Here is a 112,213-nt window from a genome sequence, read left to right as displayed (position 1 = left end):
GCGCGCTTGTCGCCTCGTCCAATATCAGGATCGGCGCATCCTTGAGGATCGCGCGGGCCAGCGCAATACGCTGACGTTGCCCGCCCGACAGCTTTACCCCCCGTTCCCCCAGATGCGCCTCATAGCCGCTGCGGCCCGTGTGGTCCTGCATCTTCTCGATGAACTCATGCGCCTCGGCCTTGCGCGCGGCGGCGATGACCTCTTCCTTTGTCGCGTCGGGCTTGCCATAGCGGATGTTGTCGAACGCCGACCGGTTGAACATCGCGGTCTCCTGCGTGACCATCCCGATCTGACGCCGCAAGCTTTGCTTGGTCACACCCGAGACATCCTGCCCATCAATTGAAATGTGACCCTGTTCCGCCGTATAGAGCCGCAGCAAAAGCGACACCAATGTCGATTTCCCCGCCCCCGATGCGCCGACGATGCCCAGCTTCTCTCCCGGTTTGATCGATAGGCTCAGCTCTTCGATACCGCCCGTATCGCGGCCATAGGTAAAGCGCAGCCCGTCAAAGCGGATCGCCCCTTCGTGCACCTCCAGCTCTGCTGCGTTGTCTGCATCGCGCAGCTGCTGCGGCGCGGCCAGCGTGCGCATCCCGTCTTCGACCTCGCCCACATTCGCATATAGCGCCATCAGCGTGAAACTGACCCAGCCCGTCATTTGCGCCAGCCGAAGCGACACCGCCCCCGTCGCCGCGATATCGCCCGCCGTCACCAGACCCAGCGACCAGTACCAAAGCGCGCCGCCCACCAGCAGCACCGGCAGAAACCCCGCAATCGTCATCAGCCAGAACCGGAAAGAGACACTCACCCGCCCGAAATCGAGGCTCGTATCCAGAAACTTGCGCATCGCCCCCAAGGCGGCGCGGTCCTCGTGATCGGCATGGGCGAAGAGCTTGACGGTCTTGATGTTGGTGATCGTATCGACCACCTGCCCCGTCACCATCGCGCGCGCCCCTGCGCGCGCTTTGGAATGTTTGCGGACCCGTGGCATGAAGTGGCGGATCAGGAAGACATAGCCGACCATCCAAAGCACCAGCCCCGCAGCGATGCGCCAATCCACCGTCCCAAGCAGCATCACCGCGCCGACAAAGGATGCGGCGGCGAAGAGCACCGTATGCAGCACCTCGGTCACGACATCGGTCAGCGCGCGGCTGGTCTGCATTTCCTTCTGCGAGATCCGGCCCGCGAAATCATTGTCGAAAAACGTGACCGCCTGCCCCAGCGTGTAGCGATGCAAGCGCGACAGCACGAGGTTGAACACATTCGGCGCGACCACGATCGACTGCATATACGAACTGACACCAAACAGCGCCGGACGCAGCAGCAAAAAGAACGCTAGTCCCGCCAAGAGCAGCCCCGTATGATCCGAAAATACGGCCCCCGCCTCGGCGGCAAGCGCCGCATCCACAACCCACCCAAGAACCAGGGCGGCCATCACCTCTATCACGCCGGCGAAAATCGACAGCACACCCGCGACGCCAAGCGCAGGGCCGCTGCCCTTCAACGCCCAACGAAAAAAGGCCGCCAGACGGCGCGGCGGCTCTGTCTTGGCGGGGGAAAACGGGTCGATCCAGGTCAAAGGCATTACGATGTCGGCTCTTCTGTGCGAAGGAACCCGCCGGATTGCCGGTTCCAGAAATCTGCATATAGCCCGCCTTGTGCCAAAAGCACCTCATGCGTGCCCTCTTCGACGATACGGCCGCCGTCCATGACCAGAATACGGTCCATTTCAGCGATGGTGGACAGGCGATGCGCAATGGCGATGACAGTCTTGCCCTCCATCATGCCGTACAGGGTCTGCTGGATCGCGGCTTCTACCTCGCTATCAAGCGCGCTCGTCGCTTCGTCCAGCAAAAGGATCGGCGCGTTCTTGAGGATGACCCGTGCCAGCGCGATGCGTTGCCGCTGCCCGCCTGACAGTTTCACCCCCCGCTCGCCAACCTGCGCATCATAGCCGGATCGCCCGCCCTGATCGCTCAACTCCTGAATAAAATCATGCGCTTGGGCCTGTTTCGCTGCGGCAATCACCTCTGTCTCGGTCGCGGTGGGACGACCGTAAAGGATATTTTCGCGGATCGACCGATGCAGCAAAGCATTGTCTTGCTGCACCATCCCGATCGCCTGCCGCAGGCTGTCCTGCCGGACGGTGGTGATATCCTGCCCGTCAATCAGAATACGCCCGCCTTCGGGGTCATAAAACCGCAGCAACAGCTTGACCAAGGTCGATTTGCCCGCGCCCGACCGCCCGATCAGGCCGATCTTTTCCCCCGGCTGCACGGTGATATCCACCTGATCCAACCCGCCCGAACCACGGCCATAATGATGGGTCAGCCCGCGCATCTCCACCCGCCCGTCGGTCAGGGACAGCGGCTTGGCATCGCTGTCGTCAACCAAGGTGATTGGCTGCGCAATCGTTTCAAGCCCCTCGGCCACGACGCCAAGCTGCTGGAAGAACGTCGAAAGCGCCCACATGATCCAGGCGGTCATGGAGTTCAACCGCAGCGTCAGCGCCGTCGCGGCCGTCACCACGCCCACCGTCGCGTTGCCGGTTGACCACAGATAGAACGCCCAGCCTACGACCCCGACGATTAACAAACCGTTCAAGCTGACCAGACAGATATCCATGATGGTGAATATCCGCATTTCCTTTTGAAAAGTGACGCGCGCATTCTCGATGGCGCCCTTGGCATATTCAATCTCGCGGTCGTGGTGGGCAAACATCTTGACCGAATGAATGTTGCTGTAACTGTCGACCACGCGGCCTGTCACCTCTGAGCGGGCATCCGACGCCGCCTGCGACGCAACCGCCACACGCTTGATCGTCCATTGGGTCAGCACAGCATACAGCGCGAACCACGCGACCAAGGGGATCAGCAGCTGCCAGTCCGACGTGGTTAACAAAATCGCTGCGCCGATGAGATAGGCCAGCGCATATGAAATCGCGTCAAAGACCTGAAACACGACCTCTCCCGCAGCGGGGGGCGTTTGCATGATGCGGTTGGCGATGCGCCCGGCAAAGTCATCCTCGAACCAGCCGACCGATTGCCGCAGCACCTGACGGTGTCCGCGCCACCGGAAAAGTGTGCCGTAATTTGGCAACACAGCGTTGTTCAGTAGTAACACATGGACCGCCTGCACAGCAGGACGCGCGATCAGGATAAGCAGCGCGACGACGATAAACTCCGCCCCATAGCTGCGCCATACCTCGGCCGGGCTGCCGTCCATCAGATCGACAAGACGGCCCATATAGTAGATCAAGCCGATCTCGATCGCCGCGACGACAACGGAAAGCACACCCGTGACCCAGAACACCGTTTTGAACGGCGCGCTGTAGGTGCGGAAAAAGGGCCACAGCCGCGTGGGCGGCGTGTCTTGCTCGGCGTAATCCGCATAGGGATCGACAAGATTTTCGAAAAATCGAAACATAATTCACCTGTAGGGCGCGTGTTCGCCGCCACTATAGAAAGAGCCGCGCCGAAAAGACCACAGGTTGCGTCAGCTTTCTGGCGTGTTCAACAAACTGTCGCGCGTCGCCGCAAACCCCGAAGCGATCCAGAGCGCCTTAAGCTCGGCCAGCCGCCTTCCCAAAGCAGGTCCGGTGTATTCCGGCATCAAATCAGCGGCTTGAACGGGAAATACGGCAGCTTCGGCCTGCGCGATACGATCAAGCACTGCCGCATCGGGTGGCGTTTCAGACAGGCAGGCGCGCAGCACAACAACCGCGCGCGCCATATCGCCGCCGTCGATATGGGCAATCGCGGCCACCGTCTCTGCGCCATATGCCGCCTCTTTCAGCCGATGCAGGTATTTCGCGTCCGCCTTGCTCAGCCTCAGGCGCTGGTCGATATCCTCACCGCCAAGCGCTGCCAGCCGCGTGCGCCAGTCCACAGGCATCTGCAACAGCTGTTCGAAATGCACGACCATCCCGAGCCAGCGGTCGTCGCTCCCCGGCAGAATTGTCCCCAAAACGCCGGTTTGGCGCATCGCAGCTACCGCTGGCGCAGGGTCCGGCGCGGTTAACAGCTTCGTAAGCTCTGCTCCGATCCGCTCCGCCGACAGGCTTTCCAACCCGTCGGTATGCGCTGCAATCGCGGCCAAAGCCTCCGGATCAAAGCCCTCGACCGGGTCCGCATACCACGCGCAAAACCGGAAATAGCGCAAGGTGCGCAGGTAATCTTCGCGGATACGTTGGGCGGCATCCTCGATAAACCTCACCCGCCGCGCGCGCAAATCAACAAGACCTTCAAGCGGGTCGATCACCCGCCCCTGCGCATCCGCGTAAAGCGCGTTCATCGTAAAATCACGGCGCAACGCATCGTCGAGGATACTGTCCGAAAAAGCGACAACCGCACGTCGCCCGTCCGTTTCCACGTCCCGGCGGAAGGTCGTCACCTCGAACCCCTTACCGCCGCTGACCACGGTGACAGTTCCATGTTCCACGCCCGTCGGTACGGCTTTCAGCCCAGCGCGCGCGGCAAGAGCCATGACACGCTCGGGCAATGCATTGGTCGACATGTCGACATCGCTATCCGCCACGCCCAAGAGCGCGTTCCGCACACAGCCCCCGACAAAATAGATCGCATGCCCGCCGTCCGTCACCGCATCGCATACGGCTTGGGCATCGGGGTCGGAAAGCCAGCGCGTGCTGGCGGGAAGGGTCACATCATACGTTCTGTCCATGCCCGCAACATACGCGCGGTTGCCCCCCAAATGTAATAGGGCCCATAAGGAACCGTGTAATAATACCGTCGCTGCCCCTGCCATCGGCGCGACTGGACCACGTAATTTTCGGCGTTGAGCACATGATCAAGCGGAACGGTAAAGACTTCCTCAACTTCGCCGGGCTCGGGGATAATTTCGAAGTCTTTTTTCACGAAGGCAATGACGGGCGTCACCAGAAAGTTGGTAACTGTCTCATGTGCGGGCAGCGTACCCAAGACGTCGACCAGATCCGAGGGCAGGCCGATTTCTTCCCGCGCCTCGCGTAGGGCTGCGGCAACGACATCCGCATCACCGCCATCCTGCTTGCCACCCGGGAAGGCGATTTGCCCCGGATGGTGCTTTAGCGCGGACGACCGTTTGGTCAGGATAAGTTCCAACCGCCCGCCCCGTTCAACGATCGGGGCCAAAACGCCAGCTGGCCGCAATGTTCGGTTCGCCGGTGGCGTAGACCCTTTGTTAAGGTCAAAATCGGAAGACGTGACACCAGTTTGCGCCAGCGCCTTCCGAAAATGGGCGAGCTGATCAGCTGCCACTGTTGTCTTCTGCCTCGAACCCGACTGTTTTCGGGTCCAGATCATAATGCGCGCCACAGAACTGGCAGTCGGCCGTGACGCGGCCGTCGTCTGTCGTCATCGTTTCGATATCTCCCGCCGAATAGATCGACAGGCTTTGCCGCACACGATCTTCGGAGCAGGTGCAGCCAAAGCGGACCGCCTGCGCGTCGAATACGCGCGGCATCTCCTCGTGAAACAGACGTTTCAAAAGATCTGTCGGCGGCAGGCTCGGCCCAATCAGTTCAAGCTCGTCTACCGTATCCAGCAAGACGTTGACGCGGTGCCAGTTATCCCCCTCTTCACCGTCGACCAGATCAGTGGCTTGCAGCACCTCGCCGCTACCTTCCCCTTGCGCGGCAAAGGGCGAGGCTTTGGGCATATGTTGCAGCATAACACCGCCGGCGCGCCAATGCTCATCCTCCCCCGGGGAGGTGGATTTGCCAAAGCTCAGCTCAAACCGTGTGGGCAGCTGTTCGGACTGCGCGAAATACGCCTCTGCACATTCGGACAGCGATTTACCGGTAAGCGGCGTAATCCCCTGATAGGGGGTCATACCGTTGCCCTGATCGATCATTATGGCAAAATACCCCTCGCCCACCTGATCGAAGGCCGACCCATCGGTGATCCGGTCGGCGTCATAGCTGGCGTAAGCGCGGATGCGCGCGGGTTCACCATCCTCCGTCGGGCCGTAGTAATCTGTCGCAATCATGCGCACGGGCCCCTTGGATTGGACCTGCAGTTGCAATTTCCAACGCAGTTTAATGGTTTGCCCGATCAGCGCCGTAAGCAAGGCCATTTCGGCGACCAACGCCTCTACCTTTTCGGGATAGTCATGCTGACGCAAAATCCCTTCCAGCACGCCATCCAGACGCGCGACGCGCCCCCGAATATCAGAGGCATCGAGTTGAAAGGGTAGAACGGTGTCGTCCCACGCGATTTTGTTTCCTTGGGTCATTTGACTTTCCTTACCGGCAGACGGTTGGCATACCGCGTCTATATAAGGGCAACAAGCCGTGCGAAAAGGGGGAGTCACATGATGCGACGCGTTGGGGAACCGCCCATTCCGGGAAAAACATACACGTCGCGCCCCGGAGCCTATGCGATTTTGCCCCTCAAGGGCCGCTTTTTGATGACCGCCCAGCTTAGGCCACATGTTGATATTCAGTTGCCAGGCGGTGGCATTGACCCCGGTGAATCGCCTCTCCAAACGCTCCACCGCGAGGTAATGGAAGAGATTGGCTGGACCATTGCGCGCCCCCGGCGGTTGGGCGCATTCCGGCGATACGTCTATATGCCGGAGTATGACATCTGGGCCGAGAAAATTTGCCATGTCTATGTCGCCCATCCCGTCCGTCATATTGCCCCCCCGATAGAGCCTGACCACGCAACAGTTGTTCTGTCGGGGGAAGAGGCCGTTTCGGTGCTAGGCAACGATGGGGATCGGCACTTTCTTGAACGGTTTCTGGCGGCAAGGTCCTGAAATTCGAAGCAGATGCCGGAAACATCATCAGGAAAGTCAGCCGTCCCCGCATGATCTTCTAGCCGCGACGTGAGCGCGTCAAAGAAAAGCGGCCCCCTGATGGGGTGCAGATCATGTAGAACCTGATTTAAACCATTATCGTCCAGCATTTGCCCAATCGGGTCAGGACATTCGGTCACCCCGTCGGAAAGCACGATCAGGCGGTCGCCAGGGTAAAGCTGGCTCGCGACTGTTTCATATTGCGCATCGGCAATCAGCCCTACGGGCAGCCCGCCTCTCCCGAAGTTTTCCAACCTGCGATTGCGTCGCTGAATGAAGGGGTGCGGGTGGCCGGCCTGGGTTGCCCTGATCTTGCCGGTATCAAGTTCAATTTCCGCCAAAAAAAGTGTGAAATACTGCTCCGACTCCATGTCAGAGAGCACTAGGCTGTTCAGCTCGGCGATTACTTGATCGGGCGGGCGCATTTTATACGTCCCGTCAGGTTGGCGTGCCAATGCCAGGTTTTGCTCAGGTGCGACGGCGGAAAATATACCGGCCAATCGGGCGGCCATCAGGGCCGAGCTCACCCCGTGACCGGACACATCTAGCCCGTAGATCCCGATGCTATTTCCCGCTGTGAAATATCCCACCAGATCGCCCCCTACATGCCCGCTAGACCTGAGCATCAAAGACACGGCACCCGCATCGAAGGCGCAGTAGGCTTCCTGTAAAAGGGATTTCTGAAACTTTCGCGCCTCGTCTAGGTCCCGATCCAATGCGTCATGTACGTTTTGCAACGCGTCCAGGGCTTCAGTAATGACACAGTTTTTCGACGATAATTCACGCTGCATCGTCAAAATGCGTTCGCCGGCCATAATTCGCGCGCGTAGCTCGTCAACGTTGACTGGCTTGCTGACAAAATCGTCCGCACCGCTGTCCAACCCTTTAACCACCTCGGATTTATCAGATTTTGCCGTCAGTAAAATGAAGTACCCGTAGCTGCCCTTCGAAAGTTTGCGAAACGCCTCGCAAAATTGCAGCCCCGACATACCCGGCATAATCCAATCGCTGATGATCAGATCCGGTAGCGTTTGTTCGCAGACCGCCAATGCCTCTTCAGCAGAGGCCGCTTCCTGCACATCGAATCCCCATCGCGACAACGTCGCCATCAAGATTCGCCGTTGCAGCGCGCTATCGTCGACAACCATAGCTGTTTTGATCGCGCGAAACCGCTGCGGCGTCTTTGGTCGGGCAATTTTTTCAATCTTGTTCTGCAACATTCAAAAGCTTTCGGCATCTTCGCCCCGAGCCTAGCCAACGACAGATTAAGATTCGGTGAAGCCCAAAAGTTTTTAAGTGATGATCGCCCTGCACGCTTTGTTAAGAATTTTGCCCCACATTGGCCGGAGAAAGAGGGCGAATCAGTGATTGACTGGGAACAGGTCGTGACCTTGCAGGCCGCTGTTGGGCGCGACGACTTCAGCACAATTATGTGCGTGTTTTTTAAGGAGGTGGAAGAAGCCAATGCTCAGCTAACGATGGGCGTAACGACCGATCAGTTTCGCGATATACTTCACTTTGTGAAGGGCAGCGCATTAAGCGTGGGGTTTGTCGAATTGTCAGAACAATGCGCGCAGGCCGAAGGCAATTTTGCCGGCAGCCATCAAATCACATCTATTTGGAAGGAGATCCTTACCAGCTATGAAAAATCGAAAGAACATTTCCTATCGAACACGGAGACCTGCAGTGCGCCTATAGAACAAATTGAGCCAAGGTTTCGTCATTCGTGATGTCCGTATAGGTAAATCCTGCGTCCTTCAGTTGCGCCAAAAACGGCCCAAAACTGTCAGGGCTGCGTGTTTCAATTCCGATCAGAACAGAGCCGAAGTTTCGCGCAGACTTCTTCAGGTATTCAAACCGACAGATGTCATCGTCCGGGCCGAGAATGCTCAAGAATTCTTTCAGCGCACCAGGGCGCTGCGGCATCCGCAGAATAAAATATTTCTTGACGCCGGAGTACCGCTGCGCCCGCTCTTTCACCTCTGGCAGACGCTCAAAATCGAAGTTTCCGCCGGATGCTACGCATACAATGGTCTTGCCCTTGATCTGGTCAGCTACTTCGCCCAGCGCCTCAATAGAAAGGGCACCAGCAGGTTCTAACACGATGCCTTCAACATTCAGCATTTCGATGATCGTGACGCAGATGCGGTCTTCGGCCAGATGGATCACATCACTCTCTGCGACACGATCCAACCGTGCAAAGTTACGTTGGCCAATTTTTGCGACCGCGGCCCCATCGACGAAACTATTGATAGGAGACACATCCACCGGTGCACCCGCGGCCAAAGCTTTGGCCAAACTAGGGGCCCCTTCAGGTTCAACAAAGCTATACCGGCACTCATTTTGAAAATAGCTGTAAACGCCGGACGAAAGACCGCCGCCACCAACGGGAAGCAGAATGTGGTCGGGCACGCGCCCTAACTGCTCCTCTATTTCAACCGCAACGGAGGCTTGCCCCTCAATGACATCTTCATCATCGAAAGGAGACAGAAAATGCGCACCCTCTTCCACGCAATACTGCTGCGCCGCGGCGAGTGTTTTGTCAAAGTAATCGCCGATCAAGCGAACCTCGACCTGAAGCCCACCGAACATCTTGGTTTTCTGAATTTTCTGTTGAGGCGTCGTAACGGGCATGAAAATCACACCTTTCACACCGAAATGACTGCACATAAATGCAACACCTTGGGCGTGGTTGCCCGCGCTTGCACAAACGAAAACAGACTTCTCGGGGATCACTTTGCGCATCGCGTTGAACGCCCCGCGCAACTTATATGATCTAACGGGGCTTAGGTCTTCGCGTTTCAACCATATGTCAGCGTCGTATTTTTCTGACAGATGTTCGTTACGCATCAAGGGGGTGGCGGGAAACACCTCTCGCATCTGTTGCGCCGCGCTGCGTGCTGCAGTTTTAAACATATCTGTCATCTCATCGACCTTCCCGTTGAATACTTGTCGATACGATTCCCAGGTGACGCGGTCAACGCAGCCTTCAATCTTGCTCACGCCTTGAAAAACAGGTACTTCGCGGTGCAAACCGAAAAGGAAACATCATGTCCGCGCCCAAAAAAGTTGTGCTCGCCTATTCTGGTGGGCTTGATACCTCGATCATCCTGAAATGGCTGCAAACCGAATATGGCTGCGAGGTGGTTACCTTTACCGCTGACCTCGGCCAAGGCGAAGAGCTTGAGCCCGCCCGCGCCAAAGCTGAAATGATGGGCGCATCCGAGATTTACGTGGAAGACGTGCGTGAAGAATTCGTGCGCGATTTCGTCTTCCCTATGTTCCGCGCCAATGCGGTCTACGAAGGCCTATACCTGTTGGGCACCTCCATCGCGCGCCCTCTGATTTCCAAGCGCCTTGTTGAAATCGCCGCCGAAACCGGCGCCGATGCCGTTGCGCACGGCGCGACAGGCAAGGGCAACGATCAGGTTCGTTTCGAATTGGCGGCCTACGCGCTGAACCCCGACATCAAGGTGATCGCGCCATGGCGGGAATGGGACCTGTCCAGCCGGACTAAATTGATCGAATTTGCCGAAAAACATCAGATCCCTGTGGCGAAGGACAAACGTGGTGAAGCGCCGTTTAGCGTGGACGCGAACCTGCTGCACACCTCTTCGGAAGGCAAAGTGCTGGAGGATCCGGCCGTGGACGCGCCCGACTATGTGTACCAGCGCACCGTCTCGCCAGAGCAAGCACCAGATACGCCCGAGTATGTAGAGATCGGGTTTGAACGTGGCGATGCCGTAAGCATCAACGGCGAAGCCATGTCGCCCGCGACACTTCTGGCTAAATTGAACGAACTTGGCGGCAAACATGGCTGCGGGCGCCTTGACCTTGTCGAGGGTCGTTTTGTCGGGATGAAATCCCGCGGTATTTACGAAACGCCGGGCGGCACCTTGCTGCTTGAAGCACACCGCGGGATCGAATCGATCACCCTCGACCGTGGGGCGATGCACCTGAAGGACGAGCTGATGCCGCGCTATGCGGAGCTGATCTATAACGGCTTCTGGTACAGCCCCGAGCGCACCATGCTGCAAGCGGCGATTGATGCCTCGCAAACCCATGTAACCGGTACAGTTCGACTAAAATTGTACAAAGGCCACGTGCGTACCGTCGGGCGCTGGTCGGATCATTCGCTGTATTCCGAAGCCCACGTGACATTTGAAGATGACGCTGGTGCCTATGATCAAAAAGACGCGGCGGGCTTCATTCAGCTGAACGCGCTGCGTCTCAAGCTCTTGGCCGCACGCGATAAGCGCCTCAAAGGGTAAACAAAAAAAAGGCCCGGACAGGGGGATATTCTGTCCGGGCCTTCTTTTGGGTTAGAACGGTTTACTCTGCAGTAATAACCGTCATCACCAATTTACCGTCTGGCTTGATCGGGCCGTCTTCTTTGGCGCCCAATGTGTATTCAAAGCCGCCGGTTTTCATGCCGCCCTCTTCGGAGTGGACCATGAGCATCAACATATCGCCGGATTTCACTTCTTCTTGCAGAATGGCGGCAACGTCGACGTTTTCACCGGCACGCAGTGGCGCGTAGCCGACAACGGGGCCGGGTTTCATCTCGGCATCTGTGCGGTGAACAACCATCCAGCCGTTTTCTGTTGCCATCACCTTATCGGCGCTGACCACACCGTTGGATACATCTTGATCCATCGCTTCGACCATCGCGTTGCTGTGTGCGGCGGCGAAGGCTGTACCCGTGGCAAGCGTGAGAGCCAGAGCGGTTGCTGTAAACATCTTCATGTTAAATCTCCTTGTTGCGTGGTTCTTCCTGATAATTCACGCAACATGAGATGATTTAGTTTCGATAAATCGAAGATTTTTACCCGAAATCACCTAAGCCGTTGATCATAAAGCTTGTGATAATGAGGAAGTGCTTTGGCACACAGCGCTTCTGCGGCAGGTTCAAGCCTGGGCAACGGCCCCTCTGCCCCTGCAAAACCGGTGCTTTTGTGCACGGCACCATACCAATGTGATGCCCAGATGCCATCTTCGGCACGTGGGCCCGCCGCCCAGGATAGCATTGCCGGATCGAAGGGCAGGCTGATGGCATCACACAGCTTACGCAGCATTCCTTCGGGGTTCGCGCGAATATCAGCGGAATCGATGACCAGCCCACCGATTTGATCGTACAGCGAGGTCTGTTGGCCATAGCCGATATCATTAAAATTCGGCGCTTCTCGTTTCGCGGTATAGCTGGCGATCACGCGGGCGGGGTGGCGTATCAGGTGGACATGCACGCAGCCCTCTGCCCAATCCATCGGAAACCCGTCAATCATATGATGGGGCATGTGTTTCATGTAGCGATGCGGCGTGCCCGGCTCTGCGCAGCGCGCTGCGACGCTCAGGGGGTCGCATTCATGGCCCGCGATAATTTCATCTTTCATCGGATGATCGGCGCCGGTGGCCTTAAGATACGGCGCATAGAACGGTTCATCCATCGCGGTGAAATCGGCCCGGTTGCCGAAGCTATACATCATCGCCGTGCTCAGATTGCGCGGGCCGGACCACATTGCGATACGCATCAGGCACATTCCTTTGCGATCAGGTCTTTGTACAAGCGGCGCAGCTTTTTTGTTACCGGCCCCATGTCGCCCGTGCCAATCTGGCGGCCGTCGATCATCGCGACAGGTGTTTGCGCCCCGAATGTGCCGGTCAAGAAGGCCTCGTCAGCACCATAGGTGTCGACCAATGAATAATTCCTTTCGAAACACGGGATATCATTGGCGCGACACAGGTCGATCACCTTCTGACGGGTGATTCCATTCATGCAGTAATCGCCGGTGCTGGTCCAAACCTCCCCTTTGCGGACGATGAAAAAGTTACAGGCGTTGGTTGTATTCACGAAACCGTTAATATCCAGCATCAGCCCTTCGTCGGCACCCGCTTTTTCCGCGGCAATACACGCGAGAATACAGTTCAATTTGGAATGACTATTTAGCTTTGGGTCCTGCGTCATCGGCAGCCCGCGCAGATGCGGCACCGTGGCCAGCCGGATCGGGCGCGGCATATTCGGGCGCGAGTGTTCCATAATGATCGTGATGGTGGGGCCCGATTGCGACAGCGACGGGTGCTGGAAGGGCCGCGTTTTTGGCCCCCGTGTGATCATCAGACGCGCGTGGGCATAAGTGGTCATACCATTGGCTTTTTGCGTCTCTAACAAGGCTGAAATCAGGGCGTCGCGCGTCATCCCGATGTCAAGGTCAATGGCTTTGGACGCCTCGAACAGGCGGTCAAAATGATCTTCCAGAAAAGCCCACGTACCATCATACAGCCGCAGCCCTTCCCAGATGCCGTCGCCAAGCATGAAACCGCTGTCATAGACGCTGACCACGGCCTGTGCCTTAGGGACAATCTGACCGTTTAAATAGATCAAAATGTCTTCATTGCGGGCATCTTCTTCGGCTTGGTGCGTGGTGACGTGGGTTTGCATCAAATTGCTCCTTCTTTGGCGCTGACGCTAAGAACTTCGCGCCGCGGGGCCAAGGGTGAAACCGACATCACTTGCCTGTGACATCACGGGCACCTGAGTTGCGTCGCGCAAGCATTGCGGTCACCGTCAGGCAAAACAAAGGAGAGTATTCCATGGGATTTGCCACAAATATGCGCATGATCGCGTTAAGCGCTGCCATTGGTCTGGGCCTTGCAGCACAGGCGACAACCGCAAAAGCTGCCGGAACAGAGACGCTTTTGGTCGCGGGCGGCTGCTTTTGGTGCGTTGAAGCGGACTTTGAAAGCGTGAAAGGCGTGAAAGAGGTCGTATCGGGTTTTGCGGGCGGAAGCGTGAAAAACCCCACCTATAAACAGGTCGTCGCCGGCGGCACCGGGCACTATGAAGCGGCGCAGATCCAGTATGATCCGGCGGTGGTGTCTGCGGACCAGTTGCTGTCGATGTTCTTCCGGTCGGTTGATCCAACGGACGCGGGCGGGCAATTCTGCGACCGCGGCGATAGCTACCGCACCGCGATTTTTGCCGACGGTAACGGGCAGAAGGCCGCTGCAGAAAAGGCCAAGGCCGATGCGCAGGCCGCTTTGGGCAAGACCGTCGTAACCCCGATCTTGGGCAAAGCCGCGTTCTACCCCGCCGATGCCTACCACCAGGATTACTACAAAAGCGATGAACGTCTGGCCTTTACTAGCGTCGGCTTGGGTGTGAAGAAATCCGTCGCCTACAAGCGCTATCGCAACGGCTGCGGGCGCGACCAGCGCGTGAAACAACTTTGGGGTAGCGCCGCGCCCTTCGCGAAATAACGTTAACCCCGCGTTAATCGCGAGCGTTAATCTTCGTCAAAACCGTGATCCTGGATGTCTTTGAGGTCCGGGATCACATCCGCTGTCCCTTGCCGCGTCACCATCAAGGCGCCAGCTTGCATTGCCAGCGCAATTGCATCCGGCATCGACAGTTTGCGGTCCAAGGCAGCGATCAGATAGCCGGTAAACGTGTCCCCCGCCCCCGTGGTATCGATGGCTTTGACCGGATAGGCCGGAAAGCTTTGCACCGTTTTCGCCTTGTTAGAGACCCATTTGCACCCCTCAGCGCCCAAGGTCACGATAATATCGTCGATCGGCAGCGCGTCGATGCGGGCACCTGTGGTTTTTTCAAGCGCCTCTGCCTCGACCTCGTTCAACACCAGCAGATCAATGTCGGGCAGAACCTGCGCCACGATTTCAGCATCAAAGGGCGCGGCGGCATAGGCGACGCGCAGGCCCAAAGTATGCGCAGTCTGCGCGGCAAAGCGTTGGCCCAGGGTTTCGTTCTGCATCAGCAGAAAGTCACCGGGCGATGCCTCTGCCAGGGCGGCCCCGATCATCTGGGTGGTGATCTGGTGATTGGCCCCTGAGAACAACACGATAGAGTTTTCGCCATCCTCGGCCACACAGATATTCGCGTGACCGGTGGCCGTGTCGATCATGCTGATATGCTGCGTTTCGACGCCATATTCCAACAAGCGGTCCACGGTCCATTTCCCATCCGGCCCCACGGCGCCGATATGCATAACGCGCGTTCCGGCGCGGGCGGCGGCGACCGACATATTGGCCCCCTTCCCGCCCAACCCTTGCCGGAAATCATGCGCGGCAATCGTTTCCCCCGGCGCCGGCAGATGCCGCAGATAGTAGAAATTATCCGCGTTGATAGAGCCGAGGTTCCAGATCATTCGCCGACCTTGCAGGCCGCCAGAATAGCCATGTTCAGGATGTCATTCGCGGTGGATGTGGTCGAACAGATCTGGATCGACTTGTCCAACCCCGTCAGGATCGGGCCGATTACTGTGGCTCCCGCCATTTCCTGCATCAATTTGACCGATATACTGGCCGAATGCCGCGCCGGCACGACGAGGATATTCGCAGGCCCTGTCAGCCGCGAGAACGGATAGTTCTTTTGGCTTTCGGCATTCAGCGCCACATCGACGGTCATTTCGCCTTCGTATTCGAAATCGACCCCGCGTGCGTCCAGCACATCGGGGGCACGTTGCATCTTTTCTGCGCGCTCGGAAACCGGATAGCCAAAGGTAGAGAAGCTGACGAAGGCAACCCGCGGCTCAAGCCCCATGTGACGGGCGACCTTGGCCCCTTTTTCAGCAATATTCGCAAGGTCTTCTTCGTTCGGCCATTCATGCACCAGCGTATCGCCGATGAACACAATCCGCCCCTTGTGCAGCAGCGCAGTGATCCCGACGGCGCCGTGTTTTGCATTTGCATCGAACACGTGGTTCAGCCGTTCAAGCACATGGGCGGATTTGCGGGTTGCACCGGTCACCAGACCATCGCCATGCCCGTGCGCCAACATCAAGGCGGCAAAGACGTGGCGGTCACGGGCGGCCAGACGGTGGATATCCTTGCTGTCCGACCCTTTGCGCTGCAAGCGATTGTAAAGGAAAGATTTATACGTCTCCAGGTGCTGGGTATTGGCCGCATTCACGACCTCAAGCTCGCGGTAGGCATCCTCCATCCCCGCCGCCGTCAGCTTGGCCTTTACGTCGTCAGCACGTCCGACCACCAGCGCCTTGCCCAGACCGGAGCGTTGATACATCACCGCAGCCCGCAGAACCTTGGGGTCATCCCCTTCGGCAAAGATCATCCGCGCCTGATTGGCCCGCGCACGGGCGTTGATCCCACGCAGGATATTCGCCGTCGGGTCCATCCGCGACTTCAGGCTCAGCTCGTAGGCGTCCATATCGATGATCGGGCGCCGCGCGGCGCCGGTGTCCATACCTGCACGTGCAACAGCAGGCGGAATACGATGGATCAGACGCGGATCGAACGGCGTCGGGATGATGTAATCCCGACCAAAGCTCAGGTTCTTGCCATAGGCCAGCGCCACTTCGTCCGGCACATCCTCGCGTGCCAGATCGGCCAAAGCGTGGGCGCAGGCGATCTTCATCTCGTCGTTGATGGCGCGGGCGTGGATATCCAACGCCCCGCGGAACAGGTAGGGAAAGCCCAAAACGTTGTTAACCTGATTGGGATAATCGCTACGGCCCGTGGCGACAATCGCATCGGGGCGCACCTCGTGCGCTTCTTCCGGCGTGATTTCAGGATCGGGGTTCGCCATCGCGAAGATCACCGGATTATCCGCCATGCTGGCGACCATCGCGGGCGTCACGGCCCCTTTGACCGACACACCCAAGAACACATCCGCGTTCTTCATCGCCTCTTCCAGCGTGCGCAGCTCGGTCTGCGCGGCATGGGCCGACTTCCACTGGTTCATACCCTCGGTACGGCCCTGATAGATCACACCTTTTGTATCGCACATGATACAGTTGTTATGCTTGGCCCCCATCGCCTTGAGCAGTTCAAGACAGGCGATCCCCGCCGCCCCCGCACCGTTCAACACGATCTGCACATCTTCGATCTTCTTGCCCGAAATGCGCAAGGCGTTCAGCAGACCGGCAGCACAGATCACCGCGGTGCCGTGCTGGTCGTCGTGAAAGACGGGAATATCCATCTCTTCTTTCAGACGCTGTTCGATGATGAAACATTCCGGCGCCTTGATATCCTCAAGGTTGATCCCGCCGAACGTCGGCCCCATCAGCTTGACCGCGTTGATGAACGCTTCGGGGTCTTCGGTGTCCAGCTCGACGTCGATCGAATTCACGTCGGCGAACCGTTTGAACAGCACCGACTTGCCCTCCATCACCGGTTTCGACGCCAGCGCACCAAGGTTGCCCAAGCCCAAAACGGCAGTGCCGTTGGAAATCACCGCGACCATATTGCCCTTGTTGGTATAGTCATATGCCAGCTCGGGATTTTCGGCGATCGCCTCACAGGGAACGGCAACACCGGGGGAATAGGCGAGGCTCAGATCCCGCTGGGTCGTCATCGGGACGGTTGCGGTGATTTCGAACTTGCCCGGCGTGGGTTCAAGGTGAAAGGCGAGCGCCTCTTCGGACGTGATGCGGTTTTTGGTCACTAGAACGGCTTTCCTCATGGTTTCCCGCTTGATATCGCCGATCGGCCCCTCACACAATCATGATGGCGCTCACGGTTTGCACGACGTCGCGGCGACGCCGCGCGTGCAACGCCGGTCCGCCCTTTCGTCCGGAGGCACGGTTTTGTACACAACGTTAACTCGAACCGGGGGCGCAGGGTGACCGAAGAAAAAATCACGCCAATGATGGCGCAATATCTAGAGCTTAAATCCCAGTACGCCGAAGCGCTGCTGTTCTACCGCATGGGCGATTTCTACGAGATGTTCTTTGACGATGCCGTCGCCGCGGCTGAAGCGCTGGATATCGCGCTGACCAAACGCGGCAAACACGGGGGCGAAGACATCCCCATGTGCGGCGTTCCGGTGCATGCCGCCGAAGGGTATTTGCTGACGCTGATCCGCAAAGGCTTCCGCGTGGCGGTCTGCGAACAGATGGAAAGCCCGGCAGAGGCGAAGAAACGCGGCTATAAATCCGTGGTCAAACGCGATGTCGTGCGGCTGGTCACCCCCGGCACATTGACCGAGGAATCTCTGCTCGAAGCGCGGCGCCACAACTATCTGGCCGCATTTGCAGAGGTCCGCGACGGTCATGCGCTGGCCTGGGTCGATATTTCGACCGGTGCGTTTCACGTGATGCCCCTGACCCTGTCGCGGCTTGGCCCCGAACTGGCCCGTCTGTCCCCGTCAGAGCTGATCGTGTCAGAAGCGAAAGAGGCTGATCTGCGTGAATTAGTCTCTGATTTCGACATCGCGCTAACCCCTATCGCACGCTCTGCCTTTGACAGCAGCAGCGCCGAAAAACGGGTCTGCGATCTGTTCGGCATCGGGTCGCTCGACGCCTTCGGCAGTTTTGAACGCGCCGATATCTCGGCCATGGGCGCGATCATCGACTACCTCGAGATTACACAGAAGGGCAAACTCCCCCTCCTGCGCCCGCCGCAGAAAGAGGCCGAGGCCCGCAGCGTACAGATCGACGCTGCCACACGTCGCAATCTTGAACTGACACATGCGCTGACCGGTGGTCGCGCCGGCACGCTGTTGTCCGTTATGGACAAGACAGTGACCGCCGGTGGCGCCCGGCTGTTGGAACGGCGCATTTCGTCACCTTCCCGTGTGTTAGAGACGATTCAATCCCGTCTGGACGCGATCAGCTTTGCCTATGACACACCGTCGATCCGCAATGACATCCGCCAGCATCTGCGCAACGTCCCTGATCTGGACCGCGCCCTGTCGCGCCTGTCGCTGGACCGCGGCGGCCCCCGTGACCTTGCCGCCATCCGAAACGGCCTGACCGAAGCCAGCCATCTGGCCGACAAGATGCAAGCCGCCGCCCTGCCCGATCTGCTGGCCCAGGCCGCCAAAGGGCTTACCGGCCATGACAGCCTGATCGATCTGCTTGACGATGCGCTGATTGCCGAGCCCCCCCTACTGGCCCGCGACGGCGGCTTTATCGCGCCAGGGTATGACGCCGAGCTGGACGAGGTGCGCACCCTGCGGGACGAAGGCCGCAGCGTCATTGCCCAGATGCAGCAGGATTTCATCACGCTCACCGGTATCTCGACGTTGAAGATCAAACACAACAACGTGCTTGGGTATTTCGCCGAAGTCACAGCGACCCACGCCGAGAAAATGCTGTCGGCGCCGCTGTCCGATACCTTTATCCACCGTCAGACCACCGCCAATCAGGTCCGTTTCACAACCGTGGAACTGTCAGAGATGGAGACAAAGATCCTCAACGCGGGCAACCACGCGCTGGAGATTGAAAAGCGGCTCTATGAAACGTTGAAACGCGCGATTCTGGATCACTCCGGCCCGATCGGTGTCGCCTCGGCTGGGTTGGCCGAGATTGATCTGGCCACCGGTCTGGCCGATCTGGCGCAGTCCGAGAACTGGGTGAAACCCCGCGTCGATAATTCACGTGCCTTCGACATTCAGGGGGGCCGCCATCCGGTCGTGGAACGCGCCTTGGCCCAGCAATCCGGCAGCCCCTTTATCGCCAACGATTGCACCCTGTCTGCCGATGGCGACAACGCGAATATCTGGCTGCTCACCGGCCCTAACATGGCGGGTAAATCGACCTTCCTGCGGCAGAACGCGATCATCGCCCTGATGGCGCAAATGGGCAGCTACGTGCCTGCCGCCACCGCCCACATCGGCCTGATTAGCCAGATTTTCAGCCGTGTCGGCGCCTCTGACGATCTGGCACGGGGCCGTTCCACGTTTATGGTCGAAATGGTCGAAACCGCCGCAATCCTCAATCAGGCGGACGACCGCGCGCTTGTGATCCTGGATGAAATCGGGCGCGGCACGGCGACCTATGATGGCTTGTCCATCGCCTGGGCCACGCTGGAACATCTGCATGATATCAACCGCTCTCGCGCTTTGTTCGCGACACACTACCATGAAATGACCGCGCTTTCGAACAAGCTTGGCGGGGTCGATAACGCCACCGTCGCGGTCAAGGAATGGGACGGAGAGGTGATCTTCCTGCACGAGGTCCGCAAAGGCGCCGCCGATCGGTCCTACGGTGTGCAGGTCGCGCAATTGGCCGGCCTGCCGCCTTCCGTCATCGCGCGCGCACGCGTCGTGCTTGAAGCGTTGGAAAAGGGCGAACGCGAAGGCGGCGCGACGCAGAAAACCCTGATCGACGACCTGCCCCTGTTTGCCGTGGCACCGGCACCTGCGCCCCAACCAAAACAAAGCTCCAAGCTCGAAGAAACGCTGGCCGAGATTATCCCCGACGAGCTCTCTCCACGTGAAGCGCTCGACCTGCTCTATAAATTGAAAGAGGCGGCCAAAACCTGACCGCCTCCCTCGCTTCCAAATGGTGTTAAATCCTCCCCGAAGGGCCGCTCTATCCCGGGCGTTTACCCTGCGGGGGTAGAGGAAACGCCGACCTGCGCCGGACGCAGCAGACGGTCGTGCAACATGAAACCTTCGGCGGCCACTTGGATGATATCGCCTGCTTTGGTGTCTGGCACGGGCGCCTCGAACATCGCCTGATGATGCTGCGGATCGAACTTGTCACCCACTGCGGGTGAGATGACTTCGATGCCGTGCTTCTTGAACACGCTCAGCAACTCGCGCATCGTCAGCTCGATCCCTTCCAGCAATGGGCCGGAAATGGTGCGCTGCTCTTCTGTAGCGGCTTCCAGGGCGCGTTTCATATTGTCGTAGACCGGCAGCATGTCGCGCGCCAGTTTCGACCCGCCATAGTTTTCCGCCTCGCGACGGTCCTTGTCAGACCGTTTGCGCGCGTTCTCTGCGTCGGCCAGGGCCCGCATGAAACGGTCTTTCAGCTGGTCACGCTCGGCACGCAATTCGTCCAGTTCCAGCGCTTCGTCGTCAATCTCGGACATCTCGTCGGCATAGGCTTCGGCCTCTGCGTCATCGATATCATCCAGAAATTCGTTCTCTTTCGGCTCTGCCATAATTCACCTCTAGCTGCGGTTCGAAATCAGCTTTCCAACCAGCTGCGCCGTGTAATTCACAATCGGCACGATACGTCCATAATTAAGGCGCGTGGGGCCGATCACACCGACCGCCCCGATCACCTTACGATCAGCGTTCATATAAGGGGAAACGACCAGAGAGGAACCCGAAAGTGAAAAAAGTTTATTCTCAGAACCAATAAAAATGCGCACACCGTCGCCCGCGTCGGCCAATTCAAGGAATTCCGCGATATCGCGCTTGCGTTCAAGGTCGTCAAACAGCTGGCGGATCAATTCGACGTTCTCGGCCTCGCCTTCGGTGTTGATCAGATTCGACCGTCCGCGCACGATCAACCGCTCGGGGGATTCCCCTTCGCCCTGCCACAGCGCCAGACCGCTTTCGACAAGCTGCTGCGCCAGAACGTCGATCTGCTGACGTCGCTGGCTGATCTCATGCGCGATGGTGCGCTGCAATTCCGAGATGGTTTTCCCCTCGACCAGCGCATTCAGGAAATTCGCGGCTTCACGCATACTGCTGGGGGTCTGGCCCGGCGGCGGTGTGAACAACCGGTTCTCCACGTGACCGTCAGAAAAGACCAGAACGACCAGCGCCCTATCGTGAGACAGTGAAACAAATTCGATATGCTTGATCGGTGCCTCGTGCTTGGGCGTCAGCACAAGCGAGGCACCCTGGGTCACGCCGGACAGCGCCGACCCCACCCGATCAAGAATGCCGCTGACATCAGCGTTGTTGCTGCCAACGGTCGCGTCGATCTTTTCACGGTCGGTCTCGGTTGGATCGCCGATCTCGATCATGCCGTCGACGAACATGCGCAGCCCCATCTGCGTCGGGATACGACCGGCGCTGACATGGGGGCTGCCCAGCAGGCCCATATATTCAAGATCCTGCATCACATTACGGATCGTCGCCGCGCTGACCTTTTCGCTGAAATCACGGGTCAGCGTGCGCGACCCCACGGGATCGCCATTCGCCAGATAACCTTCGACCACGCGGCGGAACACCTCGCGCGAGCGGTCGTTCATCTCGTCTAAAACTGTCGGTGTTTTGTCCATAGTGGGAGAAGTATGTGCGACAGGGGGCAAACGTCAATCGGGGTTGCATCGCGCAGCAACGCAGAGTTATCCCCAATGGCAAATGGAAAAGGAAATACCTATGCGCCCCTCTGGTCGGAAACTTGACGAACTGCGTGCCGTATCGATTGAAACGGGATTCACCAAACACGCCGAAGGATCGGCCCTGATCAAGATGGGCGACACCCATGTGCTGTGTACCGCCACGATCGAGGACCGCGTGCCGCCCTTTATCAAAGGCTCCGGTCTGGGCTGGGTCACGGCAGAATACGGCATGCTGCCCCGTGCCACCAATACCCGTATGCGCCGCGAGGCGGCCATGGGCAAACAAGGGGGGCGTACCGTTGAAATTCAACGCCTTATCGGCCGCGCCCTGCGCGCCGGCGTGGATCGTAGCGCCTTGGGCGAACGTCAGATCACCATCGACTGTGACGTGCTGCAGGCCGACGGCGGCACGCGTTGTGCCTCTATCACGGGGGGTTGGGTCGCGTTGAAACTGGCGGTGAACAAGCTGATGAAGGCCGGCGACGTGGTCAGCGACCCGCTGGTCGATCCGGTCGCCGCGATCAGCTGCGGCATCTATGCGGGCCAGCCGGTGCTTGACCTTGATTACCCCGAGGATTCCGAAGCAGGCGTCGACGGTAACTTTATTATGACCGGCAGCGGCAAACTGATCGAGATCCAGATGAGCGCCGAAGGCTCCACCTATTCGCGCGACCAGATGAACCAGCTGATGGACCTCGCCGAAAAAGGCGTGGCAGAGCTGGTCGAGAAGCAAAAGGCAGCCACCGCATGACCCGTAAATTCACCGGCGATCAGATCCTGGTCGCCACCCACAACGCTGGCAAGCTGCAGGAAATGACCGAGCTTTTCGCCCCCTTCGGCGTCACCGTCAAAGGGGCAGCCGAGATGAACCTGGGCGAGCCGGAGGAAACCGAAAGCACTTTCATCGGCAACGCTCGCATCAAAGCCCGTGCGGCGGTCGCGGCGACGGGCCTTCCCGCGCTGGCAGATGACTCCGGGATCGAGGTCGAAGCGCTGGACAATGCCCCCGGCGTCTATACCGCCGATTGGTCCGAAACGCCCAACGGCCGCGATTTCGTCATGGCAATGACCAAGACCCACAGGTTGCTGGAAGAGGCAAACGCCCCCCACCCGCGCCGCGCGCGGTTCTGCGCGACACTGGTATTGGTCTGGCCCGACGGACATGAAGAGGTTTTCGAAGGCCGCGTGAACGGCACGCTTGTCTGGCCAATCCGCGGCGACGTCGGTCACGGCTATGACCCGATGTTCCAACCCGACGGGCACGAACAGACCTTTGGCGAAATGTCCGCCGACGCCAAGAACGCAATCAGCCACCGTGCGGACGCTTTCGCCAAACTGATCTCTGCCTGCTTTGATTGAGGATTGGCGTCAGGGGGGCTTTGGTCTTTATATCCATTGGCCGTTTTGCGAGGCGAAGTGCCCCTATTGTGACTTTAACAGCCATGTTAGTCGCACAATCGACCAACGGGCCTGGCGCGACGCCTATTTGGCGGAGCTTGAACGCGGTGCCGCCGAAACCGAAGGGCGTGTGTTGAACGCCGTATTTTTCGGCGGTGGCACCCCCAGCCTGATGGACCCCGATGTCGTCGCCGATGTCATCGCCGCGATCCGTCGACTGTGGCCCACAGCGAATGATCTGGAAATCACGCTCGAGGCGAACCCCGGTTCGGTTGAGGCCGACCGTTTTGCCGCCTTCCGACAGGCGGGCGTCAACCGTATTTCAATGGGGATACAGGCCCTGAATGACGCGGACCTGAAACGTCTGGGCCGTATCCATACCGTTGACGAAGGCCTCGCCGCTTTTGACATCGCCCGCAACACCTTTGAACGCGTTAGTTTTGATCTGATCTATGGACGTCAGAACCAGAGCTTGCCCGACTGGCGAACCGAGCTGAAACAGGCCCTATCCCTGGCGATAGACCATATGTCGCTGTATCAACTGACCATCGAACAAGGCACCGCCTTTGGCGATCGCTATGCGGTGGGAAAGCTGCGCGGATTGCCCAGCGATGATCTTGGTGCCGATATGTATGCGGCCACTCAGGATATTTGCGGCGAGATGGGCATGCCCTCTTACGAGGTATCGAACCACGCCCGCGACGGGGCGCAATCGCGGCACAACCTGATCTACTGGCGCTACGGTGATTATCTTGGCATCGGTCCGGGGGCCCACGGGCGCTTGACCCAAAACGGCAATCGCTTTGCGACCGAGTGTTTTAGTAACCCCAAACGCTGGCTTGACGCTGTTGCCAGCGGCGCCACCGAAAAGCCCCGCGAGCTTCTAACGACCGAAGATCAAGGTAGCGAGTTTCTGATGATGGGTCTGCGTCTAAAGGAAGGCGTGGACCTGCGCCGGTACGAGGCGCTTTCCGGCGCACCGCTTTCGACAAAAAAAATCACCCAGATGCAGGACATCGGGATGATTTCTAGGGATAAAGACCAGCTTTATGTAACGGATCAGGGCTTTGTGGTGCTGAACGCGATCCTGGCCGAGCTTTTGTCGGATTAAGAAGCCGACAGACGTTGGCAAAGCTCGTCCAGCTCGTCCATCGTCGTGTAGTGCAGCACCATCTGCCCCGCCTCCTGCCCCGGCTTGTGGTTCAGGGTTACCTTCAAACCAAGGTTCGCTGACAGATCCCCTTCAAGCGCGCGGGTATCCGCGTCTTTTTCGTTCGAGGATTTCGCCGCCCGCTTGTTTGGTCCTTCGTTCTCGGCTTGCTGCTCTTTCTTGATCAGCGCCTCGGCCGCGCGCACCGACAAGCCACCGACGATAATCTGTTTGGCCAGCTTTTCAGGGTTCTTCGACGGCACCAAGGTCCGGGCGTGGCCCGCTGTCAGATCGCCCTGACGCACCATTTCCAGTACATTTTCGGGCAAGTTCAGCAAGCGCAGCAAGTTGGCGATATGACTGCGGCTTTTGCCCAAGGCTTCCGCCATCTTTTCTTGCGTGTGGCCAAAACGGTCCATCAGCTGACGATAGCCCGCCGCTTCTTCGATCGAATTGAGGTCCGCCCGCTGGATGTTCTCGATAATCGCAACTTCGAGAACTTCGACATCGGTGAATTCGCGGACAATGATCGGAAGTTCATGCAGCTGCGCCATCTGCGACGCGCGCCATCGGCGTTCACCCGCGACAATTTCGAACGTCCCATCATCACGGCGGCGTACGATCAGCGGCTGGATAACCCCTTTTTCGCGAATAGAGTTTGCAAGATCATCCAAATCCTGCGGATCAAATCGCTTGCGCGGCTGCTCCGGGTTGGGAGAAATCTTTTCAATAGGAACATACTGTTCCGCCGCGCCTTCTGATGCCACCGTTTGTGTCTCCGCTACGTCCGCCATCAAAGCTGACAATCCTCGACCCAAACCGCGCCGTTTGTCTTTATCTGCCATTGCCTGACCCCTTATTTATACGGCACTATTTGCCAGTACTTCTTTCGCCAGATCGCGGTACGCTTTGGCACCTTTCGACCCGCTATCGTAACTTAGAACCGGCATCGCGTAACTGGGTGCCTCACTGACCCGTACGTTGCGCGGAATAACGGTTCTATATACCAGTTCGCCCAAATTGCTTCGGGCGTCCTGCTCAACCTGTTGCGACAGGTTGTTCCGCTGATCATACATCGTCAGCAAAATTCCTTCGATCCGTAGATCCTTGTTCCCGCTCTGGCGCACTTCGCGGATGGTCAGCATCAACTGCGACAAACCTTCAAGCGCGAAAAACTCGCTTTGCAACGGGACAAGCACAGAATGCGCCGCAATCATCGCGTTCACCGTCAGCAAGTTCAGCGATGGCGGGCAATCAATCAGGATGTAATCGAAGGCGTAGCTGTCCATCTGCGTCTGCCGTAGGGCGTCGTGCAGAAGAAAACTACGCTTTTCATTAGCGATCAATTCCATATCTGCGGAACTGAGATCGACAGTGGCGGCAACGATATGCAGGCCTTCTGTCTCGGTCGTCATAATTACTTGATCAAGGTCGATATCCTCAAGCAAAAGATCGTAGGTCGTAAATTCCCGATCATCCAGTTCAATACCCAGACCAGTTGACGCGTTACCCTGCGGATCAAGGTCAATCACCAGAACGCGCTGCTTCTGCTCAACCAAAGCCGCCGCAAGGTTGATCGTCGTCGTGGTTTTGCCCACCCCTCCCTTCTGGTTCGCAATCGCAATAATTTTGGGCCCCGAAGGTCGAGACAGATCAGACATGTTTGATTTCCTTGATCTTAAGAATTGCGGCGGATGGGTTCGTCTGGCTTTGGATCGCGTCGCAGGTATATACCCAGGTCTCTTTCGCTGCGGCATCCTCTGCGCGCCAGTTCTCCCCCTTCGGGAAAAGCGCAGTGCCGGAGGGTAAGAGATGGCGATCTGCAAATCCGAGCAAAGCAGTCAAGTCGGACAACGCCCGCGCGCTTAGAACGTCTGCTTCCAAGGGCTCAATCTCTTCAATCCGCGCGTTCGCCACCGTTGCGTTCAGCTCAAGCTCCCGAATGGCTGTTCTCAGGAACGCGCATTTACGCTGGTCGCTTTCGACCAAGGTAAATTTCGTCGTACGCTCGTCTTGCTGCGACATCAGCGCTACGACAATTGCCGGAAAACCGCCACCGCTTCCAAGATCTACCCAATGGTCCGCATTGGGCGCGTGGGTATAGATTTGTAGCGAATCCAAAATGTGACGCTCCCACATCTCGGGGACGCTCGGCTTGGAAATCAGATTTATCTTCGCCGTCCACTTCTCTACCAAACGCGAGAAATGCTGAAGCTTATCCAGTGTTTCACGTGAAACATCCTCCTCAAAAGCGCCCATCATGCAGACTTCTTCTGGCTGCCGCGCTTAAGGTGAGAAAGAAGCAGAGTCAAGGCCGAGGGCGTCATACCGTCAATGCGGGCCGCCTGTGCGAGATTGGTCGGGCGTGTCAGCGACAGCTTCGAGGTAAGCTCATTTGACAGCCCGTCGATGGCTTCGTATTTGAAATTCGCGGGAATAATATGCGCCTCATCCTTCTGGAGGAGGTCGATATCCCGTTGCTGACGCGCGATATAGTTTGCATATAGCGCATCCCGCTCGACCTGACGGCGAATTTCGGGTTCTACCGTTTCAAACTCTGGATTAATCAAAACGATCTGCTCGAATGTCACATCTGGAAACGCCAACAGTTGGAAACCGGTCCGCTTCGTTCCGTCCTGGCTAACCTTGATCCCTGCCGCCTCGATCGCCTTTGATGCATAGGGCGTTTTCGTGAGCTCTGCCATCGCTGCGTCGATTTTGGCCATTTTGGCGTTAAAGTGCGCAACCCGCTCTTGCGATACGCAGCCCAAGGCGATCGCCAAAGGCGTGAGGCGCTGGTCAGCGTTATCAGCACGAAGCGACAACCGGAATTCGGCGCGAGAGGTGAACATGCGATAGGGCTCAGTCACGCCCCGGGTGGTCAGGTCATCAATCATCACGCCAATATAGCTATCGGCGCGGCTGAACGTTACCGGCTCTTTACCCTGAGCTGCAAGTGCCGCGTTCAATCCGGCGACCAAACCTTGTGCAGCAGCTTCTTCATAGCCGGTGGTACCGTTGATCTGACCAGCGAGATATAGGCCAGGCACGGTCCTCACGGAAAGGGCCAGATCAAGGGCGCGGGGGTCAACATAGTCATATTCAATCGCATAACCGGGCTGGATGATTTCTACATTTTCCAACCCAACCATCGACCGCACATAGGCAAGCTGAACATCCTCAGGCAGCGAGGTCGAAATACCATTGGGGTAGATGGTGTGGTCATCGGCGCCCTCAGGCTCCAGGAAAACTTGGTGCGAGGTTTTGTCAGCGAAGCGGACAACTTTATCTTCAATCGACGGGCAGTATCGGGGCCCTACCCCGTCGATGTGCCCCCCGTACATCGCGGAGCGCGACAGGTTATCGCGAATAATTTGATGCGTTTTTTCATTGGTATGCGTAATGCCGCAGGAGATTTGCGGTGCCGACGTCGCCTCTGACAAGAAAGAGAACAAGACAGGCTCATCATCTCCGGGTTGCGATTCCAACTTTTCCCAGTCAATCGTCCGCCCGTCCAAACGCGGTGGCGTCCCGGTCTTCAAGCGTCCGAGTGGCAAGTTAAACGAATCAATGCGGTTTGCCAGATCGACGGAGGCTTTATCGCCCATCCGACCGCCGGAGCGCGACACATCTCCAATATGGATGACCCCGCGCAAGAAAGTCCCAGTCGTCAAAACAACCGCAGCCGCAGCGATCTGTTCACCATCGGCAAGAACGGCACCAGAAACCTTACCATTATCGAGAATGAAGTCGGTCACCTCACCCTCTACGATGGTCAGATTCTCTTGGCGTTCGGTCTCGGCCAGCATTTCTTTCCGATAGATAGCACGGTCCGCTTGCGCCCGCGGGCCTTGAACAGCGGGCCCCTTGCGGCGATTCAAAAGACGGAACTGGATGCCGGCTTTATCCGCGACACGCCCCATAACACCATCGAGCGCGTCAATCTCGCGCACCAAATGCCCCTTACCCAGACCACCGATAGCCGGATTGCAGGACATCACCCCGATCCCGTCGCGCGACATCGTGATCAAAGCAGTATTCGCGCCCATACGCGCGGATGCGTGGGCCGCTTCGGCTCCGGCATGGCCGCCACCGATAACTATCACGTCAAAATGTTTCACGTGAAACACTCCATCTATTTTCCCAAGCAAAAGCTCGAAAAGATTACATCCAGCAGGTTCTCAACGTCAATTCGGCCTACCAGCGCCTCAAGTGCGCGAATCGAATGGCGCAGTTCTTCTGATGCTATATCATATTGATCGGGGCCGTGATCCAGAACCAACATCGCAGCGGCTAATCCCTCGGCTGATTTCTGCAATGCAACGCGATGACGTTCGTGCGTTGCAAGGCCGGCATTCAGACTTCGCGCGCCAAGGATGGCCTGTATTCTTTCTATCAGCTGCGGTACGCCCTGCCCCGTCACACCAGATATAGCTTTGTCCGCGTTATCGCGTAAGTCAGCTTTTGGTCGCAGGACGATATCATCCGTAGTTGACGCAACAGGCAGTTCCTCACCCTCTTCAACCAAAAACACGCGCAGGTCAGCTTGCTCGCCGCGGGTTTTCGCGCGGTCGATCCCGATGGCTTCGACCTCATCTGCCCCCTCGCGCAAGCCTGCCGTATCCAGCAAGGTCACCGGCAGGCCACCCAGATCCATCCGGACCTCGATCACGTCGCGCGTCGTACCCGCCACGGCAGAGGTAATCGCCGCATCGCGCCCCGCCAATGCATTCAACAAAGTCGATTTCCCGGCGTTGGGCCGGCCGATGATCGCGACCTCAAAACCCGTTCGGATACGTTCCGCCGTATGCGTACCGGCGATTTCAGCCAGAATATCGGTGTTCACCGCATTCAGCAGTTCCGTAACCTCGGGCGAGACGTCGACGGGAACGTCTTCATCCGCGAAATCGATGGTCACCTCAAGCAGAGCGGCAGCGCGGATCAGTTTTTCGCGCCAGATATCGACCTTTTGACCCAAGTGACCGGACAAAACGCGTAATGCTTGTTTTCGCTGGGCTTCGGTCTCTGCCTCGATGAGGTCACCCAAACCCTCAACCTGCGTGAGGTCAAGCTTGCCATTCTCCATCGCACGGCGGGTAAATTCGCCCGGCTCGGCAAGGCGCGTGCCGTCAAAACCAGAGAGCAGCGCCAGTACCGCACGCACCACGGCGATGCTCCCATGTAAGTGAAGCTCGACCGTGTCTTCGCCTGTAAAGCTGTTCGGACCTTCGAAGGTCAGGACAAGCGCACGATCAATGACCTGTCCATCGGCGTCACTAATTGCCCGCACGGCGGCCACCCGCGGGGCGGGCAACGGCTGCGCGATGGTTTCAGCGATGAAAAACGCCTGCGGGCCCGAGATACGAATGACGCAAACACCGGCCCGCCCCTGCGCTGTGGCTTGGGCGAATATCGTATCCATATCATTTAACCCACTGATTTAAGTGAATATTTAGCTATTCATTGAGTCGAAGAAATCGGAGTTTGTCTTGGTTTGCTTCAACTTCCCGATCAGGAATTCAATCGCATCTGTCGTGCCCATCGGGTTCAGAATGCGACGCAATACAAAGGTCTTTTGCAGATCGTTTTTGTCGACCAGCAGATCCTCTTTCCGCGTACCGGATTTCAGAATATCGATCGCAGGGAAGACGCGCTTGTCCGCAATCTTGCGATCCAGCACGATTTCAGAGTTACCGGTCCCTTTGAATTCTTCAAAGATCACCTCGTCCATGCGGCTGCCGGTGTCGATCAGCGCGGTGGCGATAATGGTCAGCGAGCCACCCTCTTCGATGTTCCGTGCCGCGCCGAAGAAACGTTTGGGGCGTTGCAGCGCGTTGGCATCAACACCACCGGTCAGAACCTTACCCGACGACGGCACAACAGTGTTGAAGGCACGGCCCAGACGGGTGATCGAATCCAGCAAGATCACAACGTCGCGCTTATGCTCGACCAGACGTTTCGCCTTTTCGATGACCATTTCCGACACGGCCACGTGGCGTGTTGCAGGCTCGTCGAAGGTCGAAGAAACAACCTCACCTTTGACACTACGCTGCATATCAGTGACTTCTTCGGGGCGTTCGTCAATCAGCAGAACGATCAAGTAGCACTCGGGGTGGTTCTGTTCGATCGAATTGGCGATGTTTTGCAGCAGAACCGTTTTACCGGTCCGTGGAGGCGCCACGATCAAGCAGCGCTGGCCCTTACCGATCGGCGATACCAGATCGATGATACGCGAGGACCGGTCCTTGATTGTCGGATCATCGACTTCCATCGTCAGACGTTCATCGGGGTAAAGCGGCGTCAGGTTTTCAAAGGCGACCTTGTGGCGCGCTTTTTCCGGCTCTTCAAAGTTGATCTTGGTGACATCTGTCAGCGCGAAGTACCGCTCCGCATCATCTGGCGCCTTGATCAGACCTTCGATTGTGTCGCCGGTGCGCAGCGAGTGCTGGCGGATCATCTCGGGCGAGACGTAAATGTCATCGGGGCCCGGCAGATAGTTCGCTTCGGGCGACCGCAGGAAGCCAAAACCGTCCTGCAACACTTCCAGCACACCATCGCCCGAGATTTCCCAGCCTTCATCCGCACGTTCGCGCAGGATCTGGAACATCATTTCGCCTTTACGCATGGTCGATGCGTTTTCGATCTCAAGCTCTTCGGCCATCGCCAGAAGATTCTTGGGCGTCTGCGCCTTTAGATCGGCAAGGTTAAGTGTTTCAGTTGTCATGGAAATATCCTGTTCCGATCCCGGAATGCGGGCGGGTCGTGTCATAAAAATGGGCAGATGTATACGGTCCCCGGACGGGGTGCAGGAAACACATACTCAGAATGGCAGGTTTCGTCAATCAGCTTAGAATTTCACGACGACCGAGAATACAATGATGATCATCAGCAGCGTCGGGACCTCGTTCATGATCCGGTAACGTTTACCGCTCAGCCGGTTCTCCCCCGCTGCAAAGGCCTTCACACGCCCGACAAGCCACCCGTGGAACCCCGTCATCGCAAATACGCTTACCCCCTTCGTCCAGGGCCACACAGCGGCCCAGTCGACGATGCCCGGTGTGAACACCAGCGCCAGTCCGAAAATCCAGGTGCCGATCATCGCGGGGCGCATGATCACGGTGGCAAGCTTGAACTCCATCATCTTGAAAAGATCGTGAGTCTGGCCGCTTTGGCCCACCTGCTCTGTATGATGCACGAGAAGCCGCGGCAGATAGAACAGCGCCGCCATCCACGAAATGACCGAGATAATATGAAGCGATTTTACCCAAGGATAGGCGATGGCAAGCAAGTCGGTCATGTCACACTCCGGTTGGTGCCTTCTTACTAATATAAATAAGAAAAGAAGAAAGATGATGATGTAAGTAGGGGGATCATTTTCTGTGGATTACTGTTTTGTACCTCGATTTATCCACCTGTGCATGTTGTAAATCCCGTCTCGATGATAACTCGGCACCGCGCGGATAAATTCACCCTTTTTCAAATACTTAAATAAAAAATTTTCAGGGGATAAACTGTGTAGCTTTGTGGATAAGCTTGGGATTAACTCCGTTCAGGGGGTTTGCGATTTATCCTTATGCCGCCCCGTATAAAGCTGGAGTTTCCCGCTGGCAGGCAGGGGTTTTCCCGACGCTTTCGCGCACTCTCGCCATTCGGGGGAAAAATCCCTAAGAACTTCCTAGCGTCGCACACAGGTTTATCCCCATGCCCCAACGTTTCATCCTCGCCTCCGGGTCGTCGATCCGGTCACAGCTGCTGCAACAGGCCTGCGTCCCCCATGAGGTGAGCGTGGCGCGCATTGATGAACAAATGATTAAGATGGCCCTGCTGGCAGAGCAGGTGCCCCCCCGCGACATCGCCGATACACTGGCCGAGATGAAAGCCCGCAAGGTCAGCGACAAGACCCCGGGCGCCTTGGTGATGGGCTGTGATCAGGTGCTCGACCATCGCGAGACGCTGCTGTCAAAACCCGCCACGCCAGACGAGGCGGTTGCCCAGCTGAAATCCCTGCGCGGCGATCGCCATAGCTTGCTATCCGCCGCCGTGATCGTCGAGGATGGCAAACCGATCTGGCGTCACGTGGGTCAGGTGCGGCTGCGCATGCGCGACGCGTCCGACAGCTATATAGAGGAGTATGTCGCGCGGAACTGGGACAGTATCCAACATGCGGTCGGCGCCTATAAACTAGAAGAGGAAGGCGTCAGGCTGTTCAGCGGCATTGAAGGGGATTACTTTAATGTCCTAGGGTTACCCCTGCTTGAACTGTTGAATTATCTGACGCTACGGGGGGATCTATCCGCATGAGCTTGGCTAAAATACCGCTGGCAGGTGTGATCGGATCGCCGATCGCCCATTCAAAATCCCCACAGATCCACGGGCACTGGCTGAAAACGCTTGGGCTGAAGGGGGCCTATATCCCCCTTCACGTCGAACCCGAAGATCTGCGCCAAGTGCTTGAGGCGATGCCGAAAATGGGGTTCATCGGGGCCAATGTCACGATCCCCCATAAGGAAGCGGTGATCGAGATCGCAGATATCATCACAGACCGCGCCGCGATGATTGGGGCCGTGAATACGATCACCTTCCGCGCAGACGGTAAAATTCAGGGCGATAATACGGACGGCTACGGGTTTATCGAAAACCTCAAGGCAGGCGCGCCGGATTGGGTGCCGGGTAATGGCCCCGCCTGCGTCTTTGGTGCCGGTGGCGCCGCGCGGGCCGTGATATCTTCGCTACTGGACGCCGGCGTGCCCGAGATCCTGCTTGCCAATCGCACCCGTGTGCGGGCCGAACGGTTGCGGTCGGTCTTTGGTAACCGCGTGACGGTCTACGACTGGTCACAGGCGGGGACGATGGTCAGCCATGCCGGCCTCGTGGTGAACACCACGTCGTTGGGGATGATCGGAAAATCCGAGCTGCGCGTGCCGCTTGATGGGCTGCGCGCCGATACGGTGGTCACGGATCTGGTCTATGCACCGTTGAAAACCACGCTTCTGGCAACCGCAGAGGCGGCGGGATGCGTCACTGTTGATGGTTTAGGCATGCTTTTGCATCAGGCGGTGCCGGGGTTCGAACGGTGGTTTGGCGCGCGGCCGACGGTGGACCATGAAACACGTCTGGCGGCGTTGCGCTGATGTTTCTTCTGGGTCTGACCGGGTCGATCGGCATGGGGAAATCGACCACCGCACAAATGTTCGCTGATCTTGGCTGCGCCGTCTGGGACGCGGATGCCGCCGTGCATCGGCTCTATGCCAAGGGGGGGGCCGCCGTCGCGGCGTTTCAGGAAACGCTACCTGATGCGGTCGTTGCGGGCGAAGTGTCGCGGCCCGCACTCAAAAGCCTGATCGATGCGGACCCCACCGTATTGAAAACGATCGAAAGCATTGTGCATCCGCTGGTCGGCGAAGATCGCGCGGCCTTTCTGGCGGAAACAAAGGCCAAGATCGTCGTGCTCGACATCCCGTTGATTTTTGAAACCGGTGGTGACAAACGCATGGACGCGGTGGCCTGTGTCACGGTCTCGGCTGACATCCAGCAAAAGCGCGTGATGGCGCGCGGGACGATGACGCTGGACCAGTTCGAAAACATCCGCGCCAAACAGATGCCAAACGATGAAAAATGCGCCTTGGCCGATTATGTGATTGAAACAGATACCCTGCCCCACGCCCGCGCGCAGGTGGAGGCTGTCATCGACGATATCAAAGGAAAGCTGTCCCATGCGTGAGATCGTACTGGATACGGAAACCACCGGATTCGACCCTGAAAGCGGCGATAGGATCGTTGAAATCGGTGCGGTTGAACTGATGGGTCACGTGGCGACCGGCAATACCTATCACCAGTATATCAACCCCGAACGCAGCATGCCCGCCGAAGCCTTCGAGGTGCACGGGCTGGGCGACGACTTTTTGCGCGACAAACCCAAGTTTGCGCAGATCGGGCAGGATTTTCTGGATTTCATCGGTGATTCAAAGCTGGTGATCCACAACGCCGCCTTCGATATCAAGTTTCTGAACGCGGAATTGAAATGGATGGGGCTGCCCCAGATCCCGTGGGAACAGGCGCTTGATACGCTGGCCATCGCGCGCAAACGCTTTCCGGGCTCGCCCGCGTCGCTAGACGCGCTATGCCGCCGCTTTGGCATCGATAACACGTCGCGGACGCTTCACGGTGCTTTGCTTGACAGTGAAATTCTGGCGGATGTCTATCTAGAGCTGATCGGCGGGCGGCAACCGGACTTCGGCCTGTCGACCAAACCGGAAAAGAAAGAGGGCGACACCACCCCCGATTGGACGCCAAAACCGCGCCCGACGCCCCTACCCTCGCGGATTACCCCGCAAGAGGCCGCCGCCCATACCGAATTTGTCGATAAACTGGGCGACAGCGCTGTGTGGAAGACGCTTTAGGCGTCTGCTTTTTGTGTATTCTCGGCCTGACGGCGCGCGATCTCGTTGCGATACAGCGCAACAAAGTCGATGTTTTCGAGGTTCAGCGGCGGGAAGCCACCGTCGCGGGTCACATCGCTGACAACGCGGCGCAGGAACGGGAAGATCATGCGCGGGCATTCAATCAGCAAGAACGGGTGCATCTGGTCTTCGGGCACGTTTTCAACGTGGAAGATACCGACATAGTCGATTTCCAGCAGGAACAGCGTCGCGTCGCCGCCTTTGGCTTTTGACGTGACCTGAAGCTTGATCGCGGATTCATACTGGTTCTCGGCCGACCGCTTTTTCGCATCCAGATTGACCTGAACCTGAACGTCGGGCTGCACATCTGTCGGCGCGCCTTTTTGCGCCATGATGTTTTCAAAGGACATATCACGGATGAACTGACCCAGAATGCGCATCTGCGGCTGTGCGGCCTGGGTCGGTTGTGTTGCTTCTTCTTCAGCCATTTAAAGGCTCCTTAAGACAATAAACTCATTTAGTCGGGCTTATCAGATCGCCTTGCCGCGCTCAATGGCCCGCTTCAAATGGCCCGCAGTCAATGGCCCGTCGTCAGTGATCCGTCCAGCCAGAGGGGCGTTTGGGCCCGCGGTCCTGTTCCGACAGCTCGTGGTATTCGCCATCGATCACATCCCCCTGCATCGGACGATGGGGCTGCGGGCGCCGTGGCCCCGAGGTGCCGCCCATATGGACGCTGCTCACGTTGACCTTGCTGCGTGCGGCTTTGAACGCAGCGGTACGCACGCCGGGGATCAGCAGGGCAAAGCCCAGGGCATCGGTGAAAAACCCCGGTGTCAGCAGCAACGCCCCGGCAAAAAGGATCATCGCGCCATGCACCAGCGGTTCGGTCGGATCACGGACTTCGGACAGGGACGATTTGATCTGGCCAAGCGCCAGCGCACCCTGAGCGCGCATCAGATAGGTGCCGATGATCGCGGTAGAAACAACAATCGCCAGCGTCCAGCCGAGGCCAATTGCCCCACCCACCTGAATGAACAACGTTATTTCTATCAACGGTACGGCAATAAAAGCCAAAAACAGCCACATGGCATGCGTCCTTTCCTATGGGCCAGAGTGGACTTGGCCCGGTTCACACCCTACATAGGGGCACTAGACCGACGTTTCCATGTTTCTCAGCACGAGGTACCTATGAATTCGCCCATGATACAGCTTCTGGTACTGGCCGCTATTGCCGTGTTCCTGATCCTGCGGCTCAAGAATGTGCTTGGCACACGCACCGGTTTTGAAAAACCGGCCGAGGTCAGCGAGAAACCCGAACGCCCCAGCGGCCCCGCGTTCGAAGTCATCGAAGGTGGCCCCGATCTGGATATTACCGATCACGCGCCCGAAGGGTCCGATACCGCGCTCGCCCTGGCCGAGATGAAGCGTGTCGAGCCGTCCTTTGGGGTCAGCGACTTTCTGGGCGGCGCCCGCGGTGCCTACGAGATGATCGTGATGGGCTACGAACACGGTAATCTGGACGAGATCAAACCCTTCCTCTCAGAAGACATCTACGAAAGCTTTGTCGAAGGTGTTGCCGCGCGTGAAGATCAGGGCCTGACCGTGGAAAGCCACTTTATCGGCATCCGCGAGATGGAGCTTGAGAACGCCACGATGGATAAGACCACCAACGAGGCAGAGCTGACGATCCGTTTCGTGGCCGAGCTGACGTCGGTCGTGAAAGACCGAGATGGTGAAATCGTCGAAGGCAGCACGACAGAGGTCAATCGTCAAAAAGACACATGGGTATTTGCCCGTGTCATGGGCTCGGATGATCCAAATTGGCTGCTCGTTTCTACAGACGGTTAAAACGTGCCTGTGCGGGTGCATTGCTGTGGGCGGGCCTGATGGCGCCGCCCGCTTCTGCGACAGATGTGTCCTATTCGATCCTGTCGTTCGACCAGCTTGAGGGTTGGGAAACCGACGACCACGCCGCCGCCCTGCGCGCGTTTCTGAATACCTGCGGTGATATGAAGGATGTCGATTGGCGCAACATCTGCGCCTATGCCAGATCCGACCCCGACCCGCGCCAGTTCTTTGAACTTCTGTTCCGGCCTGTGTTGATCGAGGACGGAAACGAGGCGATGTTCACCGGCTATTTCGAACCTGAACTTGATGGCGATCTCTACCCCTCCGACCGCTACCGCTATCCGGTCTATGCCATGCCGCCAGAGGCGAAGGCGAACAACCCGTGGCTGACCCGCCGCGATATTCTGGATACCGACGTGATGAAGGGCCGCGGCCTTGAAATCGCCTATGTTGACGATCCGGTCGAACTTTTCTTTCTGCAAATCCAAGGCTCTGGCCGGATCAGGCTGCCCGATGGAAATTACCTGCGCGTGGGCTACCGTGGGGCGAACGGCCACCCGTACCGGTCGATCGGCGTCGAACTGGTGCGCCGCGGCGTTTATGATCCGCATCAGGTAAGCGCAGAGGTGATCAAGAACTGGGTCCGTCGTAACCCTGATGACGGGCGCGAGCTGCTGTACCACAACCCGTCTTATGTGTTCTTTCGCGAGGTCAATCAGGTGCCCGCCGATCAGGGGCCGCTTGGCGCGATGAACCGGTCGGTGACCACCCTGCGCACCGTTGCAGTGGACCCCAAGTTTGTACCGCTCGGCGCCCCTGTCTGGATCGAAAAAGAGGGCAAGGAACCGATGCACCGCTTGATGATCGCGCAGGATACCGGGTCGGCGATCAAGGGCGCGCAACGGGCGGATGTGTTCTTTGGCACCGGCGACAAGGCGGGGCGTGCCGCGGGCAAGCTGCGTGATCCGGGGCGGATGATGGTCCTGATGCCGATCCAGCGCGCCTATGCGCTTTTGCCGGAGCCGCTGCTATGAGCCGCAAGCGTTTGGATAAGGATGATCTATCGCTTTGGAAAAAGGTGACAGAGCGGACGGAAAAGCTTGATGTTGACAAGCTGTTCCGCGCCGAGATTGACGGCACCTCCCCGATCCACGGCCCCACGCCAACGGCGCCGCAAATCCGCAAGCGCAGCTCTGTCGTCATGGGCAAGCCGGATCCCAAGCCGCGGCGAAACACCCATGATCTGATGCCCTCCCTGCCCGATCAGCTGCGTCAGGCACCGGTGCAGATGGATTCAAAGGCGTTTGGCAAGCTCAAGCGGGGCAAGATGCGCCCCGAAGGGCGGATCGACCTTCACGGTATGACGCTGGACCGCGCGCACCCTGCGCTGACCAAGTTCATTCTGGGCTCGCACGCCAAGGGGCGGCGCCTTGTCTTGGTGATCACCGGCAAAGGCAAGATGCGGGACGAAGGCGGCCCGATCCCCGTGCGCCACGGTGTGCTGCGTCATCAGGTGCCGCAATGGCTGTCGATGCCGCCGCTGTCGTCAGCCGTGCTTCAGGTCAGTCAGGCGCATATCAGCCACGGCGGCGGCGGTGCCTATTACGTCTATCTGCGGCGTCACCGTTAGGCCGTGACAGGCGCGACCAGCCGCTTGCGATAGCGTAGCACCCCGACCGTCGCCATGATCGCGGCCACGGCATAGTAGATCGCAATCGGGATCATCTGCTGCGGGAAATCAACGCCCAGATCAATGAACAGCCCCGTCACCCCCGGCCCGATGGCCGACCCGAACACCATCAGCGCGGCGCCCACGGCCTTGATCGACCCGATATAGCGCGTGCCATAGAATTCGGCCCAGAAAACAGAGGTCGCGGTCGCCTGCATCCCCTGCCCCACGCCAAAGATCATCAACCCGACACCCGCCATCGCAATCGTATCGGCAAAGGCGAGCACGGCGAAAGACAGCGCAAAAGGCAGCATTTGCACCGGCGTGACCCGCGTCACGCCAAACCGGTCAATTGCCCAGCCCGACACAAAGGTCGAGACCACGGATGTCACCGTATAAAGCGGCATCAGCGCGACAAAGCTGACCAGCGTCCAGCCCTTCACCTCTGTCAGGTGGACCTGCTGAAAGAACAGCGCCGTCCCCCAAGCCGGAGGACCGATCACCAGCGGGATCATCAACCAGAACAACCCGTGGCGGATCATCTGCATCCGCGTCCAGTGCTGCCCGTCCATCCCCGCCGATTGGGTGCTTTGCGCCATGGATTGCGGCGTACGCTCTTGCCGCAGCAGCAGGAGCATCACGGGCATGGTGATCAGCACCAAAGCGGCGGCCAGCACCCAAAGGCTGCGCCAGTGAAAGCTTGCGAAAAGGGCGACGAAGACGACAGGCAAAATTGCCTGACCCGCCGCAAAGCCCATAGACGACAGCGACAGCGCCTTGCCCCGTGCGGCTTCGAACCAGCGCACCATCGCCACGGCCCCAAGCTGCGACATCATCCCCTGCCCGGTCAGACGCAGCGCATAGATGACAAAGATCAGCGCGATCCAGTTCGGCACGGCGGCCATCGCCAGACAGGCGCCCGCCAGCGCGACCATTACCCAGAATGACAGCCGACGCACCCGAAACCGGTCTGTCAGCACACCCGCCCAGATCATCGTGATCGCCGAGAGCGTCGTGCCGATGGTATAGATCCCGCCCCATTGACCGTCAGACAGCCCGAAACTGCCCTTAATCTCGCCCGCGAAAAGCGAGATGAAATAGGTCTGCCCATAGGCCGAAGTAAATGTCAGCAGGAAACCCGCCAACAAGAACACCCAATTGGCGCGGATAAATCTGAAGTATGCCATGCGCCATCATTCTCAGGCGCATGGCAGATTGAAAAGCCCTAAAGAACGTAGCGTGACAGATCGGTGGATCGTGTCAGCTCGCCCAGGTTCTTCTCGACGAAATCGCCGTCGACGGTGATCTTTTCGCCGGTGCGATCCGGCGCGCTGAACGACAGCTCTTCAAAGACACGCTCCATCACGGTGTAAAGCCGCCGCGCGCCGATATTCTCGATCGACTGGTTCACATCGGCGGCAATCTTGGCCAGCGCCTTGATACCTTCGTCGGTGAATGTGACCTCGACCTCTTCGGTGCCCATCAACGCGGTATATTGCAGCGTCAGCGCATTGTCGGTCTCGGTCAGGATGCGAACGAAATCATCCTCTGTCAGCGCGCGCAGCTCGACGCGGATCGGCAAGCGGCCCTGCAATTCGGGCAACAGGTCGGACGGCTTGGCAATATGGAAGGCGCCCGAGGCGATAAACAGGATGTGATCCGTTTTCACCGGTCCGTGTTTTGTCGATACGGTGGTGCCTTCGATCAGGGGCAGCAGGTCGCGCTGCACGCCTTCACGGCTGACATCGCCGCCACGCGCGTCAGAGCGGGCGCACACCTTGTCGATCTCGTCCAGAAAGACGATGCCGTTCTGCTCTACCGCTTCGATCGCGGCGCGGTTGACGGTTTCGTCATCCAGCAGCTTGTCGGCCTCTTCGCTGATCAGCACCTCGTAGCTTTCGGCGACTGACAGACGTTTCTTGACCGTCCGACCGCCCATGGCTTTGCCAAACAGATCGCCAAGGTTCATCATCCCCATACCACCGCCGGGTTGTCCGGGGATATCCATAGCCGGAAACGGGCTAGAGGTATCGGCGACTTCAAGCTCGATCATCGTATCGTCCAGCTCGCCCGCTTTCAGCTTCTTGCGGAACATATCGCGGGTGCCTTCGCGGGCGTCCTTGCCCGCAATCGCGTCAACAACGCGTTCTTCGGCGGCCTTATGCGCGCTGACCTTCACGTCCTCGCGCATATACTCGCGGGTCATGACGATGGCGCTGTCTACCAGATCACGGATGATCTGTTCCACATCGCGGCCGACATAGCCGACTTCGGTGAATTTCGTCGCTTCGACCTTGAGGAAAGGGGCCCGCGCCAGTTTTGCCAAGCGGCGGCTGATCTCGGTCTTGCCCACGCCGGTGGGCCCGATCATCAGGATGTTCTTGGGGTATACCTCGTCGCGCAGGTCATCGCCCAACTGCTTGCGGCGCCAGCGGTTGCGAAGCGCCACGGCAACGGCGCGTTTGGCGTCGTTCTGGCCGATGATAAAACGGTCAAGTTCAGAGACGATTTCGCGGGGGGTCAGATCGGTCATTGTGTGATTTTCTCCACCGTGAGGTTACCATTGGTATAAACGCAGATGTCCGACGCGATCTTCATCGCATCCCGCGCGACGGTTTCAGCGTCGCGGTCGCTGTCCATCATGCCGCGCGCCGCGGCCAGCGCGTAATTCCCGCCCGACCCGATGGCCGCGACAGAATGTTCAGGCTCCAGCACGTCGCCCGCGCCGGTGATCACCAGCAGCTCGCGCCCGTCTGACACGATCAGCATCGCTTCGAGCTTTTGCAGGTATTTGTCGGTGCGCCAGTCTTTGGCAAGCTCGACGCTGGCGCGCGCCAGTTGCCCGGGCGTGGCTTCAAGCTTGGCTTCAAGCCGTTCCAGCAGCGTGAAAGCATCAGCGGTCGATCCGGCAAAGCCCGCCACAACGTCAAACCCGCCGGGGCTGAGCCGGCGCACCTTGCGTGCGGTTCCTTTGATCACGGTTTGGCCAAGGCTGACCTGACCGTCGCCCGCGATCACGACTTCGCCGTCTTTCTTCACACCGATGATGGTGGTCCCGTGCCAGCCGGGGAATTCTTGCTTTGACATGTAGCCTCCATAGTTCAAACCTATATGAAAACCCCGCCGCTGTTTCGCAAGGCTAATGTCCCGAAAGGATTTGAATGCCCCCGGTAGACGACCTGAAAGTGCAGGCATTTCAGATATTTGAGGGATTGGCGGCCAAGGCGGGGATTGCGCCCGAAACCTATACCTGCGGGGCCGAGTGGATCAAGGATGACAGCAACCAGCGCCAGATCGTGCAGCGCTATGACGGGCGTGACGGGGTCTCTGTCGTGCTCAAACACGTGGCCCGTCCGTGGGATACCGACAGGTTCACCGCGATGCTTGCGGCCCATCAGGCAGCCTGTGATGCGCTCGACGATGTGCCCGGCTATAGCGTGCCACAGATCCTCGCGGCGGACACGGAGCAGCAGGCCTATCTGATGCGCTTTGCCAAGGGCGACACGTTTCTGGACCTGTGCCGGCAGACAGAGGATCACGCCCCCTTGCTGCGACGGGCGGGCGGCTGGCTGGCGGCGTTTCACGGGGCCACTTTGCAGGGCACCCATCCGTTTCAGCCGCGGTTCATGGTCAATCACCTGCACCGTCTGGTGGCGCGTGTTGAAAGCGGTGCGCGTCGGATCAACGGCAAGCAACGATTTGCGGCCTATGTGGGCCGTATCGCGGACTACGCGCCGCAGGCCCAAGGACACGCGGGCCGGATCGCGGCGAAACATGGCGACCTGAACGGGTATAATCTGGTGATGGCGCCCGACGAGACGGCAGCTTTCGATTTTTCAGCGACCACACCGTCGCCCGTGGGCTATGACATCGCGCGGCTGCTGCAAAGCTATACCCAGATGGTAGGCGACCTTGATGCCTTGCCCAAAGGCCATAGCGTTCCCCCCGCCGCCTGGGACGCGTTCTTTGAAGGATACACGCTGGTGCCGCCCGATGATCCCACGGTGCACTTCCTGACGCGGGTGCAGATCCTGACCGACTGGAACCGGATTCAAGAACATGGATCTATCGCCAATGTCATGCGGTTCGAGCGGATCAAAAAAATAGCGCGCCAAGCCTTTGCCTGACGCGCCATTGAATGTGCTTGCTGCGGGTGCGGCAGCTTAGATCGACTCTTCGATCCAGCCTTGCAGCGCGGCCTTGGGGCGGGCGCCCGCCAGGTTCGATACGACTTCGCCGTTCTTGAAGATGAACAGGGCAGGGATGCCACGGACACCCATCTGGGCGGGGCTGTTCGGGTTCTCGTCAACGTTGACTTTGACGATCTTTACCTTGCCGTCCATCTCGGAGGAAAGTTCCTCGAGCGCGGGGCCGATCTGCTTACAGGGGCCGCACCACTCAGCCCAGAAATCCACCACAACGGGGATATCGGAATTCTTAACTTCTGCGTCGAATGTTGCGTCTGTGACTGCGACGGTTGCCATGTTGCTGCTCCTGCACGGGGTTGGTTAGAGTGGGAACCTATGTAGCCCCATGCGTCCCGTCAAGATCGCGCACCCGCTATAGGGCGTTTGTGATCAGCGCGTCGGGCAGTTCCATCAGCGTGGCGGTACGGGTCCATAAAATAGCGGTGCGGATGCGGTGATCGGGAAACACCTGCGCCAGTGCTGCGGCATAGGCCCCCATCTGGCGCAACAGCCCTTCGGGGCAGCGATCAGGCGTATCGGGCACCACGCGGTTGGTTTTGTAATCCACCAGCAATACATCCGTATCCGACACCAGCAGCCGGTCGATTGTCCCGTGCAGCCGTTTGGGGCCCAAGGGCGCGGTGATCGGCACCTCTGCCAAGGCGTCCTTGCCAAAGACATGTGCCAGTTCGGGCGTATCCAAGACCGCGATCGCCTCTCTCAAGGCGGCTTGGGCGAGGGTTTCATCATATCCCTGCGCCAGCGTGTGCAGCACACCGTTCCAGCGGTCGCTGTGCATCATGGGCAGGGTTTCCAGCATCTTATGCACCAGATTGCCGTAGGATTTCGCCGCATCTTCCGATTGGCCATCGTCGCCGGGCAGGGCCTTGGCGCCGCCCAGATCAGAAGGGGCCAGCGTTTTGGCGCGCAGTGGGATATCGGTAAGGGGCGTGTTAAAAGCAGGCTCTAACACTGGCGTGGTGTGGGCTTTGGGGGCGGAGTCGATCACCGGCAGCGCATCCCAGTCGCCATGTTCAAACCGCATCCCGCCCGAGCTGCCAACCGGCTTGGCACCGGCCTGACCCATCGCGGCGCCGACCATCTGATACCAGCTGTTGCCATCCTTGGGCAGCTCTCCCGCCGCGGCCACGATCAGCCATTTCTCGGCGCGTGTCATCGCGACGTACAGCAGCCGCAGCCGTTCGGCCATCTCGCGCGCCTTGCGGTCGTCCAGCGCGCCGCGCATGGCAGCGGGCATATCCCCTTCGGACAGTTTCCACACGGGCGTGTCACCGATCTTGATGATCTCGTCCCGGATCACCAAAGGGCGTTTGCCCGTGTCCGGCAGGATCACGATCGGCGCCTCAAGCCCCTTCGCCCCGTGCACGGTCATCACCCGCACCTGATCCGAGGCATTGTCGATCTGGCGCTTGATCTCGAGGTCGTCGGTCTGCATCCACACCAGAAACCCCGTCAGACTGGGGATCGCGCCGCGTTCATACGATAGCGCCTGCGAGAGCATGGCGTTGATCCCGTCCTCTGCCTCTGATCCCAGCCGCGCCAGCAGCTTGCGGCGCCCGTCATGGCGGGTCAGGATACGTTCGATCAGGTCATAGGGCCGCAGGAAATCGACCTGCGCCCGCAAATCTCGCAAGATCGCAACGGTTTCAGGGAAGGCATCGCTGCTGCGCAAGGCCTGCCACAGGTGATCTTCCTTGCGGTAGTGGGACAGGGTGAACAACATCTGCTCTGTCCACCCGAACAGAGGCGATTTCAGCGCCGTTGCCAGCGACAGGCTGTCTTCGGGCGTAGCAAGGAACGACAGCAGCGCCGCCAGATCCTTGACCGCCAGTTCGGCCCCGACCTTCAACCGATCCGCGCCCGCAATCGGCACATTGGCGGTTTTGCACGCGCGGATGATTTCAGAGAACAGATCACTGCGCCGCTGCACAAGGATCAAAAAGTCACCCGCCCGAATACGCCGCCGCGCAAAGGCGTCGGGGGTATCGGTATCGACGGGAAGATAATGTTCGCCCTCGGTCAGTTCCTTGATCTGCGACGCGACCTGATCGGCCAGAACGACCGTATGGTGATGCGCCGACTTTTGATCGACGGGATCGGACCATTCACGGTCATCGGGTTCGTCGGTTTTCTCGACCACGGGCCAAAGATCAACACGGCCGGGCAGGGCGGATTTGAACGCCTTATGCGCCGCATCGGCCTGAAACCCTGCATCTGTATGCGGGGCGAGCGTTGTATCCACCAGTTGCAGGATCGCCGAGGACGATCGGAACGAATATTCAAGACTGCGCCGTTGAAAGATCTGACCCGCTTGGGTGATCTTCTGTTCGAACAGATCCTGTTTGTGATCAAACTCGCGCGGGTCGGCCCCCTGAAAGGAATAGATCGACTGTTTTTTATCGCCCACAACGAACAGCGTGCGGTCTTCCTCTTCTCGGGCACCGTCGCCGCTGTAGAATTCATCCGCCAGCCGTTCGATCACATCCCATTGGCGCGGGCTGGTATCCTGCGCTTCGTCCACCAGAATATGATCAATGCCACCGTCGATCCGGTAGAGCACCCAAGCCGCGACCGCAGGGTTGGTCAGCAGCGCCCGCGCCTTGAGGATCAGATCATCAAAGTCGAGCCAGCCGCGTTTCTGTTTCTCGTGGGCGTAGATTTCAAGGAAACGATGTGCGAATTGATGCAGCACATGGGTCTTCTGCGCCGCCCGCAGCGCCAGCCGCGCGTCACGGGCATCTTCGACCCGCCGCATCAAGTCATCGACCTGCGGCATCAGATCAAACAGCAGCTTTTGCGTCGGTTTCGTGGGCAGGCTGCCGACCTTGGCGGTAAAGGGTTCCTTGGCACCCGCACCGGTCAGCATCACATCTTCCAGAACGGGCAGGGCAGAGATATCCATTTTCTGGATCGTCGCCAGCTTTTCCGCCGCTTTGCCGTCCAGCCCGCCCTTGGCCCGCATCGGCGGGATCATCTGTTCAAGGATCATCGCCTCTGATCCCAGAAACACCGAAGTTGTGATCTTCTCCTCGGTCAGGTCGGCGGGTTGATCGAACAGCGCCAGCACATCTTCCCATGACAGCACAGTAGCAAAGCCTTCGCGCTGCCCGACGATACTGCGGGTGAGCTTGCTGAAATCCTCGCCTGTGTACATCCGCGCCAGCGTGGTGATCAGCGCGGCATCCTGCCCCTCGGCCATTGTATCCACGATCTCGGCCCGCAGCAGATCGGCGGCGCGGTCTTCGATCTCGGTGAACTGCGGGCTCACCCCTGCTTCCAGCGGAAAGCGCCGTAATAGAGACGCACAGAACGAATGGATCGTCTGGATTTTCAGCCCGCCGGGTGTTTCGATGGCGCGGGCAAACAGGGTGCGGGCCATGCGCAGCTTTTCGGGGGTAAAGCCATCCTCGACCCCCAGCTCCGACAGCGAATGACGCAGATCGGCGTCGGTCAGCATGGCCCAGGCACCGAGCCGTTTGAACAGCCGGTTCTGCATCTCTGACGCGGCGGCCTTGGTGTAGGTCAGACACAGGATATGCTGCGGTTCGACCCCGTTCAGCAACAGCCGCGCCACGCGGTCGGTCAGCACGCGGGTCTTACCCGACCCCGCATTCGCCCCCAACCACGTAGAGGCATCGGGCCGCGCCGCGTCGATCTGGGCGCGGGTGGCGTCGTCAAAGGGGGCGGTCATGTCAGATCCTCCGGCGTGGGTTCGGTCGTGGCATCCCATTCGCCAAACCGGGCCAACTGGTCATAATCGCCCGCAAAATCCGTGGTTTTAACCATCCGGCGCGCGGTAAACCCCTGTTCATCCGACAGGTAGCTGGTGATCAGCGCGTGTAGCTTGGCCAGCACCTCGTGCGGGGGTTCATCCTCAAGCGGCGCTGGGCGTTCCACCGGTTTGCTGCCAAGTCCGATATAGGCGGCCTGGGCAACGGGGGCGGGGCCGATTTCCTTGAAGCCGCCTTCCTCGACCATCGCGGCTTCAAGCAGCAATTGCTTATCAAATGCTTTCTGCTCGGCCACACTGGGCGGCGTGCCGGTCTTGTAGTCATAGATCAGAATATCGCCATCTTCCGTCCGGTCGATCCGGTCGGCAAAGCCCATAAGGGTAAACCCCAGATCGGGGAACGCGTGACTGCCCTTGGCGGCTTTTTCAAAGGCGGCGGGGGTGGAATAGCTTTGTCGGTGCAGCTCGTTTTCGATGAACCAATCGGCAATCCGTTCGATCTTGGTCAGCCACATGACGCGCGCGGCGGGCCAGGGGGCTTCGGCCTCTAACACGGTGCGGGCAGTCTCTAACAAGTGGCTTTTCGTCAAAAGCGCAGGCTCCGCTGTCACCGATTTGATGAACCGTTCCATGATTTCGTGCACGATGATGCCGCGCACAGGCGCGTCTGGGGATTGCACCAGCGGGTTCAGCGCACGCAGTTTCAGGCTGTGTTTGGCATAGATCGCATAGGGGTCGCGGATCAGGCGCTTGATCTCTGTCACGGACAGCGCGTGGGGGCGTGCGGCACGGGGCGGGCGCGGCGACGGGCGCGGCGCGGGGGGCACACGGGTCACGGTTTCCAGCGCGCGGGCCTGATCCAGCCAGTGGTCGCCGCGTTTGATCATCGCCTTCCACGCCGCATCGCCGCCCTGCGCGGGCAAGCCATTCAGCAGGTTACCCAAACGATTCAGCCAGCGCGAAGGCACGGTTTCCGCCTCGTCCGACCGGATCGCGCGGGTCAGGCAGACCTCGGGCGCGGCGATGGATTGTTGATAGTCATGGGCCGACAGGCCGATCCGCCGTTCGGGCAGCAGCAAACCGGCTTTCAGGCGCATCTGGCGGTTCAGCCAGGGGTCGGGCGGCGGGGCTTCGGGCCATGTGCTGTCGTTCAGCCCGCCAAGGATCACCAGATCGGCGCCCTGCACGCGGGCCTCGAGCGTGCCCCAGATCATGACGTTGGGATGCGGCGCGTCGCGGTCGCGGATTTCGCCCTGTTGCAGTAGGGCACCCACCAGATCGGTGTAATCCGCCGCCGACATCTCGCCCCCATAGGGCGCGTTTTCGGCAAGGTCGTTCATCACCTTCGCCGCCTCTTCGCCCGCGTGATGCTGCCACAACCCGTTGGGCTGGCTTGGCGTGGCACCGTCGGCGATGGCATCGGCCAGCGCCATATGCAGGGCGACCCAGTCTTCCAGTGGCCGGTCGCCGGTGAGTTCGCACTCGGTCAGATGGGTGCCAACCCAATCGGCCCAGACATCCATTTGCGCGGGGTCTTTCGACCGCGATACCGTCTTGCGCGCCAGTTTCAACACACCTTCCGCATCAGGGTAGGGCAGCCCGTCGCGGCGCAGTTGCAGTTCCAGCCGTTGGGTGTTGAGCTGGTGAAAATTGCGATCGCCGCCGCTGTGGGTCAGCGGATGTTTCAGCAGGGTCAGCAAGGCTTCGGAATCCAGCTTGCGCAGGAACAGATCGCCCACGTGACGCAAGAACCGACCCGGAGGCGACAGATGCAGCGGCAGGCCCGCGCTGTCGTCGGGCAGGATGTTCCACCGGTCCAGCGCCGAGGTCACCTGACGCGATAGCATCCGGTCCGGGGTGATCAGCGCGGCGGTTTTACCGTCCTCGACCGCTTGCCGCAGGCGCAGCGCAATCGCGAGCGCTTCGGCACGCGGGGTGGGGGCCTGTATCAGGGTTAACCCTTCGGTGGCCTGATGCAGATCGGGCAGTTTCGGCCCTTCGGTCAGCCAGACGTGGGTCACAGGGGCAGGGCGCAGGGACAGCGACACCAACGCATTGCGCGCGGCAGAGGGCGGCGGCGTGTCGGTCCAAGCCTCGATCTTGCTGCGCGACATGTCAAGCTGGCGCAGCAGGTCGCGGAACCGGTATTGCGGATGATCCTGCGATATCTTTTCCTGATCCTCGCCCAGATCGGTCCAGACCGCTTGCGGCATGTCGAAACAGAAACCCGGAAGCACAAGCGCGCCTTGCGGCAGCTTTGCCACCGCCTCCATCAGCAGGGCAGAGGTGCCCCGCGATCCGGTAGAGCCCGCGACAATCACCGGATGCTGAGGCGGGTTCTGCTCCCACTCTGCGATCAGGCGCTGTGCGACCTGACGTTGCCGCGCACGCGGATCGGGGCGGGTGACGCTTTCCCCCAGATACTGATGCGCGATGGCGAGGAACTGTTTCGCGCGTTCCCAATGGCCCGATTGGTCACTGACATCCAGCTCGGTCACGGCCTCGACCGGTACGCCTTCACCCTGCATTTCGTCGATCAACTGTGCCAGACTGTCCGACAGGTCATAAAGCGACGCGCGCGGGGCCAGTTCAGGCGCCTGATCCAGCAACTTTGACACCAGCGTAATCAACTCTAACCGGCGGCGTAGAGCCGGACCGGGGCGCGGCAGGTCAACGCCGCTGCCAAGGGTATCAAGATTGTCGATCAGATGGATGCGCGGCAGCAGGCTGGGCGGGCCCGCGTCAAAGATATCGCGCAGACGGCGCTGCATCCTGCGGGTGTTCACCACCAGATCGATCCGCCCGATGGCATGGGCGGGTTGCCCTTCCAGCCGCGAAAGCAAACCCCGCACCAGTTCCTTGGGAAAGTCGACGCCCGGGGCCAGCCCGAAAACGCGCGGTGCGTCCTGCGGTTCAAACATCGGCGGCGTCCAGCATGTCTTCGGCAAGGGTGATCCCGCCGGGGTGGCCAACATCGCACCAGCCGCCGGGATAGGACAGCCCGTACATCCGCCCGCGGTCCAGCATCACATCCCACAAGAGGTTGAGCGAGAATGCACGCTCTGAAATCGTCTCTAACAAGTCGGTTTTGATAATTTGCACCCCGCCATAGACAACCCCCGGCCCGCGTTTCAATGCGCCGTCGGTGCCCATCGTAAAGTCTCCGTCGCCCCCATGCCCCACGGCCTGCGCCACCGGCACGCCCATCAGCAGCGCATCCATCCTGTCGGGGTCCCATGCGTCCGCCAGCAAGGACAGCGGGTTGGGGCCCGCCCAGATTGCATCGGTGTTCATGGTAAACACGGGCCCGTCGCCCAAAAGCGGCAGCGCATTGCGCAACCCGCCGCCGGTTTCCAGAATATCGGGCTGTTCCACGATCGTGTGCACGTCGCGCCCTGCCAGATGATCCAGCAGCGCGTCGGGCTTATAGTGCAGGTTCACGACGATCCGCCGCGGCGCGACACCGCGCGCCAGATCAAGCGCGTGGTCGATCAACGGCTTGCCCGCGACTGGGATCATCGGCTTGGGCTGGTCTTTGGTCAGATGTTGCATCCGCGTGCCGAAGCCGGCGGCAAACATCATCACGGCATCGGGGGCGTGGCGCATCTGGCTTTCAAATCCTTCAGAAAATCGGGGGTCGGCGCGGGGAGGGCGGGACGCAGCACATTGGCCAAGGGTGCAAGCGCCGGATCATCAAGGTTACGCTGCACATAGCCCCAAACGCGGGGGATGAAATCGACATAATGCGCCTTGCCGTTGCGCAGGCAAAGCCGCGCAAAGATCCCCAAGATCCGCAGGTTGCGTTGCAGGCCAAGCAAGGCATAGGCGCTGCGGAAGGCGGCATCATCCTGTCCGCTTTGCCGGATGTAATGCGCGATCATCGCCGTCTCGATCTGCGGGGTCACATCGCGCCGCGCATCTTGCAGGATCGACACCAGATCATAGGCGGGGTGGCCCTGTAGCGCGTCTTGGAAATCCAGCAGCCCCACGCGGGCAGAGCCCGTCCGCTCGGGCCGCCACAACAGGTTTTCAGCGTGGTAATCGCGCAGAATGATCACACGGGGGCTATTGTCCAGCGCACGGGCCAGCGGGGTGAAGAGGGCGTTAAACTCCGCCGCGGGGCCGCTGTCGGGGGCGTACCAGTCAAACACCATCTGTGCCGCCTCTGTCAGCCAATCGGCATCGCAGAGCGGCAGATCGGGGGGCGGGGCCTTGTGCAGGTCCAGCAGACAGTCCGTCGCGGCGGTATAAAGCTGCCGCGTCATCGCGGGCGATTGGACCATCAGCCGCGCAAACAGGTCATCGCCCAGATCCTCGATCAGCAGAAAGCCGTTGCCTGCGTCTTGCGCGTAAATCTCGGGCGCGCTGGCCCCTTGCGCGCGCAGCCAATCGGCGATGCGGACAAAGGGGCGCACGTCTTCGCCCTTCTCGGTGGGGGCGTCCATCAGCACGGCGGTGCGGCCATCATCAAGGGTCAGGCGGTCATAGCGGCGGTTCGATGCGTCCCCGGCCAGCAGATCGCGCCGCGCCTGTGCCCACCCCGCATCGGCAAGAAAGCGGTCCATAGCGGTCATACGGTCGTTCATTTGCGCCATGCCCCCAGCTTTTCGGGCCATTTATCGTCGTTCCACGTGGCAGAGAGCCGCCGTGTGTCGTCGCCGGTGACCGTCAACGTCAGATCAAGCGCATCTTCGGGGCGCAGATCGCCCAGCCTGTCGGGCCATTCCACAAGGCAGATGGCATCGCTGAACGCATCGGTCAGCCCCAGCTCTTCGATCTCGTAGACAGAGGTAAGACGATACAGATCCGCATGCCAGATCGCGGCGGCGGGGGCGTCATAGGTCTGCACCAGCGTGAAGGTGGGCGAGGGCACGTCTTCGGGCACCGCCAGCAGGGACTGGATCAGCGCCCGCGCGAAATGCGTCTTGCCCGCGCCAACGTCGCCGGTCAGTAAAACAACGTCGCCCGCAGTGAGCGCGCGCCCAAGGGTCACGGCCAGTCGGGCGGTTTGGTCTGCGTCATGCAGCGTAAGATCAAGTGCGTGTGATGCCATGCGCCAAGGTTACTTGGGCGCGGTGGTGCGCCGCAAGGCGAAAGCGGGGCGTCAGGCGTCTTGTGGCGGTTTCTCGGCTTCGGGGTTTTCAATCTCTGCCACCGGCTTTTTCGGCTGGTGGAACCGGATCAGCGTGGCCCCGTCCACGATGGGGGAAAACAGGCAGGTCAGCTCTGTCCCGTTGGCAAGATACAGCGGCATGCTCCACTTCATGCGATCTTCGCGGTTGGTCACGAAATCCTCTATCTCCTGCCACAGCAGATTGGGGGCGGACCGGCGGTGCCAGCCCTGAATGGCGTCGTGGATAGAGATATCGGCAAAGGTCATGTCGGGATCGACACCCCAAAGGTCATTATACGCGGTGTTAGAGAAGGTCAGAATACCCGACGACGAAAAGACGACGATGGCATCGTCCAGCGTATCAAGCATCGCCTGCCCCTGTTCCAGCTCTGCCCTGAAGGTGCGGGTCAGACTGACCTGGGCGCTGATATCCTCTATCAGAAAGGCCGTGGCCCCGTCGGGGTGCGGTCGGCCCTTGACCCGAAAGGTCTGCCCTGACTCAAGCGACCATATCTCTTCATAGCGGCCATCATGGGCGGCGCTGATCAGCTCGGACACGGTGGTGCGCCAGGTGGCATAATCCTTGGGCTCGGGGATTTTGCGCGCCTCGCGCAGCTTGTCGAAGAAGGTCTGGATCGCGGGGCGGGCGCTCAGGAACTGCGCCCCCAATCCGGTCAGGTCGATTAACGCCGGGTTAAACAGCACCAACTGGCTTTTGCGGTCAAATATCGCGAGCCCGATGGATAGCTGCGCAAAGGTCTTGGTCAAGGTTTGCACGAAATTGCGCTGCGCCTCTTCGGCGCGGACCAATGTGGTGATGCAGGTCGCCTGATAGCAGTTGATGCTACGCGATTGGCTGTGGGTGACCGCGTACCAGTCTTTCACCCCCGTGGTCCGGTCGCGCAAGGACAGACGGTGGGTCGCGTTGCTGAAATCGCTGGGAAACAGCCGCTGGGTTTCAATCGCCTGACCGGGGTGACAGGCGTTAAACAACTCGTGATAGGCATCGTTGTACCAAAGCAGTCGGTTTGCATGGTCCGTATGCCAAAGCGGCACCGACACGGTAGAGCGTAGCCGCGTCAGCGTGACCTCTGCCTCTGACCGCAGATCGACGCCCATATCATTGGGGTCCAGCACCACCACGCGGCACAGGTGCTTTTCCCAGGTGATGCGGATCAGCGTGTGAATCTTGGGGTCGGTGGCCGGGACGATCAACTGGCCTTCGGGCGTCGAAGGGGGTTTGTCGGGGAACATCGCAAAGCGACCTGACACGTTGTGATGCAAGTCGGACCATTCGTGAAACCCCGCCTCTAGCGGGCAAAACTGCGCTGTCGTGCCAGAGGCATGCTGCAACACCCCGTGGTCAAAAAGATAGGACAGCTCGGGCTCCCCCCGCGGATCGGCCTTGTCGGCGGTCTCTGCGTTATCGAGCCAGAGATAGGCGATATAGCCACTCGAAAGAATGGCAAAGATCACGAGCGCAATGTCGAAGGTGGAAGCCACGGCGGGACTCAATTCTTTAGGGTTCCACTCAGTTAAGCGCCCAAATAGTTAACAGTTTATTAACCGCCGTGTGAATGGCCGTGAGACCTACCGCGGAAAATCGCCGAGATCGTCTTTGGTGCCCCCCACGCCGCTTCCGCAGGGATCACGTGAAGCGTGTGTTCTCTCCGGTGGGCAGGGGGGTTTCGCCGTGATGCGCATCCAGCTTTTCGCGGGGCCATGTGACCTTGACCACAGCACCGACGGGGGTGTCCGTCTTGGGGGCGCTGTCCGGCCCATTGGCAAAACGAAGCTCCGCACCCGAGCGTTCAAGCAAGGTCTTGGCGATGAATAGCCCCAGCCCCATGCCTTCGTATTCGGGGCGCCGCGCGTTGCTGCGGTCCGAAGGGCGCCGCCGCATGAAAGGGTCACCGATGCGGCCAAGGATATGCGGAGGAAAGCCCGTACCATCGTCAAATATCCGGACCGAGATCACCGTGTCAGACCAGTTCGCCTCTACCCAGACCGTTGTGGCGGCGAAATCCACCGCGTTCTGCATCAGGTTGCGCAGGCCGTGGATAACCTCTGGCCGGCGCAGGATCGCGGGCTGGTCGGCGGCGTCCCCTGCATCTGGCCCGAGCGTAAAGGTAAACGTCTTGCCGCGCATCCGGTGCGGTTCGGCGGCTTCTTCAAGCACCGTCATCAAGGGGGCTTGGCGCAGATGCAGATCGTCTTTGCCCGCCCGCCCCATGTCGCGCAGAATATCGCGGCACCGGTCGGCCTGATCGCGGATCAACGCGGCATCCTCGGCCAGATCGGGCTGGTCTTGCAGTTCATTCCACAGCTCGCTGCTGGCCAGTTTGATCGTGGCAAGGGGCGTGCCCAGTTCATGTGCGGCAGCGGCCACCACGCCGCCAAGGTCGGTCAGCTTCTGTTCGCGCGCCAGCGCCATCTGGGTGGCGGCCAAGGCGTCGGCCATCGAATGGATCTCGGTGGTGACGCGGCGGGAATAGGCGGTAGAAAACACAATCGCGATCACCAGCGCGATCCAGATGCCGAAGATAAAGATGCCCGGCAGCTCAAGCACGCCCCCATCTTGTGTGATCAAGGGCAGGTGAAACAGCGCCAGCCCCGTCGCCAGCCCAATGGCTGTGCCACAAAGCACGATGGTCGACCGCAGGCTAAGCGCCGTGGCAGAGATGGTCACCGGCCCCAGCAACAGCAGCGAAAACGGATTATGCAGCCCGCCCGTCAGGAACAGCAGAAAGGCCAGCTGCACCAGATCGAACAGCACCATCAGCAGGTTTTCATATTCAGACAGACGCTTGTTTTCGGGAAACACCAGAATGGCGATCAGATTGCCGATCACCGACACGCCAATCGCGAAATAGCACAGACCCAGTTCCAGCTGCAGGCCAAAGATGCGTTGCGCGACGGTGATCGCCGTCAGTTGCCCCGCAATCGCCACCCACCGCAGCACGATCATTGTGCGCAGGCGGATCCAGTTGGCGCGCGCGCCCTTGCCCAGGCCTCTACCCACGGGAATGTTAGCGGCCTGCGTCATCGGCGCACCTTTTCAAAATGTCGGTTACGTTGATAAAGGGAAAGCGTAGGTCTGTGTCCGACCGGGATCAAGAGCGCCTAACCGCGCAGGAGAATGAATATGAGAAGAGTGTTGGCAATTGGCGCGGTGTTGGTCTTGCTGGCGTTTCTGGCGGTGTCCCTGATGCTGGTATACCGGACCGATGGCGACAGCGACAAATACGCGCAGTGCAAGAACTCTGCCGTAGCCGGTGGTGCCGAATTGGGCGGGCCGTTCGAACTGGTGAACGCCCAAGGCCAGACCGTGACGGACGCGGATGTGATCACCGAACCCAGCCTCGTTTACTTTGGCTATACCTTCTGCCCGGACGTCTGCCCGCTGGATGTGGACCGGAACGCCCGCGCCGTGGATGAGCTGGAGGCGCGTGGTATGTCCGTGACGCCAGTGTTCATTTCTGTCGATCCTGCCCGCGATACCCCTGAAGTTGTTGGAGATTTCGCCGCCAACATGCACCCCAAGATGATCGGGCTGACCGGATCGCCCGCACAGGTCAAAGCGGCAAGCGATGCCTACCGCACCTATTACAAGGCGCATGAGGATGAAGGCGATGACTACCTCGTGGACCATTCGACCTTTAGCTATCTGGTGATGCCGGGCGAAGGTTTCGTCGATTTCTTCCGCCGCGATGTCCCGCCAGAACAGCTGGCCGACAAGGTCGCCTGCTTTGTGGAACATCAGTAAAAGTTTGACCAAGCTAGGCCACCGCCACATATCTGGATAAAGTCCCGGTACAACATTCAACCAGCGGAGCATGATATGGTTCAGGAAAATGCGCTTGATCTCGGCGAGGATCGGTCCCTCCTTCTGGTGGATGATGACGAACCGTTTCTGCGACGCCTTGCCAAGGCGATGGAGAAGCGCGGCTTCGAGGTTGAAACCGCCGGTTCCGTCGCCGCCGGTGTGGCCATCGCGACCGCGCGGCCCGCGGCCTATGCGGTGGTCGATCTGCGGTTGCAGGACGGCAACGGGCTGGATGTGGTCGAGGTGCTGCGCGACAAACGCCCCGATGCGCGGGTTGTGGTGCTGACCGGCTACGGTGCCATCGCCACCGCCGTCGCCGCGGTCAAGATCGGTGCGACGGATTACCTGTCAAAACCCGCTGATGCCAATGACATCGTGAACGCGCTGCTGGCCACGGGCGATGACATGCCGCCGCCACCGGAAAACCCCATGAGCGCGGATCGTGTGCGGTGGGAACATATCCAGCGTGTCTACGAGCTTTGTGATAGAAACGTGTCCGAAACGGCGCGGCGGCTGAACATGCACCGCCGGACCTTGCAGCGCATCTTGGCAAAACGATCCCCGCAGTAATGCGCTACACGTCGTAGCGTTTGCTGATCTTGTCCACGACCTGACCCGAGGCAAGCGAGACCCCTTCGTCATAATGCCAGTCTCGAAACCCGCGGCTTTGGTAATAGGTCAGCCCGCCGTGGTTGTCGGCGCGGATCGTGGCGTTGATCCAGACATACCCCAGCCGTGCCGCTGCCTGCGCGGTGGCATCAAACAGCGCCGACCCGATGCCCAGACCGGTACGACCAACCTGCACAAAGCTCGCGATGTCGCAGGCCTCGGGCGGCAGATCGGGGTGCGGGCTGATCCACTGGAACCCTACGACGTTCTCCTGATCGTCCAGCGCCACATGCCACGCGCTTTGATCGGCGTTGCTGGCCATCCATTGGGTCAGATCCTTGCCGGTGACAGCGCGGGTCATCGCGGTGGTGCCCCCGATGGTGATGATCTCGTTCAGCAGTTGCGCCATATTTCCGGCATCCAGCGCGATTGGCGGGCGGACCTTGACCATCACAGCGCGCCCAGCAAATCCAGATGCCGTGCGGTGAAGTCATTGCGCGTGTCCACCGGCGGGCGCAGCACGATCGACAGCCCCTCCATCAGATCGGGGTTGGGCCGGCCAAAGAACTTGGACGCCTCTGCTTCCGAGAAACCGGCGATCTGCGTCGCCTCCATCCAGGCGCTGACCTTGTCGGCGCGCTTGATCTGCTGCTTGACCGATTTCGGCAGCGCCGCGGGCAGGCCAAAGCGGATATGGATCGCGGACATCAAACGGTCATCCAGCGCACCATATTCCGGCCCGACCGCCGCCTTCACCGGAGAGATCATATCGCCGATCACATATTCCGGCGCATCATGCAGAAGCGCGGCCAACCGCCACTTTGGCGGGGCCTTGGGGTTCATCCGGCCATAAATCGTTTCGACCAGCAGCGAATGTTCGGCCACGGAATAGGCAAAATCCCCCCGCGTTTGCCCGTTCCACCGCGCGACAAAGGCCAGCCCATGGGCGATATCCTCGATCTCTATATCGACCGGTGTCGGGTCCAGCAGGTCAAGCCTACGGCCGGATAACATACGTTGCCATGCACGGGATTGCTGCGCCATTCTATTGCTCTGCCTTTGACACGTGGAACATTTGCGGGTTTCGCCGTGTTCTTCCCACGAAGGAGACGATCATGAAACCTGTTATTTCTGCTCTCACACTCGCACTTGGCCTCGGGACCGTGGCCGCACCCGCAATGGCAAGCGATGTCTGCATGCCCGCGCAAGAGCTGAAGGCGTCGCTGGTGGATTGGTACGGCGAAACACCGGTTGAAGGACAGGACGACGGCGCGGTCCAAATCTGGGCCTCGGATGACACAGGCACATGGTCTGCTGTAAAAACCCTGTCGAACGGGATGGCCTGCGTCACCGCGCAGGGCGCAAACTGGATGGCGGGGATGACCACGGACGAGATGATCGTCGCCTCGGCAGAGTAACCGTTTCGTGTGACGCTTGACCGCCACCGTTGAGATCACCGCATCAAAGTGCTACGGCCCTTTTCAAATATACGATACATAGCCGATCTTTTGAAAAGGGATGCCCCGATGGCCAACGATTACATCGTTAAAGACATTAGCCTTGCCGCCTATGGCCGCAAGGAACTTGATATCGCAGAAACCGAAATGCCCGGCCTGATGGCCTTGCGCGCGGAATACGGCGACAGCAAACCGCTGTCCGGTTCGCGCATCGTGGGCTCGCTGCACATGACGATCCAGACCGCTGTTCTGATCGAAACGCTTGTCGCATTGGGGGCCGATGTCCGTTGGGCGTCGTGCAACATCTTCTCGACCCAGGATCACGCGGCGGCGGCGATTGCCGAAGGCGGCACGCCTGTTTTCGCGATCAAGGGGCAATCGCTGGAAGAGCATTGGGATTATCTGGACAAATCCTTCCAGTTCCCCGACGGCCCGAACCTGATCCTTGATGATGGCGGCGATGCGACCCTGTACATCCTGCTGGGCGCCCGTGCCGAAGCTGGCGAAGACGTGATCCCCGTGCCAACGTCGGAAGAAGAGGTCGCGATCAAGGCGCAGATCAAAAAGCGGATGGAGCAATCCCCCGGTTGGTTCACCAAGATGCGCGACCAGATCAAGGGCGTGTCCGAGGAAACCACCACAGGTGTCCACCGTCTGTATGATCTGGTGAAGCAAGGCCAGCTGCCCTTCCCCGCGATCAACGTCAACGACAGCGTCACCAAATCCAAGTTCGACAATAAGTATGGCTGCCGTGAATCGCTGGTCGACGGTATCCGCCGCGCGACAGATGTGATGATGGCCGGTAAGGTCGCTGTCGTCTGTGGCTATGGCGACGTTGGCAAAGGCTCTGCCGCGTCGCTGGCCGGTGCCGGTGCCCGCGTGAAAGTGACCGAAGCCGACCCGATCTGCGCGCTGCAAGCGGCGATGGACGGGTTCGAGGTTGTCCTGCTGGAAGACGTGCTGGACACCGCCGACATCTTCATCACCACCACCGGCAACAAGGACGTGATCCGCATCGAGCATATGCGCGAGATGAAGGACATGGCGATTGTTGGCAACATCGGCCACTTTGACAATGAAATCCAGGTTGCCGCGCTCAAGAACCACAAGTGGACCAACATCAAGGAACAGGTCGACATGATCGAGATGCCTTCGGGCAACCGTCTGATCCTGCTGTCCGAAGGCCGTCTGCTGAACCTTGGCAACGCGACTGGTCACCCGTCCTTCGTCATGTCCGCGTCCTTCACCAATCAGGTGTTGGCGCAGATCGAACTGTGGGAAAACACCGGCAAATACGAGAACAAGGTCTATATCCTGCCCAAGCATCTGGACGAGAAAGTCGCCCGTTTGCACCTTGATCGTATCGGCGTGAAACTGACCCAGCTGAGCAGCGAACAAGCCGCTTACATCGGCGTCACACCCGAAGGCCCGTTCAAGCCCGAACACTACCGCTACTAAGCCGGTTCATACCGTCTGACAGAACGCCGCCTTGCAGGGATGCAGGGCGGCGTTTTTTGTGGGTCAGCTGCCAAGCGCGAAGCGTTCGACCTCGTGAAAACGTCCCTGCGTATCCTCGCCACAAAGCGTCAGACTATCGATGGTGAAAGGGGCAGGGGTATCCGACCCTAAATAGCAGTGCAGAGCCGTCTTTACGGGGTCGATCTGATCGGGCGCAAGCGGCCCGGTGAGGGTGATGTGAAAGCGGAAATACTCCATAATATGGGGGTATCCGTAGGTTTTGAGGTAGATCCGCTGCTGATCGGTCAGATAGGGGGCGTTCTTGCGCGTGAACTCCGCCTCTGACAGCGGCGCGCGGAAGGCGTCCAGCACCACATTGGCCGAGGCCGCAAGACTGCCAAGCGCGGTCGTGTCTCCCTGCGGGACCAGCGCCAGAAACCGCCCGATCTGCGACAGGGCCAGCCCATCCAGCTGCACCGGAGCCTGCCCCTTGCAAAAGGCGGCGAGGCCATCGGTCAACTGGGCCGCGCTGGTGGCGTCGGCCAGAAAGAACGGTGCCTTGACCGTCCCGTGTAGCCCGTATTTGCGTGGTCGTTGGGTCAGCTTGGCAATATCGAGCCCGTCGATATCGGGATGTGCCACGGCTTCGCCTGCCTGCACATCCCAGCCCAACCAAGCCGCACCCCGCCGGGCGAAATCCCCCGGCGGCGGCGTATAGTAAATGGCGTAGCGTTTGAACATCTTGGGCCCCCTTATCGGTCAGCCTAGACCCCTAACAGCGCCATGTAACAGCTTAAAGATAGCGGTTTACCAGATTTTCCAGCGCTTCCTGACGCCCCGAGGCGGGCTGCGGGTTCAGCGCATCGGCTTTGACCTGCGCGTTGATCGTCTCCAGATCGCTGCTCAGCAGGCCTTGGCCGCGTTCAGAGCCCCAACCGGCATAGCGCGCGTCACGCGCCGCTTCGAGCTTGCCATCCTCCAGCATCGCGGCGGCGGCTTTCAGGCCCTTGGCACAGACATCCATCGCACCGACATGGGCCAAAATCAGATCTTCGGCGTCCAGCGACTGGCGGCGCAGTTTGGCGTCAAAGTTGGTGCCGCCGGTGGTGAAACCGCCCGCTTTCAGCACTTCGTAATAGGCCAGCGCGACTTCGGGGACGGAGTTGGGGAACTGGTCGGTGTCCCAGCCTGACTGGTAATCGTTGCGGTTCATGTCGATCGACCCGAAAATCCCAAGCGCCGAGGCCATCGCCAACTCGTGTTCAAACGAATGCCCGGCAAGAATGGCGTGACCCTGTTCGATGTTCACCTTCACCTCGTTCTCAAGCCCGTAGTCCTTGAGGAAACCATAGACGGTGGCCACGTCGTAATCATACTGGTGTTTGGTCGGTTCCTGCGGTTTAGGCTCGATCAGGATGGCGCCTTTGAAGCCGATCTTGCGGGCGTATTCGACCGACATCTGCAAGAAACGCCCCGCCTGTTCGCGTTCGCGTTTCAGGTCGGTGTTCAGCAGCGTCTCATAGCCTTCGCGCCCGCCCCATAGCACATAATTCTCGCCGCCCAGCTTGTGGGTGACGTCGATACATTCCTTCACCGTCGCGGCGGCATAGGCAAAAATATCGGGGTCGGGGTTGGTGGCAGCACCCGACATATAGCGGCGGTTGGAAAACAGGTTGGCCGTGCCCCACAGCAGCTTGGTGCCCGTCTGCTCCATTTTTTCGCCAAAGTAATCGGTGATCTCGTGCAGCCGTGCGGTGCTTTCGGCAAAGGTATCGCCCTCGGGACGGACATCGGCGTCGTGGAAGCAGAAATACGGCTGACCGAGGATCTTGAACATATCAAACGCGGTGTCAGCTTTGGCGCGAGCGGCGTCCATCGTGGTGTCGAACCAGGGGCGCAGGAAGGTCTGGCCGCCAAAAGGGTCGCCGCCTTCCCATGCGAAACTGTGCCAATAGGCGACGGCAAAGCGCAGATGCTCTGCCATCGTCTTGCCCATCAGCATCTCGTCGGGATTATAGCTGCGATAGGCGAAATCATGGTCCGCTTGCGGGTCGTAAGATATCGTCGGGATGCCGTCGAAAAAGCTGGTCATGGGGATGGTCCTTCTTGTCTTAGCGCAAATGTTTTACGGCGCTATACGTGTCTGAATATCGGGCGTGGGCCTCTGAAAAGGCATCTACTAGGGCCGGAACAGGCTCTATCACGCGGGAAATGGGGGGTGGCACGGCGATCTCGGCTCCGGCGCCGGTGGCGGCCATACGACCCAAGCGCGCAGCCCCAAGGGCACCGCCAAAGTCACCCGCGGCGGGCAGCTGGATCGGCATGTTCAGCGACGTTGCAATGGCCGACAGCCAGTAGTCGGATTTAGACCCGCCGCCGACGGCGATCAGGCTGTCGATGTGGGTGCCGGTGTGCCGCATCGCGTCGAAACTGTCGCGTAGGGCGTGGGTGACCCCTTCCAGCACCGCGCGGGTCATGGCGGCGCGGTCGGTGTTATGGGCCAGATGCAGGAAACCGCCCCGGATATTGGCGTCGTTATGGGGCGTCCGCTCTCCGCCCAGATAGGGCATAAAGATCGTGCGGCCGGGGGCCTCTAGCGCGCCCAGATCAGAGGTGAGCGTCCGCGCGTCCTCGTTCAAAACACTGGCCAGCCAATTAAGCGAATCCGTGGCCGACAGGATCACCCCCATCTGGTGCCACAGGTCCGGCAGCGCGTGGCAAAAGCTGTGCAGCGCGCTTTCAGGTGCCGCGGCATAGCCCGGCGTCGCGGCAAACAGCACGCCCGAGGTGCCAAGCGAGACGAACGCCTGACCCGGTTTCACCACACCCATCCCGATGGCCGAGGCAGCATTATCGCCGCCGCCCCCCGCAACGGGGATCCCCGCAGGTAGGCCCAGTTGCCCCGCGATAGAGCCGCTTAGGTGCCCTGACACCTGCGATCCTTCGACCAGCGATGGCATCTGTGCCCGCGTCAGGCCAGACCGTTCCAGCAAAGCATCGGACCAGTCGCGCGCGCCGGTATCCAGCCAGCTTGTGCCTGCGGCATCCGACATCTCTGAAACGGCGTCGCCGGTCAGCCAGAAGCGCAGCGCGTCCTTGGGCAGCAACACCTTGTCGATCCGCGCGAATATATCGGGCTCATGGTCGCGCACCCATTCCACTTTGGGCGCGGTGAAACCGGGGAACACGATGTTGCCCGTGACCGCACGCCAGAGGGGGTCAGCATCCATCGCGGCGGCTTGCGCTGCGGCGCGGGTGTCGTTCCACAGCATACAGGGGCGCAGCGGCGTGCCCGCACCATCCAGCAGGGTCGCGCCATGCATATGCCCGCTGAGCCCGATGCCCTGCACGGCGGCCAGATCAACCCCCAGCCCCACAATCGCATCGGCGCAGGCGGTGAACCAATCGCGCGGGTCCTGTTCGACCCAGCCATCGTGGGGGCGCGACACCTGCAAGGGTGCCACGCTTTCCGCGATGATGTTTTCCGCGTCGTCCACCAGCAGGGCTTTCAGCCCAGAGGTGCCAAGATCAAGCCCCAGAAACATGGTTTTCCCCTTTGTCAGCGCCTATGCGGCGTCGCGCGCCTTGCCCATGATGATCATGCTCAGGATGTCATCCTCGGTCACGTCGCCGACCTTTTCGGTGCCGATCAACGCGCCGTTTTTCATCACCGACACACGGTCGCACAGCTCAAGCATCTCGCGGGTATCGTGGCTGATCAGGAAGATGCCAAGCCCTTGGGCCTTCAGCTCTTTGATCAGATCGGCAACCATCTTGCTTTCATGCACCCCAAGGGCGGCGGTCGGTTCGTCCATGATCAGGATCTTGGCGTTGAAATAGACCGCGCGGGCAATCGCAACCGATTGCCGCTGACCGCCCGAAAGCGCCGAGACAGGCTCGCTTATCTTCTTAAAGTTGGGGTTGAGACGCGCCATGATCTTGCGGGTCTCTGCCTCCATCCGCGCATCATCCACGAGGCCGAATTTATTGGTCAGTTCGCGCCCCAGAAACAGGTTGCTGGGCGCATCAAGGTTATCGGCCAGCGCCAGTGTCTGGTAGATGGTCTCGATGTTGTGGCGGCGGGCGTCACGGGGCGAATGGATGCTGGCTTTCTTGCCCTCGATCCAGATTTCGCCCTCGTCCATCTGATAGGCACCGGCAAGGATCTTGATGAGCGTGGATTTCCCCGCGCCATTGTGCCCCAACAGGCCGACGACCTCGCCCGGATACAGGTCCAGCGACACGTTATCGACGGCACGCACCCCCCCGAAGGACAGCGAGATATTCTTGAGCTCTACAAGCGGTGTCATGATTTCCCTCCCATACGGCGGCGATAGACGATGTCGATCCAGACGGCGAAGACAAGAACCGCACCGACGACGATGTTTTGCAGCGGTGCGTCAACGCCCACCATAGCCATGCCCGATTGCAGCGATTGCATGATCAAGGCACCCAGAATGGCCCCGTGGATCGTCCCTATACCGCCCGCCAGAGCCGTACCGCCAATGACAGCCGCAGCGATGACACGCAGTTCGTCCAACGTGCCGATGTCGTTCGAGTGGTTGGTCAAACGGGCAGAGGCAACAACCGCGGACAGCGCCACCAGGGCCCCCATCAGGGCAAAGACCTTGACCGTCAGCAGACGGGTGTTGATGCCCGACAGCTCTGCCGCGTCGGGGTTGCCGCCCGTGGCAAAGATATAGCGCCCCAGCCGCGTGCGTTTGGCCATCACGGTCATGCCAATCGCCAGCGCGATCAGCAGCAACACCGAATAGGGGATGCCGTAAGACGCGGTATAGCCTTCGGGCATCACATCGCCACGGGCCTTGAACTCGCGCATCAGACGCGCGGTCGGAACCTCATAGGCGTTCAGGATCGCGACAAAGCCCAGAATGCCCACAGCGATGATCAGACCGACCAGCACCTCGGCCCAAACCGGTTTCACGTGAAACCCATGGTTGACCTTGTTGCGCCGTGACGACCACAGCGCCCAAAGCGCCAGAACCACGGCGATCAGCCCGACGACCCAGGACCATGTCTCGCCCAAGGTCCCGTTGATTCCGCCGAACTTGCGGAAGGTTTCATCCAGTGGCCCGATGGTCTGACCGTCAGTCATATACCACGCCACGTTGCGCCAGATCAGCAGCCCGCCAAGGGTCACGATGAAGGCGGGGATCGTGAGGAACCCGATCAGCCAGCCCTGAAACGCGCCGATGATGGTGCCAAACAGCAGGCCGACGACGATGGCGATCCAGGGGATCATCGGATGCCCCAGCCCCATGCCCAGCATACGCGGCAGGATATCGGTCTGGGTCATCGCCATCGCGGCAGAGCAGGTGGCCAGCATCGCGCCGACCGACAGGTCGATGTGACGGGTCACGATCACGAAGACCATACCGGTCGCCATAATGGCAACGCTGACCGTCTGGATCGTGAGGTTGAAAATATTGCGCGGCGTCAGAAAGCGCCCGTCGGTCAGCACGTTGAACACGAGGCAGACCAGAATGAACGCACCGATCATCCCTAACAGACGGGTATCGATTTCGAGCTGGCTAAGAAAAGAGCGCTTGGGCGCTGTCGGCGACGGATGTACATCTGCCCCGGTTTCGGTGGTCGTATCTGTCATGTGATTGGCTTCCGGATTGGGTCGCAATGTCAATCAGCGGGGCCGCAAAGCGCGGCAGCCGGGCTGAAGCAAACGGGTGGCACACCCCGCATCAGGGGGCGGGGTGTGCGTTTTGGTCTTAGTTACAGGCCGCGACGTCTGTCACGCCTTGGCACAGGGCTTCTTTCGAAATCCAGCCTGCGTCCAGAACCGCGTTCAGGTTGTCGATGGTGACAGGCACGGGGGCCAGAAACTTGGCCGACAGGGCTGTGCCCGCAGGGGATGTCCATTCCTGCGCGCCATCCACGTCTGCCATCTCGGTGCCGCCGGCAAGGGCAACAGCGATTTCGGCAGCGTTCTTGCCCAGATCACGGGCGTCTTTCCAGACGCTGACGGTCTGCGTGCCCTTGGCAACACGGTTCAGCGCCGCGTGGTCGCCGTCCTGGCCGGACACGGGCGTGCCTTCCATGCCTTGCGCGGTCAGCGCGGCAACGGCGCCGCCTGCTGTCCCGTCATTGGAGGCAACAACCGCATCAACGTTGTTGTCTTGCGCGGTCAGGATCTGCTCCATGTTGCGCTGTGCGTTGGCGGGCAGCCAGCCGTCGGTATAGGCTTCGGCAACGATGGTGATATCGCCTGCATCAATCGCGGATTGCAGCACTTCTTGCTGGCCGCCGCGCAGGAAGTCGGCGTTCGGATCGGTGGGCGAGCCCTTGATCATCACATAGTTGCCCTTTGGCATCGCTTCCAGCACGGCACGCGCTTGCATACGGCCCACTTCGACGTTGTCGAAGGTCAGGTAAAAGGCGCGGGGGTCTTCGATCAGGCGGTCATAGCCCACAACCGGAATACCTTCGTCCGCGGCTGCGGTGATTGCGGGGCCGATGGCCTGGCTGTCTTGGGCAAGGATGATCAGCGCATCAACGCCTTGGGCGATCAGGCTTTCCACATCCGACAACTGCTTGGCCGACGACGATTGCGCATCGGCGCTGACATATTTCGCACCGGCAGCGTCCAGCGCGGCCTTGATCGCGGCCTCGTCTGTTTTCCAGCGCTCTTCTTGGAAGTTCGACCAGCTCACGCCGACGGTGATATCCTCGGCTGCTGCGGTCTGAGTGAAGCCAGCAGTGGCGACGGCCGCTGCCATAAAGAGTTTACGCATTTCTTTCCTCCCAGATGAAATGATCCGATGTCCTTGGTGGCATCGGTGACGTCGTAGTATGAGGTTGCGCACTTTAATTCAGTTGTCAAAATAAATTTTACATTATGACACAAAGAATTTGACACAGATCGGCAAAACACGGCTTATTTCCTGTGGGAGACAGAGGGATTAACCTGTTGCAGGGGAATTTCAAAATACATCGGGAGGATAAAGTTTGGCGAGCGAACTAATTCGCGACCTTGGGTCGGAGGGGTCAAAACTTGTGTCTTCAGGCTGTGGCCCGCTGCTGGCCTTGCCGCAGGATGATACACGCCCGCTGCGCCAACAGGTGTTTGAACAGGTCCGCGCGAACGGGCAGATGCCGCGCATGGATGTGGCGCGCAAGCTCAACATCAGCCCCGGGTCGGTGACCACCATCACCTCTGATCTGATCGCGCGCGGTCTGCTGCAAGAGGTAGAGGACAGCCAGCGCGGCCCCAGCCGTGGCCGCCCGCCCATTGCCCTGCGGGTCGCCCCGCAAAGCCGTTTCGTCGTGGGCATGAAGCTGTCGGACGAACGTCATACCGCGGTCTTGCTGGACCTTGCCGGCACGATCATCGCCGAGGCCCATGTCGCCAGTGCATCGCTGCGGCAGTCTACCGAAGATATGTTGACCGAAGTCAGTTCCCTCATGGACAGGCTGTTGCAGAAATCGGGACGCGTGATGTCCGACATCAGCGCCGTCGGAATCGGCCTGCCCGGGCTGGTGGATGCGAGCCTCGGGATCGTGAAATGGTCGCCGGTGATGCTGGACACGGACATGCCGCTGCGCGATCTGCTGTCGAAAACGCTGGGGCTGCCGGTGTCCTTGGACAATGACACCAACCTGCTGACACTGGCCGAACTGTGGTTCGGGGCCGGTCGGGGGATTTCGAACTTTGCCGTGGTGACCATTGAACGCGGCGTCGGCATGGGGCTGGTGCTGAACAACCGGCTGTTCCGCGGCGCCCTTGGCCCGGGGATGGAGCTGGGCCACACCAAGGTGCAGCTGGACGGTGCCCTGTGCCGTTGCGGGCAGCGCGGCTGTCTTGAGGCCTATGTCGCCGATTACGCCATTATCCGCGAGGCAGGCACCGCGTTTGAACGCGACCCGCGCGCCGAAAGCTCTGCCGTGTCGATGATCGAAACCCTGTATGACGAGGCGAACGCAGGCAACGAGGCCGCGCTGGCGATCTTTAACCGTGCCGGACGGTTCCTGAGCGTCGGGCTTGCCAATATCGTGCAGTTGTTTGACCCCGAACGGATCATTCTCAGCGGCGAACGGATGCGCTATGACTATCTGAACGTTGACGATGTGCTAAACGAGATGAACTCTATGATCCTACCCGCAGGCCGCGCGCCGACCCCTGTCGATATCCACGCTTGGGGCGGGTCCGTCTGGGCGAAAGGGGCCGCTGCACTGGCCCTGTCCGATGTGACCGACGCCCTGCTGGGGGAGAATGCTGCGTGATCCATCGTTTGATGGCGGCAGCCTGTGTCTTTGCCTCTGCTGCCCATGCCGATCCGTTGTTTCAGGACATCAGCGCGGGCCTGCCTGACCACCATTATACCGGCGGGTGGGAACATTTTGTCGGCGGCGGTGTGTCGGCGTTTGACTGTTCGGGCGACGGTCTGCCCGATCTGGTGGCCGCAGGCGGCACCGCGCCGCTATTGCTGCTCAAAAACGTCTCTGACACGGGGGAAATTGCCTTTGAGCGGGCTGTGATCGACCCCGAGATTACGGGCGCCACGGGGGCCTATCCTGTCGATATGAACGGTGACGGGCTGCTTGATCTATATGTCATGCGCGTCGGGCCGGACCGCGTGCTTCAGGGCGGCGCGGATTGCCAGTTCACCGATGTGACAGAGGCATGGGGCATCCCGCAAACCGATCAATGGACCACCGCCTTCACCGCCTGGTGGGAGGATGGCGCATCCTTTCCCACGCTTGCTATCGGCCATTATGTTGACCGCGCCAATCCCGACGGGCCGTTTGGCGCCTGTGATACCAACACGCTGCTCAGGCCCAAGGGCGGCACCTCGCCCCGATATACCGCGCACGCGCTGTCGCCGGGGTATTGCGCCCTGTCGATGCTTGCCGCAGAGGATGCGCGCGGGCTCAAATCGCTACGAATCTCCAATGATAGACACTATTATGTCTCCGGCGGGGCCGAACAGATGTGGGATATCTCCGAACAGCGGTTCCTGACCGAAGCGGACGGCTGGGCCAAAGTTTCGCTATGGGGGATGGGGATCGCCAGCCGTGACCTGACCGGCGACCAACGGGACGAGCTGATGCTCACCTCTATGGGGGACCAACTGATGCAGGTGGCGCAAGCCGACGGCAGCTATCGCGGCGCGCCCTATGACATCGGCACCTATGCGCAGCGCCCCTATGTGCCCGGCGATGGCCGCCCGTCTACCGGATGGCACGCCAGTTTCGCCGATGTGAACAACGATGGCCGCGCCGATCTGTTTATCGCCAAGGGCAATGTCGACCAGATGCCCGGCATGGCGATGCGCGATCCGAATAATCTGTTGATCCAAGGGGCGGATGGCCGCTTTACCGAGGTTGGTGACACCGCAGGTGTGGCCGATATCGCGCGGTCACGGGGGGCGGCACTGGCGGATTTTGATGGCGACGGGCTGCTGGATCTTGCCGTGGTGAACCGGCGTGCGCCGATGCGTATGTATCGCAATGTGACGCTCGAGGCAGGCCGCTTTGTGCGCATCGCGGTGCGGGGCGCGGGCGGCAATCGCTTTGCCGTGGGGGCGCGGGTGATCGTGACGGTGGGCGACGCCGTGCAAAGCCAGCAGATCACCCTTGGCGGCGGTCATGCGGGGGCGGTGCTGGCACCGCTGCATTTCGGCATCGGCGACGCGGCAGCAGCAACGGTGCAGGTACGCTGGCCCGACGGCACGCAAAGCGACCCCATGCGCGTGACAGCAGGCGATCGGATCACGGTCACGCAGCCCGATTGATCAGGGCGCACCGCCCACGGCCAGCCCGCTTGGCACCGTGTCAGGGATACCCAAGCGCCCCGACAGCGCCTGCGGGTCATCCAGACTGCGCAAGAAAGACACTAACGCGGCAATATCACCGGGATTCAGCCCTTTGGGCGCGCGGATCATCGCGGCTTGGGTGATGGCATCGCGGGCGGCGGGGTCGTCCATCTCGCGCCAGTCATCCCCGTCCAGCGGCGGCAGGCGCACCCCGTTTCTGTCAGCCGAGCCGGGGGCAAAGCGTTTGGCCGCGCGGGCCGGATCCATATGATCGCGCAAGAATTTCTCTATCTGGCTGTGCCCGCCCGCATGCCCCCAAGGGCCGGTCTGCATCACATTGCGCAGGGACGGCGTGCGAAAGGCATAGGCATCGGCCCCATTGCCGGTCACACCCATACGCCCCGTATCGCGGGTGTGGGTTTCAAACACGGCTGCCTTGCCGGGGCCAAGCTGCGGTGCCCCCATCGCGTGAAAACTATGGTCGGTCTGGAACGCTCCCGCGTGGCAGGTGCTACAGCCCGCCTCGCCATAAAACAGCGCCATGCCCTTTTGCGCATCGGCGTCCAGCGCGGCTGACGGATCGCGCAGATAGGCATCAAAGGCAGAGCTGTCTGACCGCCATTCATAGGCCACAAAGACGGCAATCGCGTTTGAAATATCGGTAAATCCGATGTCGTCGGGCGTGGTGATATGATCATAGACCGATTGGAACCGCCGCGCATAGTCGGGCAAGCCCGCCACCCGTCGCGCCAGAATATCCCACGCCCCGCCCTGCGCCGTGATCAGACCCTGACGCACGGCTTTGGCAACGTCATTCTCCATGTTCTGGCCGGCCATCTCGTCGGGGCTGAGCACCGGAAACATGGTTTGCGCCGACAGCAATGACGCAAAACCGTCAAGCATATCGTCGTCCAGCGGCGTGCGGAAACCGGACGGCATTTCGGCGTCAACCTCGATCCGGCCATCGTGGAACAGCACAGTGAATTCTTTTGCGCCCAGATTGAACAAGGCAGGCGAATTGCGCGGGATGCGGTGGGGCGGCATGTTGTCGGGATCCCCGCGCCGTTCCAGCCCCAGCCCGACCCCACCTTCGCCCAGACCCAGTGACACGCCATCGCTGGTGGCAAAATCAGGGTGGTGACAGGTGGCGCAGGCGATATTGCGGTTGCCCGACAGGATCGGATCGTAAAACAGCAACTGCCCGAGGATCGCCTCGTCCAGGTCAATGGGCGCAAAGCTGGCCGGATCAACGGGGTCGGGCAGCGGCCCCGAAACGCCAGGAAACGGCGCAAGACAAAGGGCGAAAGCGGTGGCGAGGGCGGTCTTCATCATCGCAGTTTTGCGGAAAAACCGCTTCGGTACAAGCGTTTGACGCGGGGCGGCCCGCAATCAAGACATGCCGAAAACCGCACAGACAAACGCAGGCGGGAAAAAATTCTTTTGCGCGCGTCAAAACCGCTTTAGGGTCTGAAACAAGGCCGGAAACATCGGTCAAATCAACGGTTGGAGACCACGAATGGGCAAAAGAGATGAATGGATCGCGAAATATGCCGACGATCTGCAAACGAAATGCGGCATGACGCCAGATATGGACCTGCTGACGAAAGTGACCATCGGTTGCGGTCCGTCGATCTATAACGCTGACGCGCAGACCATCGCCGCGTCGCAGGAAAGCGAGCTTGAGCTGGTCAAGAACAACTTCCTCATCAAAAAGCTTGGTCTCTCGGATAGCCCCGAGCTGATGGACGGTATCCACAAGGCCGTAGAGACTTACGGCAAATCCGAGCGGAACAAATACCGCGCGGTGGTCTACTATATGCTGACCAAACACTTCGGCAAAGAATCCGTTTACGCGTAAATCTGTCCCTGTCGAACTGAAAACGCCCGCTTGGTTCAGCGGGCGTTTTTATGTCTAAAACGTGTGACTAAAGCGTATAGTAGGCTCTAGGGTTTGGTGTTTCCCAAGGCGCAGATCGCGCTCCATTGCTCTGATGTGACAGGCTGGACAGACAGACGCGGGCTTTTGACCAGCGGCATATCATCGAAGCGGCCATCGGCCTTGATATCGTCCAGCGTCACCGGTTTTTCAAACGGGCGCACGGCTTTGATATCGACACATTCCCAGCGTGCGTCCTCGGTCGAGCTATCGGGATGCGCGGCGGCGCAGACCTCGACAATGCCGACAATCGCGCGCTCGCCTTGCGAATGGTAGAAGAACCCCAGATCGCCAACCGCCATCTCGCGCATGAAGTTGCGCGCCTGATAGTTCCGCACGCCGTCCCATTCCTCGCCCGCGTCCCCCTTGGCGACCTGATCCGGCCAGCCCCAGGTCGAGGGTTCGGATTTGAACAGCCAGTAGGCCACTACCCGATCACCCGGTTCCACGGGATCAGCTGCACATCGGCGAACAACCCGGCCTTGGCATAGGGGTCATTGTCGGCCCAATCCTGTGCCGCGGCTTTGTCAGCGACATCCAGAATGACCAAAGACCCGATCATATCGCCCGCATCATCCAGCAGCGGACCGGCCTGGGCAACGACGCCAGTGGATTTCAGATACTCCACATGGGCGGGGCGGTTTTCCTGACGCACGGAAAGCGCGCCAGCTTTGTCTTTGGCAATAAGGGCAACCAGCATGTTATTCTTCCTTTAAAGGGCGGGTCAAAAGCGCTTTCATCGCGCTGGCTACATCTAAGCGGTTCTCGACCAGACCTGCAACGGCGGCGGTGATCGGCAGATCCAGCCCGTTGTCATGGGCCAGCGCATCGACCGCCCGCGCGGTGGCGGCACCTTCGACGGTGGTGGCGCTGTCAAAGGGCTCCCCCCGGCCGAGGGCCAGCCCCAGCCGGTAGTTCCGCGATTGGGTCGAGGTGCAGGTCAGCGTAAGATCGCCAAAACCGGACAGGCCCGCCAAGGTCACCGGATCCGCGTGGTGATGCGCGGCAAGCCGCTGCATTTCGGCAAAGCCACGGGTCATCACGGCGGCGCGGGCGCTTTCGCCCAGACCGGCCCCGATTGCGGCACCGCAGGCGATCGCCACCACGTTTTTCAACGCGCCCCCCAGCTCCGCACCCACGGTATCAGAGGTGCGGTAAAGACGCAGGTTTGCCGTTGTTAGGCTCTGTTGTAGGGTCGCGCAGGTGGTTTTATCGGCGCAAGCAAGGGTCAGCGCCGTGGGAAGCCCCCGCGCAATATCCGCGGCAAAGCTTGGCCCCGTGAGGATCGCTGCGGTCGCATGGGGCAGCACCTCGCGGATCACGGCGACAGGGCCAAGGCCGGTGTTCAGCTCGATCCCTTTGCAACAGGCGACGATGGTCTTGCCGTCCAATGCGGCAGCGTGATCACGCAAAAACCCGCGCAGTTTTTGCATCGGAACAGCGGCGAGCAAGGTCTGCGCCTTGGCGGCCTCTGCCAGGTCCTCCGTCACGAACAGGCCTTCGGGCAGCGGGCAACCGGGCAGGCGGGCGGTGTTTTCGCGGCTTTGCCCCATGCCCTGCGCATCCCGCGCCCATAGCGTCACCGCGCCCTTACCCGCCAAAGAGATCGCCAACGCAGTGCCAAACGCACCGGCCCCCAGAACGGCAATGCTCATGCTTTCGCTCCTTTTTTGCCGCTGCCCAACATGGCGGGCTGGCGTGTGTCCAGCGGCCAACGCGGGCGGGCCGATAGGGTGAGATCATCAGGCGCGCGCAGCTGGCTTTGCTCGATCGCGGCAAAGGCGATCATCGCGGCATTATCGGTGCACAGCGACAGCGGCGGCGCGATAAAGGCGCAGTCTACGTCGGCGGCAACAGTCTCTAACCCGCGGCCTATTGCCTTGTTCGCGGCCACGCCACCCGCCACACAAAGGGTGCGCACATCAGGCGCGTGATCCAGATATTTCCGCAGGGCGCGGCGGGTCTTTTCTGCCAGTACATCGGTAACGGCAGCCTGGAAACCGGCAGCCAGATCGGCCTGATCCTGAACGCTCAACCCGCCTTTTTCGTCGATCACCTTGTCCCGCGTGCGCAGCACCGCCGTTTTCAACCCCGAAAAAGACATGTCGCAATCGGGCCGGTCCAGCAGCGGGCGTGGCAGGGCAAAGCGTTTGGGATCGCCCGCCTTGGCCGCCTGTTCAATCGCGGGGCCCCCCGGTTGCGGCAAAGAGATCAGGCGCGCCACCTTGTCAAAAGCCTCGCCCGGGGCGTCGTCGATGGTGCCGCCCAAGCGTTCAAACCGGTCCGGCCCATGCACCAGCAGGAACTGGCAATGCCCGCCGGACACCAGCAACATCAGATAGGGATAGGGCACATCATCGGTCAGCCGTGGCGTCAGCGCATGGCCCGCCAGATGGTTCACGCCATAAAGCGGCTTGCCCGTCGCGGCCGACAGCCCCTTGGCGCACATCACGCCCGACAGCACGCCGCCGATCAGCCCCGGTCCCGCGGTCACGGCGAAACCGTCAACATCCGCCAAGGTCAGCGCGGCCTCGGCCAGCGCCTTTTCGACACAAAGGTCAAGCTTTTCTGCGTGGGCGCGGGCTGCGATTTCGGGGACGACACCGCCGAAAGAGGCATGAAGCTCGGTCTGCCCCACAACGACAGAGGACAGCACGAGGGCGCGTTGCCCCGGCAGCTGACGCACCAGCGCGGCGGCGGTATCATCGCAGCTGCTTTCCAATCCAAGAAGTAACATGGCTGTTTCCGTTGCAAGGGTGACAGGGGCCAAGTAACACCTTGGGGCAGGTGGAACAATCCTTGGGGCCCAAGCGTCAGATGACAAAACCAGCGTTGATCCTGACCCGCCCTGCGCCCGCCTGCGCGGCGTTTGCGGCCAGCCTGCCGGCTGCACTGCTGTCGCGGGTGCGGGTGGTGACCAGCCCGTTGCTGCACATTCTACCGACCGCAGCACCCGTTGATCTGGGCGGCATTGGCGGGGTGATCTTTACCTCGGCCAATGGGGTGGCGCATGGCCCGAAGGGCGGCACCCTGCCGGCCTATTGTGTGGGCGAGGCGACGGCGCAGGCGGCTGCGGCCAAGGGCTGGCAGGTCGCGTTTCACGCGCCCGATGCTGCGCATTTGCTCCCGATGATCAAGGCACATCGCCCCGCAACGCCCCTGCTGCATCTGCGCGGCACGCATCAGCGCGGGGATATTGCCGAACGGTTAACGCAGGCCGGTCTGCCGACGCGCCCTGTGGTGCTTTATGACCAGCAGGCGCTGCCCCTGACGCATGACGCCCAAGCCGCGCTGGCAGATGGCCCGTCAATCGTGCCGCTGTTTTCCCCGCGCACCGCCGCGCAATTCGCCGATCAGGCATGTGAAACGCGGCGGGCTACCATCATCGCCCTCAGCCCCGCCGTGGCCGAGGCGCTGGACCGCACAGTGGTTCAGCAGATACTCATCGCCCCTGAACCAACCGCCACGTCACTGCGTTTTACGCTTGAAACTGCGGTGGATTGGAACAGGTTAGCTTGAAGGTCGACCTAGATGCCGTCTAAGGTTGTGCAATACGTCTGATATCAGGTCAGAATCGGAAAGGTTTTTAAGCGTGGCGAAAGCGAAAACACCCAGTTCAGGTGACGACACCCCGAAGACATCTTCGACATCAAGGGCGTCTGCTGCCGCCGCCAAGCCGAAGACCACAGCCAAGAAAACCGGATCGTCCACCGCGACAAAACCGGCTGGGTCAACGGCGAAGCCATCAACGGCCAAGCCCAAGCCTGCGGCCAAGACATCTGCTGCAAGCGCGGCGAGCGCTGATAAAACCGCGACAGGTAAAGCCAGCGATGACAAAGCGAGTGCCAAACCCGAAAGCGTGAAAACCACCGACACCGCACCGACCGCCGCGAAAGCAAGCGACGCCAAAGAGGCAACGACACCCGCTGTGAAAACGGGGGGCAGTGATACGGCGGCCAAGGCTGCTTCGCCCGCGACCGCCTCGACGTCTGCCAAACCCGAGACGAAGCCGAGCGACGCGAAATCCGACGCAAAGCCCGACGCGAAAGATGTAAAGCCGGACGCGGCCTCTGATAAACCGGCAACACCCGCGCCCAAGCCCGCGACGTCAACCGCATCGACCACAACGGCGAAACCGGCCACGCCGACCAAGACGCCGCCCCCCGTCACGCCCGTGGCAGAGCCTGAAAAGCGCGGTAGTGTCTTTTGGCCAATGCTGTTCGGCGGGATCATCGCGGGCGGGATCGGCTTTGCGGTGGCGGAATATGATTTGCTGGAACAGGCGGGCCTGCGCCCTGCGGACAGCTCGCAATCTAGCCTGACCGACACGATCGCCGCGCAAGAAGCACGGATCAAGGCGCTGGAAGAAACAGATCCGGCCCCCGCGCCTACCGACGATGCCCTGCAAGAGGTTCAGGCGCTGGTGGCCGAACTGGCCACCCGTGTCGATGATCTGGGCAGCCGCCCCGCGGCAGAGGCACCGGCCCCTGTCGATACGTCAGCCTTTGAAGAGGAACTGGCGGCGCTGCAATCCTCGGTCGAGACGCAGCGCGATGAAATTCAACGTCTGCTCGATAATGCGCTCAGCGTAGAGGAAGCGACGGCGCAAGCCGCACAGGCCGCGACGTTGCAATCCGCCTTGGGCCGGATCGTCTCTGCCGTCACAACCGGCCAGCCCTTCGAGGCAGAGATCGCCGATCTGAAAGCCAATGGTATTCAGGAAGTCCCGCCGGCCCTTGCCGATACGGCGGCGACGGGCGTTGTCACCGCTGCCAATCTTCAGGACCGTTTCCCCGATGCGGCACGGGCATCGCTTGCCGCGGCACGTGCGGCCTCGCCTGATGTGGACGGGGGCGGCATCGGCGGCTTCTTCAAGCAGCAGTTGGGGGCGCGGTCGGTCGCACCGCGTGACGGGGATGACCCCGACGCGATCCTGTCCCGCGCCGAAGCCGCAATGCGCGACGGGCGTCTGGCCGATGCGCTGGCAGAGGTGAAAGCCCTGCCGCCCGAAGCCCAAGAGCCCCTGTCCGAATGGCTGTCTGATGCGCAAGCGCGCCACGACGCCCAAGACGCCGTACAGACATTGACACAACGCCTGACGGCGAACTGAGGAACCTGATTTATGCTTTGGTCACTGATTAAGATCGTTGTGTTCGTTGCGGTGATTGCCGCCATCACCTGGGGCGCATCGTTCTTGCTGGAAAGCTCGGGCGGGTTGCAGGTCACCGTGATGGGCACCGAATACAGCTTTGGCCCGCTACAATCCGTCATCGCCGTGGTCCTGCTGGTTGTCGCGGTCTGGATCATGCTCAAGATCTTTGCGCTGCTGGTTGCGGTCTGGCATTTCCTGAACGGCGACGAAACCGCGCTGTCGCGCTATTTTGACCGCAACCGCGAACGCAAGGGCTACGAGGCGCTCTCCGAAGGGCTTCTGGCGCTGGCCAGCGGCGAAGGGCGTCTGGCGATGGCCAAGGCCGCAAAGGCGGATAAATACCTTGAACGTCCCGACCTGACCAATTTGCTGATCGCGCAGGCTGCGGAAATGGCGGGCGACCGTCGCAAGGCAGAAGAGACTTATCGCAAGCTGGTCACCAACGAACGCACCCGTTTTGTCGGTGTGCGCGGGATCATGAAGCAGAAGCTGGCCGAAGGCGATACGGAAACCGCGCTGAAGCTGGCCGAGAAAGCTTTTGCCATCAAACCGAAACATGCCGAAACCGGTGATGTGCTGCTGAAACTGCAGGCCGAGAAAGAAGATTGGGCCGGTGCGCGCCAAACGCTGAACACCAAGCTCAAGAACGGCCAGATGCCGCGTGATGTGCATAAACGTCGCGATGCCGTGCTCGCCCTGTCCGAGGCGAAAGACGTCATTGCCGAAGGCAACAGCATCGAAGCCCGCGAGGCCGCGATCGAGGCGAACCGCCTGTCCCCCGATCTGATCCCCGCAGCCGTGATGGCGGCACATGGTTATATCGATCAGGGCAAACCGAAATATGCGGCCCGCGTGCTGAAAAAAGCGTGGGACGTGCAGCCGCACCCCGATCTGGCCGGTGCCTTCGCCGCGATCCAGCCGGACGAGACCCCGAAAGAGCGGCTCAAGCGGTTTACCACGCTGACCCGCGTGCAGCCGGACCACCCCGAGACCAAGATGCTGCTGGCAGAGCTGAACATCGCCGCCGAAGATTTCCCGCAAGCGCGCCGGTCCTTGGGGGATCTGGTCGAAACCGACCCGACCGCGCGTTCCGTCACCTTGATGGCGGCCATCGAACGGGGCGAGGGGGCCTCTGATACCATCGTCAAAGGCTGGCTGGCACGGGCGCTGACCGTATCGCGCGGCCCTCAGTGGATTTGTGACAACTGCCAACATATCCACGCGAGCTGGAAGCCGATCTGCGAAAACTGCCACAGCTTCGATACGCTGGCGTGGAAAACCCCGCCCATGTCCGAAGTCGCCATGCCCGGCGGTGTGCAGATGCTGCCGCTGATCGTCGGCGCACTAGAGGATAACTCGGGCGCGGATGCCAAGCCGCCTGTCGCCACCCGCGCCGATATCGAGGATGCAGAGTTGATCGACGACACCCCCGCAGGCGCCGCCGATCCGGTTGAAAAACCAGCGACCCAGCCCGAGAAATAGCGCAGGGCCCAAAGGTGAACGAAAACAAAGGCCGGCACGTATTGTGTCGGCCTTTTTGCGTTGCAGCCTATGTCTAACCTGCCTTTTGGTGTCTTATCGGATGACGGGCCTGCCGCAGGGGCGTATGTCTGTGACACGACTATTGCAAAGGATATGCCCCATGCCCGCTGATGATTTTGTATTCCCCCCCGCGCCACAGGCCAGTCTGGCTGTGCAGGGCACCGACGCCCGTTTTCCCATGCGCCGCATCTTCTGCGTGGGTCGCAACTACGAGGCGCACGCCCGCGAGATGGGCAAAGATCCGACGCGTGAGGCTCCGTTCTTTTTCACCAAACCCGCCGATGCGGCGCTGGATACGCCTTGCACGATCCCCTATCCGCCCCAGACAGAGGATCTGCACCACGAGATCGAGCTGGTAATCGCCATCGGCAAAGGCGGGCGCAACATCGCGGAAGCTGACGTGATGGATCACGTCTGGGGGGCTTCGGTCGGGATCGATCTGACCCGCCGTGACCTGCAGGCAGAGGCGAAGAAAGCCGGTCGGCCATGGGATTGGGGCAAGGCCTTTGACAACTCCGCCCCGATTGCCGCGCTGAAACCCATCGCCGATGTCCCGTCTGTGGAACAGGGGCGGATCTGGCTTGCCGTGAACGGTAAGGTGCGGCAGGACGCCGATCTGGCCGATCTAATCTGGTCGGTACGCGAACATGTGGCGATCTTGTCGCAATCTATGGCGCTGGCCCCGGGGGATATCATCATGACGGGCACACCAGCCGGTGTCGCGGCCCTTGTGGAAGGGGATGTCGTGACCGGCGGCGTTGACGGGATCGCGACGCTTGAGGTGACAATAGGCCCCCGCGCCTAAGCCCCAGCATCGCCCCCGCGACAAAAGCGCCCGTTGAAATCACGGGGGCGCCCCCTAGGTTATAGGATGATTCATACATATGGGAAATCGCAATGAAACATCTCTATAGCGCTCTACTGGCCACCGTGATCGCGGTTCCGGCCCTGGCAGACAGCCATAGCATGGGTGACGCAGACGCCGGCGAAAAGCAGTTCGGCAAATGCAAAGCCTGCCACATGATCGTGGACGACGCTGGCGAAACCTTCCAGCGGGGCGGCAAGGTCGGTCCGAACCTTTACGGGATCATCGGCAAGCAGGCCGGCACCGTCGAAGACTATCGCTATGGCGATGATCTGGTCGCCGCCGGTGAAGCCGGTCTGGTCTGGGACGAAGCCAATATGGCCGAATACCTGCAGAACCCCACCGATTTCCTGCGCACCACACTGGATGACAAGAAAGCCCGTTCGAAAATGTCGTTCAGAATGCGCAAAGGCGGCGAAGATGTTGCGGCCTATCTCGCGACGTTCTCTCCCGAAGCCGAGGCCGCAGCAGACGCGCCCATGGCTGACGATGCAGAGGCCGAGAAAACCGAATAAGCGGCTCTAACCCGCCTGATTGGCCCGCGTTTCCAGATGGGAGCGCGGGCTTTTTTATGCCTTTAGCCGTTCAGATCAGACCAGCAGGGCAGCAGATCGCCCGCCGCCGGTGTCGCGTGATAGGCCGCCCGCGCAATCGCCCGCGCCAGACACAGTGACGCGGCATGGCCGATCAGCGGCAGAATGCTTTCGGCAACCTCATGCGCGCCGGTACTCAGGCCAAAGACCAGATCACCGTCATAGGGGGTATGCGCAGGCACCGTGGCTCGCCCGATCCCGTCATGGGCCGCAACGGACATCCGCTGGCATTGCGCCTTTGTCAGGGTCGCATTCGTCGCGACAATCGCGATCGTCGTATTTTCGCGCGGGGACATCGACGCCATCTTGCGGCTTTCCATCGTCATCCCCAGCCCCGTCGCCGGGTCCGGGCCCATGCCGCCGAACTCTGCATCCACCTCGAAGGGGGCGGCGTAGAAGTGACGGTCACCCGGTGTGGTGACAGCACCCACCGGATTGGCCGCGACCAATGCGCCGACCATTGTCCCATCGGGCAGTTGCAGTGACGCGGACCCAAGCCCGCCTTTCACCATCGCGCTCAGCGCGCCGGTGCCCGCGCCGATGGTGCCAAGCGTGAAATCTTCAGCCGCGGCATCATAGGCGGCACGGCCCAAGGCGCGGTAGGGGTTCTCTGCCCAGGTCTTGTCACCGCCGTTCAGCAGGTCGAACAGGATCGCCCCCGGCACCAGCGGGATCGTGGCATCGCCCAGCCGGAACCCGCGCCCTGCCGCGCGCAGCCCGTCCACCACGCCCGAACAGGCATCCAACCCGTAGGCCGACCCGCCCGACAGCACCAGCGCATCCACCGCGGCGACCGATTTATCGGGGGCGAGCAGATCCGTCTCGCGCGTGCCGGGGGCACCGCCCATCACATGGACAGAGGCGGTAAAGGGGTCATCCGCCAGCAGCACCGTCGTGCCGGATTTCAGCGCATTGTCCTGCGCGTTTCCCACCCGAAGGCCGGGCACATCGGTGATCAGGTTTCTGGGTCCGGGTTTCATAGGGCAGGGCCTTTGGTTGGTGCGGGACGCTCCGCGGGGAGTTTATTTGGCAAAATGAAGCAGGGCATCACAGATCCGGCAAACGGGGCGCGGCGGCGAGGAGTTTTTGTGTGTATGGGTGTTGCGGGCGATCAAAGACGTCGGCGGTGGCACCTTGTTCAACGATCTGCCCTGAGTTCATGACCAGCACCCGGTCCGTGACTGTGCGCACCACCGACAGATCATGGGAGATAAAGAGGTAGGTCAGGTGATAGGCGCTGCAAAGCTCTGCCAGCAGATCAAGGATCTGCGCCCGAACCGAGACGTCGAGCGCGCTCACCGCCTCGTCAAAGAGGATGAGGTCGGGGCGGATGATCAGGGCGCGGGCGATGGCAATGCGCTGGCGCTGCCCGCCTGAAAATTCGTGGATGTATTTGGTCGCATCTTCCGGCGACAGCCCCACGGCGGTCAGCGCATCGGCGATGGCATCGCTGCGGGCGCGGCCCTTGGGCGGGTCGGGCAGCAGGTGGAACGGTTCGGTGATCAGCCGGTCCACGCGGTGGCGCGGGTTGAAGCTGCCGAAGGGATCCTGGAACACCACCTGCATTTTGCGCCGCACGTCAAGATCGGGTTTGCCGCCGCTATAGACCGCTGCACCGTCCAGCGTGATATTGCCCGATTGCACCGGTTCCAGACCCAAAAGCGCCCGCGTCAGGGTCGATTTCCCGCAGCCGCTTTCACCGACGAGGCCCAGGCGTTCGCCCCGTTGCAGGGTGAAGGACACGTTATCGACAGCGCGGAAACGCCCCGGTTTGCCGAAGAGCGTCTTGCGTGGCAGGGCGTAATCGCGGCTCACGTTTTCCACCTTTAGCAGCGGTTGCGGAGGCGGGGCGGCAGGCAGGGCGACCGCATGGGTCGAGGCGGCAAACAGCATCCGCGTATAGGGGTGGCGCATGGTGTGCAGCAGGGTGTGTGTGTGCCCCTGTTCGACGATCTCTCCCTTGCGCATGACGATGATGCGGTCCGCCATATCGGCGACCACCGCCAGATCATGGGTGATTATCAGCAGCCCCATCCCGTCATCCCGCGCTAGCGATTTCAGCAGATCAAGGATCTGCGCCTGGGTCGTGACATCCAGCGCGGTGGTCGGTTCATCGGCGATCAGCAAGCGCGGCCGCAGCGCGATCGCCATCGCGATCACCACCCGTTGGCGTTGCCCGCCCGACAGCTCGTGCGGGTAACGGGACAGGGGAAAGCGGTCATTTGGCAGGCCGACCCGCTCAAGCGTCTCGGCGGCTTGGCGGGCCGCGGCGTGACGTGACACGGTTTTGTCGTGGATACGGATGGTTTCCGCCACTTGATGGCCGATGGTTTGCACCGGGTTCAGTGCCGTCATCGGTTCCTGAAACACCATGCCGATGTCATTGCCGCGGATCGCGCAGAGCTCGGATTCAGGCAGGGCCAGCAGGTCTTGATCCCCCAGCATGATATGACCGCGCGCCTGCGTCCCCTTGGGCAGCAGCTGCATCGCCGCTAGCGCGGTCATGGATTTGCCCGAGCCGCTTTCGCCGGTGACGGCCACGATCTCTCCGGCGTCGACAGAGAGGGTCACGCCCTGCAGGATATTGAACCGGTGGATCGCCACCGACAGGTTGGTGATGCTAAGCAAGCTCATATCCGGCGCACCCGCAACCGTGGGTCCAGCGCATCGCGCAGCCCGTCGCCCATCAGGTTCAGCCCCAGCACCGTCAGGATGATCGCGAACCCCGGCACCAGCGCCATATGCGGTGCGATGCTGACCATGGTCTGCGCATCTGCCAGCATCCGGCCCCAGGATGGCGTCGGCGGCTGCGCGCCCAGCCCGACATAGGACAGCCCTGCCTCGGCCAGAATGCCGAGGCTGAACTGGATCGTCCCCTGCACGATCAACAGATTGGTCACATTGGGCAGAATATGTTCGACCGAGATCCGCGCCGCCGATTTACCCGCGACCCGCGCGGCGAGGATGAACTCACGCTCCCACAGGCTGAGCGCGGCACCGCGGATGATGCGCGCAAAGACGGGAATGTTGAAGATGCCGATGGCGATAATCGCGTTCACCGCGCTGGCCCCGAAGATCGCTGTGATCAGGATTGCGATCACCAGTGAAGGGAAGGCAAAGACCAGATCGTTGCCGCGCATGATGATCTCGTCCACCAGCGACCCGCGTTTGGCTGCCGCCCACAGACCAAGCGGCACGCCAAGGCCCATGCCGATACCCACCGCCACCAGCGCCACGGCGATAGAGGTGCGTGCGCCGACCATGATCATGCTCAGGATATCGCGGCCAAAGTGATCGGTGCCCAGCAGATGCGCGCCGCCGACCCCTTGCAGCTTGTTCGGGATATCCATCGCCGTATGGGAAAACGGCGTCCAGACAAAGGATACAAGCGCGGACAGCAGAAAGACCGAGGTCAGCAGCGCGCCAAGGATCAGGTTCCGGTTCATGCGCGCGCCCTCAGACGCGGGTCAACTGCCGCATAGGCCAGATCCACAAGAAAGTTCACCACAATGACCGAGAAGACCAGCAGCATGACCACGGATTCCACCACGATCAGATCCCGCGCCGAAATGGATTGAAACACCAGCCGTCCAAGCCCCGGCAGATAGAACACCTGTTCAATGATGATCGACCCCGCCAGCAGGAACGAAAATTGCAGTCCGATGATCGTCAGCACAGGGATCAGCGCATTGCGTAACCCGTGCCGCCACAGCGCTTGTCTTTCGGTCAGCCCTTTGGCGCGGGCGCTGCGCATATAGTCTTCGCCCAAGACATCCAGCAGCGCAGACCGCATGACCCGCGCCAGAATGGCCGCCTGGGGCAGGGCCAGCGCAATGGCGGGCAGGGTCAGGGCGTGCAGCCCCGTCAGCACACCCTGATCCCAGCCGACAAAACCGCCAGCGGCGAACCAGCGCAGGTTGATGGCGAATATCAGCACAAGGATCATCGCGAACCAGAAATTGGGCACCGCGACCCCCAGTTGTGTGGCCCCCATCACCCCCATATCACCGGCTTTGCCACGCCGCGCCGCTGCATAGATCCCCGCGGGAAAGGCGATCAACGTGGACAGCCCAAGCGCGTACAGCGCCAGCGGCAGGGACACCCAAAGTCGCGCGGCGATCATCTCTGACACGGGGGTGCGGTAGGTATAGGAGGTGCCGAAATCCCCTTGCAGCAGCCCGCCGACCCAAGCCAGATAGCGCGCCGGTTTGGATGCATCGAGCCCAAGCTCACTGCGCAAAGCGGCAAGCGTTTCAGGCTGCGCATTCATCCCCAGCATAAAAGAGGCCGGGTCACCGGGGGCAACTTCGATAACGGTAAAGATCACCAGCGACGCAACAGCCAGGCTGATACAGAGCGAAAGCAAACGTTTGAGCGTGTACCGGATCATGCGGCCGAAGGTAGGCGCGCAAATCAACAGCGTCCAGCGCAGAAAAACCTTTTTAAGGCGAGCGGGTTACCCGTCGCTCTCTTTTTGGTGAACCGATTAGTTTTGGGGCAGGGGAACCAATTCGCGCTGCACGGGGTTGGGTATGCAGAAACGAGAATTTAGGAGCTTAACGATGACCAACACATTTAAGACACTCGCTATTGCCGCCCTTATGGGTACCGTATCCGCACCAGCATTTGCTGCCGCACATGCTGACACCTCGATGACCTGCGCCGAGTTCAACGAACTGTCGAAAGACGATCAGATGATGGTAGCTTCCGCTGCGATCGCAGAGATCGATGATGGTGACAACGGCGGTTCCATGGGCAACTCCGGTCGTGACACAGGTGATACAACCACCACCACTACTGTAACAGCAGGCGAAGCGACCGACGATGAGCCTGAAGAAGGTTCGCTGGAAGGTGACCTGAAAGCTGTGGAAGACACCGGTGGTAACACTGCTGAATCCAACATGACAGCAGAGCCAATGGACGAAGCCGCGATGGAACAGTTCATGGTTGTATGTAACCAGAACCTTGACGCCACCGTAGGTGAGGCCGCTGCTGGTCTGCCAGGCGACAAATAAGACTTAACCCTTTAGGGTTTTGCGGGCGGGTGCAGAAATGCGCCCGCCTTTTTCGTGCGATACAGCCTACGATGCAGTGACGATACCGCGCTTTAGGGTCAGGCGCGGGCCTCTGCCGTTGTCACTTTATTACGGGTCCGAATTGCCTTGGTCGCCTGCTGCCGGGCCAGATCAGCGCTTGCTTGCAGGATCAGGCGCGAGGGGGCCTTACCCTTGCCGCGCGCAGGCAAGCCGTGCTGGTTCAACACCTGTTTCTTTTTCAAGAACACGCGTGCTGTTGGGCCATAGACCTTGGCGACTTCTTCGCGGCTGACGCGCCCTGAGCCCAAGGCGGGCAGTACCTTGGAGAATGCCGCGCGATGCGGTTTGCTCATCTGCGTCAGCGCCATCGGGCCGGGGTAGAAGCTTTCCGACGGGACGTTCTCTGCAAAGATCACCTGATGGTCGTCGAACATCAGGTGAACGTAGGTGACCGATTTCTTGCCCTTGGCGATGCGCACGCCTTTGGCCGCGTCGGCAAGATGTTTGGCGCGGGCAAAGCTGTCGCCGCTCTGGCCGACCAAAACACCATGTTGCTGCGAGACAAGAAGATCCCGTTCGGCACCGAAAGTGCCACGTTTGATCAGCACGGGATGCAGATGTGATCCCTTTTGCATTTGTCCGGCATCGTAAGACCGCGTGTTGATCCAGCGGATTTTCTGCGGGCCGTTGTCCATTGTGGTGACAAGATCGCCGACACGAAGGTCTTCGACCAAGACATCCCCGCGCGGCGTGCGGATGGCGGTGCCTTTGCCAAAGCAGACAACGCCGGTGTTGTCATAGGTAAAGTGCTGCGCCTGCACGCCGATAAACTTGAGCGACCCATCCTCGAACTTGGAATTATAGGTGTAATCCGTGGTCTCGAAGTTGGACTGATCCAGAATGCCATTGTCTTCATAGTCAGCGCGCAGATCGAAGATCTTGTCGTAATAGCCGCTTAGATCAATGAAATCATTATTGGTGGTGTCGTCGTCATCCAGCGGGCCGGTATTGCCCGCGTTGAAATCGGTGATCGTGTCGTGACCGCCGGAGTAGACGAATACGTCATCGCCGTCGCCGCCTGTCAGCTGGTCATCGTCCTGACCGCCGTCGAGCGTATCATTGCCGTCGCCCCCGATCAGGGTATCGCGGCCCGCGTCGCCGTGCAGATTGTCGTCGCCACCGCCGCCGTCGATTGAATCATCGCCGTCGCCGCCGGACAAGCTGTTGTCCTGTGTCCCGCGCGCGGTGATGGTGTTGTCTTTGCTGTCGCCCTTGACCGACGCGGCAGAGTTCTCGAGCGCGACGTTTTCAAAGTTCAGCAGATCGCCACGGTCGCTCCCTGCGTGGTCCAGCCGGCTGGCGGCAAGATCGACGGTGTGATCCGCCCCCAGCCCGCTGCCCGCGACATAGGTATCGATGCCATCGCCCGCGTCGATGACGGAGTTCGCGTCGTCCGCTGTGGTGCCCGCCTCGCGGATGATCCGGTCGTCGCCCGTCCCGGCGTCGATGTCATAGGCGCCATCACCAACCTTGATCGTGTCATCGCCTGCTCCGGTATCAACCGCGACACCGCCAATGCTGGCATCCACATAATCCGATGAATTGGTCAGAACCAGTTTTTCAATCTCGGTGAAGGAAACGCTGTTGGGGCCTTCGGTCGCGGTGCCCGCCTCTGCGCCGGTATAGGTGACAGAGACACCTTTGCTCAGCGCGTCGAAGGTAACGACATCATAGTCCTTGCCGCCTTCGCCACCGGCGATTTTGTCGGTGCCGAAATCATCTTCCATGACAAATAGATCGGCGTCATCCCCGCCCGACATGGCATCATTGCCGGTGCCGCCCGCGATCGTATCGTGGCCCGTGCCACCCTTGATCCGGTCGTCACCGCTGCCGCCGGACAGGCTGTCATTGTCCGCCCCACCAGAAAGGCTATCATTCCCGCCGTCGCCATAGATCGTGTCGTTGCCAGCCCCACCGTCCAGCGTATCATTGCCCGCATCGGTCGCGCTGATAGTCGACATCTTGAGGTCGCCAACACGGATCGCGTGGCCGGTATCATCGGGGTCGTGGTTGTTATACTCGATCTCGATCCGCGAAACGGGGCCCGCGATGTCGACCTGCAGGAAACCCGTCTTGGCATTGGTCGTGCCGCGCCCCGCATCCGTGCTGATGGCACGGCCGGTTTCGTCGTTCACGTCCAGCGTATCGCTATTGCCCGCCGTCAGATTGACAGGGATAAGATTGCCGTCGGCGTCATAGGCCCGCACGATGACTTCATCCACGAAGCCATAGGCCTGATCGATGTCGAAAATACCGAAGGTGACATTGCTCACCTCGTCCGACACGCCGCTGTCCAGCGACGAGAAGTCGATGCTCATCTTCGCGGTATTCGGGTCCGACCCCTCCGCACCGCCAAGGATACGGATCGACGAACTGTCGCTTAGTTCGTTGTAGTCATACAGCGGGTCGTTCCGCTCCATCGTGGCAGAGCGGAAGTTCTCCCCCTGATCCACCGACATCGTGACCTGGATATTGCCGGACGAGGTGACCCCGGTGATGCCCCCCGTGACGCTAACGCCGTCCTCGATATTCTGGTTGGCCCAGGAAAACGTGGTTTCTTCGGTGGTGTCGGCGTCGCCGTGGAGGCGGTCGTCGCCGTCATTGCCTGCGATATAGTCATTTCCCGCGCCGCCCAAAATCGTGTCATCGCCCGACCCGGCCGAGATTTTGTCGTTGCCCGCGCCCAGCTTTACCGCGTTGCCGCTGTTGTCCACCTCGTCCGCTTGCGCGTCGGTCGATCCCACACGCATGGAATCATCACCCGACGTCCCATCAACGGTGCCATCCGGCGCAACATAGTCGGCATCGACACGGCTGGCGTACATCATCGACTCGTTTGATGAGACAGTGTTGAACGTGATGGAGTCGATGGGCCCCGCCTCAAGCGCGGATTGGTAATCGGAGGAGCTGGCAGCCGGCGCAAGGAACAGGTCGCCGTTGGTGGATTGGAAGACAATCGCCGTCACGGTCGCCTGGGAACCGTCGGCGTAGGTCAGCGTCGCGGCATAGGACGCGATGGCATCAAAGTTCTGGCTGTTGCCATCGTCGATGCGGAATGTGTCAGACCCGTTTTCCCCACTGTTATCAGTAGAGTATGTGCCGCGTGCAGTATTTCCATACCCCCGCGCCCCCGGAGAGAAGGATTTGATGTTGTTGTAAAGCGGGCTGTTGGCACCCCCAAAGGTTTCCCCCTCCAGCGAGCTTGCGTTTTCGCTGATCTGGTTTCCCTCGGTCGTATCGATACGACCCACATTCCCAAGGTAGAAAACGTTAAATCTGGTTGCCATTGTTACAGCCCTCAACATCTTTGAACCGGTGGCAGGCCCGTGGCCCGCGTCCTGTGTATTGTTGTGGGTACGGGGACAATGTGGCGTCACTTTGACCGGAAACAAAAACAATGTGGCCATGTTTCTATGCTTTTGATCGAAACAATACACAGTCTGGTAAGGATCAACGCCAAGCGCACAGCGGGGAAACGCGGGGGGGCAGGGCCTATGCGCCGCGATGTGATCAAATGGTCTAAAATGCCGGGTATTTAGAGATGTGACCGAAGTGCACGGTAAAAGCGGCGTGAACTTGCAGCGGCCATAGAGGGGGCTTGCTGAAGGTTGACCGCAGAGGTTTTGCCCTAGTCGGCTGAAAATAAGCGAGTTTATCTGTCTCTTCCCCCCTCGGGGCTGACCTCCTGCTTGGTTTAAACCCATCGGGCAACGGGTCGCCCCTGACCCCCGTTCCGCGCCGCCATGCAGACTCCGCGCCTCAATTCCGCCGCATGAATGCCGCCGCAGCGCCTCAAGCCTCTGTCGAAGGTGAATGACCCCCAGCATCCCCGCCGGGTTCATCAACCAAAGGAGCTTTCCGTGTCACATCATGCCCCCCCTGAGCCCAAGACCGGCCTTTGGCACATTACCGGTGCTGCGATGGCCGCGATGTTCTGCTTGTTTGCGCTGCTTGGGGGATGGGCCGCGACAACACAGATTTCGGGGGCGGTGATCGCGACGGGGCAGATCGATGTGGCGGGCAAGCCCAAGGTGATCCAGACGGTGGATGGCGGCGTATTGGCAGAGTTGCCGGTCAAGAACGGGGATATCGTCAAGGCGGGGCAGGTCTTGGCGCGGTTTGATGCCACGATCTTGCAGATTGACCTGCGCATGGCCCGCGCCCGTCTGGCCGAGGCAGCGGGCCTGCGCGCCCGTCTGGAGGCAGAGCGTGACGAAAGCCCCGCCCCCCGTTTCGATGCCATTGATCTGCCAGCAAAAATCGGCGCGCTGGATATGACGCAAGCGCAGGCAGGGCAGGCCGCGATATTCGAGGCGCGGGCCCAGATGCGCGCGGGGATGCGCGCCCGCATGGCCGGTGATCTTGCCGATGTCGAAACCCAGGCCACGGGCCTCAACGGCCAAATCTCTGCGCTGGAACAACAACTTGCCATCCTCACGACAGAGCTGCGCAGCCTCACGCGCTTGGTTGAAAAGGGGCTGGCCCCGCAGGTCCGTTTGTCGCAACTACAGTCCACGCGGGCCGGTTTGCGCGGTGACCTTGCCGCGCGGCGGGCGGATCTGGCGCGGTTGATCCACCAACGTTGGACGCTCAAGCTGGAAAGCCTGCAAGCCGATCGCCGGTTTCAGGAACAGGTCGCGCTGCAACTGCGCGAGGTCACTGCCGAAGTTCAGGAACTGACTCTATCGATCCTCACCCGCCAAGCGCAGCTTGACCGTATTGCCATTCGGGCTCCCGTCGACGGGATGGTGCATGAACTGCGTGCCACGACCGTTGGCGCGGTTGTCGGGGCGGGTGCGACCTTGATGGATATCGTGCCGCAGCAGTCAAAGTTCGAATTCGAGGTGCAGGTCGATCCGCGCTCGATCAATCTGGTACGCTATGATCAGCCCGCCACCCTCGTGCTCACCGCCTTTGACCCGCATACGACCCCGCAACTGACCGGCAGCGTTTACAGCATCTCTCCGCAGGTGGTGGTGGACCCGCGCAATGGCGACAACTTTTATCGGGTCATTCTGGATATCCCCCGTACCGAGCTGGACCGTCTGCCAGCCTCCGTCCGTTTGGTCCCCGGCATGCCGATCGAGGCGTTTTTGAAGACCAAAGACAGGACCGTGTTGAGTTATCTGGCAGAGCCTATCAGCAGCCAGCTGCGCCGGGGGTTCCGCGGCTCCTGAGACCTCGACGTTAGCGAAATCTTTACCATCTTCCCGTCTTAAGAGGGGATGAACACACCGTCCGCCCCGCCCGGCATCACTGTCGTGATCCCCCATCTCAACCAACACAACGCCCTTGCGCGTTGCCTTGCCGCGCTGGACGCCGGAACGCGGAAGCCAGCCGAGGTGATCGTCGTCGACAATGGCTCCGCCCGGTCACCGCAAGGAGTTGTTAACGATTACCCATGGGTATCCCTGATCCACCAGCCGATCCCCGGCCCCGGCCCCGCACGTAACCTTGGCGCGGCGCGGGCACAGGGCGATGTGCTTGCCTTTCTCGACGCCGATTGCCTGCCCGACGCGCATTGGCTGACGCATATTGCCGCGCATATGGCGCGCGACCCCCATAGGATCCTTGGCGGTGATGTCCGTATCGAACGTAAAGGGCGCAGGCTGAACCCCGCGACCGCATATCAAGCGATTTTTGCTTATCGGATGGACCGCTACATCGCGCAGCAGGGGTTCACGGGGACGGGCAATCTGATCGTGCATCGCAAGGTGTTCGACGCGGTCGGCCCTTTCAAGGGCCTCCACCATGCCGAAGACCGCGACTGGGGCCAGCGCGCCACCTGTGCCGGATATCGCATAGGCTTCGCCGCCGATCTGCTTGTCTATCACCCGCCGCATACGGCGACGGGCCTGCGGCTGAAATGGGACAGGCAGCTTGCCCATGACTGGGCGCGATGTACCGGCCCTGGCGGCCGGATCCGGTGGGCGATAAAGGCGCTGCTGCTCGTTCCGTCTCCGCTTTGCGCCGTGGCAGAGGTCGCGACCAGCCCCCGCATAAAGGGCGCGCGCAACCGTCTGATGGCGTTGATCGGGCTGACGTCTATCCGGCTTTACCGCACGCGACGGATGTTGTCGCTGCTGCGGGGTCATGACCCCGAACGGCTTTTGCACCGGTGGAACCGCATTGACCTGCCCTGACATCAGATGCGCGACAGGGGGTGGCCCGTGATCCGGTCGTTTGGCTTTCTGCTGTCCGGCAACGCCTGCGCCGCCGCGATCTTGCTGCTGCGCACGGTGGTGGTGTCGCGTCTGATCAGCCTCGAAGATTTCGGGATCGGCACAAGCCTCGTGCTCGCGCTTGCCATGATAGAGATGCTGACGGCGCTTGGCTTTCAACAACAGATCGTCAATGCGCCCAAGGGGGATGACGCGGATTTCCATAGCGCGCTGCATGGTGTGGCGCTGATACGTGGCATGATCGGGGCGGCGGCGCTGTTCCTTCTCGCGCCGTTTCTGGCCCGTGCCTTTGGGGTGGTGCAGCTGACATGGGCGTTTCAGCTGATCTCTGTAGTGCCGCTGTTACAGGGGGGGATGCATCTGGACGTCTATCGCCAGACCCGTCACCACAAACATCGCGCCGCAATATGGATCGCGCTGCTGCCGCCGCTGGGGTCGTTGGCCGCGCTGCTGCCCCTATCGCGGATGTTCGATGACTTCCGCATCATGCTTTTTGCCGTGTTGGTGCATATGGCGCTGGGCACGCTCATGTCTCACGCAGTTGCGAAACGCCCTTATCGACTGCGGTTTGATCGGACCATTATGGTCCAAAGCATGCGGTTCGGCTGGCCCCTCATGGCAAGCGGCGCGGTGATGTTTCTGGTGTTCAATGGCGAACGCGCCATCGTCGGGCGTCTTCTGGGGCTAGAGGCGCTGGCCCTGTTTTCCATGGCCGTATCGCTGACACTGACGCCGTCGCTGGTTCTGATGCGCAGCACGATGAGCCTGTTTCTACCCCGCCTGTCAGCCAGCGCCGCGCGTCCGGAATTTCGGGCCCAGGCGATCACGACGATCCAAAGCCATATCGTGCTGGCTGCGGGAATGGTCATGGCAGTCAACCTGCTTGGCGGTTCCTTCGTGCACCATGTGTTGGGCGAAAAATACCGCGCTGTGCCGCCCCTGCTGACGCTCTTGACGGCGGTTCAGGCGTTGCGGGTGGTCAAAGGCGGGTGTGCGATTGTCGCGCTGGGCGAAGGCTATCGCAAGACCGAGCTTTTGACGGACCTGTTGCGTATCACGTTCCTACCCCTCGCGGCATGGGGTGTGCTGCAAGGCGCAAGCCTGCCCCATGTGGTGCATATCGCAGGACTGGGCGAAGCCGCGGGGCTGATGATTGCGCTGCTCTGGATGCACCGCGTGCAACGGGTGCCGCTCAGGCCATTGGCCCCGCCGCTGATCTGTATGGTCGCGGTATTGGCGTGGGCGGTTTTCACGCAGGACCAGCCGACGGGATTTCGGGCCGCAGGCTTCGGTCTGTTGCTGGCCGGTCTGGCGATGGCGCTGCCTGACGTCCGCAGAATTATTTTCACAAAAGGAGCACCCGATGGGATGGAGTCCAAGGCGATACAGCACCGTTAAGAAGACTTTGACCGCACAAGTGACATGCCGCGGCCAAAGCAACGGCAGCCGTTCACCATGAAGAGACGCGCCAAGCCGCCTCGCCTGTCCGAGCTTGCCATCGGGCGGGACAACCACTTTAACCTCATTCGCTTTCTCGCGGCGGTGGCTGTGCTTGTCTCTCACGCGTGGCCGCTCGCGCTTGGGCGCGGCACGGTTGAGCCTTTGAAAACAGCGTTTGGCTATTCGCTGGGGGAGCTGGCGGTTTTCGTTTTCTTTGGCCTGTCCGGCTTTTTCATCGCGGGCAGCTACGACCGGCAGGGGTCTGCCTTGTCCTTTGTCACGGCGCGGGCCGCGCGTCTGCTGCCGGGGTTGGCCGTGTCGATCTTGATCGTGGCGCTGATCATGGGGCCGCTGGTCAGCCGGTTAGACGCGGGTACGTACCTGTCTCATCCCGATACGGTGCAGTTTATCGTGCAAAATATACTCTTGTTTAAACCGCAATATACCTTGCCGGGCGTGTTCACGACGAATCCCTATCCCATCGTAGAGGGGTCGATTTGGACGCTCGCGCATGAGGTCGCCTGCTATGCGCTTATCCTGTTCGTCGGCCTTGTCGGGGCCCTGTCCCGCTGGCGGGTGATGGCGGTGCTGTTGGCGCTATACCTGATTGCGTGGGTAGTCGCGCCGTATCTCGGCGATCTCATTCATCCGCGCCTACAGCAAACGCGGCTGCTGTCCTTGCCCTTTGTTTTCGGGGCGTCCTGCTGGATCTGGCGCGATTATATCCCCTTGCGGTGGCCCTTCGTCCTTGGGTTGATCGTCCTGACATGGGCCGTGCACGCTACGGTTTTCGCTTTTCCAATGCTTGCACTGGCTGTGACCTACACCAGCCTCTGGGCAGGGTATTGCAAGGTAGGCCCCCTGCTGATGTTCAATAGGGTCGGAGACTATTCATACGGAATATATATTTACGCGATGCCGCTGCAGGGGCTGGTGGTTTGGGTGTGGGGGGACATGATGCCAGCGCTGAACATTGCGCTGGCCTTGCCGTTGACGTTGCTTTGCGCGGTATCGTCCTGGCACTGGATTGAACGACCCGCGCTGACCTTCGCGCGGGAGGGGCAGCGCGGGTCTTTGATCACGCGGAGGATAGCACCGCGCCGATAAAGCCGCTATCGCCCAATGTATTTCCCACAAGGTCGCTGCCATAGGGGGCCTGCGCGGGTGATATTTTGGGCAGATCGGACAGTGCGTCGGGGCGGTAGTCACCGCTGCCTGTGTTGCTGCCGGTGTGAGAGCGGTCGTCGACCCAAGGCGCGGCGATATGTGAAACCTCACCGATAGACGGCAGTTCCCCCAGCCACGAGGACGGGCCATAGCCGGGTTCATTACTTGACCCTGCGATTGCGACATTATGCGACCATCCAACCTTGTACCGCGCTGGCCAGTTGCCGGTAAGGGAGGTTTCGCCGGAAAATAGATCGCTTTTGATATTGATGCGGTGAAACAGATTGTCCCGGAAAGAACCCGACTTCGCCACGTTCTCGGTGCCGTCCAGATACAGCAAATTCGCGCGTTCCCCCGCGATGGTATTGTTGTGCACAACGATGTTTTGGGCTGTATTTGCGTCGCTGTCAGCGTTCAATCGCAGCGCCGCATTTGTGGAGCTCCCCCAGCTTTCCACGATGTTCCCTACAAAAGCAAAGCCCCGTTCTTTGATTTCGGCGCTTACGGAAACGATTGCATTGGTCGCGCTGCCATTGCTGAATGTGTTCCACCCTAAAAACGTGCCGGTCATGGCTGGCCGGTTTCCAATCGGCGCCCGGAGGGTGAATTCGTCAAGTCCCGAACAGCCGAGCGCCTGATAGGTAATTGTTCCGGCGCAGCTTTCGCAGCCGATCGCAGTGACCATGATTGCTTCGGTCGAAAAGGAATTGCCCTGGCGTGGATCTTCGTTGGGCACGACGGAGCAGTTGATTTGTACAAAGCGTCCCACCCGGTAAACCCAAGCGCCGTAGCTGCCGAATCCGTTGGCGTCCCAAAAACAGTTCTTTGTTATCAAAAGATTGCCTGCCGAGTCCGCACCACTGTCCAGAAACACCGTGTTCGCCCCGCCTTTCTGCAAAGTGACATCACAAATCTTGAGGTGCGTTGGTATGCCGTTGAACCGATTGACCCCACCGTCGGTTAAGATCGTGGTATCCCGTTTGGACGGGTCTTCAGCCCTGATACAGAAGGGCAGCTGTGCCGAGCGACCGGCGGCCTTGAAAGGCGTTAAGATATGCGCCCCCTCTGCCAGTAAAATCGTGCCACCCCCTGCATCATCCACCCGCCCAAAATGCGCGGCATTGAACTCCTTGATCGCGTTGGCCGCGGCCGCGATTGACGCAAATGGGGCGGCAATGGCATCTGCGCGCGCAGACGCAGCCTGACCCGTCGCATCGTCGCCCGTGGTTCCATCGACTTGGGCATAACATGCCCCATACCCGCCGCTCGTGTCGTTCAGCATCCGAAGCGTCGTCAGGTTGGGGGACGGATATTCATCGGCGTCGGCACTGATGGAAAAGGCGTCCCCCACCCATGGGTAGATGGTGGCATCTACAGTCAATAAATCCCCCTGGGCCAAGCCTGATAGATCAACCGTCGCTGCATAATGCGGAACATGGAGCCCCGAAGCCTCAAATCCAAGACTGCTTTGCGACGACACAAGCTGCGATGCTTCGTTGCCAAGCGTATCGCGGACGATGAACCGCACCGCCGCGACGGGTTGCCCCTGTTGGGCATATGCGTGGGCAACTGCCAGCCTTAGTATATGTGCATCATCTTCTACCCTCTCACGGTCATGGTTTAACCACATGGCAATAGGCCGGGGCGCTGGCCTTGTGCTGTGATTGATTGCACCGTTGATAGTATCGCCCGCGTAAACAAAGTCTGAACACGCGACTGTCTTGTCAGTAAAATTTGAATGATCTGGGTAGGGCTGCCTGACACGGCTGGTGAGTTGCACAATCGAAGCCCTGCTGACAGCCGTCGCCGCCGTATCAAAACCGCGCCGGTTCACGGTCACATTCCGCGCCTCGGAAGTGGTGGAAAACGACGGCATATCTCGGTGCTCGGCCCGCCAACCATCTGCAAGAATTTCCGTGACGGGCGAAATCTTTAGCGGCGGCGACCCCGCTATCGTTTGCCCCAGTTTCATGCCCAGCCCGAGTGTCATCTGCATAGTCCATACCTTGCGATCAGAATTCGTAGGCATCGATACATATCAACCTCGCTGAACCGTTGCATTCGCAGGGAAAGAGGCGGAGGGCGGGTTAATCTTCACGCAATATTAAATGTTCAGCCCAATGGTGGTCGTACCGCCGATTCCTCTTACGAAAGGACAGATATGATTTGGACGTGAACCATATATACGCGACGGACCAGCACCGCTCTCTCAAGCGCATACGGCTATACCATCAACGGCCCTTATCACGGGTTGTGCTCGTGTATTTCGGGCTCCTGCTGGTGCCCGTCGGCTTCAATCTAGGGTCGGTCTATATGACCGGGACCAAGGCGTTATTAGCAGTGCTGATTATTCCGCTAAGTCTCCGCCTGTTTTGCGGCCACTTCGGGCGTGTTTTGTTGACAGACGTTATGTTCTTTATGCATTTTCTCTGGGTTTCTCTGGCCTTAGCGGTCAACAACCCGGTGGAAGCGACCCAGAATGCAGGCTCAATCGGGGTCGAGTTTCTAGGCGGGTATTTGATCGGGCGCGCCTTTATCCGGGACAGACACAGCTTTGCCGCAGTGGTTAAGATCCTCACAGGACTGATCGTGTTATGCTTCCCTTTGGCTTTGATAGAGTCGCAAAGCGGGACATCTGTTCCCATTGAGCTGTGGAAGATGACCGGGCTTACGACCCCGGTGGATCTGGCGATTGATCGCCGCATGGGACTGGAGCGGGTGCAACTTTCGTTCGAGCATCCAATTCACTGGGGCTTGTTTTGTACAATCGCGACGTCTCTTTACTTTATTGGACTGGGGAGGCGGCACAGCTTGGGTTTGCGGTCCGTGGTTATGACGGTGATTTGCGCCAGCTGCTTTCTATCGCTGTCCAGCGGCGCGCTGCTGGCGGCAGTCGTGCAGATAGGGCTGATATTCTGGAGCTTCCTATGTCGCAGGATCGGGCGACGATGGCTAATCCTCTCAACCTGTTTTGTTATTTTTTACGTCGTGATTGATTTGCTTTCCAATCGAACCCCGATCCAAGTTTTCATGAGCTATGCGACATTTTCTGCCGAAAGCGCCTATTGGCGGTCCGCTATTTTCCAATGGGGCATGACCAATGTCTGGAGCGCACCTGTATTTGGACTTGGGCTAAACGATTGGCTCAGGCCGGTTTGGATGCACACCTCGAGTATCGATAATTTTTGGCTATTTATCGCGATGCGTTTCGGATTGCCGGCGTTTACTTTTTTGACAGTCGGCTATGGCTATGCGCTTTGGCGTGTTGGGCGCAAAGATTTCACCATGGATCGGACCCTAGCGGCGCTACGGCTAGGCTGGATACTCTGCTTTACTGGGCTCACGCTCACTCTGTCGACGGTGCACATTTGGGGCAGCATCTATGGCTTCGTATTCTTCATATTTGGGGCAGGACTGTGGATGTTGGATGCGAAGCCGCGATCCCCGCGGAATGAAACTACAATTTGAAATATTGATCCTTTTCGGGTTTGCCAATTTTTCCACTTTGTAAAGGAAATCACCCTACCACAGAAGTCAGGCCGCAAGGGGATGTCGGCCATGACGACTGATTGGTTTGGGGGAAGTGCAACGTGCAGACGCACAACATCTATGCCGCCGCGTTGCGATCACAGCTTGGGGGGATTGGGTTACTTTTTGTGGTCAGTGGGTTGATCAACATCCTGCTGCTCACAGGATCGATTTACATGATCCAGATATATGACCGCGTTTTGCCTAGTGGGTCAGTGGTCACGCTGATGGGGCTCTTCGGAATTGTGCTGCTTCTCTATTGTTTCTTCGCGCTTTTTGACCTGATCCGGCAACGGTTGTTGGCCCGTCTTTCGGTGCGTTTGGACCTAGCGCTTGGGGCTGAGTGTTTCGCGGCTTGGATCAGCAATGATGAAAAGAACAACGTACCGGCAAGCGCACAGGAGCCCCTGCAACAACTGGGGCACCTTAGACGTCTGCTGTCTAGTGCCGCGTTCATAAGTGTCTGTGATATGCCGTTTGTGCCGATCTTTTTGTTGGCCCTATACATCATTCACCCTTGGTTGGGGGCGATGGTTCTGGGCGGCGTGGCGTTGGCTTGTGCCGTGATGGCAACGGGCCGCTATTTGACGCGCAACACGATCAGCATCTCGGCAAATCAGGATCATATCCTCGCTGATATGTCCTATCACAGTCGCCGTCTGGCGGAGCCGCTGCGCGCCATGCGTATGCAAGTTGATCTTGCCACATATTGGCGCGGGCTTCAGCGCAGCAGTCTGGCGTGGCACCAGCGCCTGCATGCCCCGCCGGATGCGCTGGCATCATTCAGCAAATCGTTCCGCCTGATGTTGCAGTCCTCGATCCTGACAGTCGGGGCCATATTGGTCATTCAGGGCCAAATCTCGGCGGGGATGATTATGGCTGCTTCGATCTTGGCGGGGCGCGTACTGGCCCCTATCGACCAGATGATCAGCGGCTGGCAGGGGATTGCATCCGGTTGGTCCGCGCACCGCCATCTGCACCGCCATTTTTCACAGAATATCCCGGCACGCGAGGGGGTTGCATTGCCTGAACCAAAGGGCCGGATTTCTTTCACCGCTGTTTCCCACGGGATCGAGGGGCGGGCGGAAAACGGGCTGAAGGATGTCTCTTTTGACCTGTCACCGGGGGATGGGCTGTGCGTGCTTGGCGGGCCAAATGCGGGCAAAAGCATACTGGCAAAACTGGCTGTTGGCGTTGCGGCTCCTACAACCGGTGAGGTTCGGTTTGATGCCGTTAATCTGGCCCGATGGCCTTCCGCGCAGATTGGCCCTGCGATCGGCTATTTGCCCGATACCATTGATCTTCTACCCGCGACGATTTTCGACAACATTTCCAGATTTCGCCCCGATACCACGGATGCGAAGGTGATCGCCGCTGCAAAGCTTGCCCGTGTTCACCACGCCATTATGGCTCTTCCGGATGGGTATATGAGTGTTGTGCGCGGCGGTGGGGGATCCTCGTTAACCCAAGGGCAGATTCAGCAGATCGGGCTGGCGCGGGCGTTGGTCTGCAATCCGGCGCTGGTTGTGATGGATGATCCGCTGCGGTCGCTTTTCAGCTGTCCCGATGCTGAACAGATCGTGGCAGAGGTCGCACGCCATATGCGGGATCGGGGTAGCACGGTGGTGATCACGGCGCGCCAGCCCTGTGTAATTTCGGCGTTGAACAAAGTGCTATTATTGTCCGAGGGGCGGATAAGGCAGTTCGGCTTGACCAGTGGTATCTTCGGGCGCGCTTTCCCTACGCGGGTGGCGGCGAAGGTTCAAACGCTGCCGATCTCGGGCAATGGCACACCACGGGCGAGCGGGGGGTAATCATATGGTATAAAAAAGGGGCATTGCGCACGGCCCAAGCCCCCTTCTATCGCTTTCTTCAAATGTCGCCCTATTCGGCCCAAGAAACACCGGTAAGGTCGACAGCCTGCGTCGGGGCATTGCGCCAAAGACCGGTCAGACCTGCCTTTGCAACGGACAGTGACGCCAGTTGGAACAGGAAACCATTGACGTGATCTTGGGCAATCATGGTCTGCGCCTCGCCCAGCAACGCGTTGCGTGCCTCCGGGTCGGTTGTCGTGTTCAGCTTGGTCATCAAAGCCTGAAAATCGGGGTTGTCATATTGGAAATAGTAATCAGGGTTGGCGTAGATGCCGATATCCATCGGTTCGGTGTGACTTACGATTGTCATGCCGAAGTTCTTTCCCTTGAACACCGTCTCAAGCCATTGGGCCCATTCGACATTGTTGATCTTGGCGGTGATACCAACCTCGGCCAGCTGCGCGGCGATGATCTCTCCGCCGCGGCGGGCGTAGGAGGGGGGCGGCAGGTCCAGCGTGGTCTCGAACCCGTCGGCAAAGCCGGCTTCGGCCAGCAAAGCTTTGGATTTTTCGATGTCATGCAGGCTCAGCGCGGTTTGATCGACATAGGCCGGGTTATGGGGCGCGAAATGCGTACCGATGGGCGTGCCGTATCCGAACATCGCACCGTCAATAATGGCTTGACGATCAATGGCATGGGCGACGGCGGCGCGCACCTTGGGGTCATCAAACGGCGGCTGTTTGTTGTTCATCGCCAGAATGGTTTCGCCCTCGGTAGAACCGACAAGCACTTGAAACCGCGGGTCCGCTTCGAATTGCGGCAGGTTCTCGGGCGCGGGGAAGCCGGCGAAGACATCAACATCTTCGGCCATCATCGACGCGAAAGCGGCGGTCGGGTCAGAGATGAATTTGAACGTGGCGATATCCAGCGCGGCCGGGGTCCCCCAGTAGTTCGGGTTCTTCTCGATACGGATATTGTCGCCCTGGGTCCAGCTGGTGAATTTGAACGCGCCGGTGCCGATGGGCAGTTGCTTGATATTGTCGATGCTTTCGGGTGCCACGATCACCGCGTCGCCCCATGCGAGGTTGAACAACAGGTTGCCGTCCGGCTCTGACAGTTTGATTTCGACGGTCGACGGGTCGACGACTGTCACCTCCGAGATCGCGCCGAACAGCGCCTTTTGGGCATTTGCGCTGTCTTCGGCATTGATCCGGTCAAGCGAGAATTTGACGTCGGCGGCATCCATCGTCGTTCCGTCGTGAAAGGTCACGCCGCTTTGCAGTTTGAACGTATAGGTCAGGCCATCGTCAGAGATTTCCCACGATTGCGCCAGCCCGGGCACGACCGATCCGTCGCCCAAAAAGCGGGTCAGCCCTTCGAAAACGTTGGAATAGAGCACCTGATCAATGGCCCCCGCCGCAGCGCTGGTCGGGTCCAGATGCGGTGGCTCAAGTTGCATCGCGACGGTGATGTCGTTTTTCGCGACGACGCCGGTGGCCATCAGCGCGGCAGCGCAGGTGCCTAGAATACGTTTGCGAAGATGGGCCATGGGTGTCTCCTGTTGGCAATAAGGAAAATGTTAACCAGTTCTGTCAGGTTTGACCAGCGTCGGGATGCTGTCGCAATTATCGGTTGTACCCAGCCTGTGCGCGGTTTATGCGCCGTTTTTTGAGGTTTTGAAGGGGCGCGCCATGGCTACGATGTCACCCACTTTGGGTATCGATTTCGGAACGTCCAACTCTGCCGTGGGCTATGCAGTAGACGGTGTGCCGCATTTGATTAACGTCGAGGCGGGGCAGAACACGCTGCCGACCGCGCTGTTTTTCGATAATGAGGAAAAGCGGATCATCTATGGTCGCGGTGCCCAAGAGGCGCTGATCGGCGGCGACGACGGGCGCTATATGCGTGCGCTCAAAAGTCTGCTGGGCACGCCCTTGATGCGCGAAAGTCGGGTTCTGTTGGGCAAACGCATGGATTTCATCGCCATCGTGGCGAGCTTTCTGGCCGAGCTGAAGACGAAGGCAGAGCGCACCACCGGCCAGCAGTTTGATCGGGCGCTGTCAGGGCGGCCTGTGATGTTCCACAGCGCCGATCCGGCGCGGGACGCGCAGGCGTTGGTGGATTTGACCGAATGCTATATGCAAGCCGGGTTCAAGCAGGTCCGCTTTATGCCCGAACCCGAGGCTGCGGCCCTGGCCAATCGTGCCGTGCTTGAACCCGGCGATCTGGGGCTGATCGTCGATATCGGGGGCGGTACGTCTGACTTTACCCTGTTCCGGCAGGAAGGTGACGCGGGCATTCATATCCTCGCCAGCAAAGGGGTGCGCATTGGCGGGACCGACTTTGACCGCGAGCTGAGCCTTCAGCATGTGATGCCGCATCTGGGGATGGGCAGCCAGATCAAACATGTGTTCGGTGATGAAACCCACGCCGCCCCTCATGCGGTCTTCGCCGATTTGGCCACGTGGCAGAAAATCCCGTTCCTTTACACCCGCGAACAGCGTCGCGCGGTCGAGGATCTGGCGAAATACGCGGTAGAGCCGAAGCTGCTGAACCGACTGCAACGTGTGTTGGAGGATGAGCTGGGCCACGATATGGCCTTCGCGGTAGAGGCCGGCAAGATCGCGGCGAATGACCCCGATGCCAGCGCCCCGCCGCAGATCGACCTCAAGATCGTGGAGCGCGGGCTGACGGTCCCACTGCCACCGGCGATGATGGCGGCGAGTTTGGCGCAGATGGCAGCGGAGATCGCGCAGGTTGCGACCGATCTGACGGCGCAGGCAGAGGTAAAACCCGACGCCGTGACCAAGCTGATTTTTGTCGGCGGGTCCAGCCTGATGGGCGTGATCGACCGTGCCATGCGCGATGCATTTCCGCAGGCCGAACTGCACCGGGGGGCCGCGATGACCGCAATCGTCGACGGTCTGGCAATCGCCGCGCCACACGCCTTTGCTGACGGCTGAAGGCTGAGGGTCTTAGTCTTTCGGAAGCAGCAGCGTCTCCAGCGCGGCCCCCATCACGCAGGCGCTATCGACCATATCATCGATGCCGATATATTCATCCGGCTTATGCGCCAGCTCTAGCAGGCCGGGGCCATAGGCGATGCAATTCTTGAGCTTGCCGATCCGATCAATGTGTTTCTGGTCGTATGACCCGGGGGAGGCGACGTATTCAGGCGCTTTGCCCATGATATCCTCGATCGCATGGGCGACAGTTTGCACGACCGGCGCATCGCGGTCGGTCATCGACGGCAGGACCGAATTCAGCTCTGTCAGCTCGTAGTCAAAATCGACCCGCGTTTCGCGCAGACCTTCCAACAGGGCGCGCACTTCGCCGCGCACCTGATCCAGCGGTTCTTCCAGCAAAAAGCGCCGGTCAATGGTGATGCGGCAGCTGTCTGGCACGCAATGGGCCGGTAGCCCGTCGAAATCCGGGTCGTTTTCCTTTTGCCCACCGTGGATCGAATTGATGTTCATCGTCGAACTACGCGCCCCTTCGGGGACCACGGGCATGTCTGTGTGACGGGCGGCCATGGCGGGGAACAGCTTGTTTTCGAACTCGGAGAGCACTGCGCCCATGTGGCGCACGGCGCAATCGCCCAGAAACGGCATGGAGCCATGGGCGATCTCGCCCTTGGTTTCGATCTCGGCCCACCAGCCGCCCCGGTGCCCCAGACAGATACGGTCTTTTTGCAGCGGTTCGGGGATGATCACATGTTGCACGCGGTCCGGGTTGAAATGCCCGTGTTCGGCCAGATAGGCGACACCGCCATAGCCGCCGGATTCCTCGTCCGCTGTGCCGGAGATTTCGATTGCGCCGTTGAAATTGGGGTGCTGTTCGATGAAGGTCTCGGCCGCGATGATAGAGGCCGCCAGCCCGCCTTTCATATCGCAGGTGCCGCGCCCGTAAATCTTGCCGTCCGAGATTTCGGCCCCAAAGGGATCAAACGTCCAGCCGGCCCCGACCTCGACCACATCGGTGTGGCTGTTGAAGTGGACACATTCGCCCGCCCTGCGCCCTTCGCGGCGGGCGATGATGTTCCAACGGGGGTATTTCTCGCTATCGCCGGGGGTACCAAAGGCGCGGATCAGCTGCGTCTCGAACCCGTGCTTGCGCAGGCGGGTATCAAGGTATTCGCAGATCAGCCGATAGTCCTGACCCGGCGGGTTAAGCGTCGGGATGCGGATCAGATCTTGGGTCAGCGCGATCAGATCGTCACGCTTGGCGATAATGGCGGTAGAGAGAGTGCTTGTCATACCGCCATGTTTGAACGGGCGTTCATATATGGCAAGCGAAGTCTGCAGTTGCCCCGTCGGATTCGAGTTTATTTTGCAAAATGAAGCCGCAACCGGGCATTTATGCGGCGATGTCTTTCATTGCCGTGAGCAGGGCGCGGACTTCGTCCATGGAGTTGTAATGGCAAAGCGACACACGCACCGCGGCATCAAACCCGAGCGGGGTCAGGATGTTGCCGGAGTAGTGATCCGCCTTGCGCACATGGGTCCGGATGCCTTGGGCGTTGAGTTGGGCCACGATATCCGCCGCGGGCAGGGCGTCGAGCGTGAAGGACACAAGCCCCTCGCGGTCGGGGTTGTCGGTGCCGCCCAGGATCGTGACGCCCGCCAGATCGGCCAATCCGGCGAGGTTTCCCGTGCCGAACAGCAGCGCATTGGTCAGCTGTTGCTCGTGGTCGTGGATCGCAGCGGCGGCGGCCTCTATCCGCGCGCGGGGGGCAGTGGCGTCCGACACTTGGCTGCCGAGCCAGTCGAAATAGCGCACCACATCCGAGAATGTCGCATAGGCACCCGTGTCACGGGTGCCCATTTCCCAATTCCCGGCGGGACCGTTCGCCAGTGTCTCGATCGGCAGCGCGGTAAGACGCTCTGACGCCCAGGCAATGCCATAGCCGTGGCGCGAGAACAGTTTGTACGGAGAGATGACATAGCCGTCGATGTCATAGCTGGCGATGTCGATATGCCCATGGCTGGCGTGCTGGATGCCGTCGACAAAGATATAGGCGTCGGGGGCGATGGCGCGGATCGCGGCGCTGATGCCCGCCACATCATTGGCGATCCCCGTCACGGGGGAGGTGTGCAGGATCGTGGCGACTCGTACCTCGGGGGTCATCAAAGCGGCGTAGGCGTCGGGCGTTACCTGACCTGTCGCATTGTCGTGGGGCACGCTAATATAGGGTTTGCCCGCCACATCGGCCCAGTGTTGCGCCGCGCTGCGCGAGGCGGGGTGTTCCACAGTAGACCCGATGACGGCACCGGGGGCGCTGCCCATGACGGCTGTCCGGATCAGGCGGAACGACAGCTCTGTCCCGCTTTCGCCGACAAAGAACTGCCCGTCAGGCGCGTTGAAGAACAACGCCATATCGGCGCGGGCCTGTTTGATGATATCGACCAGCGCATGGGACGCGGGGTTGTCGCGCCCCTGATTGTCGGGGATGGCTGCGAATTTGGTCGAGGTCTCGACGACCGTGTTCAATGTCAGCGCGCCGCCAGCGTTTTCGAAAAACACGCGCGGTCCCTGGAACGGGCAGCTGTCAACATGGGCAAAGCGGTCACGGATTGCCGACATGAGTTTGGTATCTTCTGTGAACATTATGCTGCCCTGCTGCGTTACTTTCTGTGCTTATGCAGTTTCTGCGCTAGTTTGATGCTGGATCACAATCAGATTTTGCGGGCTCGGCCCCATTTGTTCGTAGTTTTCAGGAGCGCAGGAATGGCCCCTCTTATTCAACGCAGGGTTTCGCGTAAGAAACCACAGGACGCGCAAGCCGAGGAGAAATCGGTCAGCGAAGCGACGGCGCTGTCGCCCAAGCTGATCTACGAGGTGATCCGCCGTGAGGGCGAGGAAGAGCTGGCGCGCAGCAAGCGGTCGTTGATCTGGTCGGGGATCGCGGCGGGGGTGATGATCAGCCTGTCGGTTCTGGGCGAGGCCGTGTTCCGGACCTATCTGCCCGATACCGCGCATCGTTTCCTGATCGAGAACCTGGGCTATTCGCTGGGTTTTCTGGCGGTGATCATGGGGCGGATGCAGCTGTTTACCGAAAACACCATCACCACCGTTTTACCGATCATGCGGGCCAAGACGTGGCATTCGCTGATGTGCATGTTCCGCCTGTGGGGGATCGTGCTGGCGGCGAATGTGGTGGGGGCCTTTGCCGCGGCGATGCTGTTTCTCTGGACGCCCGCGATTTCGCCCGAGGTGCTGCCGGCCATTCTGGACCTGTCGCATCACGCAACCAGCATGGGCGCCTATCAGGGGTTCTGGCGGGCCATTCCGGCGGGGGTCATCGTCGCGCTTATCGTCTGGATGATGCCGCAGGCGGATGAGACGTCGTTCTTCCTGATCCTTGTGTTCACCTGGCTTATCGCCGCGGGGGATTTTGCGCATATCGTTGCGGGGTCGGTCGAGATGGCGGTGATGATATTGGACGGCCAGCTTGGCCTGATGGCGGCGGTGTTCGAGTTCTTCTTACCGGTGCTTGCGGGCAACATTGTTGGCGGAACGATCATCTTTACCCTCGTCGCTTGGGGTCAGGTGCGCGATGAGGTAGAAGAGGAAAAGTAGCGTAAATGTGATGTGGCAGGGGCCGCAGCCGTGGGGAACGAGGATCAAGGGTTTTGACACAGAAATCGGTGGGCACCGTAAAGCTGTACTGGGATGCGCTGAAAGCGGCGCTGGTTGATATCTCTGAAAAGAACGTCTCGCTTATCGCGGCGGGGGTCGCTTTTTATGCGATGTTGTCGCTGTTTCCCGCCCTTGCCGCGTTGGTCACGATCCTGAGCCTGATCTCTGACCCTGTGGTTGTCATCGCCCAGCTGGAAGACATGCGCGGTCTGCTGCCCGATGACGTCTATGATATTCTCAATGATCAGGTGGTGTCGTTGGTCACAACCAGCACCGGCAAACTGGGGTGGGCTGGTGCGGCTTCGGTTCTGGTGGCGATGTGGTCGGCGCGGGCAGGTGTGGGCGCGATGATGATCGGCCTGAATAGCGTGTATAGTGAACGCAATCGCAACGCCGCGCGGCACTATCTGCGGGCGCTGATGCTGACCTTTACCTTGGTGATGGTGGGGCTGATTGCGCTGATCACTGTGGTGATCGCACCGATTGTGCTGTCGTTCATCCCCCTGGGGGTATTCGGCTATTTCGTCGCCGAGATCATCCGCTGGAGCATCGCGATTTTGGTGCTATTGGCCGGTGTTGGTGTGCTGTACCGCTTTGGTCCGAACCGTCGTGCGGCGCGCATTGGCTGGCTGACATGGGGGGCCGTTTTCGCGGTGTTTTCATGGGCGGTGGTGTCGATCGGGTTCAGCTATTACGTTGCGAACTTCGGCAATTACAATCAGGTCTACGGGTCTATTGGCGCTGTGATCGCCATGCTGGTCTGGCTGTGGATCAGCAGTTTTCTGGTGCTAATGGGGGCGTCGTGGAACGCGCAGGTTGAACTGCGCACGCGCCCTGACAGCACCATTGGCCGTGACCGGCCGCTTGGCAAACGCGGTGCCTATGTTGCGGATAATCTGGTAAGTGTGAGCAAGGAATAGCGCCTACATCAAGGGGCGCTTGGCCGGTTTGCTGCGCTCTGTCTCGGCAACATCGGCGAGCTTGTCGAGGTCATTGACCTGCAGCACCTGATCCGACCAGGACGCGAGTTGCTGGTCACGCAGCTTCGCGAGGGTTTTGTTGGTATGAACAAGCGATAGACCCAAAGCATCCGCCAGATCGCGTTGCGTGAAGGGCAGGGTCATTGTGTTATTTGTCACCAACCCCAGCCCCATCCCGCGTTCAAAGAACTTGAGCATTGCCCATGACACCGCTTGCAGCGCGGTGCGTTGGCCGACAGTGGCAAGCGTTTCGCCAAGGAAATGCTCCTCTATCGCGGCGAGCCATGTGATATCGAACGCGCGGCTGGGATTGCTGCGGAAGAAGGTCCAGAAATCCGAGCGGTTGAACACACACATGCGCATATGCGTCCGCGCCTCTACGCTGTGGCCCATTTCGCCAAGCATACCGGCCTGAAGCCCCATGAAATCGCCGGGGAAGACAAAGTTAATGACCTGCCGTTCACCATTATCCAGCGACTTATGCCGGATGCCCATGCCGGACAGCACCGTATAGAGTTGGGGGGAGTTGGACCCCTGCATGAGGATTGTCGTGCCGGGGTCGACGCTAAGCTCACCGACCTTGAATTTCTGCATGAACTCAAGCTCTTCCCTTGTCATGGTGACAAAGGCGTCCTTTTTGTGAAGCGGACAATAGCGGCAATCGATACCCATGAAAAAATTCCTAACTCGTATGTCATAGTTTAACGCGGCGCTTTGGAAATATTGCTACCTTTGCGGGATTAGAAAGGCGCGATGTGATTCCTTTTTTCGTATTCGATACTGACCCGATCGTTCGGGCGGATGTGATCGACATGCTGGAACAGGCATTCGGTGACGCCGCATTGTCTGTGTCCGAAACCCTTTCCGCTTTTGTCTCTGAACTGCGCAGCTGTTCGTCTCAGGCCGTGGCACTTGTGTCCGGCACGTCGAATGACCTGTCGGAACTCTTTGCCGCAGACCTGCCCACGAAAGATGTCGCCTATGTTCTATACGGCGAAGGTCAAAGCATTCCCGACACCTACATCTATTCCGTCGTAGACCGGCCTTTCACCAATGACACCATGGTGCAAGGCATTAGCGACGCGCTTGCTTCCCTGCGTTCAGACCGTTGACGAAAGCCGTGATGATCGCGGCGATTCCGCCGACGCCGCCGGTGGCTTGCGCTTGTTGCATCGCCTGTGCGCGCAAGGCGGCTTCGCGTTTCTGACGCCGGATTGCACGCGCTCGGATCGACAGGGCCGCAATCAATACAAGACCCATACCGAAAAACAGGCTGCCCATAATCAGGCAGGCTACCAGCGGTGTGGTGATGCTAAGCAAGAACAGCCACGCGGCGACGGCAAGAAACGCCCCGCCCACAATCAGGCACAGCATTGCGCCAAAGCCGATGGCGGCAGTTTGCGCCGTTCGGGTTGCCTTTTGGGCAACCCTATCCGTCACATATTCGAACATTAGCGGCGTGTCGCGAACAGACCGGCGATAAAGCCGACACCGGCAGCGATACCCAATGCGGCGGCTGGTTGTGTGCGTACAAAGTCTTCGGCTGTTTGCTGCGCTTCCAATGCCTTGTCACGGCCGGAGTTCGCCAAATCCTGCGCTGTGGATTTCGCCTGGTTGGCGGCTTCGGCGCTTTTGGCTTTGGTCAGATCGGCCATTGTGCTTGTCAGCGACGCGATGTCGTCTTTCAAAACGGCCAGCTGGACCGAGATATCATCGACAGACAGGTTGCTTGTGTTGGTTACGTCCTTGGCCATGGTGGTCTCCATTATTCATGTGTTCACCAACCAAACGCGCCCTGTAGATATAAGTTCCTTAAAGGCGTGGCTTGCATCCCACAGTATCGATAAAAAAAGGCCACGGTGGAACCACCGCGGCCTCGTTTGTTTGCGTGTATGCCGGTTTAGCTGTGCAGCGTCTCTGTCGACGAGAAGAACATCGCTTGCGAAACAGCCGATACGACCTGATCCACCGTGTAGGGCTTGGAGATCAGGAACGCGGGTTCGGGCTTGTCGCCAGTCAGCAGACGCTCGGGGAATGCGGTGATGAAGATCACCGGACGGTTACCCAGATCGCGCAGCAGGTCGTTCACGGCATCGATACCGGAGGAGTTATCGGCCAGCTGGATATCCGCAAGGATCAAGTCCGGCACATCCGCCTTGCCCAGTTTGACAGCTTCGTCACGCGTGCGCGCAACACCGGTCACACGGTGGCCCATTTCGGCGACGATGGATTCGATGTCCATCGCGATGATCGCCTCGTCCTCGATGATCATGACCGAACCGGTCACGCTATCTGCCATTTCGCGGCGGGCAATCTGCACCAGCTCGCTGGCTTCGCCTTCTTCAACACCGATGATCTGGCCGACTTCCTTAAAGGAGAACCCTTCGATCGTGTGCAGCAGCAACGCTTCGCGGCTGTGGTTGGTCAGCTTGGCGAGGTGCTTTTGCGCCTTGGCGCGGGGGCCGCTTTCACCTTCCTCGACAGGCGCACCGGCGCTGGCCCAGATGCCGTACAAAACGCGGAACACACCTGTGCGGGTGTCTACACCATCCAGAACCGACCGGTCCGTCAAAATCGCTTCGAGCGAGGCGGCTGCAAAAGCGTCGCCGCTGTTCTGGCTGCCGGTCAGTGCGCGCGCGTAGCGACGCAGGTAAGGAAGGCATTCACCCAACGCATCGCTGACACTTGGTGTTTCGGTGACATCCGTCATTTATTGTCGTCCTTTTAAAATATTTCTGGAACCAAACCCCCTAACGCTGTGTTTGGTTCCGTGTCATATGTATAAATACAGTATTTAAAGAAGGCAGGAAACTTGTTCATGCAATCAGGCCAAAACGACGAGCGTGAGCGCTTTATCGACGAAAATCTTCGCCGCGTTTATGACGAGACGATGGAAGAAGGGATTCCCGATAAATTTAAAGACCTGCTTAATCAGTTGAAAGAACAGGATAAAAACGCTGGTAAAAAAGGATGAGCAATTCTGATCCCCGCGACCAACTGGTGGAGCACTTGCCCGCCATGCGCGCCTTTGCCATCAGCCTGACCCGGAACGGTGCCGTCGCGGATGACATGGTTCAGGATACTCTGGTCAAAGCCTGGACCAACATCGAAAAATTTGAAGTCGGCACAAATATGCGCGCTTGGCTCTTCACAATTTTGCGGAACACCTATTATTCTTCCCGTCGTAAAGCCAACCGCGAGGTCGCTGATGTGGATGGTGTGTTCACCGAAAGCCTTGCCGAAAAGCCAGCGCATGACGGGCATATGCAAATGACCGATTTCCGCAAAGCTCTGGGTTTGCTGAAAGACGAACAGCGCGAAGCATTGCTGTTGGTCGGTGCATCAGGCTTTTCCTACGAGGAAGCCGCCGAGATGTGTGGCGTTGCCGTCGGTACGATCAAAAGCCGGACGAACCGTGCCCGTGCGCGACTGGCTGAGCTGATGGGCCTGCGCGATGACGAAAGTCTCGAAATGACGGATGATGCGACGATGTCGGTTATCTCGGCATCTAAAGTGTCTTCTTTCTGATCGTGACGTCGGGGTTTCTGTCCACAAATATCTTTCGTGGCCTCGCGTTTCGCGTGCTGCTTTTCCTATCGCTTGCGTTGCTGCCCATCGGTTTGATCGCCGTTGTGCAGACGCGAGAGATTGCGGAGCAGAACCTCGAGAATGCCGAACTGTCGCTGCTTGCCATTACAGAGCAAGCGTCGGCGAAGGAAAGCGGCACCATTCAGGAAGCGTTCGGCGCAGCGGCGGCTTTGGCGTCCGTGGTCAAACTGATCAAGTCTGACAATGTATCCTGCAGCGCCTTCATGCGCGAATATCAGCAATCCTCCGACCTTTATACAGTCGCAAGCTTCATCCAAAACGACGGGCGGATGGACTGCGTGTCGACAGGCGTTTCGGGAAACGTGTCGGACCGGCCTGTATTTCAAAAGATGATCGAACACAAAAGTCGCATGGCGAATGTCACCAGCACGCCGGCACAAAGCAAGGAACCGGTGCTGATCGTCACCAACCCGCTTAAAGTGGAAGAAGAGCTGATCGGCTTTATCAACCTGTCCATTCCCGAAAAGGTTTTTAACGACGCACCGGTGCCCGAGACAGGGTCGCAGCCGATCGCGATGCTGACCTTCAACGCGCAGGGCGACATCCTGACGACCAAAAATAGCCTTGAAGCGGCCGAGCAAGAGCTGCCCTCCTTTGCCGCGTTGAAATGGTATGTGGGCCAGTCTGGTCGCGTCTTCCATGATACCAACCAGCAAGGGCAGGACCGCGTCTATGCCGTTTTGCCCATCGTCCCCGGTGTTGCCTACGCCATGAGCGTCTGGCCCGAGGATTCCCCGCTGCTTCAGGCAGGGGCGATGACAACGCTTAGCTTCGTGCTGCCGGTGGCGATGTGGCTGGCAAGCCTTGTCGTGGCCTTCTGGGCGCTGAACCGTCTGGCCATTAAACACATCCGCAAACTTGGTCGGCAGATGCGCCATTTCGCGTTGAACAGAACCTTGCCGCGCACGCCCTTGGGGGGGGTCGTCCCGACCGAGATCGTGAATATGGAGCATGCCTTTGTCGGTATGGCGGAATCGATCCTGCGGGATGAAGCGTCGCTAGAAGACAATTTGCGCCAAAAGAATATTCTGCTGAAAGAAGTGCATCACCGGGTGAAGAATAACCTTCAGCTGATCTCTTCTATCATGAACATGCAGATCCGTCAGGCGACCACATCGGATGCGAAACGCGTGCTGCAGCGTTTGCAGGACCGGATCCTCAGCCTCGCGACAGTGCACAAAAGCCTTTACCAGAACGACAACCTGACCCGCGTCGACGGTGGCGCGCTCATGCATGAGATCGTGAACCAGCTCCTTAGCGTAGGTCTGCCGTCCGGCTCTGGCGTGACGGTGTCGCAAAACTACGAGGCGGTTCAGCTTGACCCCGACGACGCCGCACCGCTGACGTTGCTGGTGTCCGAGGCGATTACCAATGCGCTGAAATATGTCGCCGCCGACGGCAAGGCAAAGGGACATATCGAGGTAAGCCTGTCTCATACCCAGCCGGAAATGGCGTTGCTGTTTGTTAAGAACACCACCGGCAATATTGATCCCGAAGCAGGGACCGGCCTTGGCTCCCGGTTGATCAACGCGTTCTCGCGTCAGTTGAACGGGCAGGTAGAGATCATCGATGAAGAGGGCACCTATACGCTGAGCGTTGAGTTCCACGTGCCGCTGCAGGCGAAAGAAGTCTACGACTACTGAGGGTTCGGCGCAGAAAACTCGGTAAAATTAAATTTATTTTCAGTATGTCGGCGGTGAATCCTTCGCGTCCCAGCCAGCGGGGCCTGTTGGGGTGCAACCTGCGGAATTCATGGGACTTTCGGTGGTTTCGCGATGGATGTGGTCCCGATCGCGTATGTCAGGCGACATTCGCCGTCTCAGCAAAGCGCCGCGCAAACTCTGCAATGCAGCAATTGCGCCCTCCAGCCTGTGGAACCATGTGACCCGTGGGCTGTTAGTCTCCTGAACGAGCCACACAAGCGAACAGGAGGCATCAATGACGACAGATTTGTTTATCGCTTCATTTTTGATTCTCGCTTTGGCCGCAATCGCTATCGTTTCGCTGACCACGCAACGGGGCAGCGAAGAGAAAAAGCGCCAAAGATCGTCATTGCATAGCCATTCCCGGCGCGACGACGAACGATAATCAAAGGTTTAGTGCGGGCCATCCGCACGTCAAGAAAACGAAATCAAAAACTCGGCGGCGTACATGCACTTACAACAATGCATTGTACGTCGCCGATGTTTCTGAACCGGTGCGGCAAGCGGCTGTCAAAAAGATAGCCATCCCCCGGTGCAAGCACGGCGACGGCATCATCGACCGTCACCTCGATCTCTCCGGAAATAACCACACCAGCTTCTTCGCCCTCATGCACCAGCAGTTCGGGGCCTGTATCCGCGCCGGGCGGGTAGGTTTCGTGCAGCACCTGCAAGGAGTGTTGCTCCGCATTGCCAAGCTGGCGCAACGACACCTGACCGTCATAGGTGGGGGAGACTTTGGTAAACTCGCTCTCGCGGTAGAAGACCTTGGGCGATTGCGTATCTTCCAGCGTTGAAAAGAATTCAGCCATGCTGATCGGGATCGCGTCCAGCAGGCTTTTCAAGGACGCGACCGAGGGGCTCGTCTTGTTCTTCTCGATCAGGGAGATGGTGCCGTTGGTCAGCCCTGCCTTGGTCGCCAGTTCGCGCTGAGACAGGCCGCGTTCTTCTCGAATCGATCTTAGTCTTTGACCTATGTCCACGTCCGGTCCCCGGATTATTTCTGTCAGCTTCCTAACCCGTATCTTGGTGCGATCACAGGCAAATTTTGGCGCAGCCGATTCAACTGACGCGCGCTGAGGCAAATCTATATTGACAATTAAATTAAACGCAATAAGAGGATTTTAAACGCGGGTCGCGTTTCAACAAGAGGATTTGTATATGCCTAGTACTGTCAAAAAGCAGCCGCGCAAGGCCGCTGCAAAGAAACCGGCAAAAAGCAGCGTCGTGCCCGACATGCTTGATGCAAACGTATCTGTCGAAACCAACGCTCAGTTGATCGCCCGCCGTGAACAGGCTGTTCCACGTGGCGTTGCCTCTGCGGCGCCGATCTATGCGAAATACGCCGAGAACGCGGAACTTTGGGACGTGGACGGCAACCGCTACATCGACTTCGTCGGCGGCATCGGCGTGCTGAACACCGGCCACCGTCACCCCAAGGTGATCGCGGCAGCTAAGGCGCAAGAAGACCAATATACGCACACCAGCTTTCAGGTTGTGCCCTACGCCCCCTATATCGAA

General features: G+C 59.8%; 105 protein-coding genes and 1 pseudogene (2 of these 106 running past the window's edge). 44 read left to right on the top strand and 62 right to left on the bottom strand.

All coding sequences use genetic code 11. The annotated features are described in order from the left end of the window. The 5 genes from ACNQ62_RS03120 to ACNQ62_RS03100 all read right to left on the bottom strand — a co-directional run. Positions 1-1,585 carry the 5' portion of an ABC transporter ATP-binding protein gene (locus ACNQ62_RS03120; protein ID WP_418094176.1) on the bottom strand. Its footprint begins 242 nt before the window's first position, so only the first 1,585 of its 1,827 coding nucleotides appear in the window; it begins with the start codon at positions 1,583-1,585; its stop codon lies beyond the left edge, outside the window. Next, a complete protein-coding gene (locus tag ACNQ62_RS03115) occupies positions 1,585-3,426 on the bottom strand; it encodes an ABC transporter ATP-binding protein (RefSeq protein ID WP_418094175.1) in 1,842 nt (613 codons plus the stop codon). Before ACNQ62_RS03115 ends, ACNQ62_RS03120 begins: the two co-directional genes overlap by 1 nt. Positions 3,427-3,495: 69 nt before the next feature. Beyond that, entirely contained in the window at positions 3,496-4,680 is a 1,185-nt protein-coding gene (locus tag ACNQ62_RS03110) for a CCA tRNA nucleotidyltransferase (RefSeq protein WP_418094174.1), read from the bottom strand. Then, positions 4,659-5,255: a CoA pyrophosphatase gene (locus ACNQ62_RS03105; RefSeq protein ID WP_009825734.1), complete on the bottom strand. Its 597-nt coding sequence runs from the start codon at positions 5,253-5,255 to the stop codon at positions 4,659-4,661. Before ACNQ62_RS03105 ends, ACNQ62_RS03110 begins: the two co-directional genes overlap by 22 nt. Beyond that, positions 5,245-6,231: an Hsp33 family molecular chaperone HslO gene (locus ACNQ62_RS03100; protein WP_418094173.1), complete on the bottom strand. Its 987-nt coding sequence runs from the start codon at positions 6,229-6,231 to the stop codon at positions 5,245-5,247. The genes ACNQ62_RS03105 and ACNQ62_RS03100 overlap by 11 nt, the downstream gene beginning before the upstream one ends. Positions 6,232-6,309: 78 nt before the next feature. Here ACNQ62_RS03100 and ACNQ62_RS03095 point away from each other — a divergent pair, with 78 nt between their 5' ends. Further along, complete coding sequence (locus ACNQ62_RS03095) at positions 6,310-6,756, top strand: NUDIX hydrolase (RefSeq protein WP_005850812.1); 447 nt, start codon at positions 6,310-6,312, stop codon at positions 6,754-6,756. An 11-nt stretch (positions 6,757-6,767) separates the two neighbouring features. Here the strand turns inward: ACNQ62_RS03095 and ACNQ62_RS03090 are convergent. Then, positions 6,768-7,904: pseudogene (locus ACNQ62_RS03090) on the bottom strand (SpoIIE family protein phosphatase); the annotation flags it as partial. Between the two features lie 12 nt (positions 7,905-7,916). Here ACNQ62_RS03090 and ACNQ62_RS03085 point away from each other — a divergent pair. Further along, positions 7,917-8,525 (top strand): Hpt domain-containing protein, encoded by a 609-nt coding sequence (locus tag ACNQ62_RS03085; protein ID WP_418094172.1) that lies wholly within the window; start codon positions 7,917-7,919, stop codon positions 8,523-8,525. Here ACNQ62_RS03085 and ilvA read toward each other — a convergent pair. Continuing rightward, positions 8,488-9,720 carry a threonine ammonia-lyase IlvA gene (gene ilvA, locus ACNQ62_RS03080; protein ID WP_132997698.1) on the bottom strand — a complete coding sequence of 411 codons (1,233 nt, stop codon included), beginning with the start codon at positions 9,718-9,720 and terminating at the stop codon, positions 8,488-8,490. The genes ACNQ62_RS03085 and ilvA overlap by 38 nt on opposite strands. 125 nt (positions 9,721-9,845) lie before the next feature. Here ilvA and ACNQ62_RS03075 point away from each other — a divergent pair, with 125 nt between their 5' ends. Beyond that, positions 9,846-11,066 carry an argininosuccinate synthase gene (locus tag ACNQ62_RS03075; protein WP_005850804.1) on the top strand — a complete coding sequence of 407 codons (1,221 nt, stop codon included), beginning with the start codon at positions 9,846-9,848 and terminating at the stop codon, positions 11,064-11,066. Positions 11,067-11,127: 61 nt separating this feature from the next. Here the strand turns inward: ACNQ62_RS03075 and ACNQ62_RS03070 are convergent, their stop codons facing one another. The 3 genes from ACNQ62_RS03070 to ACNQ62_RS03060 all read right to left on the bottom strand — a co-directional run bounded on the left by ACNQ62_RS03070 (position 11,128) and on the right by ACNQ62_RS03060 (position 13,231). Then, positions 11,128-11,541 (bottom strand): DUF7282 domain-containing protein, encoded by a 414-nt coding sequence (locus ACNQ62_RS03070; protein ID WP_005850801.1) that lies wholly within the window; start codon positions 11,539-11,541, stop codon positions 11,128-11,130. Positions 11,542-11,630: 89 nt separating this feature from the next. Then, entirely contained in the window at positions 11,631-12,323 is a 693-nt protein-coding gene (locus tag ACNQ62_RS03065) for a hypothetical protein (protein ID WP_064217218.1), read from the bottom strand. After that, positions 12,323-13,231, bottom strand: a complete 909-nt coding sequence (locus ACNQ62_RS03060; protein WP_418094171.1) for a D-amino acid aminotransferase — start codon at positions 13,229-13,231, stop codon at positions 12,323-12,325. Before ACNQ62_RS03060 ends, ACNQ62_RS03065 begins: the two co-directional genes overlap by 1 nt. A 152-nt stretch (positions 13,232-13,383) precedes the next feature. Here ACNQ62_RS03060 and msrA point away from each other — a divergent pair, with 152 nt between their 5' ends. Beyond that, positions 13,384-14,049 carry a peptide-methionine (S)-S-oxide reductase MsrA gene (gene msrA, locus ACNQ62_RS03055; protein WP_009825724.1) on the top strand — a complete coding sequence of 222 codons (666 nt, stop codon included), beginning with the start codon at positions 13,384-13,386 and terminating at the stop codon, positions 14,047-14,049. Between the two features lie 26 nt (positions 14,050-14,075). On the opposite strand, the gene ACNQ62_RS03050 is transcribed toward msrA, so the two are convergent. Both ACNQ62_RS03050 and ACNQ62_RS03045 read right to left on the bottom strand, forming a co-directional pair. Continuing rightward, positions 14,076-14,954 carry a ribokinase gene (locus tag ACNQ62_RS03050; protein ID WP_005850793.1) on the bottom strand — a complete coding sequence of 293 codons (879 nt, stop codon included), beginning with the start codon at positions 14,952-14,954 and terminating at the stop codon, positions 14,076-14,078. Beyond that, entirely contained in the window at positions 14,951-17,209 is a 2,259-nt protein-coding gene (locus ACNQ62_RS03045) for an NADP-dependent malic enzyme (protein ID WP_005850791.1), read from the bottom strand. Before ACNQ62_RS03045 ends, ACNQ62_RS03050 begins: the two co-directional genes overlap by 4 nt. A gap of 201 nt (positions 17,210-17,410) precedes the next feature. Between ACNQ62_RS03045 and mutS the strand changes: the two genes are divergently transcribed. After that, a complete protein-coding gene (gene mutS, locus ACNQ62_RS03040; protein ID WP_289081939.1) occupies positions 17,411-20,032 on the top strand; it encodes a DNA mismatch repair protein MutS in 2,622 nt (873 codons plus the stop codon). A 62-nt stretch (positions 20,033-20,094) separates the two neighbouring features. Here mutS and ACNQ62_RS03035 read toward each other — a convergent pair whose 3' ends face one another. Together ACNQ62_RS03035 and hrcA are read right to left on the bottom strand one after the other, a co-directional pair. Continuing rightward, positions 20,095-20,658: a nucleotide exchange factor GrpE gene (locus ACNQ62_RS03035; protein ID WP_005850788.1), complete on the bottom strand. Its 564-nt coding sequence runs from the start codon at positions 20,656-20,658 to the stop codon at positions 20,095-20,097. 9 nt (positions 20,659-20,667) lie between these two features. Further along, positions 20,668-21,702, bottom strand: a complete 1,035-nt coding sequence (gene hrcA, locus ACNQ62_RS03030; RefSeq protein ID WP_005850786.1) for a heat-inducible transcriptional repressor HrcA — start codon at positions 21,700-21,702, stop codon at positions 20,668-20,670. 130 nt (positions 21,703-21,832) lie between these two features. On the opposite strand from hrcA, the gene rph reads away from it, so the two are divergent. Genes rph through hemW form a run of 3 tightly spaced genes read left to right on the top strand, consistent with a single transcriptional unit; the run spans position 21,833 to position 24,304 of the window. Beyond that, positions 21,833-22,546 carry a ribonuclease PH gene (gene rph, locus ACNQ62_RS03025; RefSeq protein WP_037942417.1) on the top strand — a complete coding sequence of 238 codons (714 nt, stop codon included), beginning with the start codon at positions 21,833-21,835 and terminating at the stop codon, positions 22,544-22,546. Further along, positions 22,543-23,154 carry an RdgB/HAM1 family non-canonical purine NTP pyrophosphatase gene (rdgB, locus tag ACNQ62_RS03020; protein WP_418094170.1) on the top strand — a complete coding sequence of 204 codons (612 nt, stop codon included), beginning with the start codon at positions 22,543-22,545 and terminating at the stop codon, positions 23,152-23,154. The genes rph and rdgB overlap by 4 nt, the downstream gene beginning before the upstream one ends. Continuing rightward, the gene (hemW, locus tag ACNQ62_RS03015; RefSeq protein ID WP_418094169.1) at positions 23,147-24,304 is read left to right on the top strand and encodes a radical SAM family heme chaperone HemW; all 1,158 of its coding nucleotides are present in this window, start codon (positions 23,147-23,149) and stop codon (positions 24,302-24,304) included. The genes rdgB and hemW overlap by 8 nt, the downstream gene beginning before the upstream one ends. Here the strand turns inward: hemW and ACNQ62_RS03010 are convergent. The 7 genes from ACNQ62_RS03010 to ACNQ62_RS02980 all read right to left on the bottom strand — a co-directional run bounded on the left by ACNQ62_RS03010 (position 24,301) and on the right by ACNQ62_RS02980 (position 31,640). After that, positions 24,301-25,188 (bottom strand): ParB/RepB/Spo0J family partition protein, encoded by an 888-nt coding sequence (locus ACNQ62_RS03010; RefSeq protein WP_418094168.1) that lies wholly within the window; start codon positions 25,186-25,188, stop codon positions 24,301-24,303. The two genes, hemW and ACNQ62_RS03010, sit on opposite strands and share 4 nt — an antisense overlap. Positions 25,189-25,203: 15 nt before the next feature. Further along, positions 25,204-26,004 (bottom strand): ParA family protein, encoded by an 801-nt coding sequence (locus tag ACNQ62_RS03005; RefSeq protein ID WP_418094167.1) that lies wholly within the window; start codon positions 26,002-26,004, stop codon positions 25,204-25,206. Further along, entirely contained in the window at positions 25,997-26,605 is a 609-nt protein-coding gene (rsmG, locus tag ACNQ62_RS03000; RefSeq protein ID WP_418094166.1) for a 16S rRNA (guanine(527)-N(7))-methyltransferase RsmG, read from the bottom strand. Before rsmG ends, ACNQ62_RS03005 begins: the two co-directional genes overlap by 8 nt. Further along, complete coding sequence (gene mnmG, locus ACNQ62_RS02995; protein WP_418094165.1) at positions 26,602-28,464, bottom strand: tRNA uridine-5-carboxymethylaminomethyl(34) synthesis enzyme MnmG; 1,863 nt, start codon at positions 28,462-28,464, stop codon at positions 26,602-26,604. Before mnmG ends, rsmG begins: the two co-directional genes overlap by 4 nt. Before the next feature lie 14 nt (positions 28,465-28,478). Continuing rightward, positions 28,479-29,765 (bottom strand): tRNA uridine-5-carboxymethylaminomethyl(34) synthesis GTPase MnmE, encoded by a 1,287-nt coding sequence (mnmE, locus tag ACNQ62_RS02990; protein WP_418094164.1) that lies wholly within the window; start codon positions 29,763-29,765, stop codon positions 28,479-28,481. Between the two features lie 30 nt (positions 29,766-29,795). Beyond that, positions 29,796-31,067 (bottom strand): transcription termination factor Rho, encoded by a 1,272-nt coding sequence (rho, locus tag ACNQ62_RS02985; protein ID WP_005850767.1) that lies wholly within the window; start codon positions 31,065-31,067, stop codon positions 29,796-29,798. A 123-nt stretch (positions 31,068-31,190) separates the two neighbouring features. Beyond that, complete coding sequence (locus tag ACNQ62_RS02980) at positions 31,191-31,640, bottom strand: CopD family protein (protein WP_132997648.1); 450 nt, start codon at positions 31,638-31,640, stop codon at positions 31,191-31,193. Positions 31,641-32,044: 404 nt separating this feature from the next. Between ACNQ62_RS02980 and ACNQ62_RS02975 the strand changes: the two genes are divergently transcribed. Genes ACNQ62_RS02975 through dnaQ form a run of 4 tightly spaced genes read left to right on the top strand, consistent with a single transcriptional unit; the run spans position 32,045 to position 34,743 of the window. Beyond that, a complete protein-coding gene (locus ACNQ62_RS02975) occupies positions 32,045-32,644 on the top strand; it encodes a Maf family protein (protein WP_418094163.1) in 600 nt (199 codons plus the stop codon). After that, complete coding sequence (locus tag ACNQ62_RS02970) at positions 32,641-33,474, top strand: shikimate dehydrogenase (RefSeq protein WP_418094162.1); 834 nt, start codon at positions 32,641-32,643, stop codon at positions 33,472-33,474. The genes ACNQ62_RS02975 and ACNQ62_RS02970 overlap by 4 nt, the downstream gene beginning before the upstream one ends. Then, on the top strand, positions 33,474-34,064 hold the full coding sequence (coaE, locus tag ACNQ62_RS02965; RefSeq protein ID WP_418094161.1) for a dephospho-CoA kinase: 591 nt from the start codon (positions 33,474-33,476) through the stop codon (positions 34,062-34,064). Before ACNQ62_RS02970 ends, coaE begins: the two co-directional genes overlap by 1 nt. Beyond that, entirely contained in the window at positions 34,057-34,743 is a 687-nt protein-coding gene (dnaQ, locus tag ACNQ62_RS02960; RefSeq protein ID WP_005850757.1) for a DNA polymerase III subunit epsilon, read from the top strand. Before coaE ends, dnaQ begins: the two co-directional genes overlap by 8 nt. On the opposite strand, the gene secB is transcribed toward dnaQ, so the two are convergent. Then, entirely contained in the window at positions 34,740-35,231 is a 492-nt protein-coding gene (gene secB / locus ACNQ62_RS02955) for a protein-export chaperone SecB (protein WP_005850756.1), read from the bottom strand. The genes dnaQ and secB overlap by 4 nt on opposite strands. Positions 35,232-35,334: 103 nt before the next feature. After that, positions 35,335-35,829 (bottom strand): FxsA family protein, encoded by a 495-nt coding sequence (locus ACNQ62_RS02950; RefSeq protein ID WP_009825706.1) that lies wholly within the window; start codon positions 35,827-35,829, stop codon positions 35,335-35,337. 102 nt (positions 35,830-35,931) lie between these two features. Here ACNQ62_RS02950 and ACNQ62_RS02945 point away from each other — a divergent pair, with 102 nt between their 5' ends. Genes ACNQ62_RS02945 through ACNQ62_RS02935 form a run of 3 tightly spaced genes read left to right on the top strand, consistent with a single transcriptional unit; the run spans position 35,932 to position 38,221 of the window. Beyond that, entirely contained in the window at positions 35,932-36,591 is a 660-nt protein-coding gene (locus tag ACNQ62_RS02945) for a Tim44/TimA family putative adaptor protein (RefSeq protein WP_005850752.1), read from the top strand. 38 nt (positions 36,592-36,629) lie between these two features. Beyond that, positions 36,630-37,625 carry a murein transglycosylase A gene (locus ACNQ62_RS02940; RefSeq protein WP_064217232.1) on the top strand — a complete coding sequence of 332 codons (996 nt, stop codon included), beginning with the start codon at positions 36,630-36,632 and terminating at the stop codon, positions 37,623-37,625. Next, positions 37,622-38,221 carry a Smr/MutS family protein gene (locus tag ACNQ62_RS02935; RefSeq protein WP_037965690.1) on the top strand — a complete coding sequence of 200 codons (600 nt, stop codon included), beginning with the start codon at positions 37,622-37,624 and terminating at the stop codon, positions 38,219-38,221. Before ACNQ62_RS02940 ends, ACNQ62_RS02935 begins: the two co-directional genes overlap by 4 nt. Here ACNQ62_RS02935 and ACNQ62_RS02930 read toward each other — a convergent pair. Genes ACNQ62_RS02930 through hslV form a run of 3 tightly spaced genes read right to left on the bottom strand, consistent with a single transcriptional unit; the run spans position 38,218 to position 41,347 of the window. After that, a complete protein-coding gene (locus ACNQ62_RS02930) occupies positions 38,218-39,447 on the bottom strand; it encodes an MFS transporter (protein WP_074636652.1) in 1,230 nt (409 codons plus the stop codon). The genes ACNQ62_RS02935 and ACNQ62_RS02930 overlap by 4 nt on opposite strands. Before the next feature lie 38 nt (positions 39,448-39,485). After that, entirely contained in the window at positions 39,486-40,793 is a 1,308-nt protein-coding gene (hslU, locus tag ACNQ62_RS02925) for an ATP-dependent protease ATPase subunit HslU (RefSeq protein ID WP_009825703.1), read from the bottom strand. Then, a complete protein-coding gene (gene hslV, locus ACNQ62_RS02920) occupies positions 40,790-41,347 on the bottom strand; it encodes an ATP-dependent protease subunit HslV (RefSeq protein ID WP_005850743.1) in 558 nt (185 codons plus the stop codon). Before hslV ends, hslU begins: the two co-directional genes overlap by 4 nt. Positions 41,348-41,421: 74 nt before the next feature. On the opposite strand from hslV, the gene ACNQ62_RS02915 reads away from it, so the two are divergent. After that, a complete protein-coding gene (locus ACNQ62_RS02915; RefSeq protein ID WP_418094160.1) occupies positions 41,422-42,387 on the top strand; it encodes a phosphotransferase in 966 nt (321 codons plus the stop codon). A gap of 36 nt (positions 42,388-42,423) precedes the next feature. On the opposite strand, the gene trxA is transcribed toward ACNQ62_RS02915, so the two are convergent. The 8 genes from trxA to regB all read right to left on the bottom strand — a co-directional run bounded on the left by trxA (position 42,424) and on the right by regB (position 54,357). Continuing rightward, on the bottom strand, positions 42,424-42,744 hold the full coding sequence (gene trxA / locus ACNQ62_RS02910; protein ID WP_005850739.1) for a thioredoxin: 321 nt from the start codon (positions 42,742-42,744) through the stop codon (positions 42,424-42,426). Between the two features lie 76 nt (positions 42,745-42,820). Further along, entirely contained in the window at positions 42,821-46,159 is a 3,339-nt protein-coding gene (gene addA / locus ACNQ62_RS02905; protein WP_418094159.1) for a double-strand break repair helicase AddA, read from the bottom strand. Next, positions 46,156-49,119 (bottom strand): double-strand break repair protein AddB, encoded by a 2,964-nt coding sequence (addB, locus tag ACNQ62_RS02900; protein ID WP_418094158.1) that lies wholly within the window; start codon positions 49,117-49,119, stop codon positions 46,156-46,158. The genes addA and addB overlap by 4 nt, the downstream gene beginning before the upstream one ends. Then, a complete protein-coding gene (locus tag ACNQ62_RS02895; protein WP_418094157.1) occupies positions 49,112-49,804 on the bottom strand; it encodes a nucleotidyltransferase family protein in 693 nt (230 codons plus the stop codon). Before ACNQ62_RS02895 ends, addB begins: the two co-directional genes overlap by 8 nt. After that, positions 49,780-50,793: an aminoglycoside phosphotransferase family protein gene (locus tag ACNQ62_RS02890; protein WP_418094156.1), complete on the bottom strand. Its 1,014-nt coding sequence runs from the start codon at positions 50,791-50,793 to the stop codon at positions 49,780-49,782. Before ACNQ62_RS02890 ends, ACNQ62_RS02895 begins: the two co-directional genes overlap by 25 nt. Next, complete coding sequence (gene tsaE / locus ACNQ62_RS02885) at positions 50,781-51,251, bottom strand: tRNA (adenosine(37)-N6)-threonylcarbamoyltransferase complex ATPase subunit type 1 TsaE (protein ID WP_005850727.1); 471 nt, start codon at positions 51,249-51,251, stop codon at positions 50,781-50,783. Before tsaE ends, ACNQ62_RS02890 begins: the two co-directional genes overlap by 13 nt. A 51-nt stretch (positions 51,252-51,302) precedes the next feature. After that, positions 51,303-52,814 carry a PAS-domain containing protein gene (locus tag ACNQ62_RS02880; protein WP_180828492.1) on the bottom strand — a complete coding sequence of 504 codons (1,512 nt, stop codon included), beginning with the start codon at positions 52,812-52,814 and terminating at the stop codon, positions 51,303-51,305. Between the two features lie 145 nt (positions 52,815-52,959). Further along, entirely contained in the window at positions 52,960-54,357 is a 1,398-nt protein-coding gene (gene regB / locus ACNQ62_RS02875) for a sensor histidine kinase RegB (protein ID WP_064217240.1), read from the bottom strand. A 99-nt stretch (positions 54,358-54,456) separates the two neighbouring features. On the opposite strand from regB, the gene ACNQ62_RS02870 reads away from it, so the two are divergent. After that, on the top strand, positions 54,457-55,077 hold the full coding sequence (locus tag ACNQ62_RS02870; RefSeq protein WP_418094155.1) for an SCO family protein: 621 nt from the start codon (positions 54,457-54,459) through the stop codon (positions 55,075-55,077). Positions 55,078-55,152: 75 nt separating this feature from the next. Then, the gene (locus ACNQ62_RS02865; protein WP_005850719.1) at positions 55,153-55,707 is read left to right on the top strand and encodes an ActR/PrrA/RegA family redox response regulator transcription factor; all 555 of its coding nucleotides are present in this window, start codon (positions 55,153-55,155) and stop codon (positions 55,705-55,707) included. A gap of 4 nt (positions 55,708-55,711) precedes the next feature. Here ACNQ62_RS02865 and ACNQ62_RS02860 read toward each other — a convergent pair whose 3' ends face one another. Beyond that, positions 55,712-56,197, bottom strand: coding sequence for a GNAT family N-acetyltransferase (locus ACNQ62_RS02860; RefSeq protein ID WP_418094154.1), 486 nt, complete (start codon positions 56,195-56,197; stop codon positions 55,712-55,714). Then, positions 56,197-56,790, bottom strand: a complete 594-nt coding sequence (locus ACNQ62_RS02855; RefSeq protein WP_037965663.1) for an HD domain-containing protein — start codon at positions 56,788-56,790, stop codon at positions 56,197-56,199. The genes ACNQ62_RS02860 and ACNQ62_RS02855 overlap by 1 nt, the downstream gene beginning before the upstream one ends. Positions 56,791-56,861: 71 nt before the next feature. Between ACNQ62_RS02855 and ACNQ62_RS02850 the strand changes: the two genes are divergently transcribed. Beyond that, complete coding sequence (locus ACNQ62_RS02850) at positions 56,862-57,164, top strand: hypothetical protein (RefSeq protein ID WP_005850714.1); 303 nt, start codon at positions 56,862-56,864, stop codon at positions 57,162-57,164. A 108-nt stretch (positions 57,165-57,272) separates the two neighbouring features. Next, positions 57,273-58,661, top strand: coding sequence for an adenosylhomocysteinase (gene ahcY, locus ACNQ62_RS02845; RefSeq protein WP_037965658.1), 1,389 nt, complete (start codon positions 57,273-57,275; stop codon positions 58,659-58,661). Between the two features lie 63 nt (positions 58,662-58,724). Here the strand turns inward: ahcY and ACNQ62_RS02840 are convergent, their stop codons facing one another. From ACNQ62_RS02840 to xylF, 6 genes are all read right to left on the bottom strand, one after another. Further along, complete coding sequence (locus ACNQ62_RS02840) at positions 58,725-59,402, bottom strand: DUF1045 domain-containing protein (protein WP_418094153.1); 678 nt, start codon at positions 59,400-59,402, stop codon at positions 58,725-58,727. A 52-nt stretch (positions 59,403-59,454) separates the two neighbouring features. Next, positions 59,455-60,753: a xylose isomerase gene (gene xylA / locus ACNQ62_RS02835; RefSeq protein WP_180828489.1), complete on the bottom strand. Its 1,299-nt coding sequence runs from the start codon at positions 60,751-60,753 to the stop codon at positions 59,455-59,457. Positions 60,754-60,772: 19 nt separating this feature from the next. Then, positions 60,773-62,206 (bottom strand): xylulokinase, encoded by a 1,434-nt coding sequence (gene xylB / locus ACNQ62_RS02830; RefSeq protein WP_418094152.1) that lies wholly within the window; start codon positions 62,204-62,206, stop codon positions 60,773-60,775. 21 nt (positions 62,207-62,227) lie between these two features. Then, positions 62,228-62,971: an ATP-binding cassette domain-containing protein gene (locus tag ACNQ62_RS02825; protein WP_005850705.1), complete on the bottom strand. Its 744-nt coding sequence runs from the start codon at positions 62,969-62,971 to the stop codon at positions 62,228-62,230. Next, positions 62,968-64,287 carry a sugar ABC transporter permease gene (locus ACNQ62_RS02820; protein ID WP_005850703.1) on the bottom strand — a complete coding sequence of 440 codons (1,320 nt, stop codon included), beginning with the start codon at positions 64,285-64,287 and terminating at the stop codon, positions 62,968-62,970. Before ACNQ62_RS02820 ends, ACNQ62_RS02825 begins: the two co-directional genes overlap by 4 nt. A 118-nt stretch (positions 64,288-64,405) precedes the next feature. Next, positions 64,406-65,428, bottom strand: a complete 1,023-nt coding sequence (xylF, locus tag ACNQ62_RS02815) for a D-xylose ABC transporter substrate-binding protein (RefSeq protein ID WP_037942471.1) — start codon at positions 65,426-65,428, stop codon at positions 64,406-64,408. Positions 65,429-65,690: 262 nt separating this feature from the next. Between xylF and ACNQ62_RS02810 the strand changes: the two genes are divergently transcribed. Both ACNQ62_RS02810 and ACNQ62_RS02805 read left to right on the top strand, forming a co-directional pair. Beyond that, positions 65,691-66,917 (top strand): ROK family protein, encoded by a 1,227-nt coding sequence (locus tag ACNQ62_RS02810; protein WP_184583773.1) that lies wholly within the window; start codon positions 65,691-65,693, stop codon positions 66,915-66,917. Positions 66,918-66,928: 11 nt separating this feature from the next. Next, entirely contained in the window at positions 66,929-68,428 is a 1,500-nt protein-coding gene (locus tag ACNQ62_RS02805) for a CRTAC1 family protein (RefSeq protein ID WP_418094209.1), read from the top strand. Here ACNQ62_RS02805 and ACNQ62_RS02800 read toward each other — a convergent pair whose 3' ends face one another. Next, positions 68,429-69,778 (bottom strand): cytochrome-c peroxidase, encoded by a 1,350-nt coding sequence (locus ACNQ62_RS02800; protein WP_418094208.1) that lies wholly within the window; start codon positions 69,776-69,778, stop codon positions 68,429-68,431. It lies immediately after the preceding gene. A gap of 187 nt (positions 69,779-69,965) precedes the next feature. Between ACNQ62_RS02800 and ACNQ62_RS02795 the strand changes: the two genes are divergently transcribed. Continuing rightward, positions 69,966-70,307 carry a DUF2853 family protein gene (locus ACNQ62_RS02795; RefSeq protein WP_005850691.1) on the top strand — a complete coding sequence of 114 codons (342 nt, stop codon included), beginning with the start codon at positions 69,966-69,968 and terminating at the stop codon, positions 70,305-70,307. An 86-nt stretch (positions 70,308-70,393) separates the two neighbouring features. On the opposite strand, the gene ACNQ62_RS02790 is transcribed toward ACNQ62_RS02795, so the two are convergent. Genes ACNQ62_RS02790 through tsaD form a run of 4 tightly spaced genes read right to left on the bottom strand, consistent with a single transcriptional unit; the run spans position 70,394 to position 73,122 of the window. Continuing rightward, entirely contained in the window at positions 70,394-70,813 is a 420-nt protein-coding gene (locus ACNQ62_RS02790) for an EVE domain-containing protein (RefSeq protein ID WP_005850690.1), read from the bottom strand. Beyond that, positions 70,813-71,085, bottom strand: a complete 273-nt coding sequence (locus ACNQ62_RS02785; RefSeq protein WP_005850688.1) for a YciI family protein — start codon at positions 71,083-71,085, stop codon at positions 70,813-70,815. The genes ACNQ62_RS02790 and ACNQ62_RS02785 overlap by 1 nt, the downstream gene beginning before the upstream one ends. 1 nt (position 71,086) lies before the next feature. Further along, a complete protein-coding gene (locus ACNQ62_RS02780; protein WP_037942477.1) occupies positions 71,087-72,040 on the bottom strand; it encodes an NAD(P)H-dependent glycerol-3-phosphate dehydrogenase in 954 nt (317 codons plus the stop codon). Beyond that, positions 72,037-73,122 carry a tRNA (adenosine(37)-N6)-threonylcarbamoyltransferase complex transferase subunit TsaD gene (gene tsaD / locus ACNQ62_RS02775; protein ID WP_340288399.1) on the bottom strand — a complete coding sequence of 362 codons (1,086 nt, stop codon included), beginning with the start codon at positions 73,120-73,122 and terminating at the stop codon, positions 72,037-72,039. Before tsaD ends, ACNQ62_RS02780 begins: the two co-directional genes overlap by 4 nt. An 80-nt stretch (positions 73,123-73,202) precedes the next feature. Between tsaD and ACNQ62_RS02770 the strand changes: the two genes are divergently transcribed. Continuing rightward, positions 73,203-73,904, top strand: coding sequence for a uroporphyrinogen-III synthase (locus ACNQ62_RS02770; protein ID WP_418094151.1), 702 nt, complete (start codon positions 73,203-73,205; stop codon positions 73,902-73,904). Here ACNQ62_RS02770 and ACNQ62_RS02765 read toward each other — a convergent pair. Then, a complete protein-coding gene (locus ACNQ62_RS02765; protein ID WP_418094150.1) occupies positions 73,896-74,618 on the bottom strand; it encodes a hypothetical protein in 723 nt (240 codons plus the stop codon). The genes ACNQ62_RS02770 and ACNQ62_RS02765 overlap by 9 nt on opposite strands. Between ACNQ62_RS02765 and ACNQ62_RS02760 the strand changes: the two genes are divergently transcribed. The 4 genes from ACNQ62_RS02760 (at position 74,599) to ACNQ62_RS02745 (ending at position 78,459) form a co-directional block, all read left to right on the top strand. Beyond that, positions 74,599-75,495: a COG4223 family protein gene (locus ACNQ62_RS02760; protein WP_418094149.1), complete on the top strand. Its 897-nt coding sequence runs from the start codon at positions 74,599-74,601 to the stop codon at positions 75,493-75,495. The genes ACNQ62_RS02765 and ACNQ62_RS02760 overlap by 20 nt on opposite strands. A gap of 12 nt (positions 75,496-75,507) precedes the next feature. Beyond that, positions 75,508-77,019, top strand: a complete 1,512-nt coding sequence (locus tag ACNQ62_RS02755; RefSeq protein WP_418094148.1) for a heme biosynthesis protein HemY — start codon at positions 75,508-75,510, stop codon at positions 77,017-77,019. A gap of 160 nt (positions 77,020-77,179) precedes the next feature. Then, positions 77,180-77,884 carry a fumarylacetoacetate hydrolase family protein gene (locus tag ACNQ62_RS02750; protein WP_037965638.1) on the top strand — a complete coding sequence of 235 codons (705 nt, stop codon included), beginning with the start codon at positions 77,180-77,182 and terminating at the stop codon, positions 77,882-77,884. A 92-nt stretch (positions 77,885-77,976) separates the two neighbouring features. Further along, positions 77,977-78,459, top strand: a complete 483-nt coding sequence (locus ACNQ62_RS02745; RefSeq protein ID WP_005850674.1) for a c-type cytochrome — start codon at positions 77,977-77,979, stop codon at positions 78,457-78,459. A 62-nt stretch (positions 78,460-78,521) separates the two neighbouring features. Here the strand turns inward: ACNQ62_RS02745 and ACNQ62_RS02740 are convergent, their stop codons facing one another. The 4 genes from ACNQ62_RS02740 to ACNQ62_RS02725 form a co-directional block, all read right to left on the bottom strand. Then, positions 78,522-79,517, bottom strand: coding sequence for a P1 family peptidase (locus tag ACNQ62_RS02740; protein WP_418094147.1), 996 nt, complete (start codon positions 79,515-79,517; stop codon positions 78,522-78,524). Between the two features lie 67 nt (positions 79,518-79,584). Next, on the bottom strand, positions 79,585-81,171 hold the full coding sequence (locus ACNQ62_RS02735; protein ID WP_418094146.1) for an ABC transporter ATP-binding protein: 1,587 nt from the start codon (positions 81,169-81,171) through the stop codon (positions 79,585-79,587). Beyond that, a complete protein-coding gene (locus tag ACNQ62_RS02730; protein WP_418094145.1) occupies positions 81,168-81,983 on the bottom strand; it encodes an ABC transporter permease in 816 nt (271 codons plus the stop codon). The genes ACNQ62_RS02735 and ACNQ62_RS02730 overlap by 4 nt, the downstream gene beginning before the upstream one ends. After that, positions 81,980-82,927 carry an ABC transporter permease gene (locus ACNQ62_RS02725; protein ID WP_037965886.1) on the bottom strand — a complete coding sequence of 316 codons (948 nt, stop codon included), beginning with the start codon at positions 82,925-82,927 and terminating at the stop codon, positions 81,980-81,982. Before ACNQ62_RS02725 ends, ACNQ62_RS02730 begins: the two co-directional genes overlap by 4 nt. A 172-nt stretch (positions 82,928-83,099) precedes the next feature. Here ACNQ62_RS02725 and ACNQ62_RS02720 point away from each other — a divergent pair, with 172 nt between their 5' ends. Then, positions 83,100-83,552: a hypothetical protein gene (locus ACNQ62_RS02720; protein ID WP_082896120.1), complete on the top strand. Its 453-nt coding sequence runs from the start codon at positions 83,100-83,102 to the stop codon at positions 83,550-83,552. Positions 83,553-83,650: 98 nt separating this feature from the next. Here the strand turns inward: ACNQ62_RS02720 and ACNQ62_RS02715 are convergent, their stop codons facing one another. Next, positions 83,651-86,920 carry a Hint domain-containing protein gene (locus ACNQ62_RS02715; RefSeq protein WP_418094144.1) on the bottom strand — a complete coding sequence of 1,090 codons (3,270 nt, stop codon included), beginning with the start codon at positions 86,918-86,920 and terminating at the stop codon, positions 83,651-83,653. Between the two features lie 573 nt (positions 86,921-87,493). Between ACNQ62_RS02715 and ACNQ62_RS02710 the strand changes: the two genes are divergently transcribed. Genes ACNQ62_RS02710 through ACNQ62_RS02695 form a run of 4 tightly spaced genes read left to right on the top strand, consistent with a single transcriptional unit; the run spans position 87,494 to position 92,362 of the window. Next, on the top strand, positions 87,494-88,810 hold the full coding sequence (locus tag ACNQ62_RS02710) for an HlyD family type I secretion periplasmic adaptor subunit (protein ID WP_418094143.1): 1,317 nt from the start codon (positions 87,494-87,496) through the stop codon (positions 88,808-88,810). A gap of 48 nt (positions 88,811-88,858) precedes the next feature. Then, positions 88,859-89,776 (top strand): glycosyltransferase family 2 protein, encoded by a 918-nt coding sequence (locus tag ACNQ62_RS02705; RefSeq protein WP_418094142.1) that lies wholly within the window; start codon positions 88,859-88,861, stop codon positions 89,774-89,776. A gap of 27 nt (positions 89,777-89,803) precedes the next feature. Then, a complete protein-coding gene (locus tag ACNQ62_RS02700) occupies positions 89,804-91,213 on the top strand; it encodes an oligosaccharide flippase family protein (RefSeq protein WP_418094141.1) in 1,410 nt (469 codons plus the stop codon). Positions 91,214-91,270: 57 nt separating this feature from the next. After that, positions 91,271-92,362, top strand: coding sequence for an acyltransferase family protein (locus tag ACNQ62_RS02695; protein WP_418094140.1), 1,092 nt, complete (start codon positions 91,271-91,273; stop codon positions 92,360-92,362). Here the strand turns inward: ACNQ62_RS02695 and ACNQ62_RS02690 are convergent. Next, positions 92,334-94,418, bottom strand: a complete 2,085-nt coding sequence (locus ACNQ62_RS02690; RefSeq protein ID WP_418094139.1) for a hypothetical protein — start codon at positions 94,416-94,418, stop codon at positions 92,334-92,336. The two genes, ACNQ62_RS02695 and ACNQ62_RS02690, sit on opposite strands and share 29 nt — an antisense overlap. A gap of 263 nt (positions 94,419-94,681) precedes the next feature. Between ACNQ62_RS02690 and ACNQ62_RS02685 the strand changes: the two genes are divergently transcribed. Next, positions 94,682-95,890 carry an O-antigen ligase family protein gene (locus ACNQ62_RS02685; protein WP_418094138.1) on the top strand — a complete coding sequence of 403 codons (1,209 nt, stop codon included), beginning with the start codon at positions 94,682-94,684 and terminating at the stop codon, positions 95,888-95,890. 236 nt (positions 95,891-96,126) lie between these two features. Next, positions 96,127-97,764: a type I secretion system permease/ATPase gene (locus ACNQ62_RS02680; protein WP_418094137.1), complete on the top strand. Its 1,638-nt coding sequence runs from the start codon at positions 96,127-96,129 to the stop codon at positions 97,762-97,764. A 70-nt stretch (positions 97,765-97,834) separates the two neighbouring features. Here the strand turns inward: ACNQ62_RS02680 and ACNQ62_RS02675 are convergent, their stop codons facing one another. Continuing rightward, positions 97,835-99,313, bottom strand: a complete 1,479-nt coding sequence (locus ACNQ62_RS02675) for an ABC transporter substrate-binding protein (RefSeq protein WP_418094136.1) — start codon at positions 99,311-99,313, stop codon at positions 97,835-97,837. A gap of 142 nt (positions 99,314-99,455) precedes the next feature. Here ACNQ62_RS02675 and ACNQ62_RS02670 point away from each other — a divergent pair, with 142 nt between their 5' ends. Next, positions 99,456-100,727 (top strand): Hsp70 family protein, encoded by a 1,272-nt coding sequence (locus tag ACNQ62_RS02670; protein ID WP_418094135.1) that lies wholly within the window; start codon positions 99,456-99,458, stop codon positions 100,725-100,727. Between the two features lie 12 nt (positions 100,728-100,739). Here the strand turns inward: ACNQ62_RS02670 and ACNQ62_RS02665 are convergent, their stop codons facing one another. Continuing rightward, positions 100,740-102,020: an acetylornithine deacetylase/succinyl-diaminopimelate desuccinylase family protein gene (locus tag ACNQ62_RS02665; RefSeq protein ID WP_418094134.1), complete on the bottom strand. Its 1,281-nt coding sequence runs from the start codon at positions 102,018-102,020 to the stop codon at positions 100,740-100,742. 100 nt (positions 102,021-102,120) lie between these two features. Then, positions 102,121-103,371, bottom strand: a complete 1,251-nt coding sequence (locus ACNQ62_RS02660; protein WP_418094133.1) for an aminotransferase class V-fold PLP-dependent enzyme — start codon at positions 103,369-103,371, stop codon at positions 102,121-102,123. Between the two features lie 120 nt (positions 103,372-103,491). On the opposite strand from ACNQ62_RS02660, the gene ACNQ62_RS02655 reads away from it, so the two are divergent. Then, positions 103,492-104,343, top strand: coding sequence for a formate/nitrite transporter family protein (locus tag ACNQ62_RS02655; RefSeq protein WP_009825653.1), 852 nt, complete (start codon positions 103,492-103,494; stop codon positions 104,341-104,343). Between the two features lie 53 nt (positions 104,344-104,396). Beyond that, positions 104,397-105,323: a YihY/virulence factor BrkB family protein gene (locus tag ACNQ62_RS02650; protein ID WP_418094132.1), complete on the top strand. Its 927-nt coding sequence runs from the start codon at positions 104,397-104,399 to the stop codon at positions 105,321-105,323. A 3-nt stretch (positions 105,324-105,326) separates the two neighbouring features. Here the strand turns inward: ACNQ62_RS02650 and ACNQ62_RS02645 are convergent, their stop codons facing one another. After that, on the bottom strand, positions 105,327-106,055 hold the full coding sequence (locus ACNQ62_RS02645) for a Crp/Fnr family transcriptional regulator (RefSeq protein ID WP_005850638.1): 729 nt from the start codon (positions 106,053-106,055) through the stop codon (positions 105,327-105,329). 83 nt (positions 106,056-106,138) lie between these two features. Between ACNQ62_RS02645 and ACNQ62_RS02640 the strand changes: the two genes are divergently transcribed. After that, the gene (locus tag ACNQ62_RS02640) at positions 106,139-106,495 is read left to right on the top strand and encodes a hypothetical protein (RefSeq protein WP_037942510.1); all 357 of its coding nucleotides are present in this window, start codon (positions 106,139-106,141) and stop codon (positions 106,493-106,495) included. Here the strand turns inward: ACNQ62_RS02640 and ACNQ62_RS02635 are convergent. The 3 genes from ACNQ62_RS02635 to ACNQ62_RS02625 all read right to left on the bottom strand — a co-directional run bounded on the left by ACNQ62_RS02635 (position 106,458) and on the right by ACNQ62_RS02625 (position 108,093). Beyond that, positions 106,458-106,823, bottom strand: a complete 366-nt coding sequence (locus tag ACNQ62_RS02635; protein WP_418094131.1) for a hypothetical protein — start codon at positions 106,821-106,823, stop codon at positions 106,458-106,460. The two genes, ACNQ62_RS02640 and ACNQ62_RS02635, sit on opposite strands and share 38 nt — an antisense overlap. 11 nt (positions 106,824-106,834) lie before the next feature. Continuing rightward, on the bottom strand, positions 106,835-107,137 hold the full coding sequence (locus tag ACNQ62_RS02630; protein WP_235183729.1) for a DUF883 family protein: 303 nt from the start codon (positions 107,135-107,137) through the stop codon (positions 106,835-106,837). A 146-nt stretch (positions 107,138-107,283) separates the two neighbouring features. Continuing rightward, positions 107,284-108,093, bottom strand: a complete 810-nt coding sequence (locus tag ACNQ62_RS02625; RefSeq protein ID WP_005850634.1) for a response regulator — start codon at positions 108,091-108,093, stop codon at positions 107,284-107,286. 108 nt (positions 108,094-108,201) lie between these two features. Here ACNQ62_RS02625 and ACNQ62_RS02620 point away from each other — a divergent pair, with 108 nt between their 5' ends. The 4 genes from ACNQ62_RS02620 to ACNQ62_RS02605 all read left to right on the top strand — a co-directional run bounded on the left by ACNQ62_RS02620 (position 108,202) and on the right by ACNQ62_RS02605 (position 111,080). After that, the gene (locus tag ACNQ62_RS02620; protein WP_005850632.1) at positions 108,202-108,357 is read left to right on the top strand and encodes a NepR family anti-sigma factor; all 156 of its coding nucleotides are present in this window, start codon (positions 108,202-108,204) and stop codon (positions 108,355-108,357) included. Then, positions 108,354-108,911 (top strand): RNA polymerase sigma factor, encoded by a 558-nt coding sequence (locus ACNQ62_RS02615; protein ID WP_005850631.1) that lies wholly within the window; start codon positions 108,354-108,356, stop codon positions 108,909-108,911. The genes ACNQ62_RS02620 and ACNQ62_RS02615 overlap by 4 nt, the downstream gene beginning before the upstream one ends. 53 nt (positions 108,912-108,964) lie before the next feature. Further along, positions 108,965-110,635, top strand: coding sequence for a sensor histidine kinase (locus tag ACNQ62_RS02610; protein WP_418094130.1), 1,671 nt, complete (start codon positions 108,965-108,967; stop codon positions 110,633-110,635). A gap of 295 nt (positions 110,636-110,930) precedes the next feature. Then, positions 110,931-111,080, top strand: a complete 150-nt coding sequence (locus tag ACNQ62_RS02605; protein ID WP_005850628.1) for a hypothetical protein — start codon at positions 110,931-110,933, stop codon at positions 111,078-111,080. 43 nt (positions 111,081-111,123) lie between these two features. On the opposite strand, the gene ACNQ62_RS02600 is transcribed toward ACNQ62_RS02605, so the two are convergent. Then, positions 111,124-111,675, bottom strand: coding sequence for a cupin domain-containing protein (locus ACNQ62_RS02600; protein ID WP_009825647.1), 552 nt, complete (start codon positions 111,673-111,675; stop codon positions 111,124-111,126). A 178-nt stretch (positions 111,676-111,853) separates the two neighbouring features. Here ACNQ62_RS02600 and gabT point away from each other — a divergent pair, with 178 nt between their 5' ends. Further along, positions 111,854-112,213, top strand: partial view of a 4-aminobutyrate--2-oxoglutarate transaminase gene (gene gabT, locus ACNQ62_RS02595; RefSeq protein WP_197145863.1) — the beginning only. Its footprint extends 1,035 nt past the window's final position; the window shows 360 of its 1,395 coding nt (coding positions 1-360); the start codon lies at positions 111,854-111,856; its stop codon lies beyond the right edge, outside the window.

This window comes from Sulfitobacter sp. SBS6, from assembly GCF_048285585.1.
GTDB classification, from domain to species: Bacteria; Pseudomonadota; Alphaproteobacteria; order Rhodobacterales; family Rhodobacteraceae; genus Sulfitobacter; species Sulfitobacter pontiacus.
Note: the sequence above shows the minus strand (reverse complement) of the source record. Positions and strands in the feature narration are given on the sequence as shown.

What these genes read in the sequence shown, in the direction of transcription:
- ACNQ62_RS03115 (WP_418094175.1), bottom strand. Translation starts at nt 3,426, where the DNA reads ATGTTTCGATTTTTCGAAAATCTTGTCGATCCCTATGCGGATTACGCC.
- ACNQ62_RS03110 (WP_418094174.1), bottom strand. Translation starts at nt 4,680, where the DNA reads ATGGACAGAACGTATGATGTGACCCTTCCCGCCAGCACGCGCTGGCTT.
- ACNQ62_RS03100 (WP_418094173.1), bottom strand. Translation starts at nt 6,231, where the DNA reads ATGACCCAAGGAAACAAAATCGCGTGGGACGACACCGTTCTACCCTTT.
- ACNQ62_RS03095 (WP_005850812.1), top strand. Translation starts at nt 6,310, where the DNA reads ATGATGCGACGCGTTGGGGAACCGCCCATTCCGGGAAAAACATACACG.
- ilvA (WP_132997698.1), bottom strand. Translation starts at nt 9,720, where the DNA reads ATGACAGATATGTTTAAAACTGCAGCACGCAGCGCGGCGCAACAGATG.
- ACNQ62_RS03075 (WP_005850804.1), top strand. Translation starts at nt 9,846, where the DNA reads ATGTCCGCGCCCAAAAAAGTTGTGCTCGCCTATTCTGGTGGGCTTGAT.
- ACNQ62_RS03070 (WP_005850801.1), bottom strand. Translation starts at nt 11,541, where the DNA reads ATGAAGATGTTTACAGCAACCGCTCTGGCTCTCACGCTTGCCACGGGT.
- ACNQ62_RS03065 (WP_064217218.1), bottom strand. Translation starts at nt 12,323, where the DNA reads ATGCGTATCGCAATGTGGTCCGGCCCGCGCAATCTGAGCACGGCGATG.
- ACNQ62_RS03060 (WP_418094171.1), bottom strand. Translation starts at nt 13,231, where the DNA reads ATGCAAACCCACGTCACCACGCACCAAGCCGAAGAAGATGCCCGCAAT.
- msrA (WP_009825724.1), top strand. Translation starts at nt 13,384, where the DNA reads ATGGGATTTGCCACAAATATGCGCATGATCGCGTTAAGCGCTGCCATT.
- ACNQ62_RS03050 (WP_005850793.1), bottom strand. Translation starts at nt 14,954, where the DNA reads ATGATCTGGAACCTCGGCTCTATCAACGCGGATAATTTCTACTATCTG.
- mutS (WP_289081939.1), top strand. Translation starts at nt 17,411, where the DNA reads ATGATGGCGCAATATCTAGAGCTTAAATCCCAGTACGCCGAAGCGCTG.
- ACNQ62_RS03035 (WP_005850788.1), bottom strand. Translation starts at nt 20,658, where the DNA reads ATGGCAGAGCCGAAAGAGAACGAATTTCTGGATGATATCGATGACGCA.
- hrcA (WP_005850786.1), bottom strand. Translation starts at nt 21,702, where the DNA reads ATGAACGACCGCTCGCGCGAGGTGTTCCGCCGCGTGGTCGAAGGTTAT.
- rph (WP_037942417.1), top strand. Translation starts at nt 21,833, where the DNA reads ATGCGCCCCTCTGGTCGGAAACTTGACGAACTGCGTGCCGTATCGATT.
- rdgB (WP_418094170.1), top strand. Translation starts at nt 22,543, where the DNA reads ATGACCCGTAAATTCACCGGCGATCAGATCCTGGTCGCCACCCACAAC.
- ACNQ62_RS03010 (WP_418094168.1), bottom strand. Translation starts at nt 25,188, where the DNA reads ATGGCAGATAAAGACAAACGGCGCGGTTTGGGTCGAGGATTGTCAGCT.
- ACNQ62_RS03005 (WP_418094167.1), bottom strand. Translation starts at nt 26,004, where the DNA reads ATGTCTGATCTGTCTCGACCTTCGGGGCCCAAAATTATTGCGATTGCG.
- rsmG (WP_418094166.1), bottom strand. Translation starts at nt 26,605, where the DNA reads ATGATGGGCGCTTTTGAGGAGGATGTTTCACGTGAAACACTGGATAAG.
- mnmE (WP_418094164.1), bottom strand. Translation starts at nt 29,765, where the DNA reads ATGGATACGATATTCGCCCAAGCCACAGCGCAGGGGCGGGCCGGTGTT.
- rho (WP_005850767.1), bottom strand. Translation starts at nt 31,067, where the DNA reads ATGACAACTGAAACACTTAACCTTGCCGATCTAAAGGCGCAGACGCCC.
- ACNQ62_RS02980 (WP_132997648.1), bottom strand. Translation starts at nt 31,640, where the DNA reads ATGACCGACTTGCTTGCCATCGCCTATCCTTGGGTAAAATCGCTTCAT.
- ACNQ62_RS02975 (WP_418094163.1), top strand. Translation starts at nt 32,045, where the DNA reads ATGCCCCAACGTTTCATCCTCGCCTCCGGGTCGTCGATCCGGTCACAG.
- ACNQ62_RS02970 (WP_418094162.1), top strand. Translation starts at nt 32,641, where the DNA reads ATGAGCTTGGCTAAAATACCGCTGGCAGGTGTGATCGGATCGCCGATC.
- coaE (WP_418094161.1), top strand. Translation starts at nt 33,474, where the DNA reads ATGTTTCTTCTGGGTCTGACCGGGTCGATCGGCATGGGGAAATCGACC.
- dnaQ (WP_005850757.1), top strand. Translation starts at nt 34,057, where the DNA reads ATGCGTGAGATCGTACTGGATACGGAAACCACCGGATTCGACCCTGAA.
- secB (WP_005850756.1), bottom strand. Translation starts at nt 35,231, where the DNA reads ATGGCTGAAGAAGAAGCAACACAACCGACCCAGGCCGCACAGCCGCAG.
- ACNQ62_RS02950 (WP_009825706.1), bottom strand. Translation starts at nt 35,829, where the DNA reads ATGTGGCTGTTTTTGGCTTTTATTGCCGTACCGTTGATAGAAATAACG.
- ACNQ62_RS02945 (WP_005850752.1), top strand. Translation starts at nt 35,932, where the DNA reads ATGAATTCGCCCATGATACAGCTTCTGGTACTGGCCGCTATTGCCGTG.
- ACNQ62_RS02940 (WP_064217232.1), top strand. Translation starts at nt 36,630, where the DNA reads ATGGCGCCGCCCGCTTCTGCGACAGATGTGTCCTATTCGATCCTGTCG.
- ACNQ62_RS02935 (WP_037965690.1), top strand. Translation starts at nt 37,622, where the DNA reads ATGAGCCGCAAGCGTTTGGATAAGGATGATCTATCGCTTTGGAAAAAG.
- ACNQ62_RS02930 (WP_074636652.1), bottom strand. Translation starts at nt 39,447, where the DNA reads ATGGCATACTTCAGATTTATCCGCGCCAATTGGGTGTTCTTGTTGGCG.
- hslU (WP_009825703.1), bottom strand. Translation starts at nt 40,793, where the DNA reads ATGACCGATCTGACCCCCCGCGAAATCGTCTCTGAACTTGACCGTTTT.
- hslV (WP_005850743.1), bottom strand. Translation starts at nt 41,347, where the DNA reads ATGTCAAAGCAAGAATTCCCCGGCTGGCACGGGACCACCATCATCGGT.
- ACNQ62_RS02915 (WP_418094160.1), top strand. Translation starts at nt 41,422, where the DNA reads ATGCCCCCGGTAGACGACCTGAAAGTGCAGGCATTTCAGATATTTGAG.
- trxA (WP_005850739.1), bottom strand. Translation starts at nt 42,744, where the DNA reads ATGGCAACCGTCGCAGTCACAGACGCAACATTCGACGCAGAAGTTAAG.
- addA (WP_418094159.1), bottom strand. Translation starts at nt 46,159, where the DNA reads ATGACCGCCCCCTTTGACGACGCCACCCGCGCCCAGATCGACGCGGCG.
- addB (WP_418094158.1), bottom strand. Translation starts at nt 49,119, where the DNA reads ATGTTTGAACCGCAGGACGCACCGCGCGTTTTCGGGCTGGCCCCGGGC.
- ACNQ62_RS02895 (WP_418094157.1), bottom strand. Translation starts at nt 49,804, where the DNA reads ATGCGCCACGCCCCCGATGCCGTGATGATGTTTGCCGCCGGCTTCGGC.
- ACNQ62_RS02890 (WP_418094156.1), bottom strand. Translation starts at nt 50,793, where the DNA reads ATGGCGCAAATGAACGACCGTATGACCGCTATGGACCGCTTTCTTGCC.
- tsaE (WP_005850727.1), bottom strand. Translation starts at nt 51,251, where the DNA reads ATGGCATCACACGCACTTGATCTTACGCTGCATGACGCAGACCAAACC.
- regB (WP_064217240.1), bottom strand. Translation starts at nt 54,357, where the DNA reads ATGACGCAGGCCGCTAACATTCCCGTGGGTAGAGGCCTGGGCAAGGGC.
- ACNQ62_RS02870 (WP_418094155.1), top strand. Translation starts at nt 54,457, where the DNA reads ATGAGAAGAGTGTTGGCAATTGGCGCGGTGTTGGTCTTGCTGGCGTTT.
- ACNQ62_RS02865 (WP_005850719.1), top strand. Translation starts at nt 55,153, where the DNA reads ATGGTTCAGGAAAATGCGCTTGATCTCGGCGAGGATCGGTCCCTCCTT.
- ACNQ62_RS02860 (WP_418094154.1), bottom strand. Translation starts at nt 56,197, where the DNA reads ATGGTCAAGGTCCGCCCGCCAATCGCGCTGGATGCCGGAAATATGGCG.
- ACNQ62_RS02855 (WP_037965663.1), bottom strand. Translation starts at nt 56,790, where the DNA reads ATGGCGCAGCAATCCCGTGCATGGCAACGTATGTTATCCGGCCGTAGG.
- ACNQ62_RS02850 (WP_005850714.1), top strand. Translation starts at nt 56,862, where the DNA reads ATGAAACCTGTTATTTCTGCTCTCACACTCGCACTTGGCCTCGGGACC.
- ahcY (WP_037965658.1), top strand. Translation starts at nt 57,273, where the DNA reads ATGGCCAACGATTACATCGTTAAAGACATTAGCCTTGCCGCCTATGGC.
- ACNQ62_RS02840 (WP_418094153.1), bottom strand. Translation starts at nt 59,402, where the DNA reads ATGTTCAAACGCTACGCCATTTACTATACGCCGCCGCCGGGGGATTTC.
- xylA (WP_180828489.1), bottom strand. Translation starts at nt 60,753, where the DNA reads ATGACCAGCTTTTTCGACGGCATCCCGACGATATCTTACGACCCGCAA.
- xylB (WP_418094152.1), bottom strand. Translation starts at nt 62,206, where the DNA reads ATGTTTCTGGGGCTTGATCTTGGCACCTCTGGGCTGAAAGCCCTGCTG.
- ACNQ62_RS02825 (WP_005850705.1), bottom strand. Translation starts at nt 62,971, where the DNA reads ATGACACCGCTTGTAGAGCTCAAGAATATCTCGCTGTCCTTCGGGGGG.
- ACNQ62_RS02820 (WP_005850703.1), bottom strand. Translation starts at nt 64,287, where the DNA reads ATGACAGATACGACCACCGAAACCGGGGCAGATGTACATCCGTCGCCG.
- xylF (WP_037942471.1), bottom strand. Translation starts at nt 65,428, where the DNA reads ATGCGTAAACTCTTTATGGCAGCGGCCGTCGCCACTGCTGGCTTCACT.
- ACNQ62_RS02805 (WP_418094209.1), top strand. Translation starts at nt 66,929, where the DNA reads ATGGCGGCAGCCTGTGTCTTTGCCTCTGCTGCCCATGCCGATCCGTTG.
- ACNQ62_RS02800 (WP_418094208.1), bottom strand. Translation starts at nt 69,778, where the DNA reads ATGAAGACCGCCCTCGCCACCGCTTTCGCCCTTTGTCTTGCGCCGTTT.
- ACNQ62_RS02795 (WP_005850691.1), top strand. Translation starts at nt 69,966, where the DNA reads ATGGGCAAAAGAGATGAATGGATCGCGAAATATGCCGACGATCTGCAA.
- ACNQ62_RS02785 (WP_005850688.1), bottom strand. Translation starts at nt 71,085, where the DNA reads ATGCTGGTTGCCCTTATTGCCAAAGACAAAGCTGGCGCGCTTTCCGTG.
- ACNQ62_RS02780 (WP_037942477.1), bottom strand. Translation starts at nt 72,040, where the DNA reads ATGAGCATTGCCGTTCTGGGGGCCGGTGCGTTTGGCACTGCGTTGGCG.
- tsaD (WP_340288399.1), bottom strand. Translation starts at nt 73,122, where the DNA reads ATGTTACTTCTTGGATTGGAAAGCAGCTGCGATGATACCGCCGCCGCG.
- ACNQ62_RS02770 (WP_418094151.1), top strand. Translation starts at nt 73,203, where the DNA reads ATGACAAAACCAGCGTTGATCCTGACCCGCCCTGCGCCCGCCTGCGCG.
- ACNQ62_RS02760 (WP_418094149.1), top strand. Translation starts at nt 74,599, where the DNA reads ATGCTGTTCGGCGGGATCATCGCGGGCGGGATCGGCTTTGCGGTGGCG.
- ACNQ62_RS02765 (WP_418094150.1), bottom strand. Translation starts at nt 74,618, where the DNA reads ATGATCCCGCCGAACAGCATTGGCCAAAAGACACTACCGCGCTTTTCA.
- ACNQ62_RS02755 (WP_418094148.1), top strand. Translation starts at nt 75,508, where the DNA reads ATGCTTTGGTCACTGATTAAGATCGTTGTGTTCGTTGCGGTGATTGCC.
- ACNQ62_RS02750 (WP_037965638.1), top strand. Translation starts at nt 77,180, where the DNA reads ATGCCCGCTGATGATTTTGTATTCCCCCCCGCGCCACAGGCCAGTCTG.
- ACNQ62_RS02745 (WP_005850674.1), top strand. Translation starts at nt 77,977, where the DNA reads ATGAAACATCTCTATAGCGCTCTACTGGCCACCGTGATCGCGGTTCCG.
- ACNQ62_RS02740 (WP_418094147.1), bottom strand. Translation starts at nt 79,517, where the DNA reads ATGAAACCCGGACCCAGAAACCTGATCACCGATGTGCCCGGCCTTCGG.
- ACNQ62_RS02735 (WP_418094146.1), bottom strand. Translation starts at nt 81,171, where the DNA reads ATGAGCTTGCTTAGCATCACCAACCTGTCGGTGGCGATCCACCGGTTC.
- ACNQ62_RS02730 (WP_418094145.1), bottom strand. Translation starts at nt 81,983, where the DNA reads ATGAACCGGAACCTGATCCTTGGCGCGCTGCTGACCTCGGTCTTTCTG.
- ACNQ62_RS02725 (WP_037965886.1), bottom strand. Translation starts at nt 82,927, where the DNA reads ATGATCCGGTACACGCTCAAACGTTTGCTTTCGCTCTGTATCAGCCTG.
- ACNQ62_RS02720 (WP_082896120.1), top strand. Translation starts at nt 83,100, where the DNA reads ATGACCAACACATTTAAGACACTCGCTATTGCCGCCCTTATGGGTACC.
- ACNQ62_RS02715 (WP_418094144.1), bottom strand. Translation starts at nt 86,920, where the DNA reads ATGGCAACCAGATTTAACGTTTTCTACCTTGGGAATGTGGGTCGTATC.
- ACNQ62_RS02705 (WP_418094142.1), top strand. Translation starts at nt 88,859, where the DNA reads ATGAACACACCGTCCGCCCCGCCCGGCATCACTGTCGTGATCCCCCAT.
- ACNQ62_RS02695 (WP_418094140.1), top strand. Translation starts at nt 91,271, where the DNA reads ATGAAGAGACGCGCCAAGCCGCCTCGCCTGTCCGAGCTTGCCATCGGG.
- ACNQ62_RS02690 (WP_418094139.1), bottom strand. Translation starts at nt 94,418, where the DNA reads ATGCAGATGACACTCGGGCTGGGCATGAAACTGGGGCAAACGATAGCG.
- ACNQ62_RS02680 (WP_418094137.1), top strand. Translation starts at nt 96,127, where the DNA reads ATGATCCAGATATATGACCGCGTTTTGCCTAGTGGGTCAGTGGTCACG.
- ACNQ62_RS02675 (WP_418094136.1), bottom strand. Translation starts at nt 99,313, where the DNA reads ATGGCCCATCTTCGCAAACGTATTCTAGGCACCTGCGCTGCCGCGCTG.
- ACNQ62_RS02670 (WP_418094135.1), top strand. Translation starts at nt 99,456, where the DNA reads ATGGCTACGATGTCACCCACTTTGGGTATCGATTTCGGAACGTCCAAC.
- ACNQ62_RS02665 (WP_418094134.1), bottom strand. Translation starts at nt 102,020, where the DNA reads ATGACAAGCACTCTCTCTACCGCCATTATCGCCAAGCGTGACGATCTG.
- ACNQ62_RS02660 (WP_418094133.1), bottom strand. Translation starts at nt 103,371, where the DNA reads ATGTTCACAGAAGATACCAAACTCATGTCGGCAATCCGTGACCGCTTT.
- ACNQ62_RS02655 (WP_009825653.1), top strand. Translation starts at nt 103,492, where the DNA reads ATGGCCCCTCTTATTCAACGCAGGGTTTCGCGTAAGAAACCACAGGAC.
- ACNQ62_RS02645 (WP_005850638.1), bottom strand. Translation starts at nt 106,055, where the DNA reads ATGGGTATCGATTGCCGCTATTGTCCGCTTCACAAAAAGGACGCCTTT.
- ACNQ62_RS02630 (WP_235183729.1), bottom strand. Translation starts at nt 107,137, where the DNA reads ATGGCCAAGGACGTAACCAACACAAGCAACCTGTCTGTCGATGATATC.
- ACNQ62_RS02625 (WP_005850634.1), bottom strand. Translation starts at nt 108,093, where the DNA reads ATGACGGATGTCACCGAAACACCAAGTGTCAGCGATGCGTTGGGTGAA.
- ACNQ62_RS02620 (WP_005850632.1), top strand. Translation starts at nt 108,202, where the DNA reads ATGCAATCAGGCCAAAACGACGAGCGTGAGCGCTTTATCGACGAAAAT.
- ACNQ62_RS02615 (WP_005850631.1), top strand. Translation starts at nt 108,354, where the DNA reads ATGAGCAATTCTGATCCCCGCGACCAACTGGTGGAGCACTTGCCCGCC.
- ACNQ62_RS02605 (WP_005850628.1), top strand. Translation starts at nt 110,931, where the DNA reads ATGACGACAGATTTGTTTATCGCTTCATTTTTGATTCTCGCTTTGGCC.